General features: G+C 63.4%; 114 protein-coding genes, 6 tRNA genes and 1 pseudogene (1 of these 121 only partly in view). 58 read left to right on the plus strand and 63 right to left on the minus strand.

Translation table 11 applies throughout. The features are described from left to right. Window positions 1–210 (plus strand): annotated as a pseudogene (locus B6V73_RS00005) (coproporphyrinogen III oxidase); the annotation flags it as partial. A 136-nt stretch (window positions 211–346) separates the two neighbouring features. On the opposite strand, the gene B6V73_RS00010 reads toward B6V73_RS00005, so the two are convergent. From B6V73_RS00010 to B6V73_RS00025, 4 genes are all read right to left on the minus strand, one after another. Beyond that, a complete protein-coding gene (locus tag B6V73_RS00010) occupies window positions 347–646 on the minus strand; it encodes a DUF6522 family protein (RefSeq protein WP_088724190.1) in 300 nt (99 codons plus the stop codon). Window positions 647–658: 12 nt separating this feature from the next. Continuing rightward, window positions 659–1,078: an Rrf2 family transcriptional regulator gene (locus B6V73_RS00015; RefSeq protein WP_088724191.1), complete on the minus strand. Its 420-nt coding sequence runs from the start codon at window positions 1,076–1,078 to the stop codon at window positions 659–661. 153 nt (window positions 1,079–1,231) lie between these two features. Next, window positions 1,232–1,636, minus strand: a complete 405-nt coding sequence (locus tag B6V73_RS00020) for a hypothetical protein (RefSeq protein ID WP_088724192.1) — start codon at window positions 1,634–1,636, stop codon at window positions 1,232–1,234. Window positions 1,637–1,723: 87 nt separating this feature from the next. Beyond that, on the minus strand, window positions 1,724–2,689 hold the full coding sequence (locus B6V73_RS00025; protein WP_088724193.1) for a calcium/sodium antiporter: 966 nt from the start codon (window positions 2,687–2,689) through the stop codon (window positions 1,724–1,726). A gap of 634 nt (window positions 2,690–3,323) precedes the next feature. Between B6V73_RS00025 and B6V73_RS00035 the strand changes: the two genes are divergently transcribed. Further along, window positions 3,324–3,557 carry a hypothetical protein gene (locus tag B6V73_RS00035; RefSeq protein ID WP_088724195.1) on the plus strand — a complete coding sequence of 78 codons (234 nt, stop codon included), beginning with the start codon at window positions 3,324–3,326 and terminating at the stop codon, window positions 3,555–3,557. Between the two features lie 79 nt (window positions 3,558–3,636). Here B6V73_RS00035 and B6V73_RS00040 read toward each other — a convergent pair whose 3' ends face one another. Beyond that, window positions 3,637–5,427: a site-specific integrase gene (locus B6V73_RS00040; protein WP_088724196.1), complete on the minus strand. Its 1,791-nt coding sequence runs from the start codon at window positions 5,425–5,427 to the stop codon at window positions 3,637–3,639. A 339-nt stretch (window positions 5,428–5,766) separates the two neighbouring features. Here B6V73_RS00040 and B6V73_RS00045 point away from each other — a divergent pair, with 339 nt between their 5' ends. The 14 genes from B6V73_RS00045 to B6V73_RS00110 all read left to right on the plus strand — a co-directional run bounded on the left by B6V73_RS00045 (window position 5,767) and on the right by B6V73_RS00110 (window position 15,894). Next, window positions 5,767–7,020, plus strand: coding sequence for a site-specific integrase (locus B6V73_RS00045; protein WP_088724197.1), 1,254 nt, complete (start codon window positions 5,767–5,769; stop codon window positions 7,018–7,020). Beyond that, window positions 7,020–7,694, plus strand: coding sequence for a hypothetical protein (locus B6V73_RS00050; RefSeq protein ID WP_088724198.1), 675 nt, complete (start codon window positions 7,020–7,022; stop codon window positions 7,692–7,694). The genes B6V73_RS00045 and B6V73_RS00050 overlap by 1 nt, the downstream gene beginning before the upstream one ends. Window positions 7,695–7,778: 84 nt before the next feature. After that, on the plus strand, window positions 7,779–8,009 hold the full coding sequence (locus B6V73_RS00055; protein ID WP_088724199.1) for a transcriptional regulator: 231 nt from the start codon (window positions 7,779–7,781) through the stop codon (window positions 8,007–8,009). Next, a complete protein-coding gene (locus tag B6V73_RS00060; protein WP_088724200.1) occupies window positions 8,006–8,401 on the plus strand; it encodes a hypothetical protein in 396 nt (131 codons plus the stop codon). The genes B6V73_RS00055 and B6V73_RS00060 overlap by 4 nt, the downstream gene beginning before the upstream one ends. Beyond that, window positions 8,398–8,937 (plus strand): helix-turn-helix domain-containing protein, encoded by a 540-nt coding sequence (locus B6V73_RS00065; RefSeq protein ID WP_088724201.1) that lies wholly within the window; start codon window positions 8,398–8,400, stop codon window positions 8,935–8,937. Before B6V73_RS00060 ends, B6V73_RS00065 begins: the two co-directional genes overlap by 4 nt. Beyond that, the gene (locus B6V73_RS00070) at window positions 8,934–9,341 is read left to right on the plus strand and encodes a hypothetical protein (protein ID WP_088724202.1); all 408 of its coding nucleotides are present in this window, start codon (window positions 8,934–8,936) and stop codon (window positions 9,339–9,341) included. Before B6V73_RS00065 ends, B6V73_RS00070 begins: the two co-directional genes overlap by 4 nt. 70 nt (window positions 9,342–9,411) lie before the next feature. Continuing rightward, window positions 9,412–9,828, plus strand: coding sequence for a hypothetical protein (locus tag B6V73_RS00075; RefSeq protein WP_088724203.1), 417 nt, complete (start codon window positions 9,412–9,414; stop codon window positions 9,826–9,828). Continuing rightward, window positions 9,825–10,322: a hypothetical protein gene (locus B6V73_RS00080; RefSeq protein ID WP_088724204.1), complete on the plus strand. Its 498-nt coding sequence runs from the start codon at window positions 9,825–9,827 to the stop codon at window positions 10,320–10,322. The genes B6V73_RS00075 and B6V73_RS00080 overlap by 4 nt, the downstream gene beginning before the upstream one ends. Window positions 10,323–10,659: 337 nt before the next feature. Continuing rightward, window positions 10,660–11,133 carry a hypothetical protein gene (locus B6V73_RS00085; protein ID WP_088724205.1) on the plus strand — a complete coding sequence of 158 codons (474 nt, stop codon included), beginning with the start codon at window positions 10,660–10,662 and terminating at the stop codon, window positions 11,131–11,133. Continuing rightward, window positions 11,130–11,423 carry a hypothetical protein gene (locus B6V73_RS00090; protein WP_088724206.1) on the plus strand — a complete coding sequence of 98 codons (294 nt, stop codon included), beginning with the start codon at window positions 11,130–11,132 and terminating at the stop codon, window positions 11,421–11,423. Before B6V73_RS00085 ends, B6V73_RS00090 begins: the two co-directional genes overlap by 4 nt. Continuing rightward, entirely contained in the window at window positions 11,420–13,735 is a 2,316-nt protein-coding gene (locus tag B6V73_RS00095) for a phage tail tape measure protein (RefSeq protein ID WP_088724207.1), read from the plus strand. Before B6V73_RS00090 ends, B6V73_RS00095 begins: the two co-directional genes overlap by 4 nt. A gap of 1 nt (window position 13,736) precedes the next feature. Beyond that, complete coding sequence (locus B6V73_RS00100; protein ID WP_088724208.1) at window positions 13,737–15,062, plus strand: S49 family peptidase; 1,326 nt, start codon at window positions 13,737–13,739, stop codon at window positions 15,060–15,062. Then, window positions 15,062–15,499 (plus strand): hypothetical protein, encoded by a 438-nt coding sequence (locus B6V73_RS00105; RefSeq protein ID WP_088724209.1) that lies wholly within the window; start codon window positions 15,062–15,064, stop codon window positions 15,497–15,499. The genes B6V73_RS00100 and B6V73_RS00105 overlap by 1 nt, the downstream gene beginning before the upstream one ends. A gap of 119 nt (window positions 15,500–15,618) precedes the next feature. Then, entirely contained in the window at window positions 15,619–15,894 is a 276-nt protein-coding gene (locus B6V73_RS00110) for a hypothetical protein (RefSeq protein WP_088724210.1), read from the plus strand. A gap of 29 nt (window positions 15,895–15,923) precedes the next feature. Here B6V73_RS00110 and B6V73_RS00115 read toward each other — a convergent pair whose 3' ends face one another. Continuing rightward, window positions 15,924–16,268 (minus strand): hypothetical protein, encoded by a 345-nt coding sequence (locus tag B6V73_RS00115; protein WP_088724211.1) that lies wholly within the window; start codon window positions 16,266–16,268, stop codon window positions 15,924–15,926. Window positions 16,269–16,479: 211 nt separating this feature from the next. Here B6V73_RS00115 and B6V73_RS00120 point away from each other — a divergent pair, with 211 nt between their 5' ends. Beyond that, window positions 16,480–17,412: a hypothetical protein gene (locus tag B6V73_RS00120; RefSeq protein ID WP_143597845.1), complete on the plus strand. Its 933-nt coding sequence runs from the start codon at window positions 16,480–16,482 to the stop codon at window positions 17,410–17,412. A 123-nt stretch (window positions 17,413–17,535) separates the two neighbouring features. Here the strand turns inward: B6V73_RS00120 and B6V73_RS00125 are convergent. After that, window positions 17,536–17,610, minus strand: a tRNA-Asn gene (locus B6V73_RS00125). A 71-nt stretch (window positions 17,611–17,681) separates the two neighbouring features. Beyond that, window positions 17,682–18,554: an MBL fold metallo-hydrolase gene (locus B6V73_RS00130; RefSeq protein WP_240504076.1), complete on the minus strand. Its 873-nt coding sequence runs from the start codon at window positions 18,552–18,554 to the stop codon at window positions 17,682–17,684. Between the two features lie 36 nt (window positions 18,555–18,590). Between B6V73_RS00130 and B6V73_RS00135 the strand changes: the two genes are divergently transcribed. The 7 genes from B6V73_RS00135 (at window position 18,591) to B6V73_RS00165 (ending at window position 25,271) form a co-directional block, all read left to right on the plus strand. Continuing rightward, window positions 18,591–19,925 (plus strand): ATP-binding protein, encoded by a 1,335-nt coding sequence (locus tag B6V73_RS00135; protein WP_088724214.1) that lies wholly within the window; start codon window positions 18,591–18,593, stop codon window positions 19,923–19,925. A 210-nt stretch (window positions 19,926–20,135) separates the two neighbouring features. Next, window positions 20,136–22,550 (plus strand): endopeptidase La, encoded by a 2,415-nt coding sequence (gene lon, locus B6V73_RS00140; RefSeq protein ID WP_075774719.1) that lies wholly within the window; start codon window positions 20,136–20,138, stop codon window positions 22,548–22,550. A gap of 111 nt (window positions 22,551–22,661) precedes the next feature. Continuing rightward, window positions 22,662–23,093, plus strand: coding sequence for an HU family DNA-binding protein (locus B6V73_RS00145; RefSeq protein WP_088724215.1), 432 nt, complete (start codon window positions 22,662–22,664; stop codon window positions 23,091–23,093). 59 nt (window positions 23,094–23,152) lie between these two features. Further along, window positions 23,153–23,227 (plus strand) — tRNA-Val (locus tag B6V73_RS00150). Window positions 23,228–23,362: 135 nt separating this feature from the next. After that, window positions 23,363–24,076: a dimethylsulfonioproprionate lyase family protein gene (locus B6V73_RS00155; RefSeq protein ID WP_168174837.1), complete on the plus strand. Its 714-nt coding sequence runs from the start codon at window positions 23,363–23,365 to the stop codon at window positions 24,074–24,076. Window positions 24,077–24,118: 42 nt separating this feature from the next. Then, window positions 24,119–24,194: transfer RNA gene (locus B6V73_RS00160), tRNA-Val, on the plus strand. A 135-nt stretch (window positions 24,195–24,329) separates the two neighbouring features. After that, the gene (locus tag B6V73_RS00165) at window positions 24,330–25,271 is read left to right on the plus strand and encodes a pirin family protein (RefSeq protein ID WP_088724216.1); all 942 of its coding nucleotides are present in this window, start codon (window positions 24,330–24,332) and stop codon (window positions 25,269–25,271) included. Window positions 25,272–25,416: 145 nt separating this feature from the next. On the opposite strand, the gene B6V73_RS00170 is transcribed toward B6V73_RS00165, so the two are convergent. Both B6V73_RS00170 and B6V73_RS00175 read right to left on the minus strand, forming a co-directional pair. Continuing rightward, window positions 25,417–25,770 (minus strand): hypothetical protein, encoded by a 354-nt coding sequence (locus B6V73_RS00170; protein WP_088724217.1) that lies wholly within the window; start codon window positions 25,768–25,770, stop codon window positions 25,417–25,419. A gap of 80 nt (window positions 25,771–25,850) precedes the next feature. Further along, window positions 25,851–27,248, minus strand: a complete 1,398-nt coding sequence (locus B6V73_RS00175; protein ID WP_168174838.1) for a plasmid recombination protein — start codon at window positions 27,246–27,248, stop codon at window positions 25,851–25,853. 312 nt (window positions 27,249–27,560) lie between these two features. Here B6V73_RS00175 and B6V73_RS00180 point away from each other — a divergent pair, with 312 nt between their 5' ends. Beyond that, window positions 27,561–29,126: an alpha/beta hydrolase gene (locus B6V73_RS00180; RefSeq protein WP_088724219.1), complete on the plus strand. Its 1,566-nt coding sequence runs from the start codon at window positions 27,561–27,563 to the stop codon at window positions 29,124–29,126. Between the two features lie 56 nt (window positions 29,127–29,182). Here B6V73_RS00180 and B6V73_RS00185 read toward each other — a convergent pair whose 3' ends face one another. Further along, a complete protein-coding gene (locus B6V73_RS00185; protein ID WP_075773990.1) occupies window positions 29,183–30,109 on the minus strand; it encodes a DUF2971 domain-containing protein in 927 nt (308 codons plus the stop codon). Between the two features lie 638 nt (window positions 30,110–30,747). On the opposite strand from B6V73_RS00185, the gene B6V73_RS00190 reads away from it, so the two are divergent. From B6V73_RS00190 to B6V73_RS00225, 8 genes are all read left to right on the plus strand, one after another. Beyond that, on the plus strand, window positions 30,748–31,293 hold the full coding sequence (locus tag B6V73_RS00190) for a type II toxin-antitoxin system PemK/MazF family toxin (protein ID WP_088724220.1): 546 nt from the start codon (window positions 30,748–30,750) through the stop codon (window positions 31,291–31,293). 71 nt (window positions 31,294–31,364) lie between these two features. After that, window positions 31,365–31,772: a hypothetical protein gene (locus B6V73_RS00195; RefSeq protein WP_088724221.1), complete on the plus strand. Its 408-nt coding sequence runs from the start codon at window positions 31,365–31,367 to the stop codon at window positions 31,770–31,772. A 195-nt stretch (window positions 31,773–31,967) separates the two neighbouring features. Further along, window positions 31,968–32,147: a hypothetical protein gene (locus B6V73_RS00200; RefSeq protein ID WP_088724222.1), complete on the plus strand. Its 180-nt coding sequence runs from the start codon at window positions 31,968–31,970 to the stop codon at window positions 32,145–32,147. Continuing rightward, on the plus strand, window positions 32,144–33,715 hold the full coding sequence (locus B6V73_RS00205; RefSeq protein ID WP_088724223.1) for a recombinase family protein: 1,572 nt from the start codon (window positions 32,144–32,146) through the stop codon (window positions 33,713–33,715). The genes B6V73_RS00200 and B6V73_RS00205 overlap by 4 nt, the downstream gene beginning before the upstream one ends. Window positions 33,716–33,799: 84 nt before the next feature. Beyond that, window positions 33,800–34,726 (plus strand): hypothetical protein, encoded by a 927-nt coding sequence (locus B6V73_RS00210; RefSeq protein WP_143597847.1) that lies wholly within the window; start codon window positions 33,800–33,802, stop codon window positions 34,724–34,726. Between the two features lie 308 nt (window positions 34,727–35,034). Further along, window positions 35,035–35,111 (plus strand) — tRNA-Asp (locus tag B6V73_RS00215). Between the two features lie 83 nt (window positions 35,112–35,194). Beyond that, complete coding sequence (locus B6V73_RS00220; protein ID WP_088718736.1) at window positions 35,195–35,452, plus strand: RND transporter; 258 nt, start codon at window positions 35,195–35,197, stop codon at window positions 35,450–35,452. Next, on the plus strand, window positions 35,452–36,717 hold the full coding sequence (locus tag B6V73_RS00225; RefSeq protein ID WP_088724225.1) for a glutamate-5-semialdehyde dehydrogenase: 1,266 nt from the start codon (window positions 35,452–35,454) through the stop codon (window positions 36,715–36,717). The genes B6V73_RS00220 and B6V73_RS00225 overlap by 1 nt, the downstream gene beginning before the upstream one ends. A 40-nt stretch (window positions 36,718–36,757) precedes the next feature. On the opposite strand, the gene B6V73_RS00230 is transcribed toward B6V73_RS00225, so the two are convergent. Further along, entirely contained in the window at window positions 36,758–37,372 is a 615-nt protein-coding gene (locus B6V73_RS00230; RefSeq protein ID WP_088724226.1) for a histidine phosphotransferase family protein, read from the minus strand. Window positions 37,373–37,397: 25 nt separating this feature from the next. Here B6V73_RS00230 and B6V73_RS00235 point away from each other — a divergent pair, with 25 nt between their 5' ends. The 3 genes from B6V73_RS00235 (at window position 37,398) to B6V73_RS00245 (ending at window position 39,347) form a co-directional block, all read left to right on the plus strand. Beyond that, on the plus strand, window positions 37,398–37,577 hold the full coding sequence (locus B6V73_RS00235; RefSeq protein WP_233243185.1) for a DUF3553 domain-containing protein: 180 nt from the start codon (window positions 37,398–37,400) through the stop codon (window positions 37,575–37,577). A 169-nt stretch (window positions 37,578–37,746) separates the two neighbouring features. Beyond that, window positions 37,747–38,523: a GNAT family N-acyltransferase gene (locus tag B6V73_RS00240; protein WP_240504077.1), complete on the plus strand. Its 777-nt coding sequence runs from the start codon at window positions 37,747–37,749 to the stop codon at window positions 38,521–38,523. A gap of 50 nt (window positions 38,524–38,573) precedes the next feature. Continuing rightward, entirely contained in the window at window positions 38,574–39,347 is a 774-nt protein-coding gene (locus tag B6V73_RS00245) for a lysophospholipid acyltransferase family protein (RefSeq protein WP_075776631.1), read from the plus strand. Here the strand turns inward: B6V73_RS00245 and B6V73_RS00250 are convergent. The 3 genes from B6V73_RS00250 to tyrS form a co-directional block, all read right to left on the minus strand. Beyond that, entirely contained in the window at window positions 39,323–39,547 is a 225-nt protein-coding gene (locus B6V73_RS00250; protein WP_075776606.1) for a ribbon-helix-helix domain-containing protein, read from the minus strand. The two genes, B6V73_RS00245 and B6V73_RS00250, sit on opposite strands and share 25 nt — an antisense overlap. After that, window positions 39,544–39,726, minus strand: coding sequence for a DUF4169 family protein (locus tag B6V73_RS00255; protein WP_078523133.1), 183 nt, complete (start codon window positions 39,724–39,726; stop codon window positions 39,544–39,546). The genes B6V73_RS00250 and B6V73_RS00255 overlap by 4 nt, the downstream gene beginning before the upstream one ends. Before the next feature lie 74 nt (window positions 39,727–39,800). After that, the gene (gene tyrS / locus B6V73_RS00260; protein ID WP_088724227.1) at window positions 39,801–41,048 is read right to left on the minus strand and encodes a tyrosine--tRNA ligase; all 1,248 of its coding nucleotides are present in this window, start codon (window positions 41,046–41,048) and stop codon (window positions 39,801–39,803) included. Window positions 41,049–41,107: 59 nt separating this feature from the next. On the opposite strand from tyrS, the gene B6V73_RS00265 reads away from it, so the two are divergent. Both B6V73_RS00265 and B6V73_RS00270 read left to right on the plus strand, forming a co-directional pair. After that, window positions 41,108–42,217 carry an anhydro-N-acetylmuramic acid kinase gene (locus B6V73_RS00265; RefSeq protein WP_088718733.1) on the plus strand — a complete coding sequence of 370 codons (1,110 nt, stop codon included), beginning with the start codon at window positions 41,108–41,110 and terminating at the stop codon, window positions 42,215–42,217. 78 nt (window positions 42,218–42,295) lie between these two features. Further along, the gene (locus B6V73_RS00270; protein ID WP_075776602.1) at window positions 42,296–42,742 is read left to right on the plus strand and encodes a DUF4405 domain-containing protein; all 447 of its coding nucleotides are present in this window, start codon (window positions 42,296–42,298) and stop codon (window positions 42,740–42,742) included. Here B6V73_RS00270 and B6V73_RS00275 read toward each other — a convergent pair whose 3' ends face one another. From B6V73_RS00275 to B6V73_RS00305, 7 genes are all read right to left on the minus strand, one after another. Further along, entirely contained in the window at window positions 42,743–43,171 is a 429-nt protein-coding gene (locus tag B6V73_RS00275; protein ID WP_088724228.1) for a cupin domain-containing protein, read from the minus strand. Continuing rightward, window positions 43,168–43,842 (minus strand): haloacid dehalogenase type II, encoded by a 675-nt coding sequence (locus B6V73_RS00280; RefSeq protein WP_088724492.1) that lies wholly within the window; start codon window positions 43,840–43,842, stop codon window positions 43,168–43,170. Before B6V73_RS00280 ends, B6V73_RS00275 begins: the two co-directional genes overlap by 4 nt. A gap of 140 nt (window positions 43,843–43,982) precedes the next feature. Next, entirely contained in the window at window positions 43,983–45,257 is a 1,275-nt protein-coding gene (eno, locus tag B6V73_RS00285; protein ID WP_088724229.1) for a phosphopyruvate hydratase, read from the minus strand. 104 nt (window positions 45,258–45,361) lie between these two features. Continuing rightward, the gene (locus B6V73_RS00290; RefSeq protein WP_088724230.1) at window positions 45,362–46,258 is read right to left on the minus strand and encodes a DMT family transporter; all 897 of its coding nucleotides are present in this window, start codon (window positions 46,256–46,258) and stop codon (window positions 45,362–45,364) included. Between the two features lie 66 nt (window positions 46,259–46,324). Continuing rightward, window positions 46,325–47,044, minus strand: coding sequence for an endonuclease/exonuclease/phosphatase family protein (locus B6V73_RS00295; RefSeq protein ID WP_088718728.1), 720 nt, complete (start codon window positions 47,042–47,044; stop codon window positions 46,325–46,327). A 27-nt stretch (window positions 47,045–47,071) separates the two neighbouring features. After that, the gene (locus B6V73_RS00300; protein WP_088724231.1) at window positions 47,072–48,502 is read right to left on the minus strand and encodes a protein adenylyltransferase SelO; all 1,431 of its coding nucleotides are present in this window, start codon (window positions 48,500–48,502) and stop codon (window positions 47,072–47,074) included. A gap of 69 nt (window positions 48,503–48,571) precedes the next feature. Beyond that, the gene (locus tag B6V73_RS00305; RefSeq protein WP_240504078.1) at window positions 48,572–49,672 is read right to left on the minus strand and encodes an AI-2E family transporter; all 1,101 of its coding nucleotides are present in this window, start codon (window positions 49,670–49,672) and stop codon (window positions 48,572–48,574) included. 179 nt (window positions 49,673–49,851) lie between these two features. On the opposite strand from B6V73_RS00305, the gene B6V73_RS00310 reads away from it, so the two are divergent. From B6V73_RS00310 to B6V73_RS00330, 4 genes are all read left to right on the plus strand, one after another. After that, window positions 49,852–49,941: transfer RNA gene (locus B6V73_RS00310), tRNA-Ser, on the plus strand. A gap of 591 nt (window positions 49,942–50,532) precedes the next feature. After that, entirely contained in the window at window positions 50,533–51,135 is a 603-nt protein-coding gene (locus tag B6V73_RS00320; protein ID WP_088724233.1) for a hypothetical protein, read from the plus strand. Between the two features lie 79 nt (window positions 51,136–51,214). Then, entirely contained in the window at window positions 51,215–52,435 is a 1,221-nt protein-coding gene (locus tag B6V73_RS00325) for a surface lipoprotein assembly modifier (protein ID WP_088724234.1), read from the plus strand. A 200-nt stretch (window positions 52,436–52,635) separates the two neighbouring features. After that, entirely contained in the window at window positions 52,636–53,727 is a 1,092-nt protein-coding gene (locus B6V73_RS00330) for a LuxR C-terminal-related transcriptional regulator (RefSeq protein WP_088724235.1), read from the plus strand. Window positions 53,728–53,763: 36 nt separating this feature from the next. On the opposite strand, the gene B6V73_RS00335 is transcribed toward B6V73_RS00330, so the two are convergent. Further along, window positions 53,764–54,966, minus strand: a complete 1,203-nt coding sequence (locus B6V73_RS00335) for a M24 family metallopeptidase (protein ID WP_088724236.1) — start codon at window positions 54,964–54,966, stop codon at window positions 53,764–53,766. 461 nt (window positions 54,967–55,427) lie between these two features. On the opposite strand from B6V73_RS00335, the gene aroQ reads away from it, so the two are divergent. Both aroQ and B6V73_RS00345 read left to right on the plus strand, forming a co-directional pair. Continuing rightward, window positions 55,428–55,865, plus strand: coding sequence for a type II 3-dehydroquinate dehydratase (gene aroQ, locus B6V73_RS00340; protein ID WP_075776591.1), 438 nt, complete (start codon window positions 55,428–55,430; stop codon window positions 55,863–55,865). Between the two features lie 161 nt (window positions 55,866–56,026). Continuing rightward, complete coding sequence (locus B6V73_RS00345) at window positions 56,027–56,626, plus strand: DUF2927 domain-containing protein (RefSeq protein ID WP_075776590.1); 600 nt, start codon at window positions 56,027–56,029, stop codon at window positions 56,624–56,626. Here B6V73_RS00345 and B6V73_RS00350 read toward each other — a convergent pair whose 3' ends face one another. From B6V73_RS00350 to B6V73_RS00360, 3 genes are all read right to left on the minus strand, one after another. Continuing rightward, a complete protein-coding gene (locus B6V73_RS00350) occupies window positions 56,627–57,364 on the minus strand; it encodes a sulfite exporter TauE/SafE family protein (protein WP_075776589.1) in 738 nt (245 codons plus the stop codon). Window positions 57,365–57,428: 64 nt separating this feature from the next. Continuing rightward, window positions 57,429–58,382 (minus strand): aldo/keto reductase, encoded by a 954-nt coding sequence (locus B6V73_RS00355; protein ID WP_075776588.1) that lies wholly within the window; start codon window positions 58,380–58,382, stop codon window positions 57,429–57,431. Between the two features lie 19 nt (window positions 58,383–58,401). Next, window positions 58,402–59,112 carry an SDR family oxidoreductase gene (locus B6V73_RS00360; protein ID WP_088724237.1) on the minus strand — a complete coding sequence of 237 codons (711 nt, stop codon included), beginning with the start codon at window positions 59,110–59,112 and terminating at the stop codon, window positions 58,402–58,404. A gap of 228 nt (window positions 59,113–59,340) precedes the next feature. On the opposite strand from B6V73_RS00360, the gene B6V73_RS00365 reads away from it, so the two are divergent. After that, on the plus strand, window positions 59,341–60,012 hold the full coding sequence (locus B6V73_RS00365; RefSeq protein WP_088724238.1) for a phosphoribosyltransferase family protein: 672 nt from the start codon (window positions 59,341–59,343) through the stop codon (window positions 60,010–60,012). 16 nt (window positions 60,013–60,028) lie between these two features. Here the strand turns inward: B6V73_RS00365 and B6V73_RS00370 are convergent, their stop codons facing one another. Beyond that, entirely contained in the window at window positions 60,029–60,454 is a 426-nt protein-coding gene (locus B6V73_RS00370) for a DUF2267 domain-containing protein (RefSeq protein WP_088724239.1), read from the minus strand. 155 nt (window positions 60,455–60,609) lie between these two features. Beyond that, window positions 60,610–61,185 (minus strand): Hsp20/alpha crystallin family protein, encoded by a 576-nt coding sequence (locus B6V73_RS20645; RefSeq protein WP_168174839.1) that lies wholly within the window; start codon window positions 61,183–61,185, stop codon window positions 60,610–60,612. 198 nt (window positions 61,186–61,383) lie between these two features. On the opposite strand from B6V73_RS20645, the gene B6V73_RS20375 reads away from it, so the two are divergent. The 4 genes from B6V73_RS20375 (at window position 61,384) to B6V73_RS00390 (ending at window position 64,221) form a co-directional block, all read left to right on the plus strand. After that, a complete protein-coding gene (locus B6V73_RS20375; protein WP_168174840.1) occupies window positions 61,384–62,223 on the plus strand; it encodes a universal stress protein in 840 nt (279 codons plus the stop codon). Between the two features lie 8 nt (window positions 62,224–62,231). After that, window positions 62,232–62,678 (plus strand): host attachment protein, encoded by a 447-nt coding sequence (locus B6V73_RS00380; RefSeq protein WP_075776583.1) that lies wholly within the window; start codon window positions 62,232–62,234, stop codon window positions 62,676–62,678. 106 nt (window positions 62,679–62,784) lie between these two features. Next, window positions 62,785–63,150, plus strand: a complete 366-nt coding sequence (locus tag B6V73_RS00385; RefSeq protein ID WP_075776582.1) for a hypothetical protein — start codon at window positions 62,785–62,787, stop codon at window positions 63,148–63,150. A gap of 357 nt (window positions 63,151–63,507) precedes the next feature. Continuing rightward, window positions 63,508–64,221, plus strand: a complete 714-nt coding sequence (locus B6V73_RS00390) for a response regulator transcription factor (RefSeq protein ID WP_088718716.1) — start codon at window positions 63,508–63,510, stop codon at window positions 64,219–64,221. Here the strand turns inward: B6V73_RS00390 and B6V73_RS00395 are convergent. From B6V73_RS00395 to B6V73_RS00405, 3 genes are all read right to left on the minus strand, one after another. Beyond that, a complete protein-coding gene (locus B6V73_RS00395) occupies window positions 64,196–66,154 on the minus strand; it encodes a PAS domain-containing sensor histidine kinase (protein WP_168174841.1) in 1,959 nt (652 codons plus the stop codon). The genes B6V73_RS00390 and B6V73_RS00395 overlap by 26 nt on opposite strands. Before the next feature lie 65 nt (window positions 66,155–66,219). Then, window positions 66,220–66,654, minus strand: a complete 435-nt coding sequence (locus tag B6V73_RS00400) for a hypothetical protein (RefSeq protein WP_075776579.1) — start codon at window positions 66,652–66,654, stop codon at window positions 66,220–66,222. Window positions 66,655–66,770: 116 nt separating this feature from the next. Continuing rightward, window positions 66,771–67,643 carry a Crp/Fnr family transcriptional regulator gene (locus tag B6V73_RS00405; protein ID WP_088718713.1) on the minus strand — a complete coding sequence of 291 codons (873 nt, stop codon included), beginning with the start codon at window positions 67,641–67,643 and terminating at the stop codon, window positions 66,771–66,773. A gap of 519 nt (window positions 67,644–68,162) precedes the next feature. Between B6V73_RS00405 and B6V73_RS00410 the strand changes: the two genes are divergently transcribed. Continuing rightward, window positions 68,163–68,579 (plus strand): cytochrome c, encoded by a 417-nt coding sequence (locus tag B6V73_RS00410; RefSeq protein WP_075776577.1) that lies wholly within the window; start codon window positions 68,163–68,165, stop codon window positions 68,577–68,579. A 477-nt stretch (window positions 68,580–69,056) separates the two neighbouring features. Further along, a complete protein-coding gene (locus B6V73_RS00415; protein WP_088724242.1) occupies window positions 69,057–69,419 on the plus strand; it encodes a hypothetical protein in 363 nt (120 codons plus the stop codon). Between the two features lie 89 nt (window positions 69,420–69,508). Here the strand turns inward: B6V73_RS00415 and speB (B6V73_RS00420) are convergent, their stop codons facing one another. Genes speB (B6V73_RS00420) through B6V73_RS00445 form a run of 6 tightly spaced genes read right to left on the minus strand, consistent with a single transcriptional unit; the run spans window position 69,509 to window position 74,700 of the window. Continuing rightward, window positions 69,509–70,477 carry an agmatinase gene (speB, locus tag B6V73_RS00420; protein ID WP_088724243.1) on the minus strand — a complete coding sequence of 323 codons (969 nt, stop codon included), beginning with the start codon at window positions 70,475–70,477 and terminating at the stop codon, window positions 69,509–69,511. Window positions 70,478–70,490: 13 nt separating this feature from the next. Next, window positions 70,491–71,222 carry a 3-oxoacyl-ACP reductase family protein gene (locus tag B6V73_RS00425; protein WP_088724244.1) on the minus strand — a complete coding sequence of 244 codons (732 nt, stop codon included), beginning with the start codon at window positions 71,220–71,222 and terminating at the stop codon, window positions 70,491–70,493. After that, window positions 71,219–71,986, minus strand: a complete 768-nt coding sequence (locus tag B6V73_RS00430) for an SDR family oxidoreductase (RefSeq protein WP_199224695.1) — start codon at window positions 71,984–71,986, stop codon at window positions 71,219–71,221. The genes B6V73_RS00425 and B6V73_RS00430 overlap by 4 nt, the downstream gene beginning before the upstream one ends. Then, window positions 71,983–72,777 carry an ABC transporter ATP-binding protein gene (locus B6V73_RS00435; protein ID WP_075776572.1) on the minus strand — a complete coding sequence of 265 codons (795 nt, stop codon included), beginning with the start codon at window positions 72,775–72,777 and terminating at the stop codon, window positions 71,983–71,985. The genes B6V73_RS00430 and B6V73_RS00435 overlap by 4 nt, the downstream gene beginning before the upstream one ends. 2 nt (window positions 72,778–72,779) lie before the next feature. Further along, a complete protein-coding gene (locus B6V73_RS00440; RefSeq protein WP_077701206.1) occupies window positions 72,780–73,580 on the minus strand; it encodes an ABC transporter permease in 801 nt (266 codons plus the stop codon). A 58-nt stretch (window positions 73,581–73,638) separates the two neighbouring features. Then, window positions 73,639–74,700 carry an ABC transporter substrate-binding protein gene (locus tag B6V73_RS00445; protein ID WP_088724245.1) on the minus strand — a complete coding sequence of 354 codons (1,062 nt, stop codon included), beginning with the start codon at window positions 74,698–74,700 and terminating at the stop codon, window positions 73,639–73,641. A 139-nt stretch (window positions 74,701–74,839) separates the two neighbouring features. Here B6V73_RS00445 and B6V73_RS00450 point away from each other — a divergent pair, with 139 nt between their 5' ends. Together B6V73_RS00450 and B6V73_RS00455 are read left to right on the plus strand one after the other, a co-directional pair. Beyond that, entirely contained in the window at window positions 74,840–75,472 is a 633-nt protein-coding gene (locus tag B6V73_RS00450) for a TetR/AcrR family transcriptional regulator (protein WP_075776571.1), read from the plus strand. A gap of 12 nt (window positions 75,473–75,484) precedes the next feature. Continuing rightward, entirely contained in the window at window positions 75,485–76,345 is an 861-nt protein-coding gene (locus B6V73_RS00455) for a polysaccharide deacetylase (protein WP_075776570.1), read from the plus strand. Window positions 76,346–76,442: 97 nt separating this feature from the next. Here B6V73_RS00455 and B6V73_RS00460 read toward each other — a convergent pair whose 3' ends face one another. The 9 genes from B6V73_RS00460 to B6V73_RS00500 form a co-directional block, all read right to left on the minus strand. Continuing rightward, window positions 76,443–78,257, minus strand: a complete 1,815-nt coding sequence (locus tag B6V73_RS00460; RefSeq protein ID WP_075776626.1) for an ABC transporter ATP-binding protein — start codon at window positions 78,255–78,257, stop codon at window positions 76,443–76,445. Between the two features lie 5 nt (window positions 78,258–78,262). Beyond that, window positions 78,263–79,222, minus strand: a complete 960-nt coding sequence (locus B6V73_RS00465) for an acetamidase/formamidase family protein (protein ID WP_088724246.1) — start codon at window positions 79,220–79,222, stop codon at window positions 78,263–78,265. Window positions 79,223–79,228: 6 nt separating this feature from the next. Next, the gene (locus tag B6V73_RS00470; RefSeq protein WP_075776625.1) at window positions 79,229–80,860 is read right to left on the minus strand and encodes an ABC transporter substrate-binding protein; all 1,632 of its coding nucleotides are present in this window, start codon (window positions 80,858–80,860) and stop codon (window positions 79,229–79,231) included. A gap of 73 nt (window positions 80,861–80,933) precedes the next feature. Then, the gene (locus B6V73_RS00475; RefSeq protein WP_075776568.1) at window positions 80,934–81,854 is read right to left on the minus strand and encodes an ABC transporter permease; all 921 of its coding nucleotides are present in this window, start codon (window positions 81,852–81,854) and stop codon (window positions 80,934–80,936) included. Continuing rightward, on the minus strand, window positions 81,854–82,741 hold the full coding sequence (locus tag B6V73_RS00480; RefSeq protein ID WP_075776567.1) for an ABC transporter permease: 888 nt from the start codon (window positions 82,739–82,741) through the stop codon (window positions 81,854–81,856). The genes B6V73_RS00475 and B6V73_RS00480 overlap by 1 nt, the downstream gene beginning before the upstream one ends. After that, entirely contained in the window at window positions 82,719–83,327 is a 609-nt protein-coding gene (locus B6V73_RS00485) for an ANTAR domain-containing protein (protein WP_075776566.1), read from the minus strand. Before B6V73_RS00485 ends, B6V73_RS00480 begins: the two co-directional genes overlap by 23 nt. Then, window positions 83,324–84,427 (minus strand): transporter substrate-binding protein, encoded by a 1,104-nt coding sequence (locus B6V73_RS00490; RefSeq protein WP_088718709.1) that lies wholly within the window; start codon window positions 84,425–84,427, stop codon window positions 83,324–83,326. Before B6V73_RS00490 ends, B6V73_RS00485 begins: the two co-directional genes overlap by 4 nt. A 536-nt stretch (window positions 84,428–84,963) precedes the next feature. Beyond that, a tRNA-Ser gene (locus tag B6V73_RS00495) sits at window positions 84,964–85,053 on the minus strand. A 109-nt stretch (window positions 85,054–85,162) separates the two neighbouring features. Further along, window positions 85,163–85,909, minus strand: a complete 747-nt coding sequence (locus tag B6V73_RS00500; RefSeq protein ID WP_088724247.1) for an SDR family NAD(P)-dependent oxidoreductase — start codon at window positions 85,907–85,909, stop codon at window positions 85,163–85,165. 251 nt (window positions 85,910–86,160) lie between these two features. On the opposite strand from B6V73_RS00500, the gene B6V73_RS00505 reads away from it, so the two are divergent. Then, window positions 86,161–86,754 carry an outer membrane beta-barrel protein gene (locus B6V73_RS00505; protein WP_158275150.1) on the plus strand — a complete coding sequence of 198 codons (594 nt, stop codon included), beginning with the start codon at window positions 86,161–86,163 and terminating at the stop codon, window positions 86,752–86,754. A gap of 100 nt (window positions 86,755–86,854) precedes the next feature. Here B6V73_RS00505 and B6V73_RS00510 read toward each other — a convergent pair whose 3' ends face one another. The 8 genes from B6V73_RS00510 to B6V73_RS00545 all read right to left on the minus strand — a co-directional run bounded on the left by B6V73_RS00510 (window position 86,855) and on the right by B6V73_RS00545 (window position 93,907). Further along, the gene (locus B6V73_RS00510) at window positions 86,855–87,463 is read right to left on the minus strand and encodes a TetR/AcrR family transcriptional regulator (RefSeq protein WP_075776547.1); all 609 of its coding nucleotides are present in this window, start codon (window positions 87,461–87,463) and stop codon (window positions 86,855–86,857) included. After that, window positions 87,456–88,352 (minus strand): polyphosphate kinase 2, encoded by an 897-nt coding sequence (gene ppk2, locus B6V73_RS00515; protein ID WP_088722702.1) that lies wholly within the window; start codon window positions 88,350–88,352, stop codon window positions 87,456–87,458. Before ppk2 ends, B6V73_RS00510 begins: the two co-directional genes overlap by 8 nt. A 156-nt stretch (window positions 88,353–88,508) precedes the next feature. Continuing rightward, window positions 88,509–89,492, minus strand: coding sequence for an alpha/beta hydrolase (locus tag B6V73_RS00520; RefSeq protein WP_088724248.1), 984 nt, complete (start codon window positions 89,490–89,492; stop codon window positions 88,509–88,511). Further along, window positions 89,467–90,387, minus strand: a complete 921-nt coding sequence (gene metA / locus B6V73_RS00525; protein ID WP_075776544.1) for a homoserine O-succinyltransferase — start codon at window positions 90,385–90,387, stop codon at window positions 89,467–89,469. The genes B6V73_RS00520 and metA overlap by 26 nt, the downstream gene beginning before the upstream one ends. A gap of 54 nt (window positions 90,388–90,441) precedes the next feature. Beyond that, a complete protein-coding gene (locus B6V73_RS00530) occupies window positions 90,442–91,296 on the minus strand; it encodes an ATPase (RefSeq protein ID WP_075776543.1) in 855 nt (284 codons plus the stop codon). 50 nt (window positions 91,297–91,346) lie between these two features. Next, window positions 91,347–92,252 (minus strand): DMT family transporter, encoded by a 906-nt coding sequence (locus tag B6V73_RS00535; RefSeq protein ID WP_088724249.1) that lies wholly within the window; start codon window positions 92,250–92,252, stop codon window positions 91,347–91,349. A gap of 118 nt (window positions 92,253–92,370) precedes the next feature. Then, the gene (locus B6V73_RS00540; RefSeq protein ID WP_088724250.1) at window positions 92,371–93,501 is read right to left on the minus strand and encodes an outer membrane protein transport protein; all 1,131 of its coding nucleotides are present in this window, start codon (window positions 93,499–93,501) and stop codon (window positions 92,371–92,373) included. 199 nt (window positions 93,502–93,700) lie between these two features. Further along, the gene (locus tag B6V73_RS00545; RefSeq protein WP_075776540.1) at window positions 93,701–93,907 is read right to left on the minus strand and encodes a hypothetical protein; all 207 of its coding nucleotides are present in this window, start codon (window positions 93,905–93,907) and stop codon (window positions 93,701–93,703) included. Between the two features lie 73 nt (window positions 93,908–93,980). On the opposite strand from B6V73_RS00545, the gene B6V73_RS00550 reads away from it, so the two are divergent. Further along, the gene (locus tag B6V73_RS00550) at window positions 93,981–94,874 is read left to right on the plus strand and encodes a GNAT family N-acetyltransferase (protein ID WP_168174842.1); all 894 of its coding nucleotides are present in this window, start codon (window positions 93,981–93,983) and stop codon (window positions 94,872–94,874) included. A gap of 39 nt (window positions 94,875–94,913) precedes the next feature. Here B6V73_RS00550 and speB (B6V73_RS00555) read toward each other — a convergent pair whose 3' ends face one another. Continuing rightward, window positions 94,914–95,903: an agmatinase gene (gene speB / locus B6V73_RS00555; protein WP_088724252.1), complete on the minus strand. Its 990-nt coding sequence runs from the start codon at window positions 95,901–95,903 to the stop codon at window positions 94,914–94,916. A 107-nt stretch (window positions 95,904–96,010) separates the two neighbouring features. Between speB (B6V73_RS00555) and B6V73_RS00560 the strand changes: the two genes are divergently transcribed. Both B6V73_RS00560 and guaB read left to right on the plus strand, forming a co-directional pair. Continuing rightward, entirely contained in the window at window positions 96,011–96,973 is a 963-nt protein-coding gene (locus B6V73_RS00560) for a tellurium resistance protein (RefSeq protein ID WP_088724253.1), read from the plus strand. A 299-nt stretch (window positions 96,974–97,272) separates the two neighbouring features. Further along, a complete protein-coding gene (guaB, locus tag B6V73_RS00565; RefSeq protein ID WP_088724254.1) occupies window positions 97,273–98,721 on the plus strand; it encodes an IMP dehydrogenase in 1,449 nt (482 codons plus the stop codon). A 568-nt stretch (window positions 98,722–99,289) separates the two neighbouring features. Here the strand turns inward: guaB and B6V73_RS00570 are convergent. Next, a complete protein-coding gene (locus B6V73_RS00570) occupies window positions 99,290–99,496 on the minus strand; it encodes a DUF1127 domain-containing protein (protein WP_088722710.1) in 207 nt (68 codons plus the stop codon). 386 nt (window positions 99,497–99,882) lie between these two features. On the opposite strand from B6V73_RS00570, the gene B6V73_RS00575 reads away from it, so the two are divergent. Next, window positions 99,883–101,298, plus strand: coding sequence for a hypothetical protein (locus tag B6V73_RS00575; protein ID WP_143597849.1), 1,416 nt, complete (start codon window positions 99,883–99,885; stop codon window positions 101,296–101,298). Window positions 101,299–102,235: 937 nt separating this feature from the next. Here B6V73_RS00575 and B6V73_RS00580 read toward each other — a convergent pair. The 7 genes from B6V73_RS00580 to B6V73_RS00610 all read right to left on the minus strand — a co-directional run. Beyond that, a complete protein-coding gene (locus B6V73_RS00580) occupies window positions 102,236–103,129 on the minus strand; it encodes a 2-oxo acid dehydrogenase subunit E2 (RefSeq protein WP_075776533.1) in 894 nt (297 codons plus the stop codon). A gap of 10 nt (window positions 103,130–103,139) precedes the next feature. After that, entirely contained in the window at window positions 103,140–104,570 is a 1,431-nt protein-coding gene (locus tag B6V73_RS00585) for an NAD-dependent succinate-semialdehyde dehydrogenase (protein ID WP_088718688.1), read from the minus strand. A 19-nt stretch (window positions 104,571–104,589) separates the two neighbouring features. After that, window positions 104,590–105,948, minus strand: a complete 1,359-nt coding sequence (locus tag B6V73_RS00590; RefSeq protein WP_088724256.1) for a biotin/lipoyl-containing protein — start codon at window positions 105,946–105,948, stop codon at window positions 104,590–104,592. Beyond that, a complete protein-coding gene (locus tag B6V73_RS00595) occupies window positions 105,938–106,933 on the minus strand; it encodes an alpha-ketoacid dehydrogenase subunit beta (protein ID WP_075776530.1) in 996 nt (331 codons plus the stop codon). The genes B6V73_RS00590 and B6V73_RS00595 overlap by 11 nt, the downstream gene beginning before the upstream one ends. Window positions 106,934–106,943: 10 nt before the next feature. Further along, a complete protein-coding gene (locus B6V73_RS00600) occupies window positions 106,944–107,942 on the minus strand; it encodes a thiamine pyrophosphate-dependent dehydrogenase E1 component subunit alpha (RefSeq protein WP_088722714.1) in 999 nt (332 codons plus the stop codon). A 77-nt stretch (window positions 107,943–108,019) separates the two neighbouring features. Further along, complete coding sequence (locus B6V73_RS00605; RefSeq protein WP_075776528.1) at window positions 108,020–109,321, minus strand: Xaa-Pro peptidase family protein; 1,302 nt, start codon at window positions 109,319–109,321, stop codon at window positions 108,020–108,022. Between the two features lie 89 nt (window positions 109,322–109,410). After that, a protein-coding gene (locus tag B6V73_RS00610; RefSeq protein ID WP_075776527.1) for an SDR family oxidoreductase crosses the window boundary here: on the minus strand, window positions 109,411–109,830 show its 3' portion. The gene runs 384 nt beyond the window's last position; 420 of the gene's 804 nt are visible here — the last part of the coding sequence; the start codon falls outside the window, past its right edge; its stop codon occupies window positions 109,411–109,413.

A 109,830-nucleotide genomic window follows, 5' to 3' on the forward strand; every position in this document is an offset into this window, starting at 1 on the left:
GATCTTGACGATTTGAGCCAGGAGTTCGGCACCGATGCCCAGAAGCTGCTACCGTGCCTGACGGAAATGGCCACGCGCTTCGCGCCATTCGCAAGGCTTACGGGAAAGCGCATCAGCATTGCACAGGAAGGTCGACCGTTAACACGGATGATCGCTTCGGTTCTCGATCAGTACGTGCCCGAGGGGGTGCGCTATTCGCGCGCCTCCTGAACACGGCGCGTCTGATGGAGGAGCGCGCCTTCAGCACGGTGTCCCGCTAGGCTACTCGCCGCCTGCAACAAGAAGCGGAGCTTGCGGGGGAGCGAGGGACAGATCGTCGTGCTTCTTTCCCGCGGGAAATCGCTGGTCAGGACTTCGAATGTGTCGTTGCGAGGTCGCGCGGAGCCGCAACGGGTGCGTGTGAGGGAAAAGTGCCGCGTGACAGGATCGTGCCGTTCTCATCGACAACGAGGCGTAGAGCGCGACCGCCAAAGTAGAAGGTCAGCCGCCACCGCCCGGCATCTTCGTCGACACCGGCCTCGCATTTGCTTGTGACCTCGCCGTCGCGGAGTTTCGCGAGAACATCGGATGGTGGGAGGCCGAAAGCGCGTCCAACGAGTTCTGCGTCGACCGTGAAACCCTCAGTGGTGAAAGACACGTTACGCATCGCTATCTCCTTTCAGACCGCAGATGGAACAGTGGCCGGCAAGGCGATGTCTGCCAGCGTCGAACGATCGAGTTCTGCCAAAAACGCGGTCTCTGCGGCGCGGAGTCTACCCTTCAGGCCGCAGACGGGGGTAATGCAGCACGCGCCGTCAGGCGAAAAACATTCGACAATGGCCTGGTCCTGCTCGAGAAGCCGCACGAGGTCTCCAAGAACGATCTCGTGGGCGGGGCGGCCGAGCATTGCGCCGCCACCGGTCCCGCGCCGCGTGGTCACGAAGCCGTGCCGGGCCAGGCGCTGAATGACCTTATTCAGGTGGTGACGAGAGATACCGAACTCATCGGCGATCTCGGCTGTCGAGAAGGCACGCTCCGGCGCGCTGGCCATCCGCATCAGCGCTCGGAGTCCGAAATCTGTGAAACTGGTCAGGCGCATATGGTGCCTCCAACAAACAAGCATCAGAAATACTTGTTATAGGCTCAGGCCCGATCGCGCAATGATCTTCGTATCAAGTCAGTCATATTCAGGTGCGACCCTCGGTTCCGTCGATCCAGTATCGATGGTCAGCGAGCGACAATCGTCACGCGATCAGCCTTGCGGCACCGCGGCCCGCCGCGCTGCGCGGGCAGCCATGCTGTTTCGCACTGAACGTCTAGTTCTATCCCGCGCGAATTGCGAACAGGCCTGTGCGGGAGGAGTACCCAGCTTGCCATAGGCGCGCTTGCGGTAGGTAATCACTGTGGAGTGGGTGATGCCGAGCTCCAGCACGATAGCCTCGAATTTGCGGCCAGAGAGGATACCAAGGCAGACGGCGAGCTCGCAGTAGCTAAGCACCGTAAGCGGGGCCGGGACGCCGGTTTCGAGGGCGCGCTCGAAATGCAGCAGGGCGAGCGGCCGGGCCAGTCGGGCAAGCTCCGGATCGCAGACGTCGCCCTCCGCGTCGACCGCATAGAAGCTGACGAAGAGACGCAATGGCTCGTCTACGGCGAGCACCGTGGTCTCCGCTTTGAGCCGCGGCCGTTGACCGGGCGATCTCTATTCCAATGTCGTGGACGAACGAACGTCCCGCTTATAGAAAAGTTAGCTCGCAATCCCGTTAGAAAACAAGAGCACCATATATGCTGCATAGGCGGCCAACATCAGCGCACCCCACAGGCGTCCAATCTTCTTAGTAGCGAACAGTAAGCCCAGCAGTATGAGAGACGATGCCAGCATGACTGGCGTGTCGATCTCGCGAAAGCGCGTGCTGACTTCGATCGGCTGGATCACGACCGTGACGCCGAGGATCGCGACGATGTTGAAGATGTTCGAGCCGATTACATTGCCGAGCACCACATCGGGGTGACGCCGGATCGCCGCGACTATACTGGTGGCTAGCTCGGGAAGCGACGTTCCGATGGCCACGAGCGATAGACCGATTACCGCGTCGGGCACCCCGAACTCGCGGGCGAAGTTTACTGCCCCTTCGACCAGTAAGTCCGCTCCGAACACGAGAGCGGCAATGCCAATAATGACCAAGAGCGGCGCAAGCCAAGGTCGCGGTAGCGGAATGTCTTCGAACTCCTCAGCTTCATGTCGAAATGCCGTTGCCTGGCGGTTGCGTTTTTCCAGCCAGTAGCTGGAAAAGAGGTAACCTGCGAGGACGAGAAGCATTGCGATACCTTCGATCTGAGTGATGATTTCACCCTGGACAAGAGCGTAGGCCGCCAGCGAAACAAGTGTTGCAACCAGCGCCTCGCGCACAGCTGTTCGCGCCCAACCGAGGATCGGTGTGATAACTGCTGCCACGCCGACAATGAGCAGAATGTTCGCGATGTTCGAGCCTACGACGTTACCCAAAGCAATCTCGGGCGCGCCGTCTATGGCTGCGTTCACGGAAACAAGCAGTTCCGGTGTCGACGTGCCGAAACCGACGATGATCAGACCGATTAAAAGCTTTGAGATGCCGAGGCGCTCGGCAATTGCGACGGAGCCGCGCACGAGCCCTTCGCCGCCGACAAAAAGAAGAACAAGGCCGGCAGCCACGAGGAGGAGGTCATGCAACATTTCTATTTCTGTCCCAAAGTTGTGCTCGCCTAAGTAGACGTTTCGCCATGACTTAGTGCGCCGGATACAGGGAAAGAATAGGAAGGCTGCATATTCACGAGCGGACCGGTGGGTATTCCGCCAAAGTGTCTTGATCCGGTGACCTGCCCTGTCGCAAATTCCTCAAGTAGTGTAGGGTCTGCGCCGACTCTGAAGGAGCAGACAAATTCGGCCGCCTCATCAGCAGTTTCGAGCGCCGCTCGCGCCGGAAATTCTGAAGCATGCGCTGTAGATATGCCCCCCACACAAATCTTGTAACGAGCTGCACGGCGATGCCCACCACTCGGTGGTGATCGACGAGCCACTCCATCTTTTCCTCTTGATCAGCCTATCATGTCAGCCTGGCAGCAACGCGGAAAGCACGCGAACGGGTCCGACGATAGGCGGGGACCCCAAGCGGGTAGCGCTCACGGCCCAAAGCTGCCGTTCGCGACAGCCACCGCGAAAGGCCGGTCCTAGGTCGCAGTCGTCACTCCGAGCTCGCATGGGCAAGCGCTCTGCGCGGTCGTCGAAAAGGTGCGTTCTTTCGAGGCGACGGAAAGTCTTCCATTAAGGGCAAGCCCGTGCATTCTTTTCGCAATGATGGAGACCAGACATGACCGAAGCGAAACGAGAGAAGATAAAGCTGCGCGCTGCCTATCTGAACGGGCTTGCTCTAATATTCTTTGGCATCGGAGGTTTCGGACCCGCTTTTGCACTGCTTAACACATTTCAGTGGAAGAACCTCATCGTTGCTTTGGTCTGGCTCTGGGCCGGCGGCATGTCGAGTTGGGAGCTCCACCAGCTAGCTCAGCGCAAGCTCGACGAACTATCGGTGACAGAAGAATGATTTCGGCCCAAACCGGAAACCCGCTCCAAGCGCAGCGAAAGTCCGCCTTCCGCCTAAAAAAACGTCTGGCACATCCCCGTCAAACCCAAAGTGGCAGAGCATCGATTGCCGGGCGCATCAGGTTGGGTGGGGTCGGCTTGTGGTAAGTCTTCTCGTGAATATCGCGCCCTTCATGGCCCACGATGTCGCGAATGATCTTATCGTCGATTGCCGCGTGTTCGAGCGCGTTCTGAACGTAGTGGCGGAAGCTGTGGAAAGATAGCGCCGCGCCATCGGCACCCAGCGTATCATCGATGATTTGTCTCATCCGACGCCCGAGTTTCTTGCCGTGCTTGCCACTCTTCGGTTCCCGAAGGTCCGGAAACAGATCAGGGTGCCCGGCACGCTTCATCTTCGTCACATGGTCGAGAAACCCGAGCTCGATCAGGCGCACATGGATCGGCACGGTGCGACAAGAGGAGAGCGTTTTGACACGGCGCTGCTCGGTCTCACGGATAGAAATGCAAGGAATGCCGTCGACCTCGATGATGTCCTCGGGCGACAAGCCTGCGATCTCTTCGCGCCGTGCCCCGGTAACCGCGCCGATCAGAGGGCACCAATAGATGCCGTTGCGATAGATCGTCTTGCCCGGACGTGTCTGGAAGTATTCTGTCTCAGAGCCCGTCCAGACCGGGTTTTGGAACAGCGCCTCGAGTTGGAGTGGGGTGAATGCATCCTTCTTCTCGCTCTCGCGCACAGTTTCTTTACGGCGCAGCTTGCTCGGATCGAGGCGTGGGTCGATCAAGAAGCCCTCATCGGCGGCCCAGGTCGCGACCTGACCGAGATGATCGAGGTGCCGATTGATCGTGCCGGTCGAGAGGCCCACCTGATCGGCGGGCAGGGCGGCAGCACGCGCCATAACCTCGTCGCGGGTCGCGGTGCGATCCTTCGGGCTCTTCCCCCAGCTTTTCGGAATTTTCAAGAGCGCGGCACGGAAGGCGGTCGCATCAGCCTGGCGGACCCGCCGGATATCCGTGATCCCGGTGAGAAGCGTAAACAAATCGCCAAAACTACGATATTGGCGCAGCGTCTTCTCTTCGATACCTTCCTCGCGTTTCATCGTGATCAAGCGCTCGATCACACCGTCGAGCGAGGGATCAAGAGCAGGGTCTTGGGCAGGCTGCGACACCACAGAGGGCGTTCGCGCCGCATTTTCTGAAGGGAAATTAGGCGCCGCGCAATGCGGTTCGGGCCCCAGCAGGTCGGACGGTGTCTGGGCGGCCAAGTCATCGGCCAGGGCCTCGATCGGCTCAAGAGCTGTATCGTTGCCGGCCCACGCGGCCCGCTTGCCAGAAATCAGTAGGCTCATGAGGGTCACCACCTCAAAGGCAGAACTTGCCGGACGCCCGGTCAGATCCTGAAACTCCCTTGCGATGATACGCCTGCGGCTATCGCTGGCAAGGTCGCGGCGATACAGGTCGATCGTCGACCTCAACAGATCAGAAGCACCTTCGGGTGCCTCAGCATTCAATCCCGACCGTGCCAGATATGCCCAAGCGTCCCGCGCGGCCTCGTTTTGGCGCAAATCATCGAGCGGATCGAGGGAGTCGAACCGGCGCAGCAATTGCAGCTTTTCGATCTTCGCCCGCTCGCGCTTGATTACATCCGCCAGCCAGGCGCGCGCCTCCTGAGGCGAGATCTCGGTCCTGATGATGCCATCCATGAATGTGTCGCTCTCCGCACTAATCTTACGGGCTAAGATAATCGCAACACGGCGATCCGTCGTCCCCAAGGAGAGCTTCAGGTCGACGAATTTTGTGGAAAACACCCGGATCCGACGGCGCCATTGATAGGCGGTGCCGCGACGGGAGAGATGAGGTTGGCCGTGCATGGTCTTGCGTCGTCCTTGTTTCGGACGGACCTACGCAAAACGCGGGTGATGGAACACCCGTATGCCACACCTACGAAGCCATGAAAGGCTTTTTGTAGCTAAATCAACACCCTGGAGGGGAAGATGGCTCCGGCGGTAGGGATCGAACCTACGACCAATTGATTAACAGTCTAAAAACACACATCAACACTACCGAACATTCCCCAACATCGCTTTGGATTATTTCCCAATAAAAACAAAAAGATTGGCAGTAATGTTCGGTAGTGTTACTAACATTGCCGAACACTACCATACATCGATTTTCGTTACCCCAGTGTTACCCCAGAGGACAATTTGACTATGGCAAGGGCGCTTACGACCAAGGCCGTTGAGGCCGCAAAGCCGGACCCGGCAAAGCGATATGAACTCCCTGATCCGGCGCTGGCCGGTCTCTACCTGGTGGTGCAATCCAGCGGGGTGAAGTCTTGGGCGTTGCGCTATCGACATGCAGGCAAACCGAAGAAGCTGACGCTCGGTCGCTGGCCGCTGATGGGCGTGGCGGATGCACGGGCGGCGGCAACCGAGGCGCTGGAGAAGATCGAGAACGGCAAAGACCCGTCTGCGGAGAAGAAGCGCACGAAGGCGGCAAGGATCGAGGCGCAACTATCTGATCGGGACAAGGTGAAGACCCTGCTCGATCAATACGAGAAACGCCACCTCAAGAGCCTGAAATCAGGCGCGACCGTGAAACGCGAGCTTGACCGCTTCGTCGCTGCAGAGTGGGGCGATCGCGATATTCACGAAATCACCAAGCGCGACGTGATCGACCTGCTCGACGGTATCGCGGACAGCGGGCGCGTGGTCACGGCGAACCGGGTTAGGGCTTATCTCTCGAAGTTCCTCAACTGGTGCGTGGAGCGGGACATTCTGCCGATGAATCCGGCGACCGGCGTGAAGCCTGTGGCCAAGGAAACGAGCCGCGATCGCGTGCTGTCTGACGACGAAATCCGGTGGCTCTGGCAAGCCTGCGACGATCTGGGCTTTCCGTGGGGGCCGTTCACGCAAACCCTGTTGCTCACCGGGCAGCGCTTGGGCGAGGTGGCGGGCATGACCGATAGCGAGGCCAGCGGCGACCTGTGGCATTTGGATGCCAAGCGCACGAAGAACGGGCGGGCGCATGATGTGCCGCTCTCCAAGGCCGTGCGCGACGTTCTGGGGGGCGTGGAGCGGATTAAGGGCAAGCCGGGGCTGATCTACACCACAACCGGCGAAACGCCTCTGAGCGGCTTTCACAAAGGCCGAAACCATGTGGCCGAGAAGATGGCCGAGGTCGCCGAGCATGAGACAGGCGAGCCCGTCGACATTCCACATTGGACCTTTCACGATCTGCGCCGCACGGCCGCAACCGGCATGGCGCGTCTCGGCATCCCCGTGCGCGTGACAGAAGCCGTGTTGAATCACGTCTCGGGCACGGGCGGCGGGATCGTCGCGGTATACCAGCGACACGATTTTGCAGACGAGAAGCGCAAAGCTTTGAACGCATGGGCGCGGCTGGTGCGGGAGATCGTCACCGGCAAGGCCGACAACGTGGTGCGGATCGAGGGGGCGCGGTGATGGAGTATGGCGAGTTCCTCGACCAGTATGACGAACTCCTCGACCGCTCGAACCTTTCCGCGGAGGAGCGCCGAACGCTCAAGGCGGCGTGGGGCGCGATCGAGGAAGAGGTTGGCGCCGAGGCGATGACCGAATTCAGCCCACACGATCGATGGATGCTGGACCAGTCAGTGTTGCAATATCGTCGTTCGGTTCGCCGGCCGAAGGTAGCTCTAAAGGACGCGACAACCGCAGCCGCCAGCGCGAGAGCGTTCCGTGCGAAAGCTGAGAAGATCAGGGCGGACCTGCTGGAGCTCGCGCACGGGTTTGATGGCATAGCGGATGCAGGGCTCAACGTTGCAGCCTATGGCGCTTTTGACGCCGCCGAACCGGCGCTCAAAGCGGCGCGTGATATGGAGCTCGCCGCCGAACAGATGGTAGCGGCCGCTCGGGCCGCGTTCCCGCGACCGAGTAGAAATGAAGCGCGACGGAAATTCGTCCGCGTGATGCTGTTAACGGATCTTCTCGCGCTGGACGACTTCAGCATCAAGAAAGCGGTTCTCGTCGCGGTCGCCCACGTCGTCGAGGGCGAAATCGGCTCCGGGGAGGGAGAGTGGCTCCTCCCCATGATGCGCGAGGTCCTGAACGAGCACGGCTTGCACGCCTCAACCGACGGAATTCATTGGCAAGAATGAAACTCGGAAAAGTTTCCGAGAAGCGTTTTTTACTTACATTACCGAACATTCCACAACAGTTCAGCAACAAGTTGGAGCTGAACCATGAAGAAAGAGAACGGAATTCAGGACCTCGTTCCCGCCGCTGAGGTCTGTGCAAAATTTGGCGTCGTAGAGATGACGCTTCGGCGTTGGCTCAATGACCCGCGGGTCGATTTTCCGCGCCCCATCAGGATCAACCGGCGGCGATATTGGCGTCTCGCAGACCTGAATATGTTCATCGAGCGCCGTGCCCAGCGCGATACCAACACGGGTAAGGATGGCGGTGATGCATGAACAGCGCGTTGGAAAGTGCGATCCGCCAAGTCGCCCGCCACAACCCGGAGGCCTTCGCTGCCGCGGTCACGCATCGGCTCGTCGCGCTGCCCTATGGTTCGGGCACCCGCGCCCTGATCGCCGCTCTGGACGATCTCCTTCCCGATCGAATGGAAGGCGTCGCGGCGCTTGCGGAAGCACGGGCGGCAGCTTCGGTTGAGCTGCGCGACGCTCGAGATTTTCTTGTGTCGACCAACGACCTGGCGCGCCGATATGGCGTCAGCCCTCGGGTAGTGTGGAATACCGTCCAGCACCAGGAAGGCTTCCCGAAATCGTTCAAGGCATCTTCAGGGCAATCCGTTTGGCGCCTCTCTGAGGTGGCGGCCTGGGAAGACTGCGAGGCCAGGGAATGAGCATCAAGGCCATGAACTGGGCGATGGCGCTGCGCGGGGTCGAAATGTCTCCGGTCCAGCGGCTCGTTCTCTACGTCCTCTGCTTTCATCACAACGGCAAAACAGGGCAATGCAATCCTGCGATGAAGCGAATTGGCGATGAAGCTGGCGTCACCGATCGAGCGGCCCGGGAGGCGATGCGAGGCCTCGAACATATCGGCCTCGTCCGGTCGGAAAAGCAAACCAATGAGAAGGGGCAGGCGGCGAATAATTACGTCCTTTTCGGCCGCGTAGTGAACAAGAGCGGGCGGAACCTCCGTTCCGGCACCGGGCGGAACCTCCGTTCCGGCACCGGGCGGAACGACAATACCGCCACTGACGCCGAATTCAGTGGCGGAACGCCGGTTCCGCCGAACAGGAAAGGGATAGATTCCGACGCTGGTCGGGACGAAACGTTCGGGAAAAAAGGTCCAGACTCTGGAGGGCAAGAATTATCACAGGTCCCGGCAGATGAGGCGCCCTTGGGCGCGCCTCATCCTGAGACGGAGGCCCGATGATGCATCCAGTCCGGGCGATCCTCCTTGACCATGATCTCGAACGACTGCTCCGCGCTCACAAAGTGACGGCACGGGAGCTCGCCCAGTTGCTGTCGCCCAGCGCGCCGCCTCGGAAGCGCGGCGGATGCTCTCCCGCACGGGCCGCGAAGATCGAGTGCCGTGATGCGCTTCTGCAGCAGCTCCGCGACCGGCTCGATCCCGAGCATCAATGGACGGTGGCCAAGCTTCACACGGCGATGGCGCGCCTGTGGCGCCAAAGAGAGGCCATCATCGAGGGCGAAGAGGTGGACGATGCCGTTTTGGCGGAAGCGTCGGTCGCGGATCTTCTCTTCCGGCTCTCCGAACTAAAGATGCCGAACGTGATCCTTTCGCGAAACCGGCTCTCGAAAATTCTCAACCGTTGAATCGCGCGTTTTGAACGTTCGTTGCCGCCGGAGATTCGGTAGGGAAGGGTGATCTCGAAAAGGAGGTCACATGTCCGACGAATACGATAGCCGGCGGCGGCTGGCACACATCGAGCAGCTTGCCGAGCGCCGCCATGTTGCGGTCATGAAGGCTTCTGACTTCAAGAACGGGATCGCAACCACGCTCTTTGCGCTGCGGCGCGATCTCGCGGCGATCGAAGGCGAGTCTCGTTCGCCCCGGGGGCGCGTCGAGAGTGAGGCGCGCGCCAAGGAGGTCCGCAAAGAGATCGCGGAGCTTGAGGCCGAGAGACCTGCGGCCGAAGACGCCTACAAGACCGCGCAGGCTGAATGGAACGCGGCGCAATCTCTCGCCGATGCCTGCCGAAAATTTGCTGAAGAGAAGAAACTGCCGCTCCCCCTGAAGTTCGACAGCGGCGCGCAAATCGATAATGGCCTGCCGGTCGTCAACGTCAGAGGTGGAAAATGATCAGCCAGATCAAAAAACCAAAAGGCGATGTTCTCGGAGCGCTCGACACTGCCCGTCAGAAGGTCCAGGCGATCAAAGCACAGCGTGTCAAAATCGATGAGGCAAGCGTTTCGCGCGCCGAGGTGGAAACCGCGGTGGCCGAAGGTCTGGATCATCTCTCGGGCTTGGCTTCGACCGGGCTTCAGTTGGGGCATCTGGTTGCCGGGAACGCCGACCTCTTTCGCCCCAACTTTCAGACTATCGACATCGCGGGCCTGCTGATCGCACTCAACCGCAATGGAATCGAAGCCATGATCAAGCGCGACCTCGATCGTCTCTATTCGGATGGTGATGGAGTCAGCGAGGCCGAACGCAAGTCGCAGCTCGCACTTCTGAAGGAAGAGCTTCTCGCCGCGGAGCGCGCCGAGGAAATGGCCGTTCGCGCAGCGGAAGAGGCCGGGTTCGATATCGTGCGCCGCGCTGACGCCGATCCGCGCGCCGTCTTGGCGAAGTGACCCCATCATGGAATCCCCGATCGGTCCTTCCCTGAGTATCCCTCCGATCGTGGGGTCGTGGGCGGCAGTTCCCGCGAGAACCGCGCGCATGCGCCAATGCGTGAACATGCGCCAGCGAGTGCGAGAACTCGCAAAGGTTTCGGACGACGTCGAGTTTGGCGGGCCGTTCCGTCGTCCGAATGCTGGAGGGGGATCATGGCACCCCTCCAGCACCCCCCCCGGGTCAAGGGACCGTCCGCAAATTCCGCCCTACCGCGGGCCACGCGGCTCCCGGCAGCGCTGTATTTTTTTGGATCGAAAAACCGCATTTCGTTTTCGCTAAACCGCGGAGGAAGCGATGAACTTCAATGAGCTTGAACTGAGCGCTTCGGAAATCGTCGAGGCGACCGGCCGCACTGCGCGTTGGGTGCAGCATATGGCCGCGAAGGGCTATTTCGAGCGGCGGCGCAGGGGGCACTACAGCACTGTGTCGGTTCTGGGTGGACTTAGCCGGTTTTACGACGAGCAGACGAAAGCGAAGGAAGTTCCTTCCACCCGTCAGCGCATCGACGAAGCGAAGGCGCGCGAGGTCGAAATTCGGATCGCCCAAAGACAGCGCGAACTGATCCCACAAGTTGAAGCTCTCGACGCAATGGGCTTGGTGGTCGAAGCGGCCACCGCTGAGCTCACCAAATTCCACATGAAATTCCGCGACCCGGTTCGCTCGTTGATCCGGGCTGAGGCGCTTGCGAGCATCGAGCGCATAAACGCCGCTCTTCGCAAGGCAAAAGCCTCGATCGAAACGGGTGACAAGATCGAGGGGCGCCTATGACAGTCTTCAAGCTTTCCCGCCCGATCGCCGTCAAGCACGAAGACGGCTCTGAGCACTCGATCCGGGCACTGGTTCTGAATGTCGGAGCGGCCGAGTTGGTGGAATTGAAACGCCTCAGCGAGAGCTCGCCGCCAAGCATGCAGCTCGCGCGCGCTTCCATCGATGTGGCCGCCGGACTTCCTCCGTCCACTGCCGAAACGCTCGATGTCGACGACGTCAATGACGCACTGGACATCATCCAAACCCAGGTCGACGCCGCCGTCGCGAAATTTAGGAGTGCCGCACCATGACCCGTCGCGTTTCTCAGCTTGTCGTCGAAATGATCGACCGCGTGTCGGGTTCGGCGAAGAAGATCGGGCGCAGCATCCGTGGCGTGAATACTGCGGTTCAGAACAGCACGAAGGGCGGCGTGACCGTGCAGGAGCGGATGCACGCCGCGATTGCGCGAAACGAAGCCGCCCTTTCCAAGGCCAGAATGGGGATTCTCGATAGCGTTGGTGCCTATTATACCCTTAAGGCGGCGATCGGCGGCCCGGTGCAGGCCGCGCGCGAGTTCGAAAGCTCGATGGCCGACGTCAAGAAGGTCGTGAACTTCGAAACGCCGGAAGCATACAAGGCGTTCGAAAAGCAGCTGATGGACCTCTCGACGCAGGTTCCGATCTCAGTGAATGGCCTCGCCCAGATCGCCGCGGCGGCGGGCCAAGCCGGGATCGCCGGGAAAGACCTGACGAAGTTCACCGAGGCTGCGGCCAAGGTCGGCACCGCGTTCGATATCTCGGCCGATGAGGCCGGGGCGGGCATGGCGAAGCTGATGACCGGGATGGGCATGTCCATCGATGAGGTCGTTTCCCTCGCCGATGCGATGAACCATCTGTCGAACAGTCAGGCATCGAGCGCGGCCGAAATCCTCGACGTGATGAAGCGCGTCGGCGCCACCGCGAAACAGTATGGTTATTCGGCGAAAGAGGTCGCGGCGCTCTCGTCCGCGATGATCGCCTCCGGCGCCCCAGCAGAGGTCGCGGCTACCAGCTTCCGCAACATGGGCCGCGCCCTGACGAAAGGCGAGAGCGCCACCAAGCGGCAGCGTCAAGCCTTCCGCGATCTGGGGCTCGACGCGAGCAAGGTCGCTAAGCGGATGCAGGAGGACGCGGTCGCAACGACCATCGACGTCCTCGAACGCATTTCGAAGCTCCCGAAGGAGGCACAGGCGGCGGCGTCGTCCAACCTCTTCGGCGATGAAGCGCGGGCGCTTGGCCCGCTCCTGACGAACCTCGACCTCGTGAAGTCTTCGATCGGTCTTGTGGCCGACCAGACGCAATACGCCGGATCGGCGTTCAAGGAATTCGAGGTGCGCAATGCGACCTTCGACGCCAAGGTTCGCCGCTTCGACAACACGATGGAGAAGCTGAAGATCACGATCGGCTCTGCGCTGATCCCGGTTCTCTCCGACATGATGGACAAGATCGCGCCCATCGCCGAGTCGATGGCCCGAATGATCGACGCTCACCCGCAGATCACCGCAGGCCTCTTTTCCGTAGTGGGCGGGCTTGTCGCGCTCAAAGGGGCGATCGGCGTCCTGAAATTTGTCGGTCTGCTCGGGAAGGGCGGCGCACTCTCGTTGATGGCGCGCAGCCTCGGCCTGATCGGTGGCGCGGCGACGACTATGGGGGCCAGCGTCTCGGCCGGGGCCGCAACGGCCGACGCCGCCCTTGCTGCGCTCGAAGCGAAGACTGCGGCCCGTGCGCGCCGCCTGCGGGCTCTGCGATGGGGCGGGATCGGCCTCGCAGCGACCGTCGCCCTCACGCCCACGACTGCAAACACCGACCGCACGACCGGCAAAACCGAAGCCGACATGCTAAAACGGTCGGAGGCGGGGATGGCGAAGCTCACCCCCGCCCAACGACAGGCCGCGGTCGACGCCGAGTTCGCCGCCGCTTCGGGCGGGAAGACCCCCGCCGACGCCGCTAATGAGAAAGTCGCGGCCTTGCGCGCCGAAGCGGCCGACGTGCGTGCGACTATTGCCGAGCTGAAGGGCGAGATCGACAACCTCGGAAACGGGCCCATGACCGACGTGATGGCCGCCCCGCTGCGCGATCAGATCGAAGCCCAGAAGGGCGGCCTTGCGGACCTGGAGGCGAAGATCCGGGATGCGGAAGCGGCGGCACAGGCGCTCGGTTCGGTGTCGGTTGCGCCGAAAGTGCTTACCTACTCCATCGACGCGGCTATTTCGCGAATTGCCGCTCTCAGGGACAGCTTTCGCGCTCTTCCCTATTCCGCCCAGGTCCAAGCGCCCGCGCCCGCGACCACCCGTTACCCGCTCTCCGGCAAGCGCGCCAAGGGCGGGCCAATGAGCGCCGGTGGCGCGTATCTCGTGGGAGAGGAAGGGCCCGAGGTCGTCACGCCTTCGCGCGGTGGCTTCGTGCATCCTAACGGCTCCGGCGCGGGCGGGCGTCGCTTCGGCGATATCCACATCTCGTTCGCTCCTGTGATCCAAGGCGGCGGCGACGTCGCGTCGATGATGGACCGCGTGATGCGCGAGTTCGAAGATAGAATGCGCATGGCGCTCTCGGGCGTCATGGCCGATCTTCCGGGGGGCATGTGACATGACACAGCTTCATCATATTGCGGAGCGCGTCATCGGGCGCCCGCTGTTCCTGCACCCGACCAAAGCCGCGATCCTTCTCGACGTCCTCGAAGGCCGCCTTTCGGAAAAGACTCGAGCCTCGGCGGGGTTGCCTGCCGACGCGAGCCGCTTCATCGGCTCACGCAGCCGCGCAGATCGCTCCTCGCGCCTCAATCGCGCCGTCAACGGCGCCGCGATCATCACGATCGAGGGGAGCCTTGTGAACCGGGGCGCGTGGATCGGATCGAACTCTGGCCTCGTCTCCTATGAGGGGATTTCCGCCCAGGTCCGAGAGGCCCGCGCCGATCAGGAAATCCGCACTGTGATCCTCGATCTCGACACGCCCGGTGGCGAAGCAACCGGAATGTTCGCGGCGGCTCAGTTGATCCGAGAGCTTGCGGCCGAGAAGCGCGTGATCGCCGTCGTCAACGATCTGGCGGCAAGCGCGGGCTACGGCCTTGCGTCTGCGGCGGATGAGATCGTCGCCTCACCGACCTCGATCGTCGGCAGCATCGGCGTCGTCATGACCCATGTCGATGCCTCCAAGAAACTCGCGCAGGACGGCTACTCGGTCACCCAGATTTTCTCGGGTGACCACAAGGTCGACGGCAATCCGTTCGGCCCTCTGCCGGACGCGGTGAAAGCCGATCTGCAAACCGAGTGTCAGTATTTCTATTCGCTCTTCGTCGGCATGGTTGCCACCGGGCGCGGAGAACGACTGACCGAAGAGATGGCCCGCGCGACGCAAGCGCGGACCTTCATTGGCGAGGAAGCGGTCAAACGCGGGCTCGCCGACCGGGTGGCGTCTCTCGATGAGGTGCTGGCCGAACTTTCCCCAACTCGGGCCGGGGCGGCTCGCAATGCAGGAGGTCCATCCATGACCACCAAATACGGATCCGCGAGCAAGAGCGCGGAATATCAAGATGGTCGCGCGGCGGGCTACGCTTTGGGCGTATCCGGAGAGCGCAGCCGAATTTCAAAAATCATGAAGTCGGATGCGGCTCGCGGGCGGGTCTCGCAGGCGCTCAACCTGGCGCTTGAGACCGACCTTGCCGCTGACAAGGTCATCAGTCTCCTCGGTTCGCCGACGGATAAATTCGAGGGGGCCCGTTCCGCGACTGATGAACGGGCACCGTCCAATGTCGACGAGATGTGGGAGCAGGTCATGAAGGAAGTTGTCGTATCCGCTTCGCCGTCCCGCGCACCGAAGGAAGAACGAGAAGGGGGCGCGACTACTGAGAAGCCGATCAGCGCCGAAGCGGTGGACGAGTTCTGGGCGGCCGCAAGGAAAGAGGCCGGCGTTTGATGCGCATAGACGAAAACGGACGAGGCGCGGGTGAAGACCCGCGCCTCGTTTCATTGACTGAGCTGGCCGCGATCACGGGGCGCTCCGAGAGCTCCCTTCGTGTCGCGGGCCGGAACGGTCTCTTCAAGGTCAGCCAAGGCCGCGTCGATCTCGGCAAGGCGGTGCGGGCGATCATGAAAGATCACGCGGACCGCACCGAAGCGCGCGCCGTCGAGCGCGTGAAGAAGTCCAAGAAAATCCATCGCCGCGTTGCGCTCCTTCAGGAGGAGGAAGACGCCTCGCGGGCGTTCGCTTTGGAGCTCGCGCAGGTCAGCAATGAACTCGCCTCGGCGCTGGCCGAGATCGAGGAAGGCTTGCCTGCCGTCGTGAAGGCGCGCCAAGGCCACCTCACGCTCCTCGTGTGCCGCCTGCGGGCGCTCTCGGCCCCCAGAGGCTGACAGACGGGCGGGCGGGGCTGCATGGCCCCGCCCATGCCGTTCTCGTGCAGGCCTTGCGCGCTGGTGGTTTGCGATGAATGCTGTCTCGATCGGATCATTTAAGCTTGGATAGCGAAGACATGAATGAATTCATCGCGGATTGGTTCACCTTGATTGGTCAGGTGATGACGCTCATTGGTGCTGGCGTCGCCGCTAAAGGCGTAATTCTCAAAAGGGACGATGCGGGGCATCTTGCTGTCAGTCGGATCGCGAGCGGCGACCCTTCGCAGTGGGCGGACTTACCTCTCGCAAAGAGCCTTCTCCGATCATCGGCTCTCGCAAAATGGGGGTTGATCTTCGTCGCTGCAGGGACAGCCATGCAGGCTGTCCCCGTGGTCTTTCGGCTGTTCTGTTGATCGGAAGAGCAACGCAGCTTACCGGTAGCTCACGCCGCTCCTGCGGCCTGCTCAGTCGCCGATGCGATGATCTGCTCGACGAGCGCGTCGAGCACCGGCTCTTCCTCTCCGAACACCTCCCGGATCGCTGCAGCCAGCGCCGCAATTCCAGCGGGGCCGGAGGCCTTCGTTTCGACGAGAGCGCGGAACGCCTCGTCTTCCTGCTCACCCTCAGGCCGATCATCGAGAAGGGCCTCGCGCGCCTTTGCCCAGGTGCGGAAGGCGACGAGGGCGGGATCAGCACCGGGCAGGGCGGCGATATCGGCCATGGTCGGCGATGCTGCGAGGGTGGTTTGGGACAGTTCTGCGGCGGATTCGGTGTTCATCGGGTGCATAGTTTTCTCCTCTACTTGCACCCTCGATGATCCAGAAAAAACATTATGTGTCAAATAGTTGGAAGTTTTCCAACTTTCGCGAAAGGGCGATTTTCGCTCGGCCTTCGGACGCTGCGTAACCTTTGGAATTTTTCCAACTATTTCCCCGAATGGAGCGCCGAATCAGATAGCTTCCCACGGTGGATATCTGCGGGGTTAGAAGGAGAGCGCATTGGCGGATGAACCGATTGGGCTTCAAGGACGCGTTCACCCCTATGAAGTGGAGGCTACATCTGACCACTGGTTTCCCACCGGTGTTCAGCGTCTTTGGGTCGACGGGGAGCGCTCTATCTCAAGGGTGGGGCCCGATGGGCGGTTTGCCTCTAAAGTTGTTCCCAAAAAGAAACCAAACAGAGGGTTCGGAGACATAAGAAGCGGCCATGCGATGGTTTTCGGCGTAAGCCCGTGGAACCATTCGTTCGAGGCAGACTTCAACGACGTCGATCGGGAGGCCCCTGTGGTCCTGCGCAAATTGCGCGACGATCTGTTCGAAGCGGGGGTGAGCGCAGAAAGCCTCAATTTGAATATCCAAGAGGCGGCCACGCTCGTTGCGTATTGTTTTTCCGTTCTCCTACGCAGCCCGGCCTACCGGCACCGCATGTCCTTCGCGGGGGTAGGATTTGGTTTGCCTCAAGACGAGCGCGTCGGGCGTGCAAATGTTCAGCAAGCCTGGAGCAGCGCAAAAACAATCGATCTGCAAGAATGCAATAGAGCGGATCTGCGTCTATTGGTTTCCAGAGATGCTGAGTTCATTTTTGCTGACGGTCTTGTCGACGGTCTGTTTTCTCTCGATGCGTCCATTTCTTGGCGCGCGGTCGGGCAGAGATGGATTGCTGACCTGTGTGGGGAGGCGCTGGTCCCACTTCTTCCGAATCTCTGCGCTTACCTCCGGTTCAGTAGATCGGGGCTCGGGTGTCGGGTGAAGACGATAGACGTTGAGCCGGACGTTACAAGCTCGGTTAACGCTCTCACGCAAATCTACGCAAAGGATGATCTCTTCTTCAGGTCAGAAACACCCACGCTCACTCGTGATTTCATCTGCGGAGAGCACAGAGAACTCAAGAGCTTCGAAATCGAGCTCATGCGCTGGTTGCGGTCAACCTAGAGCACTTCCCGCCATGCCCAAAACTCGGCGGCATTTTTTGTTACCCCGAGCGTTACCCCAGAACAAAAACGAGAAAGCCCCCGAAGGGGCTTGCTCGCAAATCTCTGTTTTATCAGGGGGATTTGGCTCCGGCGGTAGGGATCGAACCTACGACCAATTGATTAACAGTCAACTGCTCTACCGCTGAGCTACGCCGGAACATGTGAGGGTGTATATGAATCTCGAATTGGGATGTCCAGAGGGTTCTGGCGAAAAAATTCAGGCTTTCGTCACGTCAGCGAAAATAGCGCCTCCGGGCGCAGGTCGGGCGCGGCGATGACTTCGTTTTGTACCGACATTTCAACGAGATGGGCGAAGACATTCCGTTCGGCGGCTGGCAGGAGGGCTGCGGGCACGTCAGTATATATCGCGCGGGTGAGTGTCTGCGGGGTGGCGGGGCGCTCTGCCAAGGCGCTTCGGATCTGCGCGGTGCGGGCGTCGCGATGTGCGCGCTGACTCGCGATCAGCGTTTGCGGATCGGTCACCGGCTCGCCATGGCCGGGATAGAGAATGCGCGGGCGGAGTTCCTCGATGCGCGCGAGAGAGCGATAGTAGTCGCCCAGATCTCCGTCGGGCGGTGAGATCAGCGTCGAGGACCAGCCCATAACCACATCGCCGGTCAGATGCGCATCGCCCATCGCGAAGCTCAGATGGTTGCAGAAATGGCCAGGCGTATGCAGCGCCGTGAGCGACCAGTCGCCATGGCTCAGCGTCTCGCCATCCTCGATAAGGATGTCGGGGTCGAACGCGTGATCGACCCCTTCGCCGCCGCCGGCATGGCCGCGCGCTGCGAGTTCCGCCATCACCTGCGCGCGGCCTGCCTCGGGCGGGCCGAAGGCGAGGATGGGCGCGCCCGTGGCCTCGGCCAAGAGCCGCGCGCCGGGGGAATGGTCGAGATGGGCATGGGTGACGAGGATATGGCTGACGCGCTCTCCGGAGGCGAGCGCGTCGAGCAGCGCCTGAAGATGGGCAGGATCGGCGGGGCCGGGATCGACCACCGCGACCTCGCCTGTGCCAATGACATAGGTGCAGGTGCCGGTATAAGTCATGGGGGATGGGTTCGGAGCCACGATCCGACGCAAGCCGGGCTGCAATTCTTCCATCTTTCCCTCCGTCGCGGCCATCGCTAGGGTTCTGGCATGAATTTTCGCTGGCTGAAACAGATGATGCCGCGCGGGCTTTATGGGCGGGCCGCGTTGATCCTGATTCTGCCGGTGGTGACGATCCAGCTGGTGGTATCCGTCGTCTTCATCCAGCGCCATTTCGAACGTGTCACGCAGCAGATGACCGAAGGGATGGTGCGCGAGATCGCGCTGCTCGATCAGGTCGCGACCAATGCGCCGACGGCCGAGGTTGCGCGCGAACGGCTCGACGTGCTCGACAAGACACTGAACTTCACCTCGCAATTCCCGGCGCCGACGGATCTTGCGTCGCAGCGGGGCGATACGCGCAACTTCTTCGATCTCACCGGGATCGTGGTGATCTCGACCCTGCGCACCAATCTGTCGCAGATTCGCTCGATCGTTCTCGACAACACCACCAACTCCGTGCGGGTGGTGCAGGAGACGCCGAACGGGCCGCTGGCGGTGACCTTCGCGCGCAGCCGGGTATCGGCGTCGAATCCCCACCAATTGCTCGTTCTGATGGTCTTTGTTTCCATTCTGATGACGCTGATCGCCTATATCTTCCTGCGCAATCAGCTGCGCCCGATCCGCAGGCTGAGCCATGCGGCGGAGGAATTCGGCAAGGGGCGCAACCTGAATTACCGCGTCTCGGGGGCGACGGAGGTGCGCGCCGCGGGCCGCGCCTTTCTCGACATGCGCAACCGGATCGAGCGGCAGATCGAGCAGCGCACGCTGATGCTCTCGGGTGTCAGCCACGATCTGCGCACACCGCTCACGCGTCTGCGGCTCGGGCTGTCGATGATGGAGGAGACGGACGAGGTCCGCGCAATGGAGCGCGACGTCGACGAGATGGGTCGCCTTGTCGATGCCTTCCTCGATTTTTCGCGCGACGGCGCCTCGCATGGCGAGCCGGAGATGCTGCCGATCTGCGGCTTCGTCGAAGGCGTGGTGGAAGACATGCGGCGGATGGGCCGCGACGTGACGCTCGTCGATTGCGACACGGAGGAGGAGGCGACTTTCCGTCCCGATGCGCTCAAACGCGCGCTGGCAAACCTGATCGGCAATGCGGTCCGCTACGGCACCCGCGCCGAGATTAGCGTCTCGATCGCGCGCACGGGATGGCGAATCGCGGTGCATGACGACGGCCCTGGCATCCCGCCCGAACGCCGCGAAGAGGCGATCCTGCCCTTCACGCGGCTCGATCCGGCGCGCAATCAGGATCGCGGGCAGGGGGTGGGCCTTGGCCTCTCGATCACCGCTGACATCCTGCGGCGCCATGGCGGGTCGCTGAAACTCGGGCGATCCGAACGGCTTGGCGGCTTGATGGCCGAGATGATCCTGCCGCGGTGAGCGGCTACACGTTCGATCACGCGCGCGCACGAACCGCTCACGGCAGCGAGATCGCCTCTTGCGGCCTGTCCCGGGGCCACGCATTGTGACGGATGAGTGACATGGCCTAGTTGAATGGACGCTTCGCGGCTCCTAGATATTGGGTCGAACAGGGGAGGGACGTGGTCGCCGAAAACGGGGCCGGACCCTCCTGCCAAGAGAGGAACGCCGATGACCGAATTTAGCTCTGTCACCCATCCGGTCCTGCCGTTGCGCGATATCGTGGTTTTCCCCCACATGATCGTGCCGCTCTTCGTCGGGCGCGAGAAATCCGTGCGCGCACTCGAAGAGGTGATGGCGGATGACCGTCAGATCTTGCTCGCGAGCCAGATCGACCCGTCGCAAGACGACCCCGACACAGACGGGATTTTCCGCGTTGGCGTGCTCGCCAACGTGCTGCAACTGCTGAAACTGCCCGATGGCACCGTGAAGGTTCTGGTCGAGGGCAAGAGCCGCGTGCGCATCAGCGAGTTCGTCGAGAATGACGACTACTTTGAAGCGAATGCCGAGCCGCTGATCGAAACCGAGGGCGATGTGGAGACGATCCGCGCGCTGCTGCGTTCGGTCGCCGAGGAATTCGAGCGCTACGCGAAGATCAAGAAGAACATCCCCGAAGAGGCGCTCTCGGCCGTGGCCGACGCGACCGAAGCGGACAAGCTGGCCGATCTCGTCTCGGGCCATCTGGGGCTGGAAGTGGCCCAGAAGCAGGAGCTTCTGGAAACGCTCGACGTCTCCGAGCGGCTGGAGCGGGTCTACGGGCTCATGCAGGGTGAGGTCTCGGTTCTCCAGGTGGAGAAAAAGATCAAGTCCCGTGTGAAAACGCAGATGGAGAAGACCCAGCGCGAGTACTACCTGAATGAGCAGATGAAGGCCATTCAGAAGGAACTCGGCGATGGCGAAGACGGCCAGAACGAGATCCTCGAGCTGGAAGAGCGCATCGAGAACACGAAGCTTTCCAAAGAGGCCAAGGAAAAGGCCGAGGCCGAGCTGAAGAAGCTCAAGTCGATGTCGCCGATGTCGGCGGAAGCCACCGTCGTGCGCAACTATCTCGACTGGATGCTGTCGATCCCGTGGGGCACCAAATCCCGCGTGAAGAAAGACCTCAGCAAGGCGGAGGCCGTGCTTGATGCCGATCACTACGGGCTCGAGAAGGTCAAGGAACGCATCGTTGAGTATCTTGCGGTGCAGGCGCGCTCGGCCAAGCTGAAAGGCCCGATCATGTGCCTCGTGGGTCCCCCCGGCGTGGGTAAGACCTCGCTCGGCCGGTCTGTCGCCAAGGCAACGGGGCGCGAATTCATCCGCATCTCGCTCGGCGGCGTGCGCGACGAATCCGAGATCCGCGGCCACCGTCGGACCTATATCGGCTCGATGCCCGGCAAGATCATTCAGGCGCTGAAGAAGGCGAAAACCACGAACCCGCTGATCCTGCTCGACGAGATCGACAAGATGGGTCAGGACTTCCGTGGCGACCCGGCTTCGGCCATGCTTGAAGTGCTCGACCCCGAGCAGAATGCGACCTTCGTGGACCACTATCTCGAAGTGGAATACGACCTCTCGAACGTGATGTTCCTGACGACGGCGAACTCCTACAACATGCCGGGCCCGCTTCTGGACCGGATGGAGATCATCCCGCTCGCCGGCTACACCGAGGACGAGAAGGCCGAGATCGCCAAGCAGCACCTGATCCCGAAGCAGATCAAGGGTCACGGGCTCAAGAAGAACGAGTTCGAACTGACCGATGGCGCGCTGACCGACGTGATCCGCTACTACACCCGCGAGGCGGGCGTGCGGAACCTCGAGCGCGATATCGCGAAGCTCGCCCGGAAAGCGGTGACCGAGATCATCAAGTCGAAGGGTCAGATCAAGCACATCACCGTCGATGAGGCGAAGGTGGGCGAATATCTGGGCGTCAAGAAGCACCGCTACGGTCTGGCCGAGAAGGAAGATCAGGTGGGCGTCGTGACTGGCCTCGCCTGGACCTCCGTGGGCGGCGACTTGCTGCAGATCGAAGCTCTGCGCCTGCCGGGTAAAGGCCGGATGAAGACCACCGGTAAGCTGGGCGACGTGATGAAGGAATCGATCGACGCGGCATCCAGTTACGTCCGCTCGGTCGCGCCGCAATTCGGCATCAAGCCGCCGCGCTTCGAGAAGTGGGACATCCACGTCCACGTGCCGGATGGCGCGACGCCGAAAGACGGGCCCTCTGCGGGTCTGGCGATGGTGACCTCCATCGTCTCGGTGTTGACCGGAATCCCGGTGCGCAAGGATATCGCCATGACTGGCGAGGTCAGCTTGCGTGGCAACGCGATGCCGATCGGTGGCTTGAAAGAGAAACTGCTCGCGGCACTGCGTGGTGGGATCAAGACGGTGTTCATCCCCGAGGAGAATGAAAAAGACCTCGCGGATATCCCCGACAACGTGAAGGAAGGGCTGGAGATCGTTCCGGTCACTCACGTTCGCGAAGTCCTCGCCCGCGCGCTGGTGCGTCAGCCCGAGCCGGTCGATTGGGACGAAGAGGCCGAAGAGGCGGCTGCCGCCGCCGCAGCCGCGGCCAAATCGGACGCACAGGGCGCAACCGCGCACTGATCGCCTTCGAATTGAAATCGAGAACGCCCGTCGCATGTCGCGGCGGGCGTTTTTGCATTTGAACAGGTTTGCCCTTAACCTCTTCGTATTACGATCAAAAAAGGAGCCGCCATGGCCAAGAGCCAGAAGCCGAAATCGACCCGCAAGCCCCCCGTCGCGACGCCCGCGACACCTCCGGCCTCCGCCGCGACGCTCACGCCGGCAGCTCCTGATCCGGGGGCCGAGGCGAAGGCGCTCGTGCGCAAGCGAAGCTTCGTGGATCGGGTGATGGTCGAGGCTGGCGTGAAGCGCGGCGAGGCGAAAGCAATGTCGGAGGCCGTGCTGAAAGTTCTGGGCGAGGCGCTCTCGGAAGGCGAGGAACTCAGCATCCCGCCGCTCGGCAAGCTGAAGATCAACCGCCAGTTCGAGAAGAACGGCGACGAGATCCTGGTGGTCAAGCTGCGCCGCCCTTCGGGCATGCTCGAGGCCGTCGCGGCAGAGGCGGATGGCGCCGCGCAGGCCGAGGACGACGCCTTGGAAAGCGAGCTCGAAAACCGGGGCTGAGATTTCGTCGAAAACCCTCTTGCGGAGCCAGAAGCGGGGCGCTAAAAGCCCGCCACGGAGGGCGATTAGCTCAGCGGTAGAGCGCATCGTTCACATCGATGATGTCGGGGGTTCAAATCCCTCATCGCCCACCATTTTCCTACGAAGGCGCGTCTTGAACAGACGCGCCTTCGTCGTTTTCCGGTTAGTTTTCTGCGGCCCGCGGCGTCAGATTATGGGCCAGACAGCACGCCAGAGAAGCGCCCGAGGCGCGATACGCGGAGGATGCGATGACCGACACGATGCCGATGAACGAAACGACCCACGACGAGGGGCTGCGCGTCTCCGATTGTCCGGACTGGCTCTATCTGCTGCGGGAATTCGACACGCTCTACCGTCATGGCTCGGCGGGCGGCAGTCGCCTCATCCGCAGCCACCGCAAACGGGTGCGAGACACGCTCTCGCAGATCATCGACACCAATCCCCCGGTGACGCCGCGCCAGCCGCAGCCGAAACCGGTGACCGCGCATCTGTCGCGGGCACTCGATCTGGGCGAGCGCGGTGCGGTGGCGGGCATGGCGCGGGCGCTGTCGCGTGTCGCGAGCCAGCTGACATGGGAATATGGCTACGAGAAAGTGCCGAAGGCGCTGGCACGCAAATATGCCTATTGCGAGGTGCTGGGCCCGCGCGGTCCGGTGGCTTCGGATCGGCTGGTGCTGGGATTCGTCCTGTTCGCGCCGCGCACGACCTATCCGCAGCACAGCCATAAGGAGATCGAGGAAAGCTATATCTCGGTCGCGGGCCCGTGGTCGGAAAATGACACTGCGGTGCATGCGCCGGGGTCGCTGATCCTGAACCGACCCGATCACGAACACCGCATCACCACGGCCGATCTCGATCCCTGCCTGCTCGCCTATGCCTGGGTCGGGCCGGAGGCGCGGCTGTCCGCGCCGGGGATGAAACTCTCCTCGACCCGCAAGGCGCGGATGCGCGAAGGCATCTGAGCCCTTGATCCCCGCGCAAGGCGGAGCTAGAGGAGGGGTCGGGGGCGGTTAGCTCAGTTGGTAGAGCGTCTCGTTTACACCGAGAATGTCGGGGGTTCGAGTCCCTCACCGCCCACCATTCCCCATGAATAGTACGGATATCAACGGCTTGCGTGTCGTTGCGCGACCGCGCTCAGACTCTGTTCGCGCATGGCTCTATGATATGCGCGCCGCGATGCTACCTTTCCCTCAACCACAGGAAAGGAGCGCTCCGATGAGTTGGAACCCCGCCCTCGACCCCGAAATTCCGATCGGCGATGCCGTCGACGCCATTGAAACCGTTATCGCGCCCCGAGCGCGCGACCTTGGTGGATTCGAGGTGCGCCGCGCCTTGCCCTCGGCTGCACGCCAGATGATCGGCCCGTTCATCTTCTTCGACCAGATCGGCCCGGTGGAGTTCCTCTCCGGCCAGCGGGGCATCGACATTCGCCCGCACCCGCATATCGGGCTCGCGACTGTGACCTACCTGCTGCAAGGCCGCCTGCATCACCGCGATTCGCTGGGCACCGATCAATGGATCACGCCGGGCGCGGTGAACTGGATGAGTGCGGGCTACGGCATCACCCATTCCGAGCGCACTGACGGCAAGGTCCGCGACAGCGGCCAGCATCTCGCGGGTATCCAGACATGGGTTGCGCTGCCCGAGGATCAGGAAGAGGGGCAGGCGGCGTTCAAGCATGTCGGCGCCGAAGCGCTTCCCGAATTGCAGGCCGAGGGCAAGACCGTGCGGCTGGTGCTGGGCGATGCCTGGGGCGCGCATGCACCGATCGATCTGCCCTCCGAGATGTTCTACGCCGATGCGAAGCTCGATCCGGGCGCGCAGATCCCGCTGCCTGACAATCACGAGGATCGCGGGGTTTATGTGCTGCAGGGCTCCGTCACCGTCGCGGGCGAAACCTACGAGGAAGGTCGGATGCTCGTTTTCCGCCCCGGCGACCGGGTGTCGCTCAAGGCGGGCGGGCAGGGCGCCCGGCTGATCGTTCTGGGCGGCGCGACCATGGGCGGTCCGCGTTATATCTGGTGGAATTTCGTGGCCTCCTCGCGCGACAAGATCGACGCGGCCAAAGAGGCATGGCGCGCGGGCGACTGGGCGCATGGCCGCTTCCAACTGCCGCCCGCGGATGATGCGGAGTTCATTCCCGCGCCGGAACGTTGATTGCATCCGCCGAGAAAGGGGGCGCTGCCCGACCGTTATTTGTCGCGCAGGCATCACCTGCAATTTGATTGATGAAAAGCCCGCCAGAGCACTGGCGGGCTTTGCTTTCATCTGCGGGGGGCAGAGGCGTTGGACGAAACTCGGATTAACTCTCGCTCTTTTCGGTCGCCGTCGGCTGGGGCCTTTCCTCGGTCTTCGCCTCAACGCTCACGCGCGCAACGGAAGCCGGGGATTCCGGCTCGGGAGGCAGGCTGGCGAGGTAGTCCGCGATCCGCTTGCTGTCAGCGACGCTGGACGCATCGGAAAGCGTCTCGAGGAAGGTTTCGACCTCGCTCCGCGGAGCCTTGTCGAGCCATTTGCCGAACGCGTCGAGGACATAGCGCCGCCGACGCAGCTGCGCCTTGTGTTCCTTCTCGGCGACCTTCGTGATCTTGTCCTGGATGCGGCAGTATTCGTTGAAGATCGCGTCGCGTTTCGACTGGGGGATTTGAACCGTCATAGGGTATTCCTTTCGTTAATAGGTCCGGTTGGACCCTTTAGGTGGGGCCTCTCCGGGATAGTGAAAACAGAATTTTTTGCTCATCGTTCGTCATCCTTTTCGGGCCTCTGATCACCCCTCCGAACGGCTCGCATCGCACGCTCCAGCTCGGCTCCAGGCTTTGTGGTCTCGGCGACGAAGCGCTTCCTGAGAGCTTCCGGCAGCGCACCGACAATCTTGTGGCGGAGCGCATGAAGCGCAGTCTCAGCGCGCGTGACCGCATTCATGCGCGTCTCGACTTCCGCCTCTGCGCGGCGGGTCGCGGTTTGCCGGAAGGCGCCGTAGGCCCGCTCCAAATGACGGATCAGCTTGCGTGCTGCGGGCGCGGGATTGGCGAGCACGCGTTCCAGACCTTTCCGGGTCTCGGGAGCAATTTGATCGTCGCGCCGGATTGCGAGCCGCCCGTTCTCTCCGGGCCGCAGGTGCCCTTGTGCGGCCTGCTCAGCGATCTGAAGCACCTCGTCCGCCGCCTGCGTGCGCATTTGAGCCTGTTCAGACGCGGTGCGCGCCTCATGTGTCTTTCGATCGGCTTCACGCTTCGCGCGCGCAGCTTCATCCCGCTCTGCCTGTGCCGATTTTTGTTCGGCCTTGAGCTTGCGGGCTTCACTCGCCAGTCGCAGCTCTTCGTCGGCCCGCCAGATGTGAGCGGGGATGTGCCTGCGCTTCTTCGGAATCTCGACGCTTGGGTCTGTCTTACGGGCCTCCTTGGCCTTGCGGCGCGCCTCTGCGCGTCGCTCGCCTCGGGTGAGGCCCAGCTCAGCGAAGAAGGCTCCGACGTCGTCTTGCGCCTTCTCATAGTCCTTGAGAAGCGGGTGCGCGGAGGGCTGGAGCAGTCGCTGGCGCCCGCTGCGCTTTGAGTGTTTCTCGTGCCATGGGGCGATAATGCCGTGGATGTGAAAGGTCGTCTCGTCACGGTCGGCGCGCGCATGGACCAGCATGTCGCCGAAGCGGCTCTTTAGCCATTCGAGCGCGCGCGCTTCGAACTGGCGTTCTCGCGCCTCTTGCTCGCGGATGTCGAAGAGCTTGGCACTGTCGCTCGTCTCTTCGAACCACTCCTTGTTGGCGGTGATGATGAACTCGCGCAGAGGGCCACCTTTCGACGCACGCCACGGATCGCGAGGGCCTTCGATAAGGCGTTTCTGCGCTTCGTTGGAGCCGCGTGTGCGCTGCAGACCCTCGACCTCTTGATTGAGGTTTTGCAGGCGGGCGAGTTCGATGTCAGCCTTCAGGGATTCGAGCCAGTCCTCTTCGCCGTGGAGGTGGCGATTGAGTGGAGTGCGTTCGTGATCGACATGGTCCATGTCGCGTTGCTTGCGTCGGAGATGCAGGTCGTAGCGGTGGAGCTGATGCGGGAACATCTCCTCGAAGCGGAGCGCGATCGGGTGGGCGCCGGCCGCTTCGGCGACGTTGAGCGTTTCGAACGGGTAGTGGATGGACATTTTGGATTCCTGACTGGTGATCATCAGGAGATCGCGCTGCGCACGTGAACCCAAAATTTGTAGTGACGAAGTAGAAAGAAATGAGGCGGCAATCTACGCCCAAACGCGCGACTTCGAATTCATCGGCGCCGAATCCTCAGAGAATCAGGTTTTTCAGGGGGGTATACGCGTGCGTGTTGGGTTGTGAAGCTTCGATTTCTTGAATCTTGCCTCATGGAAGAACCTGTGTGTAATCTTCGACAACTGAGGGGTTAAAACCCTAATGGGCTTAGGTCGGATTTAATGGAAAATCTTTTCTTTTTGGGGTAGCAAATGACCGCGGGACAACACGCTGAGTGGCTCAGGGAGGGGGTTCAAAGCTGGAATCGCCGTCGAAAAAAGGTGAGCTTCTCGCCGGATTTGCGGGGTGTAAATTTTTTCGATTTTCTACCGCCTGATTTTCGTGACTCGCCAAAAACTTCGAGATACTTTGAAAGGATTGATCTTTCAGACGCTGATCTTTCTGGCGCGAACCTCTCCCATCTTAATTTTTCTCACGGTAAATTTTCGGGCGCCAATCTGTCGAACTCTGATATGTCTTTGTCGAACTTTAATGGTGCGAATTTTAAGGACGCGAATTTATCTAAAGCAAATGCGCAAATGTCACAGTTTGTCGGATCGATTTTTGAAAACACTAACCTTCGAGATGCCGACCTTCATGGGGCAAGTATTATAGATTCCACTTTTATTGGAACCGTGCTTACTGCATCTCAGAGGCGTAACTTAGAGGCTTGGTCTGAAATTAATCCGAAGGATGAGTTGCTCGATTCCCCCGTTATGAGAAAGATTTCAGATGGCGCGATGAAAATTGAAGGCGCAGGAGGACTTTTTTCTAGAGGCCAGGCGGTGGAAGTTAAGACGCCTAAGATTCGCTATGATGTCTTCTTTGGAACCAATAGAGACAAGATTGTTCAAAGGGGGGAGATAGTTGATTATGGAGACGCTAATGCTGAACAACTAAGCTATGGTGTGTGCGAGGTGATTGTTCCAGAAGGCCATAGAATAGGCTCGCTGGGTTCGCCACTTTGGAAGAGGTTAATGAATCGGCATGATGATCGTCTTAGTGTTCATCGTTTAATTTCTCTAGATAGCGAGCTCTTCGGTAAATATATCAGAGATTCAGCTCGCCGCATGAAGAGAAAGGAGTGCCCAACCATATTTGTCCATGGCTTCAATACTACGTTCAAAGATGCGGTGTTAAGAGCGGCTCAGATTGGGTATGATCTTGGAGTGGGGCAAGGGATTGGACTTTTCAGCTGGCCGTCGAAAGGAAAGATTTACAAATACACTTCTGATGAGGCGGCCGTAGAGGTTAGTAAGTATTTACTCGCAGAATTTATAAAGAAGTTTATTTCCGACCAAGAGGGGAGAAGGGTTAATATAATTGCGCACAGCATGGGTTGCAGGTGCGCAATTGGTGCGCTTGAAGTTCTTGCGAAAGGGAATACGAATACTTTGAAAAGGATCAATCAGGTTATTTTGGCGGCTGCTGACATCGATGCTGGCATTATGCCTCATCAAGGCGTGGATGTAATAAAACATTGCAGGCGCGTCACCTCTTACGTCTCTGACTTGGATGCTGCGTTGAAAGTTTCGGGTTGGCTTCATAGCTTTCCTCGGGTCGGGATAACACCCCCAACCTTCGTCTTGAGTGGCATGGATACAGTGCTCGTTAACGATCTTGATCTCGGAAACTTCTCGCATGCCTACGTCGGAAGCAGTCGCACGATCCTAAGTGATATTTTTGCCCTATTGAAGAGCAATGCAGAACCCGTGGACCGGCACGCAATTGAACGCGTTTCCGATAATTTTGGAAATTATTGGAGAATGAAGTCTTGAGTGGTTTATTTTGTGTTAATCTTTTTCTTCCTCTTGATGCGCAACTTTTTTAATTTTCAATCAAAGTGCTCATAGACGGACAGAGCGCGGCGAGGAAAATGTGCATTAAGTTCGTCCACATCGACTCTAGTTTTCTTCAGCGTAAATTTGTCCTTGACTTCATGCATCTCATAAAATTTTATCGGCCTTTCGCGCTCTGAAAGCGCTTGAACTATTGCAAACTTGACAGCCACATTACAACGTATTCCAAATATAACCTCTTCTAGTTCGAGGGGGGAGTCACGCACTCCGCGTTCTCCGACGAGTCGCCACTCACGCTCGTAACGCCAGCTCGCAGCTTTACGCAACAAGACCGCTTCGTCGACACGGCGCCGGGCTTTGGCGTCATGATCCATTGTGGCAACATCACTTGCGCGGACCATTCGGCTTCCACCATATTGAACTTTATGCAGATCTGCTCTTTTATTGGTGGGAATTGAATATGCAGCACATATTCCGTTGTGTTGGTCGCCATAGTGACTCCACATAAGTGGGCAGGTCGAGCGAGACCCGAAGGAGACAATTCCTCGATCATATCGGAGTAATAGCTCTTTCTCGATGTAATGCTGCAATAGTGAACTCAGGGGATCTTCCACCAAAGCGCTAGGATCCGTTGCTAAGTAGCGAATCTCATCCAATAGCTGCGATGCTGTTTTTTGGACTTGCCTGTTTATGTGCTCTAAGGTCCGGATCCCTCGATATCTGAGAGATTTCGCCGCAGCTTCCATCTCTGCTGTGGCGCGCTGCTGTCGCATTCGAGTTAAAATTTGCTCTAATTGATCATTTGTGACATCCGCCTCAAGTGACGGGCGACAATCCAATGGGTCGTTGAAATCCGCGGGGTCGGAGAAATATAGTTCATCTCGGACGAGCATATCGAGCAAGCGAGGACTGAATGCTCTATATTTATATAGGCGTTTAGGGAGTTTTATGGTCTCTGTCATCTAAATCTATTCTGGCGTGAAAGTTTCATGAATGCCCTCCGGCACTGAGAAATCGGATTTCAGTCGTGTCGCTGATGAATCAGACGTCCACTGAAAGTATCTTGATTGAGCTCCGTGTCTCGGAACACCGTAGTGAAGCTTGTTGCGCCTTACTAGTCTGCCACGCCATTACTCACTAAGCATCTGACATTCCGGGCCGTTGGCCCTCCCTGTCAGAAGCCGTTCGCCGGGGCGCTGCCCCGGACCCCGCGCCTTCCGCGGGACCGAAGGGCGGTCGCTCGCCGCGCCCCCTCCGGCCTCCCCCTGGCGTCCTCCGACGGACCATAGGGACGCTCGCCACCCCCTCTGGACTACCCCGGCCGCCTTCCGCGGGACCAGAGGGTCGTCGTTCTGCACTCCCCCTCTGGACACCCCCTGCGCCCGGGGGAGGCCGCTTGGGCGCGCCTCCCCCGAACCCCCTCCAGCATTGTGCCTCCTCTCGACTGGCCGCGGGCCAGGGCCCGAGCGGTTTCGCGTGAATGGCCGCCGAGGCGTCCGGGTTTCTGTCGCGCGGTCGATATGACGCGCGACCGAAACCCGGACACCCCGCAGGCGCCGGAGCGGGAGCGTGTCGATCTTTTCCCAAAATGGAGAACCCCATGTTCGACAACGTTCCCTCGACCGTCGAGACGACGACACAGGCGTGGTCCGAGACCTTGCGCTCCGGCGACATCGTCTCGTTCCGCTTCCCTACGGACGAAGGCAAGACCGGCCCTGAACCGAAGGCCCGTCCTTGTCTCGTTCTCGCGTCCGCCCTGATCTCTGGGCAGCGCTGGCTCACCATCGCCTACGGCACCTCCGTCACCGAAAAGGTTCGCAAGGGCTATGCGATCCCGCTCGGCTCGCACGATGCGCGCGTGGCCGGGCTTGAGCGAGCGACTGCGTTTCGCGGCGATCGCATCGTGATCGTGCGCCCCAACAATCGCGCCTTCGCTGTCAGTCCGACCCTGCGCACGCCTGTGCTTGGCCGTCTGACCGGGCGTCCGCTGGAGCGGATGCACGCGATCCGGGCGAGACTTCAGGCCGAGGCCGACATCGCTGCCGAGGCGCGCGCCGAGCGCCGCCGCGCGCGCGTCGATGACCGCAAATCGGTGATCGAAGCCCGGGCCCGGGCCGCGGCGCGGGCGGTCATCACCGGCACCTGACGCTGACGCCTTTCGGCAGCGTCAGTTCGCCGGCGCTGCCGCCTTTCCCAATCGCAACAGGAGTTATAACCATGCTCGTTCCCAACATGATCCCGAGCGGCAACACCCATCGGATCATCCTGTCCTCGCCCGAACAGAAAACGCCGGACATCGACCGGATCCAGGACATCGCCGCCGATGCGACCGGCGCCCTGCGCCTTGCCCTGCAATCAGCTTCCGACCTCTCCCAAGGCATCGCCGAGGATATCCGCACGGAGCTCACCGCGCTCGAGCGTAGGCTGGAGCGACGCGACACGATCGGCGATGGGGCTCGCGCCGAAATCGCGCTCTGCATCGAGCGGCTCGGGGTGTTCCTTCCCGACGACACGGTCGAGGTGTTTCGCGACGAACTGAGGGTGGCGCTGAACCACTCGGAGCGCGTCGCCGATTTGATAGCGGCGGATCAAGAAGTCCGCCGTCTTCGGTGGCTCGGAAAGTAAGCTAGCCACCCAACTTGGGGCGCGGGTCCGAACGGGATCTGCGCCCCCTTTTTTGGGGAGATCAAACCGCTCGGAAGCGACTTTCTTTCATTCAAAAGCAATGGCTTGCAAGATTTCTTCTAAAATCGATGCAGTCTCTTCTCGGCTCTTAACCATGCTTTCTGCGTCGAAAAAATCAGAGCGCAAGGAGCAGACATGCAGGCATTCACCCAAACGCTGACCGCAGCCAATGACAACCCCGGCGGCACGACCCGGATCGAGATCGCACCGACCGGGCTCATCTCGCTTCTCGGCCGCGCCGCCGCCCGGCGCTTCGCCGAGGCGTCCGCACCCGCCAACATGACCGTCGCCCCGACCGAGAGGACCGCCAAATGAAACGCGCCGCCATCTATGCCCGCTACTCGTCGAGCCTGCAGAAAGCCACCTCGATCGAGGATCAGATCGCCATGGCGCGCCGCGAATGCGAGCGCAACGGCTGGACCGTGGTCGAGATTTTTGAAGACCGCGAGAAGACCGGGCGCAATATGCGCCGTCCCGGTTTCCAGGCGATGAAGGCTGCGGTCGCACGGGGCGAGGTCGATGTCGTCGTGATCGAGGCCTTGGACCGCCTGACGCGCAAGGTCGTCGATGCTCTTTCGCAGTTCGACCTTCTCCAGTTCCAGGGCGTCGAGCTGCACTCCGTGAAAGAGGGCGAGCTGGAATTTTTTTCGGTTCTGGTCGGGGGCATCGGCGCCCAGCAGTTCTCGGAGATGATCGGCGCGCATACGCGGCGCGGCATGCAGGGGGCGGTCTCGCGCGGGCGGCTGCACACCAGCGCCTACGGGTATCGCAAGCGCGAGGCCGCTGAGGGGCTGAACCGCGAGATCGACCCGGAACAAGCCGAGGTCGTGCGCCGGATCTTTCGGGAGACTGCGGATGGCCGCTCCGCCACCGCCATTGCCAAGGCGCTGAACGCCGATCGGATTCCGGCCCCCAAGGGCGGCACCTGGGACGCCTCGTCGATCCGCGGCCGCAAGGATCGCTGCGAAGGCATCCTGAACAACCGCCTCTACGTCGGCGAGGCATCGGTTTGCCGGTTCGGCCGTCGCTATCATCCCGAGACTGGCGCCAAGGCCGTCTTCGCGACCGAAGATGATACGGTGACGGAAACCTTCGACGCGCTGCGGATCGTCTCGCAAGACCTCTGGGATCAGGTCCAAGCCGAGCTCGCGACGCGCACGCAGCGTGCGACCAGCACCGGCAATCCGCAGGCGGCGCGTCGCTCGAAGCATCTGCTGAGCGGCCTGATGGTCTGCGGTTGCTGCGGCGCGCCTTATATCAAGACGAGCAGGAACCGCTTCCAGTGTCGTGAGAACCGGAAAGGTGTTTGCGAGAACAGCCTCACGATTCGTCAAACCCGGATCGAACCGCGCGTCTTCACCGCTTTGCGCTCCAGGCTACGCAGCGCTGAACTGATCGCTGAGTTCGAAGCTGCGTTCCGGGCCGAGATGCGCATTCTGGAAGGCACCGATCTGGGGGCCTCCATCAAGGCCGCGAATGCCCAGCTCGCCAAGGTGCGCAAAGCCCGCCGCAGAATCATGAGCGCGATCGAGAACGGCGCCGACTTTGCCGACTACGGGGCGCGCGACAAGGAGCTCAAAGCAGAAGCCCAGGAGCTCGAAGACCGGATCGCGCAACTCGAGGTGCAGCAGGACAGGAAAGACGCCACGCCGCCGGACATCCCTGCGATCTTCGAGGCGGCGCTCCAGGACCTCGAAGCGCTGCTCGGCGATCCGGATCTCGTCGCTCGCGCCAACGAAGAGCTGAGGACTCTGATACGATCTATCACCCTCATACCGGACACGAAGTCCGAAGATGGCCTGGCTGCCGAGATCCAACTGGATCTCGGCAGTTTGCGTTCCAGGGTATGGGATGGGGGCGAAGCGCGGGGGCAGTCGCCTTGATCGCTCGGAATTTGCCTTCCGACGTCATATCGATGCCACGATCGCCGTCCAGCTTTGGAGTAGTTTTTGGAAGGAGATTGCCAAATGTATTTTCGGACAACTTTGATTTGTTTTGTTGCATGTATGGCGAGCCCAATCGCCGCAGAGGGCGTGCCGGACGAGGTTATCGCCACGTGTAATGCCAAGGGAGATGCGAGCGATCTGCCCGACTGTTTGAAAAACGGGGCATTGGGATACGAGATGCTCAACCTGGCGCGCTCGGAAGCGTTATATGGTCCTGCGGCCGATCCAGTAATCAACATCTGCAAGGACAAGAACGAACTCTATGAGGAAGCATACGTCTGCTTCGATAGTGCCGCCGAGAAGGCAAGTGAGACGCGAGATCTCATCGGACTTGAAAAGATCGAAGATCGCTGTGTGGCGGCGATCTCAGATGCAGACACCTATGCGAAACTCGAAAGCGCTTACAAAGCCAAACACGAGCAGATGTTCCCGGATGAAATGTTCTACGGCGGCACGATGTATCATCCCTTCACCGGCTGCCCTGTCGCAGAGGAAAACGCGTCTGCTGAGGGCCAGAACGCCAATAAGGGTAATACCGCCGACAACGGAGACAGCGACCAGAAACTGGAACTCTCGAGCGCACAATGTGCCGCCTTGAACGACTTCGAGGCCAGAGTTGGCGCGATGTCGCTGGATGAATTGAAGAGCGGCTTCGACAAAGTCGAAGCGGCAAAGGAGGAAGACCTGTCGGTTCTCCAGGACGCCTTCGGGGTTTCGTCGCAGACCACAGAACTGTTGGAGGCTCAGTCCCCTGATGAAAACCAAAAGGTGGCTACGGTGGGGCTTGCACTGGTCGCCAATGCGCATCCAGAGCTGATAGGGACGCTCATGGAAGTTGGGAAGTCTCAAGGCGCCCCTGCGGATGAAATGGGCGGAGCGCTGGCGCAGACGATGATGCTCGGCATCGCGAAGAAAATCGCGACAGGCTATCAGACCGCCTGCAACTAACGGCCGGACAGGGGGCGCTGCCCCCGTCGCCGGACGGCGACAAAACTAAAAGAAGAGGGGGCTCCGCCCCCGACCTTCGGTCTCCCCCGGGATATTTCTGCCAAGGGGAAGCAGAAAGCGCATCTCATCGGCGCGCGTGCGGGCGCGATAAATAAGGGCCGCGGACGCGCGCTGAGGAGCCGCGATTTGCTTGCCCGAACGGCAGGTGAAAATTCGTCGGATTTTTGCTCTCAGGCCGCTTGACGGGGGCAGGTCGCCCGCGTAATACCCTCCCCACGCTCGGACGGCGATCCGGGCAGATGATGCGAGCGGTTGTAGCTCAGTTGGTTAGAGTACCGGCCTGTCACGCCGGGGGTCGCGGGTTCGAGCCCCGTCAACCGCGCCACTTTCCCCCCCTTCTACGGTAAAGTTGCGTTTGTGAAACGCGCATCTGTCGCTTATATCCGGGCGAAGTTTCGGGAGGAGCGCATGCGCTGGATCAAGCAGTTTTTCGACCACATCACCCTGCTGCAAGCAGTCCTGTTCGCGGGTCTGCTGGGTCTCGCGCCATTCACCCCAGAGCCACATATTTGGGAAAAGCTGAAGATGTTGGCGGCGGGCACGCTGGTGCGTACGGTCGATTGGTTCGATCTGGTGATGCACGGGCTCCCGTGGGTCGTGCTGGCGGTGAAGCTGGCGCAATGGGTGAAAACCGGACAGACCGGGAAATCCGGTAGGGGTGCGTAATGAAAGACGACATGGACGCCAAAGGGCTGATCGAGACGATGGGCGCTGCCGCGCGGGCGGCCGCGGCGGAACTGGCCTTCGCCAGCGCCGAGGTAAAGCAGAAGGCGCTGGAAGTGGCGGCCGATGCGGTGCTCTCGCGTAAAGATGACATCATCACCGCAAATGGCGAGGACATGGCCTACGGGGCCGAGAAGGGGCTGAGCCCCGCGATGATGGATCGGCTGATGCTGGACGATGCGCGGATCGAGGCGATCGCCAAGGGATTGCGGGCGGTGGCAGCGCAACGCGATCCGGTGGGCGACACGATCGCGGAATGGGACATGCCCTCGGGGCTGCATATCAAGCGCGTGCGCACGCCGCTTGGCGTGATCGGCGTGATCTATGAATCGCGGCCCAACGTGACGGCGGACGCCGGCGCGCTGTGCCTGAAATCGGGCAATGCGGTGATCCTGCGCGGCGGCTCGGAGAGCTTCCATTCCAGCCGTGCGATCCATGCCTGCCTGCTCGAGGGGCTGCGTGCGGTGGGGCTGCCCGAGGCGGCGGTCCAGCTCGTGCCGACCCGCGACCGCGCCGCCGTGGCCGAGATGCTGCGCGCGACCGAATTCATCGACGTGATCGTGCCGCGCGGGGGCAAGGGGCTCGTCGGTCTGGTGCAGGCCGAGGCGCGTGTTCCGGTCTTCGCCCATCTCGAGGGCATCTGCCATATCTATGCCGACGGGGCAGCCGATCTGGAACAGGCGCGGGCCGTCGTGGTGAACGCCAAGACCCGGCGCACCGGGATTTGCGGCGCGATGGAGTGCCTGCTGATCGACCGCGCCTTCTGGGAGAAACATGGTGGCGTGCTGATCGAAGACCTGCTCAAAGCAGGCGTCGAGGTGCGCGGCACGGGCGATTTGCTGAAAATAGAGGGTGTCACCGAGGCAAGTGCGGAAGATTTCGGGCGCGAATTCCTCGATATGATCTGCGCGGCGAAGATCGTCGATGGCGTGGATGGCGCGATCGAACATATCCGCCGCTATGGCAGCCAGCACACTGAATCGATCCTGACAGAGAATGACGCCGCCGCCGACCGCTTCTTCGAGCGGCTCGACAGCGCGATCCTGATGCGTAACGCCTCCACCCAATTCGCCGATGGCGGCGAGTTCGGCATGGGCGCAGAGATCGGTATCGCGACCGGCAAGATGCATGCGCGCGGGCCGGTAGGCGCCGAGCAGCTCACCTCGTTCAAGTACCTGGTGACCGGGCACGGCACGGTGCGTCCCTGAGCGCACCGTACCCTCCGATTTCAGCCTGACGCGGTCGCTGTCAGAAGGCGATCGTGCCGCCTTCGGAATCGACCGACCAATCGAGTCTGCGACCCTGCCGCGCCGCCTCGCGCGGCAGGAGTGCGAATTGCACCCGCGTGGGCGTCAGGTCCAGCGGTTCCCCATCGAGCGCCGCGAAGGCCGCACGATCGGGTCGCGCTTTCTCGGCGCGCGCCGTGATCATCCAGCCGTCGCCGCAGGGCATCGCGCGGATATCGCCGCCGAAGGGCAGCGCGGTTTCGAGGCAAAGCATCGCGAGAAGCGCCAGTTTCACCTCGGCGCGCGGCGTCTCTCCCGGCGCCCGCCAATCGTAGTCCACGCGGCTCTGAGCGGAGACTTCGCCCAGCAACCCGGTGATTTCCGCTTCGCTCAACTGCTGATCGGGTCCGGCGCGTCCAAAGGCCAGCCGGAAGAACTTGACGCGCGCATTCGCCGCCGCCACGCTTTGCGAAATGAGCTCCACCTCCGGGCCGGGCGCTTCGCTTGTCATGGTGAGCAATTCTACCCCATTGCCGATGGCCCCGATCGGGCTGATAAGGTCATGGCACAGGCGCGACGCGACAAGTTCGATCAAATCAGCGTCCTCCGCACCCGCATTCGCGGTCTCGAATGGCATCAAACTCTCCAGAAGGTGAAATGTGATCTATGAAATCCTAGAACCCGGCATGCTGGTCAGGAATCCCGCCCAGCCCGACTGGGGCACTGGCCAGGTGCAATCGCGTATCGGCGAAAAGGTGACGGTCAATTTTGAACATGAAGGCAAGCTTGTCCTGGACGGTCGGCGGGTCGCGTTGGAATTGGTTTTCTCTGAACAAAGTTGATGAAACGTTAACAGGCGCGTGAGGTCACGCGAGAAATTCCGTCAACCAGAGGATGTGGCGCATCGCCCCCCGTCGTGATGCGTCCATGACACGCTCCGCGCTGCGCGATATTGCCAATCCGGGCGCGGCTTTCTAAACCGGGCCAGCGAATATCGGCAGGAGGACGCCCGTGATCGACAGCGCCGCATTCGAAATCAGGCTGGCCCGCGATGCCGCCGATCTCGTGGCGTCCCAGCGGCTTCGCTACCGCGTTTTCGTCGAAGAACTCGGCGGCGGCGGCGAGACGGTCGATCACCAAAATCGTCTGGAAAGCGATCGGCTCGACTCGATCTACGATCATCTTCTGCTGGTCGATCCCGCACGCGCTGAAGGCGAGCATGTGGTGGGCGCCTACCGGCTGCTACCTTCGGATCGGCTGGAGCGGGCAGGGCAATTCTATTGCGATAGCGAATACGACCTCTCGCCGCTGGTCGGCACCGGGCGCAAGTTGCTGGAGCTTGGGCGCTCCTGCGTCGATCCGGACTATCGGCGCGGGGCGGCAATGCTGCTTTTGTGGAACGCGCTGGCCGATTACGTCCTTGCCCATGACATCGAGATTCTCTTCGGCGTTGCGTCCTTCCACGGCACCGATGCCGAGAAGCTGAAAGCGCCGCTGTCGTGGTTGCATCACCATCACCTAGCGCCCGCGCACATGCGTCCGCGCGCGCGGCCAGAGGCGTTCCAGCCAATGGACCTCGTGCCTGAGGCGGCGCTGGATCGGCGTGCGGCGCTGGCCGAAATGCCCAATCTGATAAAGGCCTATCTGCGGCTCGGCGGCTTCGTGGGCGAGGGGGCTTTCATCGACTATCCGTTCAACACGACCGACGTTCTCCTGCTCATGGATACCAGGGCGATGAGCGACAAGCATCGCAGCTTCTACACCCGTCGTTTCGAGGGCCGCGCGTGAGTTGGATCGAGGACGAGCCCGATCCGAAGCAGTTCGGCGCGCTCGATTGGATGCGGGCGGGGCTGCGCGGTCTGATCTGGGGGCTGATGCTGCTGATCGGGCTTGTAGTGCTGCTGCTGGTGCGTCTGGTGGAGCGCCCGGTTCACGGGCTGGCGCGGCCCTGGACGCCGTGGATCACGCAAGCGGTCTGCCGGATGAGCTTCCCGATCCTCGGGATCTCCTATCGCGTCACGGGGCGTCCGATGACCAAGATCGGGGCGGTGGTCGCAAATCACGGATCGTGGCTCGATATCTTTGCGCTCAACGCCTGCCAGCGGGTCTATTTCGTCTCCAAGGCCGAGGTCGCCAAATGGCCTTTCGTCGGCTGGCTCGCGCGGGCCACGGGCACGGTTTTCATCAAGCGCGATCCGCGTGAGGCAAAGACGCAGCAGGGGCTGTTCGAGGATCGCATCCGGGCGGGCCATCACCTGCTGTTCTTCCCCGAGGGTACCTCGACCGATGCGCGCCGGGTGCTGCCCTTCAAGCCGACGCTGTTTCAGGCCTTCTACAGCCATGGGCTGGAGCGCGTGATGCAGATCCAGCCGGTCACCGTGGTCTACACGCCCCCCGCGGGCGAGGACGTGCGGTTCTATGGCTGGTGGGGCGATATGGAGTTCGGGCCGCATCTGATCAAGGTGCTGGCACAGGCGCGGCAGGGCGCGGTCGAAGTGGTGTTCCACGCGCCGCTCTCGGTTTCCGACTATCGCTCGCGCAAGGAGCTTGCATGGGCTGCGGAAAGCGCCGTGCGTCGCGGCTTGCCTTACGAGATCGCACGCGCCCGGTAATAGGCCAGCACGTAGAGGCGGATTGCCGTGGCAAGGCCCGTCTCGGTGCCGCGATCCACATCAATTTCGGCTGCCAACTCGTTGAGACCTAATGATTTCTCATGGGCGATATCGCGGAAGGCACGCCAGAATTCATCCTCCAGCGTGACCGAGGTGCGGTGCCCGCCCAGCGTCAGGGAGCGTTTCTTCGGCCGGCTCATTCGTCGTGCTCGCGCTGATGGCCGTCGAGATCGCGCCGCTCTTTCGTGGCACGGCTTTCCTGTAGCGTTTTCTCGGCCTTGCTGCGACCGAATTTCTCAGCATTCACAGAGCCTTGCTCGCGCTTCTTCACGCGCGCCTGCTGTTTGCGAAACTGGTTGAGATTGGTGACTTTGCTCATGGGCAAAGAGTGCCACAGCCGATCGTATCGGAAAAGGGGCTTGGGCGCGCCCGCATGAGGCGCGCCCGATAGAGTTACTCGACTTCGACCAGCGCGTGACGCTTCTTGCCCGCGCTCAGCTTCACCGGGGTCGCCAGATCGGCGGCGGTGAACATGCGGCCCGGATCGGCGCAGGGCTCGTCATCAACCTTTAGCGCGCCTTCCGCGATCAGCCGCTTGCCGTCCTTACCCGATTTCGCGAGGCCCGAGCGCACCACGAGCTGCGCGAGGCTGATCCCGTCGCCCAGTTCCTCGACCGTCAGCGTAAGCGTTGGCAGGTCGTCGCCTACGCCGCCCTTCTCGAAGACCTCTCGCGCGGTTGCCTCGGCAGCATGCGCGGCCTCCCAGCCGTGGCAGAGCGCGGTGACCTCGTTGGCCAGCCGCACCTTCGCCGCGTTGATCTCGGAGCCTTCCAGCGCGCCCAGACGCTCACATTCCTCGACCGGAAGCTCGGTATAAAGCTTAAGGAAGCGGCCAACATCGGCGTCTGTCGTGTTGCGCCAGAACTGCCAGAACTCGTAAGGGCTCAGCATGTCCGAGTTCAGCCAGATTGCGCCCGAGGCCGATTTGCCCATCTTCCTGCCGTCCGAGGTTGTCAGAAGCGGCGAGGTCAGTCCGAAGATCTCCTGATCGAGCACGCGGCGCGTCAGGTCGATCCCGTTGACGATATTCCCCCATTGATCCGAGCCGCCCATCTGCAGCAGGCAACCGTAGCGGCGGTTCAGTTCGAGGAAGTCATAGGCCTGCAGGATCATGTAGTTGAATTCGAGGAAGCTGAGGCTCTGCTCGCGATCCAGCCGCGATTTAACGCTCTCGAACGACAGCATCCGGTTGACCGAGAAATGCCGCCCGATATCGCGCAGGAAATCGAGGTAGTTCAGCCCATCGAGCCATTCCGCGTTGTTGAGCATCAGCGCCGGCGTCTCGGCCTCGTAATCGAGGTATTTCGCAAACACCTGCTTGATGCCCGCGATATTGTCGTCGATCTGGTCGGGCGTCAGCAGCGGGCGCTCGTCGGCGCGGAAGGAGGGGTCGCCCACCTTCGTCGTGCCGCCGCCCATCAGGGTGATCGGCTGGTGGCCGGTCTTTTGCAGCCAGCGCAGCATCATGATCTGGATCAGCGAGCCGACATGCAGCGACTTCGCCGTCGCGTCGAAGCCGATATAACCCGGCACGGTGCCTTTCGCCAAAGCCTCGTCCAGCCCCTGATAATCCGTGCAGTCGGCCAGAAAGCCCCGCTCGATCATCACGCGCATGAAGTCTGATTTCGGATGGTAGGTCATCGTGCTTGTTCCTTTCGTCTGAGCGTGCGTATATCGGGGCAGGCGACGAGAGGGAAGCCATGTTGAAATCCGGGCCGGTCTGGGCGGTTGGCGCCATGTCGGGCACGTCTTTGGACGGGGTGGACGCGGCGCTCGTGTTGACCGACGGAACCCGCATTCTCGATTTTGGCCGCAGCGACTACCGCCCCTATACCGAGGCCGAGCGCGCGACGCTCCATGCAGCCCTCGGGCGCTGGCCCGGCGAGGCCGGGGTGGAGGAGGCCTGCGAGGTGGTCGAAACCGCCCATGCCGAACTGCTCAGCGGCTTCGGAGAGGCGCAGCTCGTGGGGTTTCACGGCCAGACGCTCGCCCACGATCCCTATGGGATGCAGGGCCCGCGCCGCACCCATCAGGCCGGCGACGGCTCGGTCCTGGCCGAGGTGCTGTCGCGCCCGGTGGTCTGGGATTTCCGCTCCACCGATGTCGAGATGGGCGGGCAGGGCGCGCCGCTCGCGCCCTTCTTCCACTTTGCCTGCGCGAAATACGCCAAGCTCGATGCGCCGGCGGTGTTTCTGAACCTCGGCGGCGTCGGCAATGTGACCTGGGTCGATCCGCGCCAACCCTCGGCAGAGGTGCCGGGCGCGGTTCTGGCCTTTGACACCGGCCCCGCCAACGCACCGATCAACGATCTGATGCGGCTCAGGCGCAAGGCGGAGTTCGATGCGGGCGGAGAGCTGGCGCTGACGGGCCGCGTTGACGAGGCAGTGGTCGAGGCCTTCCTGACGCATCCCTATTTCCTGAAGATGCCGCCGAAGTCGCTCGACCGGAACGATTTTCATGACGTCCTGTCCCGTGTGGCCGCGCTGGAAGACGCGGATGCGGCAGCCACGCTTACCGCCTGTGCGGCAGCCTCCGTCGCGCGGGCGGGGGAGCATTACCCGACCGCGCCCTCGGCGATCTATGTATGCGGCGGCGGGCGGCTCAACACCGCGCTGATGGTGGCTTTGCAGCGGCGCATGAACGTGCCAGTGCAGCCGATCGAGGATATCGGGCTCGATGGCGACATGCTGGAGGCGCAGGCCTTCGCCTATCTCGCGGTGCGGGTGGCGCGTGGCATGGCAACCTCTGGGCCCTCGACGACCGGGGTGTCGGCGCTGATCGGCGGCGGCAAGGTCTCGCGCCCCGGCTAAATTCGCATCACTTGACGCTGATCATGCCGCGCCGCGGCGGACGGCGCTAGGATTGGCCTCATTGAAGAGGGTAGTCCGATGTCTGAAACTCCAACCGATCCCTGTCCGACGCCGCAGGCGCGCAAGCAGGCCCCGTTCTCGAACCGGGCCGCCGCGGTCTTCCTTGCGGGGCTCAGCTTCGTCGTCATGGTCATCTCCGGCCTCGTCGTCAGCATTGCGCCCTCGGGCCGGGTTGCGCGGGATATCGACTGGTCGCTCCTCGCGCTCGACCGCGCCGACTGGGAGCTTTTGCACCTCGCGATGGGGGTGCTCTTCGTCTTCGCCGGGGTCTGGCACATCAAGCTACACTGGCCGGTGATCCGCAACCTGCTGTGGTCCGCGGCGGCGCAAACGCTGTGTCACAGGCGCGAATTGGCGCTGGCGGTGGGGCTCGTGGCCGCGGTGATCGTGCTGACGCTGCTCTGGTGGCCGCCTGTCAGCTGGCTCGATCAACTTTCGCGTTGGGCGAGCATCGGTCTCTGGTGATTAACGGGGGATGTCGAAACCGGGTGGGGCCAGTTCGAACCCCTCGAAGCGAAAGCCCGGCGAGACGGTGCAGCTGACAAGGCTCCACGCCCCGGTCGAGCGCGCGGATTGCCACTGGCCCGCGGGTACGATCCCCTGCGGTTGATCGCCGCCGATCACGTCGGGGCCCAACAGCAATTCCAGCACCGGTCCCGCCTCCTGCGGCGCGATATCGAGCTGCACCGGCGCGCCTGCGTGGAAATGCCAGATTTCGGTCCCGTCCACCCGGTGCCAGTGGCTGCGCTCGCCCGCCTTGAGCAGGAAATAGATGCAGGTGCCCAAAGGACGCGCGCCGTCTGCGGCTTCCGCCTCCCAGGTTTGGCGGTAATGCCCGCCTTCGGGATGCGGCACGAGGCCAAGGGCCTCGATGATCGCGTCGGCCTCGCTCATGCGAAGAGCTCCTTGGCGAGCGTCTCGAAATCGGGCGCGATCGCGTCCCATTCCTCGCTCGGCACAAGGTCCTTGTCCTGAGCAGGCCCGTATTCGGTGGGGCGCGGTACGAAAGCGGTCTTTAGCCCCAGCGACCGGGCTGCCGCAAGATCATCATTATGCGCGGCCACCATCATCACCTCTTCGGGCGGCAGACGCAGCGCGGCGCAGGAGGCCAGATAGACCTCCGGCTTCGGCTTGTAGTCGCGGGCGATATCCGCGCCGAGCATGCAATCCCACGGCAGCCCCGCGTGGCGCGCAAGCCGCGTCATCAGCGCGATGGACCCGTTGGAGCATGGCGCGATGATCGCATGGCGCCTCAGCGCGTGAAGGCCGCTGACCACGTCGGGCCACGGGTTCAGCCGCTCCCAGACATGCGACAGGCTATCGGGTGCCGAGACCGCGAAGCGCTTGGCTACCCGGTGCAGGTTCTCGCGATGCAGATCGTCGAGCGCCACATAGCCGCGCCCGCCGTCGCGAATGCGCCGCATCGCAGGATCGTATTCGCCACGCCACGCATCGGCGAAAGCAAGGGAATCGATCCCGGGAAAGGCAGTTTCCACCTCATGCGCGACGGAGTTCCTCCAATCGACACAGGTGCCGAACACATCGAAAATCAGAGCCTTGATCATGGCCCGACAGTGACGCGGATAAGGGCGCAACGCAATCGCCCCTTCGGCTTGGCCCAAATATCCTCGCCGAAGGCGAAACGAAAACCCCCGGCGAAGCGCGTGCTCCGCCGGGGGCCTGGGTGTCTCACGTCAAGACGCGCTTAGCGCAGGATCGAACGACCCGCATATTCCGCGGTCTCGCCCAGCGATTCCTCGATGCGGATCAGCTGGTTGTATTTCGCGAGGCGGTCCGAACGCGCCAGCGAGCCGGTCTTGATCTGACCGCAGTTGGTGGCGACCGCGAGATCGGCGATGGTCGCGTCCTCGGTCTCGCCCGAACGGTGGCTCATCACGTTGGTGTAGCCTGCGCGGTGCGCCATATCGACGGCCTGCAGGGTCTCGGTAAGGGTGCCGATCTGGTTGACCTTCACCAGCATCGAATTCGCGACGCCCTGCTTGATGCCATCGGCCAGACGCGTCGGATTGGTCACGAAGAGATCGTCGCCCACCAGCTGCACCTTGTCGCCCAGACGCTCGGTCAGGAGCTTCCAGCCTTCCCAATCGTCCTCGGCCATGCCGTCTTCGATCGAGATGATCGGATAGGCCCCCAGCAGCTTCTCGAGATAGTCGACATTCTCTTCCGAGGTCAGCGACAGGCCTTCGCCCTTCATCTCGTATTTGCCGTTCTTGTAATATTCGGTCGAGGCGCAATCCATCGCGAGGTAGATGTCCTCGCCCGGCTTGTAGCCCGCTTTCTCGATCGACTTGAGAATGATGTCGAGCGCGGCCGTGGTCGAGCTGAGTTCCGGAGCAAACCCGCCCTCATCGCCCAGACCCGTGGACATGCCGCCGGCCGAGAGCTCTTTCTTCAGCGTGTGGAATACTTCCGAGCCCATGCGCACCGCGTCGCGGATATTGCCCGCCGAGACCGGCATGATCATGAATTCCTGGATGTCGATCGGGTTGTCGGCATGCTCGCCGCCATTGATGATGTTCATCATCGGCACCGGCAGGACGCGGGCCGAGGTGCCGCCGACATAACGGTAAAGTGGCAGGGTCGAGAACTCGGCGGCCGCTTTCGCGCAGGCGAGCGAGACGCCGAGGATCGCGTTGGCGCCGAGGCGGCCCTTGTTCTCGGTGCCGTCGAGTTCGATCATCGCGCGGTCGATCTCGACTTGCTCGATGACGTCCTCGCCGACGAGGTTCTCCGCGATCTCGCCGTTCACGGCCATGACCGCTTCCAGTACGCCTTTGCCCATGTAGCGGGCCTTGTCGCCGTCGCGGCGCTCGACCGCCTCATGCGCGCCGGTGGAGGCGCCCGACGGCACGGCCGCACGGCCCATCGTTCCGTCTTCGAGGATGACGTCGACTTCGACGGTGGGGTTGCCACGGCTGTCGAGAATCTCGCGGGCGTGGATGTCGATGATGGTGCTCATGGGGGCGCTCTCCTCGGGCTCCGGTTGATGCTTGGCTAGGTGCATACACCCGTGCTGCGCCTGCGAAAAGGCCGTAAGGGCAATTTCTGGAAGAAATGTTACCGCTAACGGCGACCTTCCCTGCGCAGTTTCGCCTGCCGCCACAGCGCATAGAGGCCCGAGCCCACAATCACCGCCCCGCCGATCAGCGTCCAGCGATCCGGGGGCTCGGCGAAGACGACGGTCGAAATCACGACGGCGAAGGCGAGACGCGAATAGCGAAACGGCATGATCACCGCGATTTCGCCCAGCCGCACCGAGGCGATCAGGGCGTAATAGCCCACCGGCCCGATCGCGAGCGCGCCGAGCAGGTAGAGCCAATCCATCGGTGCGGGCGTGACGAGCGGCTCTGGCAGCACGGCCAGCAGCAGGAGCCCCAGCGGCAACACGCAGAAGAAGCCGAGTGTCGCCACCTGCAGCGAGGTCACGTCGCGCGGCACGCGCCGCGTGGTGACATCGCGCATCGACAGGCCGATGACCGCGCCGACCGCGAGAAGTGAGAGCATCGAGAATTCGTCCGTGCCGGGCCGGATCACGATCATCACGCCGAGAAACCCGATCAGGATCGCCGAAAGCCTGCGCCAGCCGACCCGTTCCTTCAGGAAGATCGCGGCGCCGAGCGTGGTCGCAAGCGGAGTCGCCTGATGGATCGCGGTGGCTTGGGCGAGCGGCGTGAAAGCCACGGCGGAGACGAAGAATCCGGTGCCGACGATCTCGCCGGCGTTGCGCATCCAGAGCGCAGAGGAAAGCAGCGAGCGGGTGAAGATGCGCTCGCCCTTCAGCTTGGCGAGCACCGCGAAGATCGTCGCGCCGCCAAGCCCCACGGCGGTGAGAATTTGCCCCACCGGCCAGTCGCCCGCGAGCATCTTGATGAACATATCCTCGAGCGCGAACCCCGCCATCGCGAGGATCATCAGCATCGAGCCGCGCAGATTGTCGTTCTCGGTGGGTTCGGGTGTCATGGGGCGCTCCTGACCGGATGGTCAAGGCCCACCTAGCGCGCCTGTGATCGGCCTTCAAGCAGGGTGTCAGGCGCGGGGATGCGCCCGGGTGACGATACCGCCGATATCGGCCCAGATCGGCAGGTGATCCGAGGCCACGCGTGCCAGTGGCGTATCCAGCACACCCTTGCGCACCACCCGGATTCCGGGCGAGGTCACGATCCGGTCGAGCCGGCCGATCGGGGCGCGCGAGGGGTAGGTCGCGCCCGGGGCATGGATGTGAAAGCCGGTCAGCGCTTCAAAGCCGTGGCGTTCGCGCCATTCGTTGAAATCGCCGATGGCGAGTGCCGGATGCGGCTTCACCCCGGCCATGATCTCGGCGATCCGGGTCCATTGTGCGCGCCGGTCGCTCCGCCGCAGCCCAAGATGCGCCGCGATCAGCAGGAAGGGCGCGCCGCTGTCGGGGGCGATGTTCACCGCGATGGCGCCGCGCGGCTCGAGACCGGGCAGGGTAACCGGCTCGATCCCCAGCACCCGGGAGCCACGCCGGACCAGCACGACCTGCCCATGCCAGCCCAGCGAGGCGGCTGTGGTGCGGGGCATGTCGTGGCGGATGAAATCGGTCTCTTCCTCGATCAGCTTTTGCGGCAGTGCCGCTGGCCGCTCGCCCATGCGCTTGTCGACTTCCTGCAAGGCGATCACATCGGCGTGCAGCGCATTGATAACGTTCACTATCCGCGCCGGGTCATGCTTGCGATCGGTCCCCACGCATTTGTGCAGATTGTAGGAAGCGATCCGAAGTGTCATTTTTCTGAGTGCCTTACAGGGTGATCTTCATGTGCCGCAGAAGGTCCGGAAGACCCGTTCGTCGGGCTTCGGGGCGTCTTCATACGAGGCGTAACGCGGATCTTCCGCATAGGGGTCCGCCAGCGCCTCCATAAGCCTGTGGAGTGGACCGTCATCACCATCGACCGCGGCCGCGATCATCTCCTCGACCCGGTGGTTGCGCGGAATGCGCAGCGGGTTCGCCATCTCCATGACGGCGCGCGGATCGTCTTCGCTCGCGATCCTCTTCTCCCATCCCTCGCGCCAGAGATCGAATGCCATCGGCTCTGTGAACTCTTGACCCGCCGTCTTAGGATCGCGCCGCAACGCGCTGAAGATACGCGTGAAATCGGCTTTCTCGGTCGCCATGCGGTTCAACAGGTCCTCGATGAGCGGCAGGTCTTCCTCGGTCGCCTCAGCGAGGCCGATCTTGCGGCCCATCAGCCGCAGCCATTCGCCCTGATAGACGCCGATGAAGCTGTCGACGGCGGCACTCGCCCGTTCGATCGCGGCATCGTCGTCGCCGATCAGCGGCATCAGGCAGGTCGCGAATTGCGCAAGGTTCCAGACCGCCACTTGCGGCTGGCGCGCATAGGCGTAGCGGCCCTGTTGGTCGATGGAGGAGAAGACCCGCCCCGGATGGTAATGGTCCATGAAGGCGCAGGGGCCATAGTCGATCGTCTCGCCCGACAGCGCCATGTTGTCGGTGTTCATCACGCCATGAATGAAGCCGAGCGCCATCCATTTCGCGACGAGCTCGCCCTGCTTCGCCGCTACCGCACGCAGGACTTCGAGCGGCGTCTCACATTCCGGATAATGTCTATCTATCAACGTAGTGAGGAGCGTTCTTAATCCATCGCGATCATTGCGCGCCGCGAAATACTGGAAGGTGCCGACGCGGATATGGCTGCGCGCGACGCGGGTCAGGATCGCCCCGGGACGCCCCGAGGCATCGCGCACAACGGTTTCGCCCGTGCGCACGGCGGCGAGCGCGCGAGTCGTCGGCACGCCAAGCTTCGCCATCGCTTCGCTCAGGACATATTCGCGCAACACCGGACCGAGCCACGCCCGCCCGTCAGAGCGGCCACGCGAAAACGCGGTGCGCCCGGCGCCTTTCAGTTGCAGATCGAAGCGCACGCCATCGGGCGCGACCACTTCACCCAGCAGCACAGCACGCCCATCGCCCAGACGCGGCACGAAGCCACCGAACTGGTGCCCCGCATAGGCCTGCGCGATCGGCTCCGCGCCCTCGGGCATCGTGTTGCCGGCCAGCATCTCGAGCCCTTGGGGGCCCTTCAGCCAATCGGCATCCAGGCCCAGACGGTCGGCAAGGTCGCGGTTCAGCAGCACCAGTTCCGGCGCTTTCACCGGTTGGGGCGGCTGACGTTCGAAGAACGTGTCGGGCAGGCGGGCATAGCTGTTGTCGAAGGGAATGGTCATGGCGTCTCCTTACCTCCCTATCTAAGCCTTGCGCCCTTCAATCCAATCCCCGTTGGCTGTCAGCGGCCTTCAATGTTCCATGTCCGGCAGACCTTCGCGCGACAGCAGCACCGCGAGCGGACGCAGACGCGGGCTTTGCGAACAGATGATCATCAGCGCCACCATGATCGGCACGGCGAGGAACATCCCCGGAAGCCCCCAGACCGCGCCCCAGAAGGCAAGCGAGATGATGATCCCGAAGCTCGACAGCCGCAGCGCATGGCCCATCAGCATCGGGTCGATCACGTTGCCGATCACGAATTGCAGGATGCCGACCGCGACGAGCACCGTGCCCGCCGAGTAGGGGTTCTGGGTCAGCACATAGACCGCGAGCGTCGCGATAACCGTCGCGATGATCGAGCCGATCGAGGGGATGAAGTTCAGTGCGAAGGTGATGATCGCAACCGGGAGCGCCAAGTCGAAGCCGCCCACGGTGAAGACGCCGTAGACCGCAATCGCCGTGACGGCGCTGACGATGGCTTTGACCAGCAGATAGTGGTTCACCCGGCGCATGATCGTGCCGACCATTCGCGCGATCCGCTCTGCGCTGGCGCGATCCCCCATCAGCGAGTTCAGCTTCGCGTCGAACCAGATCCGCTCGGCGAACAGGAAGCCCACGAACAGAATGATCAGGATCGTGGCCGAAAGCAGGTTCGAGGCCTGACCCGCCAGGGTGGTCAGATACCCTGCGACCTGAATGCTCTGCATCGATTCCAGCACCGATTGCTCAACCTCGGGGCCCATCCAGCCGAAGAGTTGCGCGATCGCCTGCTGCGCGGGGCCCGCATAGTTCAGCACCATCGTCACGACCGTGTTCACCTGCGAGATCAGCACCGCGCTCAGCGTGAGCAGCCCGCCCGCGATCAGCGCCAGTGCCACCAGCGACGCCAGACGCGGCGGGATCGAGACCGGCCCGATCCGGAGCCGCCCGACCGCATTGATCGCCTCGGAGGTCAGCGAGAACAGGATGATCGCGATGGCCAGAGAGATCAGGATGAATTTCGCCTGCACCATCAGGAACAGCGCCAGCGCGAAGGCGATGATGCCGAGAAGCACGTTGGTGAGCGCGCGCGGCTCGAATGCGCGCCCATCGATCAGGGCGGGGCGGCCCTCATCGGGAGTGTCCTTCATCTTCATCATCTTCCTGTGCCTGCCCCTGACGGGGGCGTAACCTGATTTTCTTATGCTAGGAGCCACCGGGCAGGCGCGCAAGCGCCGAACCCGCGTGTTTTCAGGGCTTTTTAATGTCCTTCGCATTATTCCGTTTCGGCTCTTGCATCCCTCCCGGATTTGCGGATAAACCCGCCGGCGGAGCGGTGGCCGAGTGGTCGAAGGCGCACGCCTGGAAAGTGTGTAGGCGGGAAACCGTCTCGAGGGTTCGAATCCCTTCCGCTCCGCCATTACCCCCTTTCAAGCCCCTGTTTTCAAGCGCCTAGCGAGGCTTTGCGCCGCAGTTTACGCTGCGCCGCGGGAGCCCGATCTCTCGCGTCGCGGGGGCCAGCGTCGACTCGCACGTCATGGACGGGCGGGACGATGTTTGTGGTGAACGCTTCGCGGCAGAAGGTGCTGCAGTTCTGCTGATCCAGTTGGCGGGGCTTGATTCAGCGGTCGGGACGGAGCCGATGACGTTTTTCCTGGCCAGCATCGTCGGTGCATTCGAAGCGCGCCTTTCGCCGATGGACCGTTGCGTTCTTTGCAATGCGCTCCGATCCGTCCCGTGCGCTGTGCGCAGTTTGTTCCGGGCGATGCCGGGCATGGTCGAATGTCCCGAAATGCCGCGCCATCCCGTTCCTTCATCTCCGAGAAACCAAGGTTTACGCAGGTTTGCACGTTTTCGTGATTTCGGGACTGTGGAGGGCGCTCGGGCGCCAATTTCGCAGAACCCTATAAGTTCTCATAGGTTGCGAGCTTTCGGTGCCGTGACATGAAATGCGCGTGATCGGTTCGTGTGCTTGGGCCGTGACAAAACACCAAAAAATCGGGGTATTCTCATGACATTCAAACTCGCGCTCGCGGCGTCAGCCGCCTGTCTTGCGCTGGCTGCCTGCAACAGCAGCAACGGGTCTTCCGGGGCCTTGACCTCGGCAGAGGCCCAAAACGTCGATGTAACCTCTAATGACTATCTTTCGAGGCTCAATGGCCAGACCATGACCGCGACTGCGCCCGAAGGGCAGGCCTCGATGTCGGGCTACATGGGCATCGACAACGTCAATCCAGACGACGCCTCGACGACGGTAATCGGAAAATTGGCAATGGATGTCGATTTTGGCGCGGGAAAGCTGACCGGCAAGGGAACGAACTTCGGCATCTACAGCGGCGACGTCCTGACGAAAGAAGCCGATGTGACGGGCTCGCTCGACGTTGCGGGCACGGTTACCGGCTCGACCATGGCCGCGACCGCGACGGGCACGATGTCGGATGGCACCTCGCCCGGCGCAGATTTCGATCTGAAAATGAACGGCGGCTTCTATACGGACGCCAACAACGGGAACGTGTTGACCGCCGTGGGTGACGTCGTCTCCGGCACGATGACCGAGGCAGGCAGTGATCCTAACACCAATCTCGGCGGCGCCTATTACGCCACCGAGAATTGAGGCGGGGCTTTTCCTGCACAGGCCGGACGTTCTGCGTCCGGTCTCTTTCCGTCTCGCCGAGAGGCAAACGACAAGCGCGATGCGATACCGTTCTTCCTTCCTCCTGATCTGGCTCGCCTTCGCGCTTGTCACCTCCACGCTCTTGCCGACGCGTAGCTTCGCCGAACAGACGGTTTCGGATTGGCTCGGCGTGGCGAATGCGCAGCTCGCGCAGGGCAAACCGGGGCGGGCGCTGCTGATTTTCGGCGAAATCGCGTCGCGCCATCCGGAATTTTCTCCGGCGCAGGCCGGGTTGCAGCAAAGCTTCAGGAAACTTGGCTCCGTGCGCCGCAACGAGGCGTTCCTGCGTTACGCGCTCGCCAAGGATCCAAAGCACGAAGGCGCGCTTCTCGCGGCGTGGCAGGCGCTCGATCGCGCGCATCCGCTGCGCTTCTCCGCCACCGCCTCGATCCTGCCGAGCAGCAATGTCGATCATGTCGCCTCGGAGCGTTACCTCGTGACAGATTTCGGGACCTTCCTGATCAAAGATGGCGGCAACGAGACCTCCGGCCTGGGGCTCGGCTATGGCGCCAATCTCGACTGGTTCATTCAGCCGCGCCCGGGTCATCGCATCCGGTTTCGCGCCTCTTATGCGGGGGCGTGGTACCACACTGCGACATTGCGTTATTCCGAGCCCGGCCTTGCGGTGCAATATGAGCATCTCGGCCGTCGCGGGCCCTGGTCGGTCGAGGCGTTCGTCCGCGACAGGCGCTATGGCGGCGGGTCGCAAGACATCACGTCGGACAATCTCACGCGCGGAGTCCGGTTCGCGAAGGCGTGGCGGTCCGTGGCGGACGGGCGCACGGTTTTCCGGCTGGGCGGCGAATATGCCAGCTATGGCGAGAAGTCCTACCTGAGCGGGCCGAGATATTACGTCGATCTCGCACGCCGGATGCGGGTGGGGCGGCGCGGTGCCCTGAGCTATGGCCTGAGGCTGGAGCGCGCCGTGCCCCGGACGGACTATCACCGCTATTCCGGCGCCGAATTGCGCGTGGGTTTCGAGCGCCCCTTGATCGCGGGCGTACGGGGCGGGCTGTCGCTCAGCTATGGCGAGCGCCGCTATGATGCCGCCTTTCCGATCGTTGGCGTGCATCGCCGCGACCGGGCGGCAAGCCTCGGTCTGAGCCTGGAGTTGAAGCGGGTGAAAATCCTCGGTCAAACACCCAGAATTTCTTGCACGGCGCGGCGCACCCGGTCGAATGTCGCGCTCTACACGACGAACTCGGTCGATTGCGCTTTTTCCCTCAAGCTTGATTTTTGAGGAAGAGTCGGTGCTTTATGTCAAAAAACATAATCGGTGAGCATTTCAGCTTCGTCGCAGTCGGGTGCAGGCTCGACGGTCCGATTGGCGGTTGTTTGAAAAGTTTGGGGGGCCAATGCCGGGTTCGTTTCTGCGCGTCGTTTTTCAAGAAACGCACATCATGTCACCAATGGTCCGCCCGCGACGACTGACCTGATCCGATGTCACATCTCATATCGCATCACGAGATCTACGACGCCGCGCTTGACGACGAGTTGTTCACGTTGCTGCCCAGCATGATGGCGCGGGAGATCGACATTCCCTCCGCGGTCTTCATCTGGCTCCATCCCGGCGACTATCGCGAAATTACCGCCGGAACCCAGGCGGAGGCCAATCTCGACTACAATTCCTTCGAGGGGCACGACCCCTGGTTGGCCCATGGCACGCCGGAGAAGTGTGGAACTGGGCTGTTTCGTTTGTCGGACCACGTGAGCGCGCAGGAGTTCGAACACAGCGAAATGTATAACGATTTCATCGTGAAGAACGGTGTCGATCGCTACTGGTGTATCGCGATGATGCAAAGCACCCGCGACGGTCTGGTCGCCACGGCGTTCCACAAGGGCAAGCGCGGGGGGGATTTCACCGACCCCGAGATGAAGACTCTCGGCGCGCATGTCCAGGATCTGGGGCGGCTGCACAAGATCCGTCGGGAGCTTCATCGCGCCAGTATCCAGCAGGTCACCGCGTCTGATAACAGCCTGCTCGACGACGCCCCGATTTTCGAGCTCGATCACGAGGGCCGCCTTGTGCGGATGAACGGGATGGCGGAGACGCTGATAGAAATCCACCCGCTTCTCGTGCTGAATTTCCAGCGTGTGCTGCGGGCGCGCGGGGCGGCGCAACCTGCCTTGCGACGCGCGATCGGACGGGCGACCGATGCTGGTAAAAGCGCGGCGGGCTCGCTCGATCTGCCGCAGATGCGTGGAGCGGACGGGCGGATCATTCCGAGGCTGCGACTGAACCTTCTGCCGCGCACAGATGGCGGGCGCCGGGTCCTCGTCATCGTCACGAGCGAGGAAGAGACAGCCCTTCGCGATCTGGTGGATGCACCGCGCGACAGGATTCACCTGACCCCGCGCGAGCGCGATGTCCTGCACGGGATGATCCGCGGCCGCAGGCGCGATCAGCTGGCCCATGACCTCGATCTGGCCATGCCGACAATCGATATGCACAGCGCCAACCTGCGCCGCAAACTCGGCGCCCGGACGATCGCCGAAGCCGTGGCGATCGCATTGCGCTTCGGGCTTTTGTAGCGCGCGGGCAGCCGGGCCGCCCACGTGCCGGTCACGTCATCCCACTACGTTGAACTCCGGCCCGTAGGGGTAGCCTGTGATGTCCTCGTTGCCGTTCTCGGTGATCACGAGGATGTCGTGCTCACGATAGCCGCCCGCGCCGGGCTGGCCCTCGGGGATCGTCAGCATCGGCTCCATCGAGATCACCATTCCGGGCTCCAGCACCGTGTCGATATCCTCGCGCAACTCCAGCCCCGCTTCGCGCCCGTAGTAATGCGACAGCACGCCGAAGCTGTGGCCATAGCCGAAGGTGCGATATTGCAGCAAGTCACGCTCGGCGAAGAAGGCATTGATATTCTCGGTCACCTCGGCGCAACTCGCCCCGGGTTTCAGAAGGCTCATCCCGTATTCATGGGCGGCGACATTCGCCTCCCAGATCGCGCGCGAGGCGTCGTCAACTTCGCCCACGAACAGCGTGCGCTCTAGCGCCGTGTAATAGCCTGAAATCATGGGGAAGGTGTTGAGCGACAGGATATCGCCGCGCTGCAAAACGCGCCCCGTCACCGGGTTATGCGCGCCGTCGGTGTTGATGCCCGACTGGAACCAGACCCAGGTATCGCGATACTCGGCGTCGGGAAATCGCCTGGCGATTTCCAACTCCATCGCGTCGCGGCCCGCCATCGCCACGTCGATCTCGCGCACGCCTTCGCGGATCGTCTCGCGGATAGCATAGCCACCCACGTCCGCGACCGCGGCTCCTTGCCGGATCAGGGCGATCTCGGCGGGCGATTTGTGCATCCGTTGCCGCATCGTGGCGGGGGCGATGTCGCGGGTCTCGGTCGGCTCGAGGAAATCCTGCAGAAGCGCCGCCTGCGCCAGCGTCAGGTGATCGGACTCGATGCCCAGCACGCGGCGTTTGCCGGTGACGGAGGCGATCGCGCGCCAGTAATTGTTCCGCGCCCAGTCGGTATAGGTGATATTGTCGCCATGGCCGCGCCGCCACGGTTGCGCGGCATCGATCCCCGCCGAGATAGTCACGCTGTCGCTTGGCGTCACGACCAGCGCGTAGGGCCGCCCAAAGGCGCAGTATAGAAAACCCGAGTAATAGGCGATGTTATGCATCGAAGTGAACAGGCAGGCATCAATGCCCGCTTGGCTCATCGCCGCGCGGAGACCCGCGAGCCGCGCCTCGTATTCGCTGGCAGCGAAGGGCAGGATGCGCTTGCCTTGGTGAAATCGGTAAAAAGCAGGACGGTCCATCGGCACTCTTCCTTATCAGAGGCCGCAACGCGCCGAGGGACGATCTTCCCCCGTCGCGCGCTGCGACAAAGCAAGATCCCGGCGTACAGGACGGGTGATCGGGCGGGCGCGCAACGCGCTGGCGACGCCATCGCCTTCAGCCCTCGCCGACAGAGTGGGCGAAAACGGCCCCGCTGCCAAGTCCTTGGCGGCCGCTACGTGCGATTTGTTTTCGCACGCTGGACGGGGGCGGAGTGGCCATCGCATTGGTCGCGCGACATCCGCCGCCGCAACTGTTCAGCAAGGCCGAGGCGGGGATCTAGGATGCGCTTGCGGATGTCGTGGTGTCAGCAACCGCTCGCCGCCGCAACCGATCACGCCCTTTTGCTGGACGGAGGGCCGCGCAAGGCACTATAGCTTGGGGAAATTGATCCGCGCGAGGGGCAGGGCGCGCCTGCCTCACGCGCCACTCGGAGCGCAGAATGTCGAAGACAATCCATATCCTCAACGGCCCGAACCTGAACCTTCTGGGCAAGCGCCAGCCCGAGATCTACGGCTCGGACACGCTCGGGGACGTGGAGCGGATTTGCCGCGAGGAGGCGCAGCCCCGCGGCTTCGATGTCGCGCTGTTCCAGTCGAATTTCGAGGGCGAAATCGTCGAGCAGATTCACCATGCGCGCGACGAGGCCTGCGCCATCGTGATCAATGCGGGGGCCTACACCCACACTTCCGTCGCGATCCTCGACGCGCTCAACACTTTCGAAGGCCCGGTCTTCGAAGTGCATATTTCCAATGTTCACAAGCGGGAAAGCTTCCGCCATCATTCCTACATCTCGCAACGGGCGGAGGGGGTTCTGGCAGGCTTCGGGATCGAAGGTTACGCGCTCGCAACCCGCCGCGCCTGTTCGGTTCTGAGTTAAGAGGGGACTTTAAGATCGGTCTGCAAGCGTTTGAGAGAAAACTTAGAATTGCGTTCGGTCTGATCCCGGGCGCGACTTGCCTCGCACTTGCACTGAACCTTGCGGCCCCCGCTTGGGCGAGCGACACCGGCGCCGACCGGAACATCGCCAATTCCGGCAAGATGAGCGACCGCGACTTCTATCGCGCGATGGCCTGCGCCGCGCGGCCCGGGGGCGCGTGCACCTTGCCCTACCGCCGCTGGGCGGCCAGCAAATGCCGCGATCTGACGGTCGGCCTCGCCTTCCGCTCACAGCATTTTCCCGCCAAGCGCGCCCATGCCATCGAACAGGCCGCCCGCGCCGCGATCGCGCAGATCAACAAGACCGGCGCTGCGTTGCACCTTAGCTATGCCGGGGCGCGTCCCGCCGATATCAAGCTCTACCTGACCGACACGCCCGTGGGCGGCACGGTGCGCGGCACACCATCGATGCGGCTCAATGGCCGGCGACTGGGACCGGGCACGGTCGCGAAGGTGACCTTCTACTGGCAGACCAACACGGGCCGGATCATGGATGCCGATATCGCCTTCAGCCGGGACATCCAGATGCGCGATATCCGCTCGGTCGTGCTGGAAGAGATCGTGCAATCGCTCGGTTTCTCGACCGATCTGGAAGATCCGTATTACACCCAAAGCTCGATTTTCTCGGAGGACGGGAATTCGGTCACGCGGCTGATCGGGCAGGACGCGATGGCGCTGCGCAGCCATTACCCGCCGCGCTGATCACATCACCTGCGTCGCGCCGCGGATCAGCAGCAGGACCGACAGCACCGCCAGCATGATCTGGATAACCCGCATGTAGAGTTGCTGCGACAGCCGCGCGGTCAGCCAACGCCCCGCAACGGTTCCTGCGATCCCCGCCACGGCCAGCCCCGCGACAAGGGGCCAGTTCAGCCCGTCGAGCTGACCGATCACCCAATAGGCGGGCAGTTTCACGATATTTCCGATGGCGAAGGCGATGGCGATGGTACCTGCGAATTCCAGCTTGGGCAGCTTCTGCGGCAGCAGGTAGGCCTGCGCAGGCGGCGAGCCGGAATGGGTGATGAAGCTCGCGATCCCGGTCAGCGTCCCCCAGAACAGCCCCGGGATCACCTTGGCCTCGGCCTGGCTGTCGTCATGCCGTTTCAGCCAGGCGCGCCCGACATGCCATATCCCGATCAGCCCGGTGAAGATGAGCAACGCCCATTCCGGCGTGTAGGGCGTGATCACGGTCGCGATGGCGACGCCGGCAAGCATCGCGGGCACGAGAATGAACAGGTTCCGCCTGGAAAAATGGTGACGGTAGAGCCAGACGCCCACCCAGTCGGTCACGATATAGACCGGCAGTAGCGTGGCTGCCGCCTTCACCGGGTTCATGAACAGCGCGAGCATTGGCACCGCGATGGCCGCAGCGGACGACAGCCCTCCCTTCGACATGCCGACGACCAGCGCCGCGACGATCAGCAAAACGGTTTCATACATGTGAACGGCGTCCGGGCAGGAGGGGAGAAGCGGGCGGCCCGGCGGGCCACCCGAAAGAAGGCGATCAGGCGCCCGCGTCTGTGAGGCGGCGCATCTCTTCGTCGCTGAGCGTCATCTCCGCGGCCTTCGCGAAGCTTTCCACCTGCTCGATGCTGGTAGCGCTGGCGATCGGGGCGCTGACGCCCTCCCGGTTGATCAGCCAGGCGATGGCCACCTCGGCGGGTTTCGCGCCTTTCTGGCTCGCCACGTCTTCGAGCACGTCGAGAAGCGCCATGCCACGATCGGTGAGGTATTTCTCGACCATCCCGCCGCGCTTGCGGCCTTCCAGATCGGCTTTCGAGCGATACTTGCCCGACAGGAACCCGGCGGCGAGCGAGAAATAGGTGACCACCCCGATAGTCTCGCTGACACAGAGATCGCGCAACGGCCCGTCGAAAGCCTCGCGGTCATAAAGGTTATATTCCGGCTGGATCACCTGATAGCGCGGCAGCCCCTCGCTATCGGCAGTCTCCAGCGCCGCTTTCAGCATGGCGGCATCGTAATTCGACGCTCCGATCGCGCCGATCTTGCCCGCTTTGAGAAGCTTGTCATAGGCGCCCAGCGTCTCGGCATGGCTCACGCTGTCATCGGGCCAATGCGAGAAATAGAGATCGACGTGATCGGTGCGCAGCCGCGCCAGCGACCGGTCGATGGCTTTGGAAATCCACTCCGCGCCGAGGCCTTTCTCGCCCGGGCCGCCCATATCCGAGCCGACCTTGGTGAACAGCTTCACCTTGTCGCGCATTCCGGGGCGTGCGTCGAACCAGCGGCCAAGAACCGTCTCGGACTCGCCGCCCGCATTGCCCTCGGCCCATTTCGAATAGACATCGGCGGTGTCGATCGCGTCGAAGCCGTGGTCGATGAAAGCGTCGAGAATGCGGAAGCTTGCGACCTCGTCGAGCGTCCAGCCGAAGACATTGCCGCCGAAGACGATGGGGGCGATCTCGAAGCCGGTCGTTCCGAGAGCTGTGCGTTTCATGGGAGGTCCTTTCGCTTGCTCAGACCAGCAGCCCACCACCTTCGACGAAGACGGTGGTGCCGGTCATGTAAGGGTTGTCCATCAGGGCGAGCGCCTGAATCGCGATATGCTCGGGCAGGCCCACGCGACCCGCAGGAAGGCGGTCCGCGGCATTGTCGAACATCGCGCGGCGGCTGTCGCCTTCAAGGGTCTCGTACATCTCGGTTTTCACCAGCCCGGGAGAGATGCAGTTAACCCGCACCGGCGCGAATTCCAGCGCGAGGCCACGGGTCAGCCCCTCGAGGCCGGCATTGATCGCGCCCTGGATCGCCGCGCCCGTCTTGGGCCGCTGCGACAGAAAGCCCGAGGTGAAGGTGAGCGAGCCGCCGTGGCCGATCTTCGCCGCACGAGCGAGCCGATAAGCGCCCCAGAACTTCGACTCGAACGAGGCCTGCGCGTCCTCCAGCGGCAACTCCTTCACCGCCGCGACCTTGGTGCTCGCTGCCGAGCAGTAGACATGTTCCCACGCTTCGCGCTCCGCGAAAAACGCCTCCAGCGCGGCGGCGTCGCCGGTATCGAGCGTGACGCCCGCGACGTTGCCGCCCAGCCGTTTGCAGGCATCCTCGATCTTCTGAGCCGAGCGGGAGGCGATGGTCACCTGCGCGCCGCGCGCGAGCGCCGCCTGCGCCACGCCGAAGCCGATGCCGGACGAACCGCCGACGACGAGAATGCGGTTATCTTTCAAACTCATGACGATGGTCTCCTCCTGTCGGGCCCGCGGTGAGGGCGGGGCGGTCTGCGCTTCAAATCGACTTAGGGCCCCGCGCGAGATCGTCCCGAAATTCTTTGCGCCGGGCGCGGGCTGCGCAAGACCCAGCAGAGCGAAAACAAATCCGCCCTCGTTGTTCGAAATCAATGCCACGGGCCGGAGGGCACGGCAGGCTTACGGTCGAATACGCCCCTGCAGAGGCTCATCCGGATGTCCGATTTCGAAGGTTACACCGACCGGAGGGAGGCGGGGATCATCCTCGCCCGAAAGCTCGACGCCTATCGCGGGCGCGACGCGGTGGTGCTCGCCCTGCCGCGCGGTGGGGTGCCGATCGCGTGGGAGATCGCGGAGCGTCTCGATCTGCCGCTGGACCTCGTCTTCGTGCGCAAGCTCGGCGCGCCCAGCAATCCCGAAGTGGCGCTTGCAGCGATCGCGGGTCTTCGCGGCGAGGTGATCGTGCGCAACGCGGACGTGATCCGCGCCACCGGCTGCGACGCGGCGACGCTGGAGCGCCTCGCGGCCCGCGAACGCGAGGTGATCGCGGACCGGATCAAGCTTTACGGGGCCCCGGGGCTGCCGCTGGCCGGGCGGGTCGCGATCCTCGTGGATGATGGGGTGGCCACGGGGGCCACGATGCGCGCGGCGTTGCGGGCAGTGCGCGCCGCCGGTCCAGCCGAGCTGGTCTGTGCGACCCCGGTCGGCGCCACCGACGCGATGGAGGCGATCCGCACCGAGGCCGACCGCGTGGTCTGCCCGCTCGAGGTGGAATTCTTCGGAGCGGTCGGGGCCTATTACACCTATTTCGATCAGGTGCCGGACGCCGAGGTCACGCAAATTCTCGCGAAGGCGCGGGCGCGCCCCTTGGGCAAGGATCCGGCATAGCGGCCCAGCGGCGCGATCAGGCCAGGAGGCTGCGCAACGAATGACGCATCGCCTGCGTCACCTGCCGGTATTCGCCCTCGGAAATCCGCTCGTGCAACAGATCGAACACCGCCGCCACCTCCGCTTCGGGATCGTCGAGCGGGCGGTCTGCGAACGCCTCCGCGACCCTCGCCACGAAGGCATCGCGATTGCGCGGATGCGCGGGCTGGCGGGAGGGCACGAAACCGTCATAGTAGATGCCGCGCAGCAACACTGGAAGCTGCGCCCCGAGATCGGCCGCTTCCGCGGTGGTCAGGAAATCGCGGATCGCATGCAAGGTGGTACGCAGCAGCAGATAGGCGTGGCTGCGATCCTTGTTGTCCAGACGATATTCCAGATCGTTGAGCCATTCCGCCACGATTTGCGGGGCGTGGTCGATGGCGCTCAGACCGGTCACTTTCATCGGTCGAACCTCCCGGTCGAAGTACTGAAGACACTGCCTCAGCTTTGGATACTCGCGAGATATTCCGCGATCAGCAGGATTGTCCTTCCAGATTTGGGGCGGCCCCGCGCGCCGAACGGTTGCGGCGCACGGGGCAAGCCTCCGGTCATGCGCAATTATTGCGCCTTGACCGCGATGCGGCGGTCTTTCTCGCGCGCTTCGGTGGTTTTCGGCAGGGTCACGGTCAGAACCCCGTCGCTCAGAACCGCGTCGATGCGGTCTGGATCGACCCCGCGCGGCAAGGTGATCGTGCGTTCGAGCCTGCCGGAGCTCCGTTCCTGCACGACGTAGTCGCCCTCATGCGTCTCGCGCTTGCTGGAGCTTTCTCCGCGGATCTTCAGGCGTCCGTCGTCGAGCTTGAGCTCAATCTCCTCGGGCTTGAGCCCGGGCATGTCGACGCGCAGCTCGTAGCTCCCGTCATTCGCGACGAAATCCATCGCGGGCGCGGAGAGCGAAAGGTCGCCGAAGCCCGACGGCAGGGTCAGGGCGCGCGGCCATCCGGCTCCGGGACGCGCAAAGTCGTCGAACAGGCGGTCGATCTCGGAACGCAGCATCGCGAAGACATCGCGCCCCCGCGCGGGCGGGGCGGCGCTGGAGGCTGGAAGTTTCGCCGTTGTTTCGGCGCTCGGGGGCTTGCTCGTCGGCGGGGCGCTCTCGTGCTTGACGCCGATCTCGGTGGCTTGTGGTGTCATGCTGGATCTCCCATGCGAAGTGTCTTGGTAGAACGCCATCGAAGCTGTCACGACCGGTGCGGCTTGCGCATTGACGGCGCGCATAGGGGGCGCGGCGGACCGATGGTTCCGAACCGCTCCGACGTTGCGCGCGATCAATGCCGCATCGCCCGCAGCGGCGCAGTCTCGGCGCGATGCCAGCCACTCAGGGGCCCGAAGATGATTCCGCGCACCGTTGCCGCCGCCTTTCTCGAGACCGACGACGCCCGATGGCTCGCCCCGATGACGGCCGCGTTGTGTCGCGGTTTCAACGCCCATCTGATCGGGGTGCATGGAGTCGAGCCGCTGCCGCTGTTGGGGGGCGATCTGGCGAGCGATCCGATTATCTACCCCGAATTCCTCGACTGGCAGCGCAAGGAGGCCGCCGCGATCCGCGAAACCTTCGAGCACGCGCTGACGGCGGAGGATGTGCAGGGAGAGTTCCGCAGCCCGGTCGACACGCGCGACGCGCTGGTCGACTTTCTCGTCGATAGCTGCCGCGCCGCCGATCTGGTCGTCTCGGCGCGGGTGCCGCCCCATGCCGGCCGCGCGAGCGACATCCGTCTGCAGGAGCAACTGATCCGCCAGACCGGACGTCCGGTGCTGGTGGTGAGCGAGACCGCAAAGCTGGAGCGGCCCGCGCGGCACGTTCTTCTCGGTGTTTCCTGCAGCCGCGAGGCGATGCGTGCGGCGCATGACATGCTCTATCTTGCGGCCAGCGGTGCGCGGATCGATCTGCTCTCGGTGTCGCCCTCCGGGGGAGAGCGGCAGGCGGTCGACGATCTGCGCGACGATCTGGCGACGGCGCTCGACCGGCGCGGATATGACGTGACGCTTCTCGACCGGATGAAAACGACGTCGGAGGCGGGCGACGAGTTGCTGCATACCGCGCGCGAACGCGGCGCCGAGCTGATCGCCGTCGGCGCGTTCGGTCATTCGCGCCTCTATGATTTCGTGATCGGCGCGGTGACGACGCGCCTGTTGGAGACTTCCCATCTGCCGGTGCTGTTTTCGAAATAGGTGAGCCGATGCCCCAGCCGAAGAAAATCGAATGGATCGTGGTGATGAACTCTGCCAGCGCGCATGTGCTAGCCGATGCCGAGGGCCATGCGCTGGTCTTCGAGCTTGAATCGCCACATGCACGCCCGCGCGACCGAGACCGCGACCGGGCCGGGCGCAGTTTCGCGATCGGATCGCCCGGGCGGCGGGCCGCGATGGCGCCGCATGGTGATCCGAGCCATGTTCAGGAACTCGCCTTCGCCCGCGATCTGAGCGACCGCCTCGAACGCAGCCTCGGGGAGGGAGAGTTCGACACGCTCGTCCTCGTCGCGCCGCCACGCATGCTCGGCGCGATGCGCGAGGCGATGCCCGATTCCCTCGCGGCGCGCGTGAGCCGCGAAATCCGCTCTAACCTTGCGAGCCTTTCGCCGAACCAGTTCCGCGAAAAACTGCAGGAGGCGCTGAAGGTGACGTGACCCGCGGATTTGCATTTTGCAGTGACAGCGATCAATGCGCGCCGCCTCGCGGCTTCGCATCCTGACCCTGCCGCACGGAGTCGAACCCGATCAGAGGAGAAGTGTCATGGCCAAGTCCTCCAGCGAAGACACGCCCGACCGCGCCGATATCGAGGAACACGAGCGTCTGGCAGTCGAGGCGATCCGCTCCGATCTCGAAGATCTGCGCGAGGATGTGACGGAACTGGCGCAGGCGCTGCGTCGTCATGGCCGGTTGCGGGCCAGCGATCTTGGCGCCGAAGCGACGCGGCGCGGCCACGAGTTCGTGGAAGATGCCCGCGACGCGGTCTTTGAGATGCGCGAGGCGCTCACCGAGGCGCAGCACGACCTGCGCCGCAGCGTGCGCAGCCATCCCGTGCCGTGGGCCGGGGTGCTGCTGGGGATGGTGGGGACCGGGCTGCTGGTCGCCCTGCTGATGGAGCGACGCAATTGAGAGTTGGCGGCATGGGAACGGGTGCAGGCCGCGCGGGCGGTTGGGGTCGATAAAACGACACTGCTTGCAGGTCTGTTGGGGGGAGTAGCGCGCGTTTCCACATCGGAAGCGCGCGCTGCGCATTCTGGGGCCGAGTTCCCTCGCACACGACGGCCGTATACTCGCGTCCCGTCCAACCGGTGATTTTCCGACATGTCTCGCGCCAAGGCACCGACCGGCTCAACGGCTTTGGCGAGGGGCCGATGATCACGCGGCGCTCAACGTTAATTGCCCGCGCCCCGTTTCGTTGCTTGATCACGGTCAAAGACAGAACCGGCAGGGCGAAGGGATCATGGCGTACCTTCGGAGGAGGCGCCTGTGGAACGGCAGACAATTCTTATCGTCGAAGATGATGCCGCCGTGCGTGCGGCGCTGCGGGAGTGTCTCGAGGCGGAAGGCTGGGCGGTGCGCGAGGCGCAAGACGCGGCCGGCATGTTGCGCGAGATCGAAACGGGCGGCATCGACCTCGTGACGCTCGATCTGGGGCTCGGCGCCGATGACGGGTTTGCCTTGGCCCGGGTTCTGCGCGGGCGCAGAAACATTCCGGTCGTCTTCATCACGGGATATGGTCAGCCGTTAGATCGGGTACGCGGGCTGGAGGCGGGGGCGGACGACTATATCGTCAAACCCTTTGCCGCGCGCGAAGTGGTGATCCGCATCCGCCGCGTGCTCGAGGGATACCGGACGCGGGCCGTGCCGGTCGACCGGCTCCATATCGATCACAGCAGCATCGACCTGCGTCGGGGTGTGATCGAGCATCGCGACGGGCGCCGCGAGGACCTGACCGGAACCGAGACGAAACTGCTCGAGCTGTTTCTCAGCCGCCCGGCGCAGGTGCTCTCGCGCGACGATATCAACCGGGCTCTGCACGGGCGCGACTGGTCGCCCTACGACCGCACCATCGACACCCATATCGCCCGGCTGCGGCGCAAGATCGAACCGGGAGACGCGTCGCCCCGGATGATCCGCTCGGTGCGCGGCGTGGGCTATGTCTTCACCGGGCAGATCAACCAGGAGGCGCGTCGGGGTTGAGCGCGCGCGCGACGGCTGCGCTCAACGTCGAGAGCGAATAGGGTTTCGTGAGCAATTCGATCTCTTGCTCGACCTTCGGACGCCCGGCGAATTTCTCCGATGCATGCCCCGAAGTCAGAAGCACCGGCAATCGGGGGTCTCGGGCGCGCACCCGATCGACCAGGTCGAAGCCCGAGCAACTGCCGGGCAGGACGATGTCGGAAAACAGCAGATCCACCGGCTCGCCCGCCTCGATCTGCTCCAGCGCCTGATGCGCATTCCCGGCCTCGATCACCGCGTATCCCAAGGCTTCCAGCCGGTCGAGAACCGTCTCGCGCACCAGCGGATCGTCCTCGACCACGAGCACGAGTTGACCGTCACCCATCCGCAGCGCGTCGCGATCTTCGGCTGCGGCGAGCATGGGATCCCCGTCGACCTCGGGAAGATAGAGCGTGATCGTCGTGCCCTTGCCGGGGGCGCTGTCGATGTCGAGAAAACCGCCCGCCCGCGCCACCGAACTCGCGACGCTCGTCAGCCCGAGCCCGTTCCCGACCCGCGCATCCTTGGTGGTGAAGAACGGATCGAGCGCCTGCCGCCGCACATCCGGCGTCATGCCGTGGCCGGTATCGCTCACGCTAACCGTCAGGAACCTGCCCGGGCGCGCGCCTTCGATTTCGCCTGCCTGCTGCACGTCGAGCTGCGCGCTGCCGGTCCGGATCGTGATGGTGCCAGCCGCCGAAATCGCATCGCGGGCATTGATGACGAGATTGAGCAGCGCTCCGTCCAGTTCCCCGCGATCCATGTAGATCTGGCCTCGATCCGCGCCCGGCAAGAGACGCAGATGCACCTGTTCTCCGAGCACCCGCTCGAGAAGCGTCCATGTCTCTGCGAGCTGCGCATCGAGGCCGAAGCGCACCGGTTTGGGCGTCCGCGCCCCCGCGAGCGCCAGCAGCCGCTGGTTGAACCCCGCGCCGATCCGCGTCGCGTCGATGGCGCGTTCGAGATGCCCGCGCGCGAGATCGGCCATCTCGGTGCGCGCCGCCAGCTCCAGATTGGACAGGATGACGGTCAGAAGATTGTTGAAATCATGCGCGATCAGCCCCGCCATCCGGCCTACGGTTTCCATCCGCTGCCCGCGCACCATCGCCGCCGCAATCCGTGCGCGCTCGGTCCGGTCGAGGATTGCGCCGATAGCGCCGACCGGGCGGGGCGGGTCGGCGCTCTCGTCGAAGCGGATGTTCCCGCGCAATTCGATCACCTTGGGCTCGGCGCTGCGGGCGAGCTTGAACTCGATGGAGAATTTCCGGCTGCCCGTGGGGTCGATCGCCGCGCGATGCGCCTCTTTCAGGCGCACACGATCTTCGGGCGCGGCGAGGGCAATCCACGTGTCGAAGCTGTCGGGCACCTCCTGCGTCTCGAGGAGTTGCCGGGCGGGCTCCGTCGCGACGAGCGTGTCGCGGTCGAAATCCATCTCGAAGAACGCAATTCCCGCGGCTTTCATCGCCTCGATGATCTCTTCCGCGCGCAGGTCCGTCAGCTGTTGAAATTCCCTTTCGGCGCTGATGTCCTCGATGATCAGGATGATCCCCGCGACTTGTCCTGCGCGGCGCAGCGGTGCGACGGTCCAGCGGGTCCACGCCTCGCGGCCATCGGGACGCATCGTGCGGCTCTCGTCGCACTGCACGGTTTCGCCCGCCAGCGCTTTGCCGCGCGCGTCGCGGCAGGCTGCGGGTAACCTAGGCAGCAACGCGTCATGGTCCGACCCGACGGCATGTGCGATATCGCCCCCGTAGGCCGCCAGAAACGCCGCCGAAGCCGCGACGAACCGCATCTCGGTGTCGAACACCGCGACCGGAACCGGTATCAGATCGATCACGCCCTCCAGATCCTCGGCGAGCGCCGCTACGCCGTGGCCCGGTCTCGGGTCGGGCCTGCACTCTTCGGAATTTGCCATCGACGCCACTCCTTGCGCGCTTGGCACCACGCGTCCCGTGCCACGCCAACCGCTGCCGCGGGCTCTCATACGGGCGTCGCGTGACGCTTCTCTCCGGAGCCCGCGACCCGCAGTGAGGTCACGAAAAGTTCCTGCGCCTGTTTTTGCGTGTCGAACACAGCCGCCGTCATTTCCTCGGCGACCTGTCCCCAGAGGCGGCGATAGAGCGCGGAATAGTCGTCGATCGCGCCCGAGACGAATTCCGACCACGCGGCGGCGATGGCCGCCGGATCGCCGGGATTGGCGAGATTGGCGAGCAGGGCGCGGTCACAGGTGATCCGATCGGTGGTGAAGCGCAGCCATTCCTGGTTGAACTGCAACGTCCGATCCGCCGCCTGCATCTGCATCGCGACGAAGGGGCCAAGCAGCGCAGGGTCCGGTCCGTCGGGTGGAAGCAGGCGTTTCAGCAGTTCGGCGTAGCCCGCATTGGTGTACGCGGTTGCGTCGGTCGAGCTGGGCATCGGAGCCTCCTCCGGAGTTGATGTCGGCTCCCCGAGCTTTGCCGCAGGGGCAGGCGCGTGCATTGATGGAGATCAATGCGCGCGTGGCGAAACCTGCCTTGGCCCGGGGCGGTTGCCTAGCGCCGCGTCCCGGGAAACGCGGCAGCCAGCGAGCCTTTGGGCGCTTGTCCCGCGCCGCTACGCATGGCCGCGGCTTTCCCGCCCATCGCCCCTCGGTCGAAGTCCGACAGGCGCGGCGCGGGAGCGGGTTCTGCAAGGGCCGCGCCGATCCGCTCGTTCTGGAACTTGGCAAGTCGCCGCAACCGCCCGAGATCGGTGACGGCGAGGTGATCGGGCGCAAGCAGGCGGATTGCGCCGCGCTCCTCGATCTGGTGCAGCGCGCGGCACAGGGTCTCCACTGTCATGTCCAGCAGCGAGGCCAGATCGCGCCGGGTCAGCACGATGCGGATTTGCGGTGTGCTGCCCTCGGTCGCGCCGGGCAACTGCTCCACGAGCCAGAGCGCGAGCCGCTGCACCGTACTGCGCCCGCGCATCTTCACCACGCTCATCTGCAATTCTTCGAATTGGCGGTTCAGCGCCGACAGGAAGCCCCGGAAGATTTGCGGATGTGACTGCAGAAAACCGTGCCAGGTCTGGCGCGGCATCCAGCAGATGGTGGTCTCGGTGGCGGCCTCGCTCGAGAACCCGTTCACCTCGCGTTCGGGGTCGCCGATCAGGTGGCCCGTGCGCAGAATCTGCAGAACGTGTTCGTCGCCGCCTTCGGTCAGAACGACGAGTTTCACGAGCCCGGATGCGACGATCCCGATCCGGTCCGCCGCTTCGCCCTGTGCCGCGATCTCGGCCCCTTGGCGATAGGTTTCGCGGTAGCTGCGCCGGGCGAAATCGAGTAGCGCGTCACGATCGAAAGCGCTGCAGAGCCCTGTCTGGCGCGCCGTGCAGTCGTCGCATTTCGCGTCGAATTGCGGCCGTATCGGCTGAATACTTGACATGTTTCCCTCCCCCTTGGGTCGCCCGGTCGGTGGCAGTTCGCGGGCAACGGTCACCTGCGTGACGAGAGGAATCTTGCCGTGTCGGAGGGCTTCTGTCAGGCGGTGAATTGTAGAGAAATGTTAATTTGTGCAATTTGAGTGGCGTTGTGCGCAATATTGTTGCGCGTAGCATAGGGGATAGAAGCCGGCGGAGAGAGACCGCCACGCCGATGAATTCGGTCCCGCCGGCCACGCCTCGGGGAGGGGCGCATGGTGGCCGACGGGATTCGCGAAATGCTCTTCGACCGGGGCGACCGAGCGAGGTCACACCGAGCCTTCCGCGAATGCCAAATGATGCCCCAGCGCGGAGCAGGCGCCATTATCGGGCGTCAATCGCGGCGTAGCGAGGGCGCCGGTGCGGGGCTCGGCTATCTGCGCGTAGGACCAGGCGCGCCCCGCCAGCGCCTCCGAATTGACGGCGGACAATGCCGCGGCACCGCGCCGCGGGAAAGCTGGGCCACCGATATGGGAGGATATCAAATGACTCAGGTTCGACCTTTCCTGCTCGCTCTCGTCTTGATCGGCGCGGCGGGACCGCTCGCGGCTCAGGACGCCATGACGTCCGACGAGATGGGCGCGCAGCTTTATGCGGACAATTGTGCCGCCTGTCACGGCATGAAGGGGCAGGGTGACGGCCCGCTCGCAGAGGCCTTCATTCAGGACATTCCCGCGCTGACCGGGTTGTCTGCGGCCAACGACGGGACGTTCCCGCTGCTCAAGGTTATCCAGATCCTCGACGGGCGGACGGAAGTGCGCGGGCATGGCGGGCCGATGCCGGTCTTCGGCGCGCTGTTCCGCAACGAGCTGGAGCCGTTGGTCGGGCGTTTCGGAACCGAGGCGGTGATCCGGGGCCGGGTGCTGGCGATCGCGGAGCATGTCGCCACCTTGCAGGAATGAAGGCACCTGCCGCGCGATTGTCGCTGGTCAATGCAGGTCGCGCGGATCGCGCGCAGACTTCCGAAATCGATGCGAGGAGTCGATACGGAGATCGCCATACGGATACGCTGCGCGCTGCGGCCCGGTGGCCGGTCCGCCCCGACACGGAGAGCTCCATCGATCGAAGGGTCATCGTTGTCGTGTGATTTCCGATGTGAAAACATCGACATCGCGCGTCGGACGATGGCCTTTCGTCACGTTTGACGCGCCCAGAGGCAGGGCCGGCCAAACTCTCCGGCGCTTTGACCAAATTTTTTTCGCGCAACTGTGACCCTGTCTCGCGCCTGTCGCAAACCTCTGCGAGAAATGGGCGAAACCCCGCCCAGACAGACCGTCCGAGAGGGTTTGCGGGTTTCGCATTGACGGCGGTCAATGGCGCGGCTGGCCGGATTGGTTGTAGCTGGGAGGCGTCATAGCCAAGCTCGAAGGAGTGTGCGGATGTTTCGTTGGATCACCCCCGAGGACAGTTCTGACCTTCTGCCGCAGCCGCGAAGGTCGCGGGACGATGGCCTCGCGCCGGAGACCGTTCCGTGGCCGCTGCCGGGCACGCGCGCCAGACCGGACGACACGGTCGGCCCGACCGGAGTGCGGCTCCGGAAAACGGGACCGGACCGCACTTTGGAGGTCTCGGCGTTGCGCGATCTCGGCCTCTCTCCACAGGAGATCGCGCGGTATCTCGGCCTCGCGCTGCAGGAGGTCGCCAGTTTGCTGAGCGCCGATCTCGACCTCGCTGCGAGCCTCGCCAACAATATGACCCCGGTTTATCGCACCCGCGCGAACGCGATGCGCTGGGTGGGTTGAGCCGGTCCCGCGATCATCGCAGACCGTCCTCCGGAATGTGAAGGGCGGCCTGCGAAATGCCGGGACAGGGCAGGATGGGGCGGTCGCGGTTACCCGCGCGTCATGGTCACGGCCATCTGGCACAGGATCTCGAACATCACCGAGACGCCGAGGAAGGCGGTAGCGCCGGAAGGGTCGAAGGGCGGGGAGACCTCGACGAGATCGGCGCCTACGATATCCACCCCGTCGAGCAGACGGATCACCTGCAACGCCTGATAGGAATTCGGGCCTCCCACTTCTGGCGTGCCCGTTCCGGGCGCGAAAGCCGGGTCGATGAAGTCGATATCGTAGGAGAGATAGGTGGGCTTGGAACCGACGATCTCACGCGCCTCGGTCATCACATCCTCGACGCCGCGGGCGTGGAACTCCTCGATCGGGATCACGCGCACGCCTACGCTGTCGGCAAAATCGCGATCTTCGCTATCATAGGTGGAGCCGCGAATACCGATCTGCACCACGCGTTTCGGGTCGAGCAGCCCTTCTTCGATTGCACGGCGGAAGGGCGTGCCGTGCGTGTACATGGTGCCGCCGAAATAGCTGTGGAACAGGTCGGTATGGCTGTCGAAATGTACCATGCCGAGCGGCTCGGGCTTGCCCAACGCGCGCAGGATCGGCAGCGAATTGAGGTGGTCGCCGCCTGCGGTGAGCGGGCGGATTCCATGCTCGCGGACCGTCTCGAAAAACCGGGTGATCCGGTCCATCGCGTCCTGAATGTCGGCGGGGTTCGGGGCGACATCGCCGAGATCGGCGCAGTTGACCATCTCGAAGGGGCGCACGCCGGTCGCGCCGTTCTGCGCCCGGATCATCGTCGAGAGATCGCGCAACTGGCGCGGGCCGTGGCGCGGGCCGGGACGGTTGGTGGTGCCGGAGTCCCACGGACTGCCGATCAGACCGATCTGCACGTCGCTCAGGCGCGGATCGTCGAGCGGCACATGCGGGAGGCGCATGAAGGTCGGCACGCCCGCGAAGCGGGGCAGATCGAAGCCGGAAACGGGGTGGAAAAAGGGATCGCTGGACATGGGGTCGCTCCTGTCAGGTCATGACGCTGCCACCGTTCACGCCGAAGCATTGACCGGTGATGAAATTGCTCTGCGGGCCCGCGAGATAGCAGGCCATCGCGGCGATATCCTCGGGCTGGCCGAACCGGGCGAGGGGCGTCGCCATGTCGATTGCCAGCTGTTCGGGGCTCATCGAGGCGGGGCTCGTCATGTCGGTCTCGATCGAGCCCGGCGCGATGGCGTTGACAAGGATTTTCGGTGCCAGTTCGCGCGCGAGTGTCCGGGTGAGCGCGATGATCCCGCCCTTAGAGGCGGTATAGGCGGACATTTCCTCGCGCCCGAGAAAACCCAGATCGCTCGCGATATTGATGATCCGGCCTTCCTCGGCCCTGCGCACGAAGGCACGGGCGGCGAGGAATGTGCCGCGCAGGTTCACCGCGATCACGCGGTCGAATTCGTCGATCTTCGTCTCGGCAATCGGGCTTTCGCGCAGGATTCCCGCGTTGTTCACGAGGATGTCGATCCGCCCGAACTGCGACTTGACGGCGTCGAACATCCCCTCGACCTGCGCCTCGTCGGAGACGTCGGCGGGCAGGGATTCCGCCTCGGTCAGCTTTTGAAGTTCGGCGAGCGTTTCGCGCGCCTGCGCATCGTCGGGATGGCAGAACGCGACTTTCGCGCCTTGTGCAGCCAGCGCCAGCGAGATGGCGCGCCCGATCCCGCGCGAGCCGCCGGTGACCAGTGCGACTTTACCGTCGAGGCTCATGACATGACCTCGCCGCGGTCGACGTTGAGCGCCTGACCGGTGATATTCGCGCCAGCCTCGGACGCGAGGAACATATACGGATCGGCCATGTCGGCGGGCACCATCAGCCCGTCTATGGCTTGCGCGGCCATGATCTCGGCCTCGACCTCGGCCTCGCTGCGCCCGCTGGACTCCGCCAGTTCCCGCAGCGAATTGGCCGCCGGCCCGGTTTTCACCCAGCCGGGGCAGATCGCGTTGACGCGGATGCCGCGGGGGCCCAGCTCCTGCGCCCATGTCCGGGTCAGCCCCAGAAGGGCGTGTTTGCTGGCGACGTAGGCCGAGAAGCCCGGTACGGCGGTGCGCGCCCAGATCGAGGCGGTGATCACGATGCGCCCGCCCTCGGGAATGCGCGAGATCAGCGCGTCGGTCACGTTCTGCGTGCCGGTTACGTTGATCGCCACGATCCGCTCGAACATCGCGTTGCCCGTGGGATTGTCGCCGGTGAGCGGTGTGGGGCGCTCGAGCCCTGCATTGTTCACCAGCACATCGACGCGTTCGATATCGGCCAGCGCCTCGGTCACCATCTCCGCCTCGGCGATGTCGCAGCGGATCGCGCGGACCTTGCCGGGCAGGCTCTCGGCGGCCTCATAGATCGCGTCGGTCTCTGACAGGATGATCAGGTCGGCGCCGGCGCGGGCAAACCCTTCGGCGATGCCATAGCCGATCCCGCTCGATGCGCCTGTGACCAGAACGGTCTTTCCGGTGAAGTCGAATGTCACACTCATTCCTTGCCGCGTCCTTCCTCTCTCATCAGCCGCATCAGATGCCCCTCCAGGTCGGAGTAGCCTTCCAGTTTCACGGCCTTTTCCTTGTCGGCGATCCGCGCGCCCTGCTTGAATTCGGGCACGATCACCTCTTTCACCCGGCCCGGATGGCTCGAGAGAAAGACGATCTTGTCGGCGAGGAAAATCGCCTCCTCCAGATCGTGGGTGACGATCACCATCGTCGTGTTGGTCTTCTCAGCGACGTCGATCATCAGCTCCTGCATCAGCCAACGGGTCTCGGCATCGAGTGCGCCGAACGGCTCGTCCATCAGCAAGACCTCGGGGTCATTGGCGAGCGTGCGCGCGATGGCGACGCGCTGACGCATCCCGCCCGAGAGTTGCGACGGGTAGGCTTCGGCGAATTTCCCGAGGCCTACGAGATTGATGAAGCGCTCCGCGCGTTCGCGGCGCTCGGCGGCCGGGACGCCGTTGATCTGCATCCCGAACTCGACATTCTTGCGCACCGTCAGCCAGTCGAAGGAGGTATAGGCCTGAAAGACCATGCCCCGGTCGCGGCCCGGTCCCTCTACGCGACGGCCGCCGATGACGATCTCGCCGCCGCTCGGGGTCTCGAGCCCCGCGATCATGCGCAGGATCGTCGATTTCCCGCAGCCCGACGGGCCGAGAAGGACGCAGATGGAGTTGCGTTCGACGGTGAAGCCCGCGCCCTCGACGGCGACCAGCTTGCGCCCGCCCGACAGCTCGAATTCCTTCGTGATTTCGCGGATTTCCAATGCGGTTTCGGCAGCCATGCTCAGCTCTTTCTCAGATAAGGGAAGGCCCAGCGATGCAGGGCGGAGAAGGCGAGGTCGAACAGCAGGCCCAGCACCCCGATCACGATGATCCCCGACAGGATTTCATCGGTCTTCAGGAAACGTCGCGCGCGCATCATCATCGCGCCGATGCCGGTGGTGGAGGCGACGATCTCGGCGATCACCAGATAGGTCCAGGTCATCGCCAGCATCTGGCGCATCGCGGTCACGATATCGGGCAGAACGGCGGGGAAGATCACGCGGGCCACGACCTTGCGGCGCGGTGCGCCTAGCGTGAGGGCAGTCTCGACGAGTTCCTCGCGGACGTTCTTGGTGTGATCCATGATCAGCGTGATCAGGAAGAAGATCACCCCGAGGAACAGCAGCGCCAGTTTAGGGGCCTCGCCGGTGCCGAACCACATTAGCAGGATCGGGATGAAGGACGGCGCGGGCAGATAGCGCCAGGCGGAAACGAAGGGGGCGAAGAACGCCTCGATCGCGGGGAAGGAGCCCATCATCACGCCCAGCGGCACCGCCACGGCGCTGGCCAGCGCGAAGGCGATCAGCACGCGGCTGATGGAGATCAGGACATCGCTGCTGAACCCGCGACTGAAGAACAGATCGAAGGTGGTCGCGAAGACCTGATGCGGGGCTGGGACGAGAAGCGGGTTCACCAGACCGCTGGCCGAGGCGACGATCCAGATGCCGAAGAACAGCACCCAGACGGCGAGCGCGGAAAGCAGCTTCTGACGGCGGTTCACGGGCTTGCGCAGCTGGAGAAAGGGAGTGGGTCGGGCGCTCAAGGCAGATGCTCCGGCTTGGGGGAAGGGAAGCGCCGGGACGTGGCGCTTCCCGCGTGTCTTAGTGTGCGGTCAGGCTCTGGCGGTAGCCGGACTTGACCAGATCGCCCATCAGCGAGCAGTCGACGCCCTTCGACGCATCGACCTTGTTTTCCATCAGGCCGAGTTTGATCCACCAGTCATTGGTCATCGCGATCGAGTCGACCATCGAGCCGTTGGCCATGCCAAGCGGGCCTTCGCCGTCGAGCACGCCGCAGAGCCGGGCAGACTCGTCGAAATCCATCATGTAGATGCCGCCCTCGAAGGACTTGCCGTTGGTGCCGATAACGTAGCCGACATCCTCGGCGGGCCATTGCAGGAAGGAGGCGATCATCTTGTTGGCCTCTTCGGTATGCTGGTTCCAGTAGGCCAGACCATCCCAGCGCGCCTTCAGTACCGCCAGCGCCGCCTCGCGGTTATCGGCGATGAACTTCTTGTTCATGTAGAGCGCGTCCATGAAGATCCCGGTCTTGAGCATTTCCGGATCGGAGGTGTCGACGATGGAGCGCGCGCCCGGTTTCGCCTCGAGCACCTTGGAAATCCACGGCTCGTACATGTAGGCGGCGGACAGGTCGCCCGACATCATCGGACCGACGGCTTCATCGGCGTTGAGGTTCACCCATTCCACCTGATCGGGAGTGATGCCCTCGGAATCGAGCCAGATCCCCATCAGCAGCTGGCCGATATAGGCCTGCGGGGCCGCGACCTTCTTGCCCGGCAGGTCGGCGGGCTCGGTGTCCGGTGCGAGGATGACGTGATCGACCCCGTAGGAGGGGTTGAGCTGAGCCACGTTCACCACGTCGGTGCCGCGATCCACGACCAGCGGCGTGTAATCGGCGGTGCAACCATAGACGTCGATCTGACCCGCGGCGAGGGCGGCATGCCCGCCCAGCGGATCTTCGAAGATCGTGATGTTGAGATCGTAATCGGGGATCAGTTTCTGCTCCTTGGCGACTTCGAGCATGGCATAGCCCGGCCAGGAGACGCAGACCCCGACATTGACGGTTTCAGCGGCGGCAGCGGAGAGGCTGCCCGCGGAGAGGGCGACCGCGGAGGCGGCGGCGATTTTGAGAACGGAGCGCATAAGCGGACCTCGCTGTTGGTATGGATTCTTGATCTTGTGAAGAAAACTTTATGAGATAAAAACTTTTATGCAATAAAAATTTTGTCTTGACCAAAAACGAGCCATCGCAGACAACTGTTCGCAACCCTAGGAGGACCTTGTGAGCAACCTGCGCGCCCAACAAAAACAAGACCGTCGCAACCGCATCGTGACATCGGCCAAAGAGCTTTTTCGCGAAAAGGGCTATGACAAGACGACGATCGAGGCGATCGCGGTTGCCGCGGGCGTCTCGGGGGTGACTGTCCACAACTACTACGGAACCAAGGCGGGGGTGCTGCTCGCGCTGGTCATCGAGAGCGACAAGCAGCTCTTGGAACGGCTCGACGCCAGGTTGCCCGGGAAAGAGGCCGATCTCGTCGAGCTGACGCTCGCCTTCGCGCATGAGATCATGGAACACGCGATGCAGACGCTGGAGAAGGAAATCTGGCGTCAGGTCATCGCTGCGGTCACGATCGAGGCGGGCACGCAGCTGTCCAAGGCCTATTTCAAGCTCGACGAACAGCTTGCCTCGGTGCTGGTGCGCCGGATCGAGGCGATGCAGCGGGACGGCCGGCTCAGTGCCGATCTCAACCCGCTCCATCTGGGCCGCGCGCTGTTCCAGCTGCAGAACGCCCGTTTCATCCAGTTCATTTCCACCGACGCCGCGCGCCGGGACGATATCGAGACCTGGCTGCGCAACGATATCGTGGCGCTGTTCTCGGTGACGCTCCCGGTGTCCGCCGATCCTTCCTGAGCGGAGAGTGACATGTTTCTCAACCCGATCACCTGGCCCGAGGGCAAGCGCTGCGCCGCCTGCGTGACCTTCGATATCGACGCGGATTCGTTGATCCGCACCGCCCGTCCTGACGATGCCGAGCTGCGCCTGCAGCCGATTTCGATGGGTCGCTACGGGCCGACGGTCGCGGTGCCGCGCATCCTCGAGACCTATCGCCGTCTGGGCCTCACGCAGACCTTCTTCATGCCCGCCTGGGTGATGCAGAATTATCCCGCGACGGTCGAGGCGATCCTGAAGGCAGGGCACGAAATCGGGCACCATTCGTGGATGCACGAAGACCCGATGGAACATTCCGACGAACGCGAGGCGGAGCTGTTCGAGCGCGCGCTGGAGGTTCATGTCTCGATGACGGGCCGCAAGCCGCGCGGCTATCGCGCGCCGGTCTATTCCTTCACGCCCGCGATGCTGAACCGGTTGATCGAGCACGGGTTTCTCTATGACAGCTCGATGATGGCCGACGAGTTGCCCTACCGCGTCGAAACCCCGAAAGGCAGCCTGATCGAGATGCCGCCGCATTGGGGCACCGATGACTGGCCGCCCTTCGCGCATTTCGGCGAGATCGACTACCTGATGCCGATCCGTGCGCCCTCCGATGGCATCCGCGCCTTCGCCGAGGAGTTCGACGCGATGCACGAGGCGGGCGGGTTCTGGATGCCGGTGCTCCACCCGTTCCTGACGGGCCGGTTGGCGCGCTGGCGCGAGATGGAACGGCTGCTGGAACGCGCCGTGGCGACGGGCGACGTCTGGTTCGCACCGATGGAAGAGATCGCCAGCCATGCGAAAGCTACGGAGGCGACGCTTCGCCACGAACGGATCGGCGTCGAGACGTAAAGCCGCTTCGGGAACGAACGCCACCGATCTGCCAAATAGAACACCGCGGCGCCGAACAGCGCCGCGGTGTCTTCGTTTATCTGTTGGCTGTTCGCGCTTATTCGGCCGCGGTGTCGGAGGGCATCGCGGGGAGATCACCATCCGCCACCAGGTGTCCGTCGCCAACGTCGCGCAGCGTGAGTCGCTGCGGGCCGGTGCCCAGCTTGTAGACCGGGCTGGGAACCTCGCCGGAGAGGCGCGGAATGGGTTCGCGCACCTTGTCGGGGTCGGGGATCGGCACGGCGGCCATCAGGCGCTTCGTGTAGGGGTGCTGCGGTGCGCCGAAGATCTGCGCCCGCGTGCCCATCTCCACGATTTGCCCCATATACATCACCGCGATCCGGTCCGATATGTTCTCGACCACGGCCATGTCATGGCTGATGAACAGGTACGCGATGCCGAACTCGCGCTTCAGCGCCTCGAGCAGGTCCAGCACCCGTGCCTGCACCGACACATCCAGCGCCGAGACGCTTTCATCCGCCACGATCAGTTTGGGCTGCAGCGCCAGCGCGCGGGCGATGCAGATTCGCTGGCGCTGGCCGCCCGAGAACTCGTGCGGATAGCGGTCGAGCTGATCGCGGGTGAGGCCGACGCGTTCGAACAGCGCCGCGACCTTCTCGCGTTGCTCCTCGGGCGTACCGATGCCATGGATCACCAGCGGCTCGGCTACCAGATCGCCCACCCGCATCCGCGGATCTAGCGCGGCCATCGGGTCCTGAAAAACGATCTGCACGTCGCGGCGCATCTCCTTCATCTTCGCGCCGCTCAAACTGCCCATCGTGTGGCCTGCGACCTCGATGCGGCCCTGATGCGGCACGAGGCCGGTCAGCGCCTTCGCGATGGTGGATTTGCCGCAGCCGCTTTCACCCACCAGCGAGAAGGTCTCGCCCTCCATGATGTCGAAGCTCACACCTTCGACCGCGTGCACCCGGTGCGTGACCTGCGACAGGATACCGCCGCGTATGTCGAAATGCACCTTCACGTCGCGCAACCGCGCCACGGGTTTGGCATCCGGCGACGCGCCCGCAGCGCCGCTGCCGTCGCCCATGCGCGGTACCGCGGCCAGCAGGTCCTGCGTATAGGCCTCGCGCGGGGCGGTGAAAATCTGCGAGACAGGGCCGGTCTCGACCGCCTGACCCTGCTTCATGACGATGACCCGCTCGGCCATCTCGGCGACGACGCCCATGTCGTGGGTGATCAGGATGATCGCCGTGCCCATCTCGTCCTGCAGATCGCGCAGCAGGTCGAGCACCTCGCGCTGCACCGTCACGTCGAGCGCGGTCGTGGGCTCATCGGCGATCAGCACGTCGGGGCGCAGCGCCAGCGCCATCGCGATCATCACGCGCTGCCGCATGCCGCCGGACAGCTCGTGCGGATATTGCGTCATGCGACGCTCGGGTTCGGAGATGCGCACACGCCGCAGCGCCTCAAGCGCACGGGTCCGAGCCTCTGGCTTCGAGACCGGCTCATGCGCGCGGATCGCTTCGGAGAGTTGCAAGCCGATCGTCAGCACCGGGTTGAGCGAGGTCATCGGCTCCTGGAAGATCATCGCGATGCGGTTGCCGCGAATGGCGCGCATCCGGCCCTCGGGCAGGCGCGTCAGGTCTTCGTCATGGAAGCGGATGGCGCCGGAACTGACCCGAAGGGCAGGGGGCGGCAACAGACCCATGATGGCCAGAGAGGTCAGCGACTTGCCCGACCCGCTCTCGCCCGCGATGGCGATGGTCTCGCCGCGTGCGAGCGTGAAGCTCAGATCGCTGACCAACGCGCGCTCGCGCCCCTCCGAGCGCACCGAGATCGTGAGCCCTTCGACGGCGAGCACCGGCTGGGCGGGCTCCGGGGCCATGACGGCCCCGGCTTTCGTTTGTTGCATTTCGATCATTCGAACACGTTTCTCGGGAAGTAGAAGCTGACGACCCAGTTGGGCATATCGACGATCTCGGAGATGCGCAGATCGCCACAGGTCGAAACCAGCATATAGGCGTCGACCGCCGACATGCCGCGCTGTGCGCACAGAAGGTCGATCATGCCCGAGACCGCATCGCGCGCGCCCGACATCAGGTCCGGGCCGATGCCCGTCGTGACCTCGTAGCCCGCCGTGTCGAGGTGGCGCGTGACCGGCCCCGGCGTGGTGAAGCGCGGGAATTTCAGCGTCTCGTTCTTGATCAGGTCGAAGCTGAGCACGCAGTTCATCGGGCTTTCGATCGCGGTGCCGCAGACCTCGCCATCGCCTTGGGCGGCATGGGTGTCGCCCACGGAGAACAGCGCGCCCTCGACCTCGACCGGCAGGTAGAGCGTGGTGCCCGCCGCCAGATCGCGAATGTCGAGATTCCCGCCCACGCGGCGCGGCGGGACGATGGAATGCGGGCCGGCTTCTGCCGGGGCGACGCCGATCGTGCCGCAAAACGGTTTGAGACCCACCTTGCCTTCGCTGCCCCAAAGCGCCTTGTCGGGCGAGCCAGCGTCGTATTTCCAGATCGTCAGCGCCGGATCCTCGAACTGATCCGCCAGCAGGCCGAAGCCCGGAATGTTGGCGGTCCAACCCCAGGCGGAGCCTTCCTGCTCGCGCGGGGTGAAGCTGTCGATGGTGACCTTTAGCACGTCACCGGGCTTCGCGCCTTCGACATATATCGGGCCGGAGACCGGGTTGATCTTGCCGAAATCGAGCGTCTTGACGTCTTCCACGGTCGAGGACGGTCCGAGCTGTCCGGCCGAGCTGTCGTGGCAATGGAATTCGATGGTCGATCCCGGGGCCACCGTCTCGGCCGGGACAAGCGAGTTGTCCCAGCCGAAATGGTGCTGTGCGCCGTGGATCGTATAGTCACAGGCTTTGCACATGCGCGCTTACTCCGTCACGTACACGTAGTCGTAGTTCACGGGGATCGAGACCGGGTCGACATAGAGCGCATCTTCGCCGCCCATACGGCTCGACTTCATGGTGTAGCGGTTCTCGTTGAACACCGGCACCCACGGCGCGTCTTCCATGACCTTCATGTAAACGTCGGACCATTTCTGCAGGCGTTCGTCCTGCTTGGCCGGGTCGGTGATCGAGTCCGCCTCGGTCGCCATCGCGTCGAGTTCCTTGTTGCAGTACCACGACCAGTTCCAGCCGCCCTCGACCGCACCCGCGCAACCCAGGATCGGCCCGTAGAAGTTGGACGGATCGGGGAAATCGGCGATCCACGCCATGCCGCCCGACCAGATCATCGGCGCGGTTTTCGGCGTGCCGCCCGCTTCGATCACGTTGGCCTGCGCCAGCGCCTTGATGTCGACCTTCACGCCGATCTGCGACAGGTCCTGCTGGATCGCCTGGGCGATACGCGGGTTCGGATCGGTGTTCATCACGTAGAGCTCGGTCTCGAAGCCGTCGGGATAGCCCGCATCCGCGAGCATCTGCTTGGCCTTTTCCTGATCGAAGGGATAGCCCTCGTAATCCTTGGTGTAGCCCGGCATCGACGGCGGCAGCGGCTGGTTCGCGGGCGTGGCGCGACCGTTGATCATCTGCACGATGCGATCCTTGTTGATCGCCATGTTCATCGCCCGACGCACCTCGACCTTGTCGAAGGGCGCCATCTGGGTGTTCAGCGTGATGTAGCCGGTATGCAGCTGGCCGCCCATGACGACGCGCTTGGCCTCGTCGGGATTGTTCATCACCTCGTTGAACTTCGCCGGCGGGATGCCATCGCCGGGCACGTCCACCTCACCCTTCTGCAGGCGCAGCAGGGCCACGATCGGCTCCTGGCCGACCTCGAAGGTGATGGTGTCGAGATAGGGGATGCCCTCGCGCCAGTAATCGGCGTTCTTCTGGAACACGAGCTGCTGGCCGATCGTCCAGTCGGCGAGCTTGAACGCGCCGGTGCCGACGGGATGCTTGCCGAAATCGGTGCCGTATTCGTCGACCGCTTCCTTCGGCACGACCGAGGCGAAGTTCAGCGCCATCACGTGCAGGAAGGTCGCGTCGGCGCGCGACAGCTCGATCTTGACGGTGTAGGGATCGACGACGGTCACGCCTTCGAGGCTCGTGGCCGAGCCGTCCGCCATCGCGTCATAGCCCTTGATCGAGCCGAAGAAGCCTGCGCCGGGCGACTGGGTCGCGGGCGTGGTCACGCGGTCGAGCGAGTATTTCACGTCTTCGGCGGTCATTTCGCGACCGTTGTGGAACTTTACGCCCTTGCGCAGGTGGAAGGTGAAGACCGTGCCGTCATCCGAGATCTCGTAGCTCTCGGCGAGGCCGGGGCGCAGCTCGGTGGTGCCGGGAACGTAATCCATCAGCCCGTCGAAGATCGATTTGATCATCGACCAGTTCTGCCAATCATAACCGATCGCCGGGTCCAGCGTGGCCACGTCATCCTTGTAGGTGATGACGATATCGCCGCCTTCCTTGGCGTTCGGGTCGGGGGTGTAGTCCGCCGCCGCGGCAAAGCTGCCGAAGCCCAGCGACACCGCGAGGGTGCTCGTCACGAGCATCTTTCTCATCAAGCTCATTTTTCTCTCTTTCTCCGTTGGACGTTAGTCGAGGGGCCCGGTTCCTCCGGGGCTCTGGTTGCGATCAGCGCAGCTTGATGCGCGGATCGATGAAAGGTGTGATCAGGTCGGCCAGCAGGTTGCCCAGCACGATCGCGCAGGCGGATACGAGCGTGACGCCCATGATGATCGGGATGTCGACGCGCTGGATCGCCTGCCAGGCGAGCTGCCCGATGCCGGGCCAGCCAAAGACGCTTTCCACGACGACGATGCCGGACATGAAGATGCCGATATCGATCCCGATCATCGCGATGATCGGCAGGATGGCGTTCGGCATCGCGTGCAGCGCCAGCACCCGGAAGCGCCGCAGCCCCTTGGCGCGGGCGGTACGGATATAGTCCGAGCGCAGCACGTCGATCATCGAGGAGCGCATCATCCGGCTGTACCAGCCCGAGCCCATGATCCCGAGGGTCAGCGCCGGCAGCACGAGGTTCGAGAAGCTGCCGTAGCCACCGATCGGGAACCAGCTCAGCTTGACCGCGAAGACATAGAGCAGAAGCAGGCCGACCACGAATTGCGGCGCCGAGACCGCGACGAACGAAGTGATCATCAGCGACTGGTCGAGCGCGCCGCCGCGGCGGATCGCAGCGACGATGCCCAGCGTGAGCCCCATGATCAGTTCGGCGACGATCGCGCCCAGCATCAGCAGGAGCGTCGCGGGCAGGCGCGCGGCGACCAGCGTCGCGACCTCGGTCTTCTGCAGGTAGCTGCGGCCCATATCGCCCTGGAACAACCCGGTCAGGTAGCGCCAGTATTGCACGATGAAGGGCTGATCGAGGCCCAGCTGGTGGCGGATATTGGCAACCGTCTCGGGCGTGGCCGAGCGGCCCGCGATCTGACGCACCGGGTCGGCCGGCAGCACGAAGAGCAGGAAGAATGTGATGAAGGAGACGCCGAGAAGGATCAGGGCAGCCTGGATCAGGCGTCGGATCAGATAGGCCAGCATCAGTCACGCCCTCTCTGCGTCGGGTCGAGCACGTCGCGCAATGCGTCGCCCACGAGGTTGAACGACAGCGCCAGCAGCAGGATCGCGGCGCCCGGGATGAAGACGAGCCAAGGGGCCGCCTGGAAATAGGTCTGGTTCTCGAAGATGATGTTGCCCCAGCTCGGCGTCGGCGGCTGAACCCCCACGCCGAGATAGCTCAGCGTCGCCTCCAGCAGCACCGTGGTCGAAATCCCCAGCGTGCCCCAGACGATGATCATCGGCACCAGATGCGGCAGGATGTGGCGGAACAGGATGCGCACTGTGCCCGCGCCGAGGGTCCGCTCGGCGGCGACGAATTCACGCTCGGCCAGCGCGGAGGTCTCGGTGAAGACCACGCGCGCCGTCTGCACCCAGTTTACCAGCGCGATCACCATCGCGACGATCCACAGCGACGGCGTGAAGATAGCGGCGAGGCAGATCGCCAGCAGCAGCGCCGGGAAGGCCATCATCAGGTCGGTGAAGCGCATCAGCACCGCACCGATCCAGCCGCGGAAATAGCCTGCCGTTACGCCGATCAGCGTGCCGATAATCAGCGCAAGGCCGTTCGCGACGACGCCGATGATCAGCGAGGTCCGCGCGCCGTAAAGGATGCGCGAGAACAGGTCGCGGCCGAGAAGGTCGGTGCCGAGCCAGAACTTTTCGCCCGGCGGCATGGGGGCGCCTTCCAGCGTCAGCCCGTCGAACATCTGGTCCTGCGGCTCGAATGGCGCGATCCACGGCGCGAAGATCGCGCCAAGCGTTACGATCGCGATGATCGCAAAGCCCAGAAGGGCGAGCTTGCGGCGCATCAGGCGGCGCAAGGCGCTTTGCGGTCGGGCCGGTCCCTCAGCCAAGGTCGCGTCGGTCATCGGTCTTCCTTTGTTCGTCATGGTTGGCGACGATGCGGCGCGCGGCATCCTCAAAACTCACGCGCCAGGCCATCGCCATCTGGCGGAGCTGGTCATAGGCCTCCGCCTCACTCTTTCCCCGCGCGGCCAGCAGAGTGACCGCCCGCACCACCGTCTGGCGCTCGTCGAGGCGGCGACGCAGATCCGCGATCTCCGCCGAAAGCTGCGCCCGCGCCTCGAAACCGAGCCGCGCGATCAGCAGTGCTGAATAGACCCCGCCATCGCCCACCGGTTTGAGGAGCTGCGCATGGGCACCGGCTTCCAGCGACCATTCGATCCGGCCCGGCGCTTCGGTCCCGATCAGCGCGATCATCGGCATCGGGCTTTGCCCCGGCTTCCACGGGAATTGCTCGTCATAGCCCTGATCCGCGTCGAAGAAGACGAAATCGCCCGACAGCGCTTCCGCCGGAAGTTCGGGCCAGCAATGCACGACCGTCAGTCCGATCGCGCGCAACTGTCGTTCGAGCGCCTGCACGGTCGCGTGCGGGCGATGCAGGATATAGGCGCGGGCGCCACCGAGATCGGGGATGCGGATCTTGCGCTTCATGACACCACCTTCAGTCGGGGCGCGCCGGGCGAGACCGCGTTGCGACCCCGTGCGAGATAGGGGTCGCCCGCGACGGCTTCGAACCGCTCGCGAACGGTGAAAGCGCCGTTCTCGACCTGCGCGATCAGGACGGGCAGGGCGGTATGGTGGGTCGAGGCGTCGATGCCCTCGGTACCCTGCGGCGCATCGTGCAAGAGTTGTGCGAGGCTCTGGTCCGGGGCGTCTTCGTGCCCCGAGAGCAGAAGCGCGAGACGATAGACCGAGGACCACGCGGCCGCTTCATGCGAGGAGCCGAAGTTGCGCTGCGCCTGCGGCCAGCCGGTCGCGCCGCGGAAATACGGCCCGGCGGCCACGAGCCCCTCGGCCGCGCCCGGATGGATCGCGGGCAATTCGCATTCGGTCAGATTGCACGAGAGGATCGGGCAGGTCTCGGGCCGGAAATGGGCGTCCTCCTGACCGAGCCTGTGATAGGCTTCGAGGAAGGCGTATTGCGACGGGCCGATCAGGTTATTGAGAATGAAATCGGGCCGGGTCGCGCGAATTTCAGCAATCATCCGGTCGACATCAAGCGAGCCGAGCGGCAGGTAACGTTCGCCCAGAACCTCGCCGCTAGCGGTCGAGATCACGTCTCGGGCGAGCCGGTTCATCTCCCAGCCCCAGATGTAATTCGAGCCGGTCAGAAAGCCCCGCCGTCCCAGCCGGGCGAAGGCCCAGCCGAGCATTGGCAGCAGGTGCTGGTTCGGGCAGGCATGGGTGTAGACGACATGATCGGAGGCTTCGAACCCTTCGTAGGGCACCGCGTACCAGAGCGTACCGCCCGCTTTCTCCAGCGTCGGGATCACTTCCTTGCGGCTCCACGACGTGACGCAGCCGATCACGTGGCGGGCATCGCTGTCTCGCAGAATTTCCTCGCAGAGCGGACCGTAGGCGTCGATGTTGCCCTCTGGGTCGCGCTCGACCGGAGCAAAGGTGAGCGGGAAATCGGGCATCGCGTTGATCTCTGCAATCGCGCTCAGCGCCCCGGTCCGGCAAGCCTCTGAAATCAGAGAATAGCTCCCCGAGCGGGAATATAGCAGGCCAAGTTCGATCCGTTTCTTCATATCCGCTCCCGCAGCACCCCTGATCCAAAACGCAAAACGCCCCGCTGACTTGCCGCAGGAAAGCGGTGTCAAAGCGAGGCGCAATTGCCGTTCGGGTTGTTCCGATGTGGAACCAAATTTGCAGCGTGAGACTCAGGCGGCAAGCGCAAATTGCGAAACCCCAGCGGGTTCACAGCTCAGAGGTGGATTTTTCGGGGTGGCTGCACAAAATTTGTGCACAAAACCGTCATCTGAGAGCAATGTTTTGTCACACGCCGGTGAGAATCGGTTTTGGAGGGATCGGTTTCGTTCGTCCGAGCACGACGCGCCGCGTCTGCCGCCGGGAACAATGCTCCCGGCGCGGCGACTGGCTTCGATCCGGGAGCCTTTGACTTTCCGCGGGGGGCGGCTGTTTGCCAAAATTCGGAAGCCGGGAAAAGGGCGAGCGCTCGACTCGCATGGCAAATTCACCGAAAGAGGCGGGCCACGCGCCGAGCTACACTATCTAAGCGCTGATTTTCTTGGATATTTTCCCCACATTCATTCGCCGGGGGAAGTGGCGGAGAGACAGGGATTCGAACCCTGGGTCGGCTCTCACCGACAACGGTTTTCGAGACCGCCGCATTCGACCACTCTGCCACCTCTCCGCATCAGGGGTCGTTTCGTAGGGCGGGATTTAGCCGCCCTCGCGCGCCCTTGCAACCCGTTTTTCGAGGATTTTTTCAGATCCTTCGCAAAGCCGTCATAAACGTGAGGTCAACGCATCCGGAGCGCCCCGTCGAGGCGGATCACTTCGCCGTTCAGATAGCCGCTCTGGACGATGAAACCGGCAAGTTTGGCGTATTCCGACGGATCACCGAGCCGCTTCGGGAAGGTGACTTCGGTCGCGAGGCTGTCCTGCACCTCCTGGGGCAGGCCCTTCATCATCGGCGTGGCGAAAATTCCCGGCGCGATGGCGCAGCAACGGACGCCCTGGCTGGCCAGATCGCGGGCGAGGGGCAGGGTCATCGCGACGATTCCGCCTTTTGACGCCGCATAGGCTGCCTGGCCCTTCTGGCCGTCGAAAGCCGCGATGGAGGCAGTGTTGATGATCACGCCACGCTCGGGGCCGGGATTGCGGGCCATCTCGGCGGCGGCGAGGCGGGCGACGTTGAAGCTGCCCACGAGGTTGATGTCGATCGTGCGCGCGAAGCTCTCGAGCCGGTGCGGCCCGTCGCGGCCGACCACGCGCTCGCCGGTGGCGATACCGGCGCAATTGACCGCCACATCGATGCCGCCCATCGCGTCTACTGCGGCTGCGATCCCGGCGGCGACGCTGTCCTCGGAGGTCACGTCGACCTCGGCGAAGGTCGCGCCGATCTCTGCCGCATAAGCCTCGCCGCCCGCCCGGTCGCGGTCGAAGAGCGTCACCTGCGCGCCCGACTCAACGAAGTGCCGCGCGGTCGCAGCCCCCAGCCCCGAAGCGCCGCCGGTGATGATGGCGCGAATTTTGCTCAACTCCATGTGATACTCCCTCGAAATGAACGCGTGTTCATTAACCAGTGGAACCGCCGCTTTGTCCAGTGTTGCCAATGCATTTTGCGGCTGCAGCATCCGGCGCCCCGATCACGTCTTGTGACAGCTTCGGCAACCTGCCGCCTATGGCCGGAACCAAGCCGATTGACGTTGCATTGAATGAGCATAGGTCCGGGCAACGGATCTGATCCAAAACGTCTCAACGGGGGATGAACCCCCAAGACAGGAGAGAGAGAAACATGAAACGTATCATCGTTACGTCGAGCATTCTGGCACTCGCTGGCTCCGCCGCGATGGCGGGCGGCTACACCACCCCGGCACCGGCTCCGGAAGTCACCCCGGCCCCGGTCGCAGTCGCGCCCGCGCAGTTCAGCTGGGACGGCTTCTATGCCGGTGCTCAACTCGGCTACGGCAAGGCTGACCAGTCGATCGATGGCGACGGCGTCGTGGGCGGTCTGCACGCGGGTTACCTGCGCGACTTCGGCGGCTATGTCCTCGGTGGCGAGCTGGCTTATAACGCCGCGAACATCGACGACAACACCACCGGCGCGAAGGTCAACTCGATGACCGACCTCAAGATGATCGCCGGTGCGCCCTACAACAACATGCTGTTCTACGGCACGCTCGGTGCGTCCTACGTCGACGCTGAAGACAATTCGGGCGCCAGCTACTCCGACACCGTTCCGCTGGTTGGCGTCGGCATGAAATATGCCATCAACCCGAAGTGGACCGTCGGTACCGAGCTCGACTACCGCAAGGGCAACAACTTCGACGGCACCACCAACGATCTGAACACCACGACGCTGAACCTCACCGCGTCCTACAAGTTCTGATCTGGAACGGATCGTCTGATATCGACGGGCGGGGGGAAACCTCCGCCCGTTTTTCTTTGTCCGGATGATGCTGCGACGCGGCGGGATCGGGCAAGGCGGCTCAATCCGGAGCGATCAGGCCCAGCCCGCGCAGATAGACGCCGATGCCGCTTTCCAGAAGGTCCTCGGGGGCATAGGGCGCGCGATTTCCCTCGCGGGAATAAAGCTCCACGACGCCGTGGCTCATCGCCCAGACATGCGCCGCGACCATCGCGACGGGCGGGCGCTTTTCCGGCGGCATATGCGCCATCAGGGCGCGCGTCGCACGTTCCATCGCGTCGCTGGATTTGCGCGCCACCGCCGCAAGATCGGGTGAGCGGTTGGGCGATATGCCGCTTTCGAACATCGCCATGTAGTGACCGGGATATTTCCGCGCGAAGGCGAGATAGGCGCGCCCCACCGCCGAGAACGCCGCCAGCGCCGAAGGCTTGCCGCCGTTCCACGCGTGATCCAGCAGGTCGCCGAAGATCAGATAGCCCTGCCGCGCACATTCCGCGATCAGGTCCTCGCGCCCCTCGAAATGGCGATAGACCGCAGCCGGGGTCACGCCTGCGCGTTTCGCCGCTTCCGAGAGCGTGAAGCCGGTCGGGCCCTTCTCCTCGATCAGCTCCAGCGCGGAGGCTACGAGCGCCTGACGCAGGTTGCCGTGATGATAGCCTTGCTTAGACATTCAGAACGTCGATGCCACCGCAGATTTCACCGTCGATCTCGCCGATCGCGTCGCGGTCCTTATGCGCATAATCGACCGCGTTCAACACCGTCTGGATCGCGGCAATCCGGGCGCGTTTCTTGTCGTCCGAGCGGATTACCGTCCAGGGCGCATGCGCGTTGTCGGATCGCGCCAGCGTCTCCTGGATCGCGTCGGAATAAGCGTCCCAGCGCTTGAGCCCTTCGACGTCGATCCAGCTCAGCTTCCACTGTTTGAGCGGATCCTTCTCGCGCTTGAGAAAGCGGCGCAGCTGTTCGGCGCGATCCACGTTGAGCCAGAGCTTCACGAGGATGATCCCGTCATCGACCAGCATCTTCTCGAAATCGGGCAACTGGCAGAAGAAATGCTCGCGCTGCTCGGGCGTGCAGAAGCCGAAGACATGTTCCACCACGCCCCGGTTGTACCATGAGCGGTCGAACATCGCGATCTGGCCCGCGGCCGGAAGCCAGTCGACATAGCGCTGGAAATACCATTGCGTGGCTTCGGTCTCGGTGGGCTTCGGCAGCGCCACGACATAGGCCGAGCGCGGGTTCAGGTTCTGGCGCATCCGCCCGATCGTGCCGCCTTTGCCCGCCGCGTCGCGCCCTTCGAAGATCACCGCGATCCGCTTGCCGGTTTCCTTGGCGTCCCAGAACATCTTGACCAGTTCGACCTGAAGCGCATCCATGTGACGGTCGTATTTCTTGCGCTTCATCTCCTCGTCGTAAGGGTAGGAGGGCGAGAGCATGTCATCCTTGCCCGCCTTCTCGATCGCCTCGCGCACGACATCCGGCGCTTCCTCCTCGAGGTAGCGGGTGATGTCGCCCACGAAGGGGATATCGAACGGCGGGTCGCTCTTGTCCTTGGCCATGATCTGCCTTTTGTCGTTTCACGGCAGTATGCTGCGCGGGCCGGGACGGTGCAAGCGGTGCCGCACAGCGGCGGGCAGGCGATACCGGGCGTGTGACGTGCGCGCAAAACCGCAGGAGTGACCGCTTTTCACGCGACTGCACTGCTTGAGTGGCGGTTACTCCGCCGCCGCCTTCATCGGGATATCATAGCCAGCGCGCGTCGCGACACGGTCCACCGCGGCGACGGTCTGGAGCAACGCGACATGCGGGACCATGTGTCCGATCCCGTCGAGGGAGACCAGTTCCGCCCCCGGCACCTCCTTCGTGAAGGGCACCGCGTGGATTTTCTCGCCCACGATGGTGTCGGCCGTGCCATGCAAAGAGACGATCGGGAGGTCGAGATCGGGATAATGGGGGATCATCTGCTGAATTTCGGGCTTCAGCTCGGCACGCTGGCGCGCATTCACCCGCATCGTTTCGACCCGCAGCGTCATGCCGGGGCCGAACCAGCGCATGTAGCCGATCGGCATCTCCTGCGGCGCGAAGACTCCTTCCACCTCGGAGCGAATGATCGCGGGTGGCGTCCAGGCCGAAATCAACGGGACGGCGATCGCCTGACCCAGTGGCGGCGACGTGATCTGATAGAGAAGCGGCAGCCCGGTGTCCCAGCTATGCGAGGGAGCGGAGACCGGCACCAGACCCGAGAGCGTGCCGGGCAGATATACCGCCCAGGCAATTGCGACAGCCCCGCCATAGGAATGGCCGAGCACGATCGGTTTCTCCGCGCCCGCCATCTTCGTCGCCTTCTGCAGCAGCTTGGCCTGATCCTCGATCGTGTCGTGCCCCTCCGGCAGCGGATCGGAATAGCCGAACCCTGGACGGTCGGGCACGAAGACGCGATAGCGTTTCGCTAGTTCCGGTGCGAGATCGAAGGTCAGATCGCGGGCCGAGCCCGAGGCGCCGTGGATCAACACGACCGCCGGGCCGTGATCGCCCTTGATGACCATATGCACACGCTGGTTCCCAACGTCCACGAATATGCCGTTGGGCGGATAGCGCTGCTCCGCCATCCGGCCGCGCCAGCTCTCGAGTCCCCAGGTCGCGCCGCCCAGAATGAGCAGCACGAGGACGAGGCTAGTTACCAATCTCGGCCAGATCATACGGAGTTTCCTGATAAATCTCGTTAATCCAGTTGCCGTAAAGCAGGTGGGCGTGGCTCTTCCACCGGTTCGTCGGCACCCGGCTCGGGTCGTTCTCAGGATAGTAATTCGCGGGGACGTTGATCGGTTTCCCCGCCGCGACGTCACGATCGTATTCTTCTTTCAGCGTGCCGCTGTCATATTCCAGATGGTTGAAGATGTAGAGCGCCCGATGAGCGCGATCTTCGACCAGACAGGGCCCGGTTTCATCGGAATGGATCAGCGTGATCATGCCCGCCGCTTCCAACTCGTCACGCCGCATCTCGGTCCAGCGGCTCACCGGGATCAGCAGATCGTCCGAGAAGCCGCGCAGGTAAGGCGAGGCGGGCGCGCAATTGCGATGCCGGAAGCAGCCGAAGGCCTTGTGATCGAGCATGTGCTTGTTCACGCCGTGGAAGTAGTGGGCCATCGCCATGCCGCCCCAGCAGACGCCGAAGGTCGAAAAGACATGGGTCTGCGTCCAGTCGAAAATCCGCTTGAGCTCTTCCCAGTAGGTCACCTCCTCGAAAGGCAAATGTTCGATCGGAGCACCGGTGATGATCAGCCCGTCGAACTTCTCGCCGGTGGCCTCGACCTCTTCGAAGGGACGGTAGAACTCTTCCATATGCTCGGCGGCGGTGTTCTTCGTCTGATGCTCGCTCATGCGGATCAGCTGGAAGTCGATCTGCAGCGGCGTCGCCCCGATCAGTCGTGCGAACTGGTTCTCGGTCTGGATCTTCTTCGGCATGAGATTGAGAAGGCCGATCCGGATGGGACGGATTTCCTGCCGCGATGCGCGCTCGGGCGACATCACCATCACGCCTTCCCGCGACAGGATGTCGAAGGCGGGGAGGTTTTCAGGCAGCTTGATCGGCATTGTTTCTCAGTCTCTTGCAGGGTGAAGTTAAAGTGATGCGTGAAGTGTCGCGGCTCACGCGGGCAGCGCGTCGGCGATCAGCGATGTAAAGCCTTTTGCGTCGCGGACAAGGTAGAGGTCTTCGGCACGGATCGTCACGCCCCAGTTTCTCGCCATCGCCGCATAGCGCGGCTGACGATGGGCCAGCGCTTGCGCATAGGTCCAACGCACGAAGTCGTCGGGGTCGACCTCCGTTTCGGCCACACCTTTCAGATCGCGATACTCGTCCCATTTCGCGGCCAGAAACGCGGGCTGATAATACATCGGCTTCGGCGCGCGCGAGAAGCGCTTGATCAGCTCCTCGGTATGGGCTTCGGAGCCCTCGATCCAGACCATCAGCAGGTTCTGCGACAGCGAGGTTAGGATCGGATCCTCGGGGTCGTCGGGGTCCACCACCTCGCAGATCGAGCCGCCGGAATCGCACAGGAAATTCTCGATCCCGTAAATCTGCTTCGCACGGTCGATGAAATGCGCGGTGTCGAGAAGCGCGTCCATCTCGGCCTTGCGGTGCTGGCGCTGGCGTTCGAGGTATTCCTCGAAGGGCAGCCCGCCCTTGGTCGGATCGCCCGGCTTGCCGAGATAGGTCGACAGCGGCGCGAGGTTCTCAAACGTGATGTTCGACGCGATATAGACCGAGTCCGACAGCAGAAGCTCCGCCAGGAACGGGTTCTTCATCGCCTCGCGCTTGAAGTTGTCGGCGATATATTCGCCCATGTAGCGCGTGCCGATCCGGTAATCGACGGAGTAGTGGAACCAGCCCTCGTCGCGCAGCAGGTTCGCAGCCCAGGTCTTGCCGAGGCCGGACATGCCGAACAGGGCAACCTTCCTCGATTTGGCGGCCAGCCACTCGGCGCGATTGGAATAGATCATCGTGTCCCCATAGGTCTTTCGCCCCGGTGTAGCCCGGCAAGGCGCGCACGTCACGGGGTTTTGGGGCGGCGGTTGAGGATCATCAGGCCAAGCGCGAGGATCGCGAAGCCCAAGGCCTCCGCCCAGCCCAGACGCTCGCCATAGACCGCCCAGCCTGCGAGGATCGCGACCGGCGGGATCAAGAGCGTGACGAGGGCGAGATTGGCTGCCCCCGCCAGCGCGAGAATGCGGTAATAGAGCAGGTAGGCCAGCGCCGAACAGCCGACACCCAGCCAGAGCATCGCGATCCAGATCGAGGGCGCGTAGTCGAAGCTCGGCACGCCTTCGGTAAAAAGCAGGATCGGCAGCGTCCAGGTCGCGCCGCCGGTGAGCATCCCGGCTGCTGCAACTTCGGGCCGTAAGCCTCTGATTGCAAAGCGCGCATAGGCGCCCGCGAAACCATAGCTCAGCGCGGCTCCCAGCACGGCGAGCTGGCCCGCCGAGGTCAGATCGAACCCCTTCAGCGCATCCGGCCCGATCGCCACCACGACGCCCGCGAAGCCCACCGCGATTCCAGTGGCCTTGCGCGCGCTCAACCGCTCGTCGGTGAAGACCACCGCCGCGACCAGCGCCCCGAAGATCGCGGTCGAGGCGTTCAGGATCGAGGCCAACCCGCTGTCGATATGCTTCTGGCCCCAGACGATGAGCGAGAAGGGTATGGCGTTGTTCAACAGCCCCATGATCAGGAAATGCCCGAGAGAGATCGGGTGCCGCGGCACCGGCAGGCGGCGTAGCGCGACATAGGCCCAGATCAGCACCGCGCCCGAGGCGACCCGCAGGAAGACCACGGTAAAGACTCCCGCACCTTCCAGCGCCGCGCGGTTCGACAGGAAGGACGAGCCCCAGATCAGCGCGAGCGCCGCGAGCAGCGCCCAGGCGAGTGGGGTGAGGGATAAAGGGGCGGGTGCGTGTTTCATCGCTTCGATCTAGCGGGCGGCAGCGACGCGCACCACCCGGAACTTGCGGCAATGTCGATATTCCAAGAAAAAGCCCCGCACGAGACGGGGCTTTTCGAGAATTATCAGTACCTTGCGATCAGAAGTTGATCCCGACGCGGAGGCCAGCGCCCCATCCGTCATTGCCGGAGAAGTCGCCGTTGAGGCCGTTGGTGGTCGCGTCGCCGATATCGACATAGCGAACGCCGCCGGTCACCTTGATGTTTTGGGTCGCCTGATAGCTTGCTGCCAGCGAGACCGACTTGAAGCCATCGGTCGGGCCGAGGTTCCCGGTCGGTTTACCGGTGTGCTTCTCGTAGCCGAACATGATCGCACCCGACCACTGGTCGTTGAAGCGACGGCCAACGCCGAGATTGTAGGTGATTGTGTTGTCAGAATAATCAACGAGCGCGCCTTGCGCGAGCCGCCCATTCGGGTGCTCCGCCGAGGGTGCATAGGTGTATGCTTCAGGACTGATGTCGAATTGCGTCCAATGTACCCAGCGCACCGAACCCATCAGCAGGGTGTCTTTCATGATGCCGGTCTGGAATTCGAGGTTCACCGACTCGGGAACGGTCGTCGTGAAGTTGGTGTTGTAGACGCCGTCACCAAGTCCGCCAGTCGTAACGGTCTCTGTCGCGCTGAAGTCGTGATCAATCTTCGAGTTGTAGGTCAGGGCCACGCGCGCTGCGATCTCGGGCTTCTCCCAAGCGGCCCCGATGACGTAACCGAAGTCGGTCTCTTGTGAAGTGTCCAGATTGTAGTAGTTTGCGCCGCCCTTATAGAGCGAAGCCTTGCCCGAAACGCTCTCGCTGCGCAGACCGCCATAGACGGAGATGTTGTTAGGCATCTTGTAGCGCGCCAGCGCGGTGATTGCTGCTGATTTAATTGTCGCAGTCGAGCCCGCGATCGGATAACCGGTCCCCGAGGGATAGTTGACCTTCGCGCCGACGGGCTGATCGAAGATGACAGCAAGATCCCACTGGTCGTTGAGCGCCTGCTTGTAACCGAGGCTCAACGTGCCATAGCCCGGCGCCATGTCGCCGGATTTCAAGGCTCCGCCGCCGACAGTACCCGACACATCCGGATTGAACGCGCCAAAGCTCACTTCGCCGTAGTTCCCCTGCTCGAACAGGATACCGACCGATTGCGTCGAGCGCTCCACCCCGCCCGCATGGGCCGCGCCTGCGCCAATCGCGAGTGCGGCCATCGAAGTCATCACACGTTTCATAATGTTCCTCTTCCCTAACGTGTCCCGAAGGAGATCCTAACGTCTCGAAGGAATTCCTTTCGGCGACGCTACCACCCGGAAGGTGTAAATCAATCTGGGGATCACGGTGACGTCACGTTCTGTTGCAGCTGTGCAGGGAAAACCGTGTCTTCGCGGTCACTCCAGGGTAACCTGAACGTCAAGTTCTGAACTGAAGCGTTCAGAAGCCACTGGAAAAGCTGAGAATCGCGAGAAGGCCGAGCCAGAGAGCCGCGCCGAAGATTGCGATGAAAAGCGCGCTCCAGAGCGTCGCGCGTGACGCTGGCAGATTTCGCGGTTCCTCGGTCTGGCGGGGGCGCAACGGTTTGCGCGCGGGTCTGGGTGATTGGCGCAGGTTGCGGAGCGCGTTGGGGAGAATGCGGGGCATGTTCGCCTCAAGGTTGAAACGTTTCGCGTCTCCATTAACCCAGACTTAGGTGAAGCCGGCCTTAATGGCAGCGATGAAACCTCTTCGTGTCATGCAGTTTCCCGGCTCCGACGACAGCTGGAACCGTGCGTTGCGCGCGCTTGCGCCGGAACACCCTCCGGCTGTTCAGCAGGCGGCGCTCTATGGAACGATCGCGGCCGCGCGCGGGCGGCGATGCCTGCGGCTGGAGGCGACATGTCAGGGCAGGCGGGTCGCGCTGGCCCAGATGATCGGGCGCGGCGGTTTGTGGCTTCTGTCGCGCGGGCCGGTCTTTGCGCCGGAGCTCGGTATCTGGATCCGGCGCGCAGTGCTGCGTCGGATCGCGCGCCGTGCCGGGCTGGTGCTGATGACGCCGGAAAACCCGCTGGCCGGGTTCGGGCTGATCCCGCTGATCACCCCGCGCCACCATGCGCATTGGTCCTTGCTCCCCGATGCCCACACGCTGCGCGCAGGCTTGGTGGGAAAATGGCGCAACAGGTTGGCGGCAGCAGAGCGTGCCGGGCTGTGCGTGGAGCCCGAACCCGAGATCGAGTGGCTTCTCGCCTCCGACGCGGCCCAGCAACGCGCCCGCGGTTACCGCGCCTTGCCGCCGAGCTTCACCCTCGCGTGGGCGGATCGCAGCCCCGCCGACCTTCTCGCCTTGCGCGTCGCGACATCGAAAGGACAGCGGATCGCGGGCGGCATCTTCCTGCTTCACGGCGAAGGTGCCAGCTATCACATCGGATGGACCGGGCCGGAGGGGCGCGTGTCCGGCGCGCATAACCTGATGCTCTGGCAGGCCGCGCTGTGGCTGAAGGCGCGCGGGATCCGACAGCTCGATCTCGGTGCGGTGGATAGCGAGGACGGGGCAGGGCGGATGCACTTCAAACTGGGCACCGGCGCCAAGCCGCACAGTCTCGGGGCGACTATGTGGGTGTTGCCGGGCTAACCCCTTCCTCTTGATCCAAATATCCCCGCCGGAGGCTCCTCAGCCCGCCGCAGACGCGCCGCTGGACTGTCGCGCGTGGAAGATGAAGCCGAGGAAATTCAGCAGCACCTGCGCTGCGAGGATCGGGGTCGAGCCGCTGGGGTCGTAATCGGGGGCGACCTCGACCAGATCGATGCCCACAACTTCGTGCCGCTTTGCCACGCCCTGCAGGATCTCCAGCACCTCGTAATAGAGAAACCCGCCATGGCTCGGCGTCCCGGTGCCGGGCGCGATCGAGGGATCGAACCCGTCGATGTCGATCGTGACATAGATCCGTGCGCCTTCCGGGATGCGGGCCAGCACGCCCTGGGACCCCAGCTTGCGCACCTGCCGTACGCTCAGGAAGTCGTCGCCCATTGCGCGGGCGGCGTCATACCCATCCTTCGCGGTGGAAGAGACGTTGCGAATGCCAAGCGCGGTGATGCCCGAGACATAGTCCTTCTCGGCGGCGCGGCGCATCGGATTGCCGTGGCCTTCGGTGACGCCGTGACGCTCGTCCACGAAATCGAGATGGGCGTCGATTTGCAGGATATGGATCGGTCCCTTCTCGGCGCAATCGGACTCGAAGGCGCGGATGCAGGGGATATTGATCGAGTGATCGCCGCCGATCACCACCGGCAGCGCGCCCGCCTTCAGCATCGCACGCACACCGGCCTCGATATTCGCATGGCTCTTCACCGTGTCGGTATGAACGATGTCGGCATCGCCGATATCGACGATCGTGACATCAGGCCCGAGATAGGTCGCGTCGTCCTCGTGGTCGTAGGCGCCCGCGTGTCCGAAGGAGAACAGCGTCGAGGCCTCGCGCACCGCCCGCGGCCCGAACCGCGCGCCGGGGCGGAACTGTGTGCCGAAATCGAAGGGCGCGCCCATTACCGCCACATCCGCCTCGAGCGCATCCCAATCGGCCACGTATGCCCGCTTGCCGAAAGTCGAAATCCCCACGAAAGGCAGGTTCAGCCGCCCCGCCTCATACCCATGTCCCGCCATCTTGCCTCCAGACACCCTGTCGCACCCCCGACAGCTTTTCGCCACGCGCGAAATATTGCAAGCTTCTGCGCGACCGAAATGATTTGCCGATTGCCCGAGGAGAGCGCATGTCCTTCGCCCCGCCCAAGATGACGCCCAAGGGCCTGTTTCGCCGCACCCCGCCCGCGATGTTCCCGCCCGTGCTGGGGCTGATGGGCCTCGGGATCGCGTGGCGGCGCGGTGTGGGGCAATTCGCGCTGCCGCCCGATCTGGCGGAGCTGTTTCTGGGCGCGGTGACCTTGCTCGCGCTGTTCACGCTGGTTGCCTATGGCGCGAAGATCGTGCGGCGTCCGGGCGTGGTGTTCGAGGATCTGCGCGTGCTGCCCGGGCGTGCGGGGCTCGCGGCTGGAACGCTGACGATCTATCTGATCGCGGCGTCGCTTGCGCCCTATGGCGGGCTGGCAGCGATCGTCTTCTGGCTGGGCGTCGTCGTGCATCTGGGGCTGATCGCGGCGGTGATCTACACGCTCGCGACCGGCCCGGCCGAGCAGCGCCGCGTCAATCCCACGTGGCAGCTGACCTTCTCGGGCTGGATCGTCGGCGCGGTGGCGGCCGTGATCCTCGGGCTCGATAGCGTGGCTCTGGTGATGTTCTGGGTCGCGATGCTGTCGGCCGTCGTGATCTGGATGATCTCGCTGCGACAATTCGCACATGAGCGCGTTCCCGCGCCGCTGCGCCCGCTACTCGCCATTCACCTCGCGCCTGCGGCGCTGCTCGGGACTGTCGCGAGCGGGTTCGGCGCGATGGGCATCGCGCAGGCGATGGCGATCCTGTCTGCGGGCTATTTGCTGGCACTGGTCGTGTCGGTGCGCTGGCTGCTCGCTGGGGGCTTCTCGCCGCTCTGGGGAGCGTTCACCTTCCCGGTCGCAGCCACGGCGGGGTGCTGGCTCGCGCTTGGCGGCGTCTGGGCGCTGCCCGGCGCGCTGATGCTGACGGCGGCGACGCTGGTCGTAGTACCGATCGCGCTGAAGGTGTTGCAGCTTTGGGCGAAGGGGCAGCTTGCGATGAAGACCAACGCCGCGATTGCGTGAGGCGAAAGGGCGGCCCCCGAGCCTCGGATGGGCGCTTTGCTCCGCACGTGGCCGGCCGCTTTGTCTTGAAGGCCCGGATGTCGAGTGTGCCCGCGACGACATGACCGATGCGCCCAACCGGGGGAGGCTCGGGCGCGGCCCGGGGGCTGGTCGCCCCCGCGCCCAGAGACCTTTGGCGCGGCACACGCAGGCCGACCTTTCCGCACACCCGCTGCGTACCGCGTCCGCGAGGGGTTGCCTTCGCGTCCATTGCGTGAAACAGCAAACTGCCAAACGCATCTGGACACTGGAGACCCCCCATGCAGATTCGCGAGGCGCTCACCTTCGACGACGTTCTTCTTCTTCCCGCAGCCTCTTCGGTGCTTCCGGCAACCGCAGATGTTTCGACCCAGGTGACGAAGAAAATCCGTCTCAACATCCCGCTTCTGTCCTCCGCGATGGACACCGTCACCGAGGCGCGCATGGCGATCGCGATGGCGCAGGCGGGCGGCGTGGGCGTGATCCACAAGAACCTCACCGTCGCGCAGCAAGCCGACGAGGTCCGCCGCGTCAAGCGTTTCGAGAGCGGCATCGTCTACAACCCGATCACGCTGCGCCCCGATCAGACGCTGGCCGATGCGAAGGCACTGACCGAGCGCTACGGTTTCTCCGGCTTCCCGGTCGTCGATGAAAACCGCCGCGTCGTCGGCATCGTGACCAACCGAGACATGCGCTTCGCCCAGAAGGACGAAACTCCGGTCTCGGTGATGATGACCACCGACAACCTCGCGATCCTGCAGGAGCCGGCGGATCGGTCCGAAGCGATCGCGATGATGCGCGAGCGCCGGATCGAGAAGCTGCTGGTGACCGATGACGAGGGCAAGCTGACCGGCCTGCTGACGCTGCGCGACACCGAGCAGGCTGTCCTCAACCCCACCGCCTGCAAGGACGAGCTGGGCCGCCTGCGCGTGGCCGCCGCGACCTCGGTCGGCGATGCGGGCTTCGAGCGGTCCGAGGCGCTGATCGATGCGGGCTGTGACCTGATCGTCGTCGACACCGCCCACGGCCATAGTCAGGGCGTGATCGACGCGGTGAAGCGCATCAAGCAGGTGTCGAGCGATATTCAGGTGATCGCGGGCAACGTGGCGACGGCAGATGCCACCAAGGCGCTGATCGACGTGGGCGCGGATGCAGTGAAATGCGGCATCGGTCCGGGTTCGATCTGCACGACGCGGATGGTCGCGGGCGTGGGCGTGCCGCAGTTGACAGCAATCATGGATTGCGTGAGTGCCGCCGGAGACGTGCCGATCATCGCCGATGGCGGCATCAAGTTCTCGGGCGATTTCGCGAAAGCCATCGCGGCGGGCGCAAGCTGCGCCATGGTCGGCTCGATGATCGCGGGCACCGACGAGAGCCCCGGCGAAGTGATCCTCTATCAGGGCCGCTCGTTCAAATCCTATCGCGGCATGGGCAGCTTGGGTGCGATGGCACGCGGCTCGGCGGATCGCTACTTCCAGAAGGATGCGGCGAACGACAAGCTCGTGCCGGAAGGCATCGAGGGGCAGGTGCCCTACAAAGGCCCGGCAGGCGCCGTCGTCCACCAGCTCGTGGGCGGTCTGCGCGCAGCGATGGGCTATACCGGCTCCGCGACGGTCGCCGAGATGCGCACGAACTGCAATTTCGTCCGCATCACCGGCGCGGGTCTCAAGGAAAGCCACGTCCACGACGTCGCGATTACCCGGGAGAGCCCGAACTACCGGATCGGGTAAGTATCTGATTATACGTCTTTAATCGATCCTGCGGGCCGCGCGCGATTCGCGCGGCCTGAAGGTGAACAGGATATGAACTACCCAGAACTGGACAGCGTTTGCTTATGCGAACTGATGCAGTTTCATTGCAGCTGCATCAGTTCGCTCCGATGCTATCTTTTCGCGGCGCGGTATATTGCTGACGCGTCGCTGTCGAACGGGGTTATGTTGATGCTTCAATGCACCGCCGATGCGCGCAGGTATCGAGCGCGTCAGATAAACCGGAAGCGATACGGAACGGTCATCATGTCGGAGACAAAGTCTCGGAAAATTGGCCGATCGCCCGATGTTTTAGTGCACATGCAGCGATCAGCTACGCCCAGCAGCCCCGGATGACGAGCTCTTGTCGGCCCATCCCAAACCAGACACTTGCTCCGAGCACAGCAGGCGTCTGCTCGCTTGAATTAACCTCTCATCTAATGACAGCAGTCATGCATTGCGCGGCTGCAACGCAATAAAGGTGTGCTGGAGGGCGACTGCTCGCGCATGACACCCGTGAAGGAAATGCCACCGCCCTCCCGGCACAGGATCAATCGTCGCGGAGCGCGAAGCGTTTGTAGAAGGCGGTATCCGCGTCCTCACGTGATATCCCCATGTCCTTGAGCCGTTCGTCGGTCATGGAGCGCAACTTGTGCGAAGCGCGGTAGTTGGCATTCTGCTCCACAATCCAGTGGAGGGCGTGCATCCAGCCCTTGGGGCGGCGAATTTTGAGGGCAATGTCGCTTAGGGTTTGCATCTCGGGGCTCCTGCTGAAGTGGTAAACTGAAGCCAGATTGCCAGTCTTCCGCAAAACACCCGCAAAAGCCGCCCACCAAAACTCTCCCTCCAGCGTAAAAATCGCGTAAAATCGAATGCGACGACCGTAAGAAGCTTCGAGAACCGCGAGATATTATGGCTACGTCGACGGGACAGCTGCATTTGACACTTATCCTTCACGGAGTGTTCTCTGCCCATTATGGGTCAGGCCTCGAACTCGTGGGCCTGTCGCGAAGGGGGCAAGCGCTGCTTGCCTTCCTGTCACAACAACCGGAAATGCGGGCCGAGCGAGCGCGATTGGCAGACCTTCTCTGGTCGGACCGATCCGAGGGGCAAGCCCGGGCATCGCTCCGACAGGAGTTGTCGGTGTTGCGTCGCGTTTTGCCCGAAGGGATTCTTGACGCGAACCGACAACTCGTCTGGCTGGACCCGACCGCAGTGGTCGCCGACAAGTCCGGCTCGGGCGTATTTCTCGAAGGGTTCGATCTTGCCACGGAAGGTTTCGAAGATTGGCTCCGGGAAATGCGGCAAGCCGAGCGCCCTGGCTCAGCCACTCCTGTAGCTACAGCCGCCCCTCATAGAGCAAGGCGGCTTCCCAGCCTTGCAGTGCTCCCCTTCGAAGAGATCGGAGTGGCTGCAACAGACATGTTTGCCGACGGGGTGGTCGAGGAAATTACTGGTGCGCTCGGCCGGGTGCATGAGTTCCACGTCATCGCCCGCCAATCTGCAATCGCGATTATCGGCGAGCATCTGGATGTGCCTCAAGTCGCCGAAAGACTCGGGGTTGATTACGTTGTTGAGGGGACTGTCAGGCGCGCCGACGACAGAGTGCGGATCTCAGTTCAACTCGTAGAGGGGCGCGACGGTCGCACAATCTGGACTGAACGCTTCGACGACCGGCTCGACGACCTATTCGCCTTGCAGGATAGGGTCGCAGGCCAAGTCGCGGGGCAGATTTTACCCAGTCTGCGCAATGCCGAGATCGCACGCGCAAGAACCACTCCGCCGGAAAGCCGGAATGCTTACGAATTGTTTTTGACCGGCCTGCCGCACATGTGGGCCCATCAACGCAAAAGCAACGCACGAGCGATTGACCTGTTCGATAGAGCGCTTTCGATCGCTCCGGACTATGGACCTGCTCTGGCGCATAAGGCATGGGCGCTTGCGCAACAGTGCTCCTACATATGGTCAGACAATCCTTTGACGGATAAGGCAGAGGCGCTGCGGTTGGCGCAGCAGGCTGCCCAATTCGTCGGTGAACATGCGCCTTCGATGGTGGCTGTCGGCGCAGCAGTTGACCTCGTTTCAACGGATCACGATTTCAGCAGAACTTTTATAGATCGCGCGCTTGCGATCGACCCAAATTGTGCCTGGGGCTGGATGCGCCGCGGCTGGAACCGTCATTATCTTGGAGAAACCGAAGAGGCGCGCTTGAGCTTTGATCATGCGGAAGCCCTTAGTCCACTCGACCCTTTCCTGTTCAACATAGAGTTTGGCCGCGGTGTCACATATCTCCATGAAGATCGCTTTGAGGAGTGCCTCAAACACTTCAAGCGAGGAATGGCCCTCTCTCCTGGCGTCGAATGGGCCTACCGTTTCATAGCGTCTCTGAATATTCGGCTTGGACGGCAGGCGGATGCCGAAGAAGCCTATCGAAAGCTGCTTGCAGCGTATCCGGGACTGACCGTTCGCAAACTGAGCGACTCGCTTCCACCATCAGCCGTGGAGAACCGGCAGGAGTTCTACGACGCAATGCGTCGGGCAGGTTTGCCAGAAGAATAGCTTCGTCACTCAAATACCCGATGACGCATGCATTGAATGCCATCTGACCATGAAGTCCAATTTTTTTGGCCGATATAGTGAAAGTCCAGTGCCTGCCCGTTGGGGCCGTTCGTGGTTATCGCAAGGAAATTCCGTTTCCCGCCCGGCATCCCCCAAGCCCGCCGCAACGAGCGCTCTAACCAGACATTTGAACCGAACGCAGCGAACTTCCGGAATCCGCCCTTCTGGCAGTATGTCGGAAGCTAATCATCTCTGAGCAGAAAGTTTGGCATAGGGTTGAGAGCTCGATTTTTTTGCGCAGGCCGATGTCGACCCATCTCCATTCCGGTTTCCACAGATGCCGGAGACAACAAATGGAAAATCGTCACTCGAAACATGCCTCGACGGCTCAGTGCAGGGGATTGCTCGCCGTAACCCCCCAGAACCTGGGAGGCAGAACACATGGCGTGTGAAAAACATCAATCGATCGGTGCTGAGCCCCAGGAAGTCCCGCTGCCCCGCTACTGTGAGACCGACGAACTCGCAGTTCGGTTTCGCCGCCATACCCGCACGATCCCAGATCGGATTCAAAAGGGATGCCCGGTGAACGGACGTCGCTTGAAGCTACCAGCCACGCGTCTCGGGAAGAAATGGCAAGTCCGCGAAGATTGGCTTGTGCTCTTCGAACATGAAGCCCGGCCGCCTATCGGGCGGCCGGGCCTTGATATGGAATAGGGGAGTCGTCTCTGCCGGAGCCAGGGGCATTGCATGAAGCAGGCCGACCCTCTCGTGATGGCACATGATTTTGACGCGCGGCCTTCCAAAGGAACGGCCGCGCGTCTCTTTGGACGCTGTGCCTTTACCCGGCAATCGTAATCGGCGGGCTGTCTCCGGCGGGGGCGGCAAATCGCCACGTCGACCACGGCGAGGGCGCGATGCTTCGCGCCCCGTTCCGCCGTCAGATCAGCATCCGGCGCGGATCCGCCATCAGTGTTGCATAGCGCGACAGGAAGCGCGCGGCATCGGCGCCGTTGATGACCCGGTGATCGTAGCTCAGATCGAGCGGGCAAAGCGGCACCGGCACCCATTCGCCTTCCCAGACCGGTGTGATCTGGCTGCGGGTGATGCCGAGGATCGCGACTTCCGGAGGGTTCACGATCGGGGTGAAGGCGCTGCCGCCGATCCCGCCGAGATTGGAGATCGTCATCGAGGCGCCGCCCATTTCCTCGGGGCGCAGTTTCCGGCCCTGCGCCTTGCGCGACAGTTCGGTGATTTCCGCCGCGATTTCCCAAAGCCCCTTGCGGTCGGCGTCGCGGATCACCGGAACCATCAGGCCGTTCGGCGTGTCGACCGCGATGCCCACATGGACGTAATCCTTGAGCACCAGCGTCTCGCCGCTTGCGTCGAGCGAGGCGTTGAACCGGGGGAATTCGCGCAGACAGCGCGCCAGAACCCGCACATGGAAGGCGAGCGCCGTCAGGCGGGTGCCACGGTCCCGCGCCTCGTCGCGAAGGCCTTTTCGGAAGGCTTCGACCGCGCGCATGTCGGCGCTGTCGTGATGCGTGACCTGCGGGATCAGCGAATTCGCTGCGGACAGGTTGTCGGCGGCGACCCGGGCGATCCGTGAGAGTGGTTCTTCGGTCACCGGCCCGAAGGCCGCATGATCGACATCCCAGTAGCGCGCGGCATCCGGGGCGGGGCCGGGTGCGACACCGGAGCCCGCCCCGTCGGCCTTGCGATCCACATCTTCGCGCGCGAGCGTCTCGCGCCCGGTCTCCTGCGCGAGGCGGTCGAGATCCACCCCGCGTTCGGCGGCGTAGCTGCGCACCGAAGGGCTTGCGACATAGCTCATGGCATCCTCCTCACCAGCTGGCCGAGATGTATTGCGTTTCCATGAATTCGAGCATCCCTTCATGCCCGCCTTCGCGGCCGAGACCCGATTGCTTGGAGCCGCCGAAGGGCGCTGCAGGATCGCTGACGAGGCCGCGATTGAGCCCGACCATCCCGTAATCGAGCCGTTCGCAGACCCGCATCCCGCGCGCCATGTCCTGCGTGAAGACATAGCCCACGAGCCCGTATTCGGTGTCGTTGGCGCGTGCGATCACGTCTTCTTCGTCGGTGAAGGTCTGGATCGCGGCGACCGGGCCGAAGATTTCGTCATGCACGCATGCGGCATCCTGCGGCACCTTCGTCAGCACGGTCGGCGGGTAGAAATAGCCCGGCCCGTTCGGGACCTTGCCGCCGAGTTTCAGTTCCGCACCACGCTCCAGCGCGTCGGTCACGAAGCTCGCCACCTTGTCGCGGGTCTTGGCGTTGACCAGCGGGCCGACATCGACGTCCTTCTCGACGCCGTTGCCCACCTTCAGCGCGCCCATCGCCGCTGTCATCTTCGCGGTGAATTCCTCGGCCACCGCCTCGTGGACATAGAACCGGTTCGCTGCGGTGCAGGCTTCGCCGAGGTTGCGCATCTTGGCCAACATCGCACCTTCGACAGCGACGTCGATGTCGGCATCCTCGAAGACGATCAGCGGCGCGTTACCGCCCAGCTCCATCGCCGGTTTCAGCACCTGATCGGCGGCGGAGCGCAGAAGCTTGCGGCCGACCCCGGTGGAGCCGGTGAAGCTCACGACGCGCACCCGCGGATCGTGCAGCATGTGATCGACGATCTCCGCGGAATTCTCCGACGGCAGCACGTTCACGAGGCCCTTGGGCACGCCGGCCTCTTCCAGCAGCGGCATCAGCGCGAGCATCGTCAGTGGCGTCTCGGAGGCGGGCTTGATGATTACCGGGCAGCCTGCGGCCAGCGCAGGCGCGATCTTGCGGGTGCCCATCGCGGCGGGGTAGTTCCACGGCGTCACCAGCACCGCGATGCCCGCCGGTTTGTGCTGCACCACGATCCGCGCGCCAGAGGCGGGGGCGCGGGTAATCATCCCGTCGGCGCGCACGGCTTCCTCGGCGAACCAGCGGAAGAACTCGGCGGCGTAGCGGGCTTCGCCCATCGCGTCGGCCCCGGCCTTGCCGTTCTCCAGCGTGATGAGATGCGCGAAGTGATCAAGCCGTTCGGTCATCAACTCGAACGCCTTGCGCAGGATTTCCGAGCGTTCGCGGGGCGAGCGCGCCGCCCAGTCCACGAAGGCCTTCTGCGCGGCGTCGAGCGCCGCATCCGCGTCTTCGATCTCGGCGGAGGCGACGGAGGCGAGCACTTCCTCGGTCGCGGGGTTGATGACATCGAAGCGGGCGCCTTTCGCGCCCTGGCGCCACGCGCCGTCGATATAGAGGTCGGTCTGGTCCATGTCGGTCCGGTTCCTTGTATCAGAGGAGATGGCGCAGCGGCTCGGCCAGCCGCGCGGCAAATCCGGTTATCAGGTCGAGCGCCGTCTCGGGCGCGAGCTGGCCGGGATCGGCCTCGAGCGTGAGGGTCAGCGGATCGGAGCCGGTGAGCGTCAGCACTGGCTGCGCCTCTGCGCCGAGCGAGATCCGCTGCAACGCGCTGCCGCGCAGATCGCGGATCAGAAGCGCGGGGGTGGCATCCTCTTCCGACTCGGGGGCTTGGCCTAGCGGGTGACGGCCCGGATCGGCAAAGCAGCGGCTGCGCCCATGACGCGAAACCGCGACCGGGCCCGAGAACGTCGTACCTGCCGCGAGACCGGCGAGCAGCGCGCCCGGATCGGGGGCCTGACCCGTCTCCGCTTCAATCCAGTCGCAGAATGCGGCGAAGCCTTTCGCCGACACCTCGGCGCTCAGATGCAGCGCTCGAGCGGTCGGAGCCGTCGCTGTCGCCGCTTGCGGTGCGGGCAGGGTGCGCAGCGTCTCGAGATCCGAGACATGGTAGGGCTGTGCGATGCCCGCCTCGGCCAGCCGCGCGAGGTCGAGCCCTTGTTCGCGGGCCAGCCTTTTCGCCTTCGGCGAGGCGAGGATGCGACCGCCGGGCGCGGGGGCTGCCGCGGGTTTCGCATACGGCCTAGCCGCTGCGGGCTTCGATGTGGTCTCTTTTTCCGGCGTGGCTTTGTTCGCCGGGGCTTCTGCCTTGGCAGGCTCGGGCGCGGCCGGTTTTTGCGCGTGGCTGCGGCGGACCGGGTTCGCGGGCGCCTCCGCCGAAATGATCGCAATCGGCGCGCCGACCGGAACTTCCTCGCCGGGGTCCGCGAGGATCGCGGCAAGGTAGCCCGAGACACCGGCAGGTACTTCGACGGCGCTCTTGTCGGTCTCGACCTCGAAGAGAATGTCGTCGGCACCCACCGCGTCGCCCGGCTCCTTGAGCCAGGTCGTGATCTGACCGGTCTCCTGCGCCATGCCAAGCGCGGGCATGATGACCTCCGCACCCTCGGGGAGCGCGTCGTCGTTCGCGGTCTCGGTATCGGACCCGGACGCTGGCTCGTCGGCAGGTGCTTCTTGGGCAACCTCTCCGCCAGCTTCGGCCTCCGCGGCTTCCTTCGTCTCGGCGATCACCGCGACCACGGAGCCCACGGGCACGTCATCGCCCGCCTTCGCGCGCAGCCCGCCGAGGTAGCCGTCGGCCTGCGCCTCGACCTCCATCGTGGCCTTGTCGGTTTCGACCTCCATCAGGGGTTCGCCCGCCTTCACGGCATCGCCCGGCGCTTTCAGCCAGGCGACCAGTTGGCCCGATTGCTGGGCCATGCCGAGCGCGGGCATGATGACCTCATGCGGCATCGCTCACCTCCTGCCGGACCAGCCGGCGGGCCGCTTGCGCCACGCCCTCTGCCGTCGGCACGGTCAGATCCTCGAGCGCGGGCGAGAACGGCACCGGCACGTCCATCGCGCCCATCCGCAGCACCGGCGCGTCGAGATGGTAGAAGGCCTTCTCCGAGATGCGCGCGGCGATCTCGCCGGTGATGCCGTAGCTCTGGTGGCCCTCGTCGATGACGATGGCGCGGCTGGTCTTGCGCACGCTGTCGAGGATTGTCTTCTCGTCGAGCGGCACGATGGTGCGCGGGTCGATCACCTCGGCGGAGATGCCCTCCGCGGCCAGCGTCTCGGCGGCAGCCTGCGCCACCTGCACCATCGACGAGGTGGCGACCAGAGTGATGTCGCTGCCCTCGCGCAGCACGTTGGCCTCGCCGAAGGGAATGTAATACTCCTCCTCGGGCACCGGGGCCTTGTCGTTATACATCAGCTTGTCTTCGAAAATGACGACCGGGCTGTTGTCGCGGATCGCGGTCTTCATCAGCCCCTTGGCCTCGTAGGCCGAAGAGGGCAGGGCGACCTTCAGCCCCGGGATATGGGCCACGAGCGCATGGAGTGACTGGCTGTGCTGCGCTGCCGAGCGCCGGGTCGCGCCGAGATTGGTGCGCAGCACCAAGGGCACGCTCAGCTTGCCGCCCGACATGTAATGGGTCTTGGCCGCCTGGTTGCAGAGCTGATCCATCACCAGAAACAGGAAGTCGCCGAACATCAGATCGACGATAGGTCGCGATCCGGTCATCGCCGCGCCCACCGCGAGGCCCATGAAACCGGGCTCGGAGATGGGGGTGTCGATGATCCGCTCGGTGCCGAATTCCTCGACGAGCCCGGAGAGGACCTTGAAGGGGGTGCCGGCTTCGGCCACGTCCTCGCCGATCAGGAAGATCGTGGGATCGCGGCGCATTTCCTCGGCGATGGCCTCGTTGACGGCCTTGGACAGGGTGATCTCGCGCATGATTTCCTCCTCAGGCGGCGTCGTTGGGGGCGTAGACATGCATGTCGACCTCGCCCGCGTCGGGGTAGGCGGCGGCCAGCGCATATTCGACGGCGTCGGCGGCGTCTTTCTTCACCGCTTCGCGGATCTCCTCGAGTTCCGCATCGCTCGCGACGCCCTCGCCGACGAGCCATTTGCCGAAATTGATGATCGGGTCGCGCTGCTCCTTCCAGATCGTCTCTTCGTCCTTGGAGCGGTAGTAGTCGCGGTTGATGTCGCCGACATGATGACCGTGATAGCGGTAAGTCTTGAGTTCGATGAAGAACGGGCCTTCGCCCTTGCGGGCGCGGGCGACCAGTCGCTGCGCCAGTTCGTTCACCGCCAGTACGTCCTGCCCGTCGACCTCGAAGCTCTCGATGCCGAAAGCCTCGGCGCGCGCGGTCAGCGAACCAGCGGCGATCTCGTCGGTCTTGGTGTATTCGGAATAGCCGTTATTCTCGCAGGCATAGATGACCGGCAGCTTCCAGAGCGCGGCCATGTTCATCACCTCGTACCAAAGACCCTGCGCGGTCGCGCCGTCGCCGAAGAAGCAGACGGTCACGTCGTCGCGCCCGAGCCGCCGGGCCGAGAGCGCGGCCCCTGTGGCGATCCCCATCGAGCCGCCGACGATGGCGTTGGCGCCGAGGTTGCCGTGGCTCTGATCGGCGATATGCATCGAGCCACCCTTGCCGCGGCAATAGCCCTCGGCCTTGCCGAGAAGCTCGCAGAACATCTGCTTGAACTCGGCCCCCTTGGCGACGCAATGGCCGTGGCCCCGGTGCGTCGAGGTGATCTTGTCGTCGTCGGTCAGCGCCTCGCAGATGCCCACCGCGACGGCCTCCTCGCCGGAATACATGTGGGTCAGGCCCGGCATCTTGGCCGAGAGATACAGCTGGTTGGCGTTGTCCTCGAAGCTGCGGATGCGCACCATCTGGCGATACATGCGCAGGTAGTCTTCGGTATTCGTCTTGCGCTTGGTGGCTTTGGCCATGGCGCGCTCCCCCCTTTGGCGTAGGCGTTATGCGTAAGGTCCGGGCCCGCGCGGAATGGCGCGGGCCCGGGAGCCGGTCAGTAGCGGGCCGCGATCGGCAGCTCTTCGGCAGGGAAAAGGCTGATCACGGTGCAGCCCTTGTCGGTCACCACGACCTCCTCCTCGATCCGTGCCGCCGAATAGCCGTCAGAGGCCGGGCAATAGGTTTCGAGTGCGAAGACCATGCCGGTCTGGATCTCCATCGGATTGTCGAGCGACACCGCCCGGCTGATGATCGGCCGTTCGTGCAGCGCGAGACCCAGTCCGTGGCCGAATTGCAGACCGAAGGCCGACAGCTCGTCGGGGAAGCCGAATTCCTCGCATTTCGGGAAAGCCTTCGCGACGACATCGGTGGTGACGCCCGGCTTGATCAGGGCGATCGCGTTGTCGAGCCATTCGCGGCACCGGATGTAGGCGTCGTTCTGCGAGGGCGTCGCGCGACCGATGTTGAAGGTCCGGTAATAGCAGGTGCGGTAACCCTGATAGCTTTGCAGGATGTCGAAGAAGGCCTGATCACCGGGCCGGAACAGGCGGTCGGTGAAGTTATGCGGGTGCGGGTTGCAGCGCTCGCCCGAGATCGCGTTGATCGCTTCCACGTCGTCCGAGCCCATCTCGTAGAGGAGCTTGTTCGACATCGCGACGATATCGTTCTCGCGCACGCCCGGTTTCAGCTCCTCGTGGATCATGTGGTAGACGCCATCGACCATCGAAGCCGCCTGGTTGAGCAGCTGGATCTCATCGATATTCTTGATCTCGCGGGCCGAGAGCATGACCTGCTGGCCGTCCACGACGTTCAGCCCGGCTTCTTTCAGCGCGAAGAACATCGCCGTCTCGGCATAGTCCACGCCCACCGGCATGTCGGCCATGCCCGCCTTCTTGATCAGCGAGGCGATCTCCTCGGCATATTTCTTCATCAGCCCGAAGGAGGGCGGGATCGTTCCGCGCATGCCGACGACGCCCGCCAGCATCCGCTCGGGGTCGAGCCAGTCGCAATATTCGCGGTGGTGCACGGCGGCGGAGCCGAAGTCCCAGACATAGGGTTCTTCATCGCCTGCGAGCAGGCAGAACCGGCACATCTTGTCGCGTTCCCACTCGCCGATCTTGGTGCCGGAGATGTAGCGGATGTTGTTCACATCGAACAGCAGCAGCGAGCCGCAGCCCGATTTCTTCAGCGCATCCTTGGCGCGGCTGAGGCGGTAGCGGCGCAGACGGTCGTGATCGACGCGGCGCTCGAAATCCACCGAGGTGTGACCCCAGGCGGGGATGTGCTTTTCCCAGCGCCAGTTCGGGTCGATGTCCCCGGGTTGCAGAATGCGCGGGTTGAGGGCGGTCGTGGTCATGATATGTCTCCCGGCGCGGCCGTTCCGGCGCGCCTGTTCGGTTGCGATTGTCTAAGAGTTCCGGGGTGTTGGCCCGGTTCAGGCGCGGATCACTGGATGACCCAGCCGCCGTCGATATGGATCATCTGGCCGGTCATGTAGTCGCTCTCCGGGCTGACGAGGAACGCCGCCGTTCCCTTCACGTCATCCGGGTAGGAGACCTTCTTGAGCGCGAGGATTTCGGCCAGATCGTCGAAGGCCTGACCTTCACGCTCCTTGAAGCCGATATCCACGAGATCCTTGTCGAGCTGCTCCCAGAGCGGCGTCTTCACCACGCCGGGCGCGTAGCCGTTCACGGTGATTCCATGCTCTGCCAGCGCGATCGCCCCGCAATGGGTCAGCGCGAGGCAGCCGTATTTCGAGGTGCAGTAGACCGTCACGTCGACCAGCGGCTTGCGCGAGGCGACGGAGCCCACGTTGATCAGCTTGTAGGGATAGTCCTGCTTGCCCTGCGCGATCATCTGCCGCGC

This window comes from Thioclava sp. JM3 (assembly GCF_002213185.1).
Lineage (GTDB): Bacteria > Pseudomonadota > Alphaproteobacteria > Rhodobacterales > Rhodobacteraceae > Thioclava > Thioclava nitratireducens.

Coding starts and splice junctions, on each gene's coding strand:
- B6V73_RS00350 (WP_075776589.1), bottom strand. CDS start 57,364: ATGTATGAAACCGTTTTGCTGATCGTCGCGGCGCTGGTCGTCGGCATG.
- ppk2 (WP_088722702.1), bottom strand. CDS start 88,352: ATGGCCAAGGACAAGAGCGACCCGCCGTTCGATATCCCCTTCGTGGGC.
- B6V73_RS00560 (WP_088724253.1), top strand. CDS start 96,011: ATGTCCTTCGCCCCGCCCAAGATGACGCCCAAGGGCCTGTTTCGCCGC.
- B6V73_RS00430 (WP_199224695.1), bottom strand. CDS start 71,986: ATGAGTGTGACATTCGACTTCACCGGAAAGACCGTTCTGGTCACAGGC.
- B6V73_RS00475 (WP_075776568.1), bottom strand. CDS start 81,854: ATGCTGGCCTATCTGATCCGACGCCTGATCCAGGCTGCCCTGATCCTT.
- B6V73_RS00210 (WP_143597847.1), top strand. CDS start 33,800: ATGTATTTTCGGACAACTTTGATTTGTTTTGTTGCATGTATGGCGAGC.
- B6V73_RS00530 (WP_075776543.1), bottom strand. CDS start 91,296: ATGATCTATTCCAATCGCGCCGAGTGGCTGGCCGCCAAATCGAGGAAG.
- B6V73_RS00325 (WP_088724234.1), top strand. CDS start 51,215: ATGCGATACCGTTCTTCCTTCCTCCTGATCTGGCTCGCCTTCGCGCTT.
- B6V73_RS00085 (WP_088724205.1), top strand. CDS start 10,660: ATGAACTTCAATGAGCTTGAACTGAGCGCTTCGGAAATCGTCGAGGCG.
- B6V73_RS00500 (WP_088724247.1), bottom strand. CDS start 85,909: ATGGAGTTGAGCAAAATTCGCGCCATCATCACCGGCGGCGCTTCGGGG.
- B6V73_RS00055 (WP_088724199.1), top strand. CDS start 7,779: ATGAAGAAAGAGAACGGAATTCAGGACCTCGTTCCCGCCGCTGAGGTC.
- B6V73_RS00080 (WP_088724204.1), top strand. CDS start 9,825: ATGATCAGCCAGATCAAAAAACCAAAAGGCGATGTTCTCGGAGCGCTC.
- B6V73_RS00145 (WP_088724215.1), top strand. CDS start 22,662: ATGGCCAAGAGCCAGAAGCCGAAATCGACCCGCAAGCCCCCCGTCGCG.
- tyrS (WP_088724227.1), bottom strand. CDS start 41,048: ATGACCTACCATCCGAAATCAGACTTCATGCGCGTGATGATCGAGCGG.
- metA (WP_075776544.1), bottom strand. CDS start 90,387: ATGCCGATCAAGCTGCCTGAAAACCTCCCCGCCTTCGACATCCTGTCG.
- guaB (WP_088724254.1), top strand. CDS start 97,273: ATGCAGATTCGCGAGGCGCTCACCTTCGACGACGTTCTTCTTCTTCCC.
- B6V73_RS00380 (WP_075776583.1), top strand. CDS start 62,232: ATGCCCCAGCCGAAGAAAATCGAATGGATCGTGGTGATGAACTCTGCC.
- B6V73_RS00185 (WP_075773990.1), bottom strand. CDS start 30,109: ATGACAGAGACCATAAAACTCCCTAAACGCCTATATAAATATAGAGCA.
- B6V73_RS00060 (WP_088724200.1), top strand. CDS start 8,006: ATGAACAGCGCGTTGGAAAGTGCGATCCGCCAAGTCGCCCGCCACAAC.
- B6V73_RS00230 (WP_088724226.1), bottom strand. CDS start 37,372: ATGCCATTCGAGACCGCGAATGCGGGTGCGGAGGACGCTGATTTGATC.
- B6V73_RS00025 (WP_088724193.1), bottom strand. CDS start 2,689: ATGTTGCATGACCTCCTCCTCGTGGCTGCCGGCCTTGTTCTTCTTTTT.
- B6V73_RS00200 (WP_088724222.1), top strand. CDS start 31,968: ATGCAGGCATTCACCCAAACGCTGACCGCAGCCAATGACAACCCCGGC.
- speB (WP_088724243.1), bottom strand. CDS start 70,477: ATGTCCAGCGATCCCTTTTTCCACCCCGTTTCCGGCTTCGATCTGCCC.
- B6V73_RS00535 (WP_088724249.1), bottom strand. CDS start 92,252: ATGAAACACGCACCCGCCCCTTTATCCCTCACCCCACTCGCCTGGGCG.
- B6V73_RS00395 (WP_168174841.1), bottom strand. CDS start 66,154: ATGGCAAATTCCGAAGAGTGCAGGCCCGACCCGAGACCGGGCCACGGC.
- B6V73_RS00045 (WP_088724197.1), top strand. CDS start 5,767: ATGGCAAGGGCGCTTACGACCAAGGCCGTTGAGGCCGCAAAGCCGGAC.
- B6V73_RS00605 (WP_075776528.1), bottom strand. CDS start 109,321: ATGACCACGACCGCCCTCAACCCGCGCATTCTGCAACCCGGGGACATC.
- B6V73_RS00465 (WP_088724246.1), bottom strand. CDS start 79,222: ATGTGCAAAGCCTGTGACTATACGATCCACGGCGCACAGCACCATTTC.
- B6V73_RS00065 (WP_088724201.1), top strand. CDS start 8,398: ATGAGCATCAAGGCCATGAACTGGGCGATGGCGCTGCGCGGGGTCGAA.
- B6V73_RS00100 (WP_088724208.1), top strand. CDS start 13,737: ATGACACAGCTTCATCATATTGCGGAGCGCGTCATCGGGCGCCCGCTG.
- B6V73_RS00550 (WP_168174842.1), top strand. CDS start 93,981: ATGAAACCTCTTCGTGTCATGCAGTTTCCCGGCTCCGACGACAGCTGG.
- B6V73_RS00050 (WP_088724198.1), top strand. CDS start 7,020: ATGGAGTATGGCGAGTTCCTCGACCAGTATGACGAACTCCTCGACCGC.
- B6V73_RS00035 (WP_088724195.1), top strand. CDS start 3,324: ATGACCGAAGCGAAACGAGAGAAGATAAAGCTGCGCGCTGCCTATCTG.
- B6V73_RS00410 (WP_075776577.1), top strand. CDS start 68,163: ATGACTCAGGTTCGACCTTTCCTGCTCGCTCTCGTCTTGATCGGCGCG.
- B6V73_RS00290 (WP_088724230.1), bottom strand. CDS start 46,258: ATGACACCCGAACCCACCGAGAACGACAATCTGCGCGGCTCGATGCTG.
- B6V73_RS00225 (WP_088724225.1), top strand. CDS start 35,452: ATGAAAGACGACATGGACGCCAAAGGGCTGATCGAGACGATGGGCGCT.
- B6V73_RS00345 (WP_075776590.1), top strand. CDS start 56,027: ATGAGCGACCGCGACTTCTATCGCGCGATGGCCTGCGCCGCGCGGCCC.
- B6V73_RS00545 (WP_075776540.1), bottom strand. CDS start 93,907: ATGCCCCGCATTCTCCCCAACGCGCTCCGCAACCTGCGCCAATCACCC.
- B6V73_RS00435 (WP_075776572.1), bottom strand. CDS start 72,777: ATGGCTGCCGAAACCGCATTGGAAATCCGCGAAATCACGAAGGAATTC.
- B6V73_RS00270 (WP_075776602.1), top strand. CDS start 42,296: ATGTCTGAAACTCCAACCGATCCCTGTCCGACGCCGCAGGCGCGCAAG.
- B6V73_RS20645 (WP_168174839.1), bottom strand. CDS start 61,185: ATGACACCACAAGCCACCGAGATCGGCGTCAAGCACGAGAGCGCCCCG.
- B6V73_RS00365 (WP_088724238.1), top strand. CDS start 59,341: ATGTCCGATTTCGAAGGTTACACCGACCGGAGGGAGGCGGGGATCATC.
- B6V73_RS00095 (WP_088724207.1), top strand. CDS start 11,420: ATGACCCGTCGCGTTTCTCAGCTTGTCGTCGAAATGATCGACCGCGTG.
- B6V73_RS00115 (WP_088724211.1), bottom strand. CDS start 16,268: ATGCACCCGATGAACACCGAATCCGCCGCAGAACTGTCCCAAACCACC.
- B6V73_RS00040 (WP_088724196.1), bottom strand. CDS start 5,427: ATGCACGGCCAACCTCATCTCTCCCGTCGCGGCACCGCCTATCAATGG.
- B6V73_RS00585 (WP_088718688.1), bottom strand. CDS start 104,570: ATGGACCAGACCGACCTCTATATCGACGGCGCGTGGCGCCAGGGCGCG.
- B6V73_RS00275 (WP_088724228.1), bottom strand. CDS start 43,171: ATGAGCGAGGCCGACGCGATCATCGAGGCCCTTGGCCTCGTGCCGCAT.
- B6V73_RS00595 (WP_075776530.1), bottom strand. CDS start 106,933: ATGCGCGAGATCACCCTGTCCAAGGCCGTCAACGAGGCCATCGCCGAG.
- B6V73_RS00110 (WP_088724210.1), top strand. CDS start 15,619: ATGAATGAATTCATCGCGGATTGGTTCACCTTGATTGGTCAGGTGATG.
- B6V73_RS00295 (WP_088718728.1), bottom strand. CDS start 47,044: ATGACACTTCGGATCGCTTCCTACAATCTGCACAAATGCGTGGGGACC.
- B6V73_RS00190 (WP_088724220.1), top strand. CDS start 30,748: ATGTTCGACAACGTTCCCTCGACCGTCGAGACGACGACACAGGCGTGG.
- B6V73_RS00455 (WP_075776570.1), top strand. CDS start 75,485: ATGTTTCTCAACCCGATCACCTGGCCCGAGGGCAAGCGCTGCGCCGCC.
- B6V73_RS00250 (WP_075776606.1), bottom strand. CDS start 39,547: ATGAGCCGGCCGAAGAAACGCTCCCTGACGCTGGGCGGGCACCGCACC.
- B6V73_RS00590 (WP_088724256.1), bottom strand. CDS start 105,948: ATGCCGCATGAGGTCATCATGCCCGCGCTCGGCATGGCCCAGCAATCG.
- B6V73_RS00220 (WP_088718736.1), top strand. CDS start 35,195: ATGCGCTGGATCAAGCAGTTTTTCGACCACATCACCCTGCTGCAAGCA.
- B6V73_RS00300 (WP_088724231.1), bottom strand. CDS start 48,502: ATGACCATTCCCTTCGACAACAGCTATGCCCGCCTGCCCGACACGTTC.
- B6V73_RS00130 (WP_240504076.1), bottom strand. CDS start 18,554: ATGGAAGAATTGCAGCCCGGCTTGCGTCGGATCGTGGCTCCGAACCCA.
- B6V73_RS00470 (WP_075776625.1), bottom strand. CDS start 80,860: ATGAGAAAGATGCTCGTGACGAGCACCCTCGCGGTGTCGCTGGGCTTC.
- B6V73_RS00335 (WP_088724236.1), bottom strand. CDS start 54,966: ATGGACCGTCCTGCTTTTTACCGATTTCACCAAGGCAAGCGCATCCTG.
- B6V73_RS00480 (WP_075776567.1), bottom strand. CDS start 82,741: ATGACCGACGCGACCTTGGCTGAGGGACCGGCCCGACCGCAAAGCGCC.
- B6V73_RS00385 (WP_075776582.1), top strand. CDS start 62,785: ATGGCCAAGTCCTCCAGCGAAGACACGCCCGACCGCGCCGATATCGAG.
- aroQ (WP_075776591.1), top strand. CDS start 55,428: ATGTCGAAGACAATCCATATCCTCAACGGCCCGAACCTGAACCTTCTG.
- B6V73_RS00490 (WP_088718709.1), bottom strand. CDS start 84,427: ATGAAGAAACGGATCGAACTTGGCCTGCTATATTCCCGCTCGGGGAGC.
- B6V73_RS00580 (WP_075776533.1), bottom strand. CDS start 103,129: ATGAGCTATGTCGCAAGCCCTTCGGTGCGCAGCTACGCCGCCGAACGC.
- B6V73_RS00165 (WP_088724216.1), top strand. CDS start 24,330: ATGAGTTGGAACCCCGCCCTCGACCCCGAAATTCCGATCGGCGATGCC.
- B6V73_RS00170 (WP_088724217.1), bottom strand. CDS start 25,770: ATGACGGTTCAAATCCCCCAGTCGAAACGCGACGCGATCTTCAACGAA.
- speB (WP_088724252.1), bottom strand. CDS start 95,903: ATGGCGGGACATGGGTATGAGGCGGGGCGGCTGAACCTGCCTTTCGTG.
- B6V73_RS00415 (WP_088724242.1), top strand. CDS start 69,057: ATGTTTCGTTGGATCACCCCCGAGGACAGTTCTGACCTTCTGCCGCAG.
- B6V73_RS00370 (WP_088724239.1), bottom strand. CDS start 60,454: ATGAAAGTGACCGGTCTGAGCGCCATCGACCACGCCCCGCAAATCGTG.
- B6V73_RS00540 (WP_088724250.1), bottom strand. CDS start 93,501: ATGAAACGTGTGATGACTTCGATGGCCGCACTCGCGATTGGCGCAGGC.
- B6V73_RS00510 (WP_075776547.1), bottom strand. CDS start 87,463: ATGTCTAAGCAAGGCTATCATCACGGCAACCTGCGTCAGGCGCTCGTA.
- B6V73_RS00305 (WP_240504078.1), bottom strand. CDS start 49,672: ATGAAGGACACTCCCGATGAGGGCCGCCCCGCCCTGATCGATGGGCGC.
- B6V73_RS00485 (WP_075776566.1), bottom strand. CDS start 83,327: ATGAAGCGCAAGATCCGCATCCCCGATCTCGGTGGCGCCCGCGCCTAT.
- B6V73_RS00180 (WP_088724219.1), top strand. CDS start 27,561: ATGACCGCGGGACAACACGCTGAGTGGCTCAGGGAGGGGGTTCAAAGC.
- B6V73_RS00505 (WP_158275150.1), top strand. CDS start 86,161: ATGAAACGTATCATCGTTACGTCGAGCATTCTGGCACTCGCTGGCTCC.
- B6V73_RS00075 (WP_088724203.1), top strand. CDS start 9,412: ATGTCCGACGAATACGATAGCCGGCGGCGGCTGGCACACATCGAGCAG.
- B6V73_RS00360 (WP_088724237.1), bottom strand. CDS start 59,112: ATGAGTTTGAAAGATAACCGCATTCTCGTCGTCGGCGGTTCGTCCGGC.
- lon (WP_075774719.1), top strand. CDS start 20,136: ATGACCGAATTTAGCTCTGTCACCCATCCGGTCCTGCCGTTGCGCGAT.
- B6V73_RS00280 (WP_088724492.1), bottom strand. CDS start 43,842: ATGATCAAGGCTCTGATTTTCGATGTGTTCGGCACCTGTGTCGATTGG.
- B6V73_RS00135 (WP_088724214.1), top strand. CDS start 18,591: ATGAATTTTCGCTGGCTGAAACAGATGATGCCGCGCGGGCTTTATGGG.
- B6V73_RS00460 (WP_075776626.1), bottom strand. CDS start 78,257: ATGCAACAAACGAAAGCCGGGGCCGTCATGGCCCCGGAGCCCGCCCAG.
- B6V73_RS00320 (WP_088724233.1), top strand. CDS start 50,533: ATGACATTCAAACTCGCGCTCGCGGCGTCAGCCGCCTGTCTTGCGCTG.
- B6V73_RS00400 (WP_075776579.1), bottom strand. CDS start 66,654: ATGCCCAGCTCGACCGACGCAACCGCGTACACCAATGCGGGCTACGCC.
- B6V73_RS00015 (WP_088724191.1), bottom strand. CDS start 1,078: ATGCGCCTGACCAGTTTCACAGATTTCGGACTCCGAGCGCTGATGCGG.
- eno (WP_088724229.1), bottom strand. CDS start 45,257: ATGAGCACCATCATCGACATCCACGCCCGCGAGATTCTCGACAGCCGT.
- B6V73_RS00245 (WP_075776631.1), top strand. CDS start 38,574: ATGCGGGCGGGGCTGCGCGGTCTGATCTGGGGGCTGATGCTGCTGATC.
- B6V73_RS00155 (WP_168174837.1), top strand. CDS start 23,363: ATGACCGACACGATGCCGATGAACGAAACGACCCACGACGAGGGGCTG.
- B6V73_RS00255 (WP_078523133.1), bottom strand. CDS start 39,726: ATGAGCAAAGTCACCAATCTCAACCAGTTTCGCAAACAGCAGGCGCGC.
- B6V73_RS00175 (WP_168174838.1), bottom strand. CDS start 27,248: ATGTCCATCCACTACCCGTTCGAAACGCTCAACGTCGCCGAAGCGGCC.
- B6V73_RS00445 (WP_088724245.1), bottom strand. CDS start 74,700: ATGCGCTCCGTTCTCAAAATCGCCGCCGCCTCCGCGGTCGCCCTCTCC.
- B6V73_RS00330 (WP_088724235.1), top strand. CDS start 52,636: ATGTCACATCTCATATCGCATCACGAGATCTACGACGCCGCGCTTGAC.
- B6V73_RS00425 (WP_088724244.1), bottom strand. CDS start 71,222: ATGAGCCTCGACGGTAAAGTCGCACTGGTCACCGGCGGCTCGCGCGGG.
- B6V73_RS00600 (WP_088722714.1), bottom strand. CDS start 107,942: ATGGCCAAAGCCACCAAGCGCAAGACGAATACCGAAGACTACCTGCGC.
- B6V73_RS00105 (WP_088724209.1), top strand. CDS start 15,062: ATGCGCATAGACGAAAACGGACGAGGCGCGGGTGAAGACCCGCGCCTC.
- B6V73_RS20375 (WP_168174840.1), top strand. CDS start 61,384: ATGATTCCGCGCACCGTTGCCGCCGCCTTTCTCGAGACCGACGACGCC.
- B6V73_RS00265 (WP_088718733.1), top strand. CDS start 41,108: ATGTTGAAATCCGGGCCGGTCTGGGCGGTTGGCGCCATGTCGGGCACG.
- B6V73_RS00205 (WP_088724223.1), top strand. CDS start 32,144: ATGAAACGCGCCGCCATCTATGCCCGCTACTCGTCGAGCCTGCAGAAA.
- B6V73_RS00355 (WP_075776588.1), bottom strand. CDS start 58,382: ATGAAACGCACAGCTCTCGGAACGACCGGCTTCGAGATCGCCCCCATC.
- B6V73_RS00010 (WP_088724190.1), bottom strand. CDS start 646: ATGCGTAACGTGTCTTTCACCACTGAGGGTTTCACGGTCGACGCAGAA.
- B6V73_RS00070 (WP_088724202.1), top strand. CDS start 8,934: ATGATGCATCCAGTCCGGGCGATCCTCCTTGACCATGATCTCGAACGA.
- B6V73_RS00520 (WP_088724248.1), bottom strand. CDS start 89,492: ATGATCTGGCCGAGATTGGTAACTAGCCTCGTCCTCGTGCTGCTCATT.
- B6V73_RS00090 (WP_088724206.1), top strand. CDS start 11,130: ATGACAGTCTTCAAGCTTTCCCGCCCGATCGCCGTCAAGCACGAAGAC.
- B6V73_RS00570 (WP_088722710.1), bottom strand. CDS start 99,496: ATGCAAACCCTAAGCGACATTGCCCTCAAAATTCGCCGCCCCAAGGGC.
- B6V73_RS00195 (WP_088724221.1), top strand. CDS start 31,365: ATGCTCGTTCCCAACATGATCCCGAGCGGCAACACCCATCGGATCATC.
- B6V73_RS00405 (WP_088718713.1), bottom strand. CDS start 67,643: ATGTCAAGTATTCAGCCGATACGGCCGCAATTCGACGCGAAATGCGAC.